The organism is Pseudomonas sp. WP18 (genome assembly GCF_036689585.1).
In the GTDB taxonomy this organism is placed as follows: domain Bacteria; phylum Pseudomonadota; class Gammaproteobacteria; order Pseudomonadales; family Pseudomonadaceae; genus Aquipseudomonas; species Aquipseudomonas chlororaphis_E.
Window position 1 is genome coordinate 5,187,965 of sequence record NZ_CP144758.1, and the last position, 107,036, is coordinate 5,295,000.

Below are 107,036 nucleotides of genomic sequence, written 5' to 3' on the forward strand. Positions count from 1 at the left end.
AGCAGCCACAAGGACGGTCGCGAGATGACGTCGCGCATCAGCATCAGTGCCGTGCATGATCGGTACGGCAATGTTCAGCATTACGTGGCGCTGTTCAGTGACATGACGCAAATCAAGCAGCGCCTCCAGTTGCTGGAGCGCGACGCCCGGTATGACGCGCTCACGCAACTGCCCAATCGGTTGCTGTTGGCCGAGCGGATGCGCCAGGCGTTGGGCAAGGCGCGGGCGCACCAGCAAAAGGTGGCCATCGCCTTTATCGACCTCGACGGCTTCAAGGCCCTGAACGACAGTTACGGCCATGACTGGGGCGACCGGGTGTTGCAGATTGTCGCGGCGCGGATCAACGCGACCCTGCGCGAGAGCGACACGCTGGCGCGGCTCGGTGGCGATGAGTTTGTCGCCGGGCTGGTCGGGCTACAGGCGGTGGAAGACAGCGAGCCGTTGCTCAAGCGCATGCTGCAAGCGGCCAACGCGCCCATCCTGATCGGCGCGCAGACGGTGGAAATCGCCGCCAGCATCGGCGTGGCATTTTTCCCCGAGCACGGTCAGGAAATCGATGCGCTGATCAGCAAGGCGGACCAGGCGATGTACCTGTCGAAGAAGGCCGGCGGCAACCGCCTGGCGTTTTGTCCGACGCGGTTCATTTCGGTCAATAGCGAAGCCTGACGGTGGTGCCGAGGGTTCTTTCGCTGCCGGTCATGACGCCGTAGTCGCCGGCGCCGAGCAGTGAATAGACCGCGGTGATGTACTGACGGTCGAAGACGTTGCGCACCCAGCCTTCCACTTCCCACCCACGGTCCTGGCTGCGCAGGCCCAGGCGCAGGTTGGTGAGGCCGTAGCTGGGTTGATAGCTGCCCTCGCCGCCTTCGAGGGTGCCGTAGTAACCGGTGCGCAAGCTGTAGTCGATGCCGCTGTAGACCTCCAGCCCGTTCGACAGCGGATGGCTGTGGTCCAGGCCGCTGCTGAGGGTCCATTCCGGCGCGTTGTAGAGACGCTCGCCGCTGAGGTCGCAGGTCCACTGGCCCGAGGCCGGCGGGCACGGTGCGTTGGGGAAGCTGCGGTAGCGCGCGTCGCTCCAGGCCAGGCCCAGGCGCCCGGTGAGTCGGGGCGTCAGTTGCCAGGCCGAGTCCAGCTCGACCCCGCGCAGGCGCACCTTGCCGACGTTGATCAGGTTGTCCCGCAGCGGCGGCGCGAACAGGGAGGTGGGCGGGCTGTAGGTGAGCGCCTGGTAGTTGTCGACGTCGGTCTGGTAGACCGCGAGATCGAGCAACGCGCGCTCCTCCCAGAACCGTGTCTTCAAGCCCAGTTCCATGGACGTGGCGCGCTCCGGCTCGAAGGTCGGCGCGGTGAACGGGCCGACCACGTCGAAGTTGATGCCGCCGGCCTTGTAGCCCCGCGACCAACTGACGTAGCCCATCACCGCCTCGCTGAAGCGGTAGCTGGCGCTGAGCAGGCTGGAGACGTTGTGCTCTTTGATCGAATCCTGGCGGTAGTAACCCCCGCCCAGGGCGATGTCGCGCAGCAACTGCCCTCCGGCCTGGAACACCGGCGGCAACCCCGTCAGCGGAGCCAGGTTGCTGACGTCGCGCGAGACCCAACCGTCCTTGCGCTCGTGGCTGTAGCGCAGGCCGCCGGTGAGCTCCAGCGGGTCGATCGGGCGCCAGGATAGTTGGCCGAACACGGCGCGGCTGTCGCCCTTCTGTTCTCCGTCGTAGCGTTGCCGGGCGCCGTCCAGCAGCAGCGCCGGCACCTGCTTCGGATCGGTGAAGGTGATGCCGTAGAGTTTCTGCAAGGAATCCAGTTGGTCGCCGACGAACCAGGGCGCGGCGTCCTGGCCGAATTGAACATCGATGTCCCGATCCAGGTGCTGGCGCAGATAGTAGAGCCCAGCGACATAGTCGATGGACGAGCCGGCCGTGCCGGACAAGCGCCACTCCTGGCTGAACTGGCGCTGGCCCAGCTCGGTCTCGGATTGGGCCACCGACAGCGCGGTGCTGTCGCCGTCACGCGTTGCGCGGTAATCCCAGTCTCGGTAGGCAGTGATGCTGGTCAGGCGCATGGCCTCGTCCAGGTCCCAGTTCAATTCCAGTGAAACGCCGTTTTGCAGGGTCCGCGGGCGGCCCGGCGCGTCGATGCGTGCCTCGCGCTTGTAAGGGTCGGGCTCCGACAATGGATAGCCGAGGAACTGGGCGCGCTTGCGGGTCTGCTGGCTGTAGTGATTGACCAGCAGGACGTTGCCGGCTTCGTTTTGCTCGGCATAGTCGGCGATGAGGCGCGCGCTGAAGTCGGTGGTCGGCGTCCACAGCAATTGCCCGCGCAGGCCCTGGCTGTCGGCATCGCCAAGGCGCGCGCCGTCTTGCAGGTTTTTCACGGTGCCCTCGGTGGTGCTGTGGAAGATATTCAATCGCCCCGCCAGTACGTCGTCCTGCAACGGCCCGGAAATCGTCCCGCGAGACTCCCGCAAGCCGCGCTCGCCGTAGCTGGCTTCAAGGTTGGCTTCGGGCTGGAAGGTCGGCTGGCGGGTGACGATGTTCAGCGCGCCCGCGGTGGTGCTCTTGCCGAACAAGGTGCCCTGGGGCCCGCGCAGCACTTCGATGCGCTCGATGTCCATCAACTCGGTGAAGGCCATGCCCTGACGCGCCAGGTAGACGCCATCGACGTAGGTGCCGACGCTGCCTTCCAGGCCATCGTTGTAGGCCGTCGCGCCGAACCCGCGCAGACCGAAACCAGCAAAACGGGCATCGTGACCGGAGACCACCAGGCCGGGCACCCGTTGTTGGATGTCTTGCAGGCGGTGCAGGCCGGCTTCGTCCAGTTGCTCGCCGTAGAGGACGTTGATCGGGATGGGCACGTGTTGCGGGTCTTCCTCGCGGCGGCGAGCCGTCACGGTGGTTTCGTCGAGTTCCAGTGTGTGGGTCGACACTGCGGGCGCAGCCGTGGCCCACGCCCAAGGCAACACCGAGAAACCCGCGAGCAAGAGCAGTCGATAATCCGAACCCGCCACGTTATCGCTCCCGAGCCGTCGCGCGATACACGGTGTCTGGGCAGGCCAGCGCCTTGACGCACGCCAGCAACTCGCGACTGTCAGCGGGCTTGAGCAGTACCGCGTCGAAGGCCAGGTCCTGTGGGTAATCCTGCGGCCTGCGTGGCGGCACCGCCGAATAGAGCATCACCGGAAGATCGGCCCAGCGCTCGCGCACCCGTTGCAACAGTTGCCAGCCGTCCATGCCGGGCATCATCTGGTCGCTGATCAGCAGATCCACCGGCTGCTCGGCCAGGCAGGCCAGGGCCTCTTCACCCTGGGTCGCGATGCTCACGTCAAACCCGTAGCCGGCCAACAGGTCATACAGCCATTCGCTGTTCTGCTCGACATCGTCCACCAGCAACACATGCAGGCCCTGGCCATCCAGCGGTGCGACATGGTTGTCGACGATGCCGTTTTCCAGGTCCTGTTCCTGGGCGTATTTCAACGGCAGCCGAAAACTGAAGTGGCTACCGCCCTGCCCGGTGGCGTGCAGTTCCAGCCGGCTGCCCATGCGCTCCAACAGTTGCGTGACGATGGACAAGCCCAACCCGCTGCCTTCGTAGCGTTGCGCATTGCGGCCCCGGCGGAACGGTTGCAGCAGTTGTTCGAATTCGTGTGGATCAACGCCGACGCCGGTGTCGATCACGCTCAAGCGCAGTTCCACGCCGTCGGCGCTCGCCCCCGCAGCCGCGCTCACCTCGAAACGGATCCGGCCGTTGTGGGTGAATTTCGCGGCGTTGGCCAACAGGTTCATGAGGACCTGCCGCAGCCGTTTGAAATCGGCCTCGACCAGCGGCGGCAGGTCATCGGCCAACACGGCTTCGAACGTATTGCCCTGGCGCGCGGCGAGAAAGCCCGCCTCGTCTGCGATCTCGTTGAGGAAGCCATACAGATAACCCGGCGCCAGGACCAGTTGCATCTGCTCCACTTCCCCCCGGGAGAACTCGAGCATCTCGTCGATCAGTTCCAGTTGCTGGCGGGCATTGCGCTCGATGTTGGTCGGGTAGTCGCGTTGGGCCCCGCCCTGCAGCAGGCGCGCGTAGTCGATGATGCGCACCAGCGGCGAGCGCAAATCGTGGCTGATGCGGGCCATCAAGGCACTGCGGGCCGCCAGCGATTCGCGCAACTGCACCGTGCGCAACGCCACGGTGCTTTCCAGGCGTTCGTGCTCGGCCTGGCGCTGTTGTTCGAGGGTGGCCAGGGCGTGCTTTTCCCGGTGCCGGCCGCGGCTGACCTCCATGATCAAGGTGCACACCAGCAACGCCACGCCCGGCAGGGTCGACGACAGGCTGTATTTGCTTTGCGGCGACTGCCAGGGCAAGTACTCCTGGGGAAAGAACAGGCGCATCAACAGTTGGGCAAACAAGAGCCCCGGCACCAGCCAGGCCATCCAGCTGTAGCTCAGCCGTGCACGCCAGGCCATGAACAACGTGGCGAGCAGCACGCCGTAGAAACTCAACAGGGACACCTGCACGAGTTCCGCGCCCTGGACCGGATCGACCATCAACCACCAGAGTCGACCGAGCACACAGCCCAACAGCGGCAGCCAATAGCTCCAGGCAATGACGTTGGGCAGCCGGGCAACCTGCAACAGCACGCGCATGTAGGCGAGGAACAGGACGAACGAGATTGCGCTGACGCCGGTGAGCAGCTCCCGTGTCCAGCCGAGCGCCGCCGGCCAGTAGATCAGGTAGCCATTGAGGATGCAGGTGAGCAGGATGTAGCTCAGGACCGCGCCCGCATTCACGGTGAGCAGTCGCGAGCGCAGGATCCAACCAACGATGAAACCGAACGGGACGACCAGCAGGACAATGCCGAGGGTGAGTCCGTCACTGAGGTACGTCTGTTGCTGGCTGCGCAACAACGCCGGCTCGGACCACAGCTCCGGCTCCAGCAACATCTGGAAGTGACTGGTCACGCGGACGAACACCGTGACGCTCTGCCCTGCCGCCAGCGACACCGCAAACGCCGGTTGGCGCGCCGCTGGCTGAGGCCATTCGGCCAAGGGATAAGCGCTGCCACCGTGGGCATCACGCCCCGGCAGGTAGACGCGAATGTCCTCCAGGCGCGGCGCCCCGATCACCAGCAGGCGCGAACACGCCACAGCGCTTGAGTTGGTGAACTGCCATTTCAGCCAGTAGGCGGAGCGGCTGTAGCCTTGGGTTGGCCAGCGCGGAGTGACGGGGCTGAAACGGGCGTCGGGCAGTTGAGCGACGTCGTCCAGGCTTAACTGTGCCGGGGCGTCTTCGAACAGTTGCACGGTGGGCATCAGGTCCAGGTGGTCAGCCTGGCAGATATCCACAGGTGCGGCGTGGAGCAAGCCTGTGGATAACAACCCGATCGCCAGCCATAGGCACCGTAGCAGCCACATCAGGCGCGCCCGGCCGACTCGGCATCGGCACGGCCCTGGGTTTGCTCGCGAAACTGGCTGGGGGTCATGCCGATTCGCTGGCGAAAGGCCGTGGTGAAGTTGCAGGCATTGCGAAAGCCCACCAGTTCGGCAACGTCCTGCACGCTCATGGCGCTTTCAGCGAGCAGGTCTTGGCCACGCCGCAATCGCGCGTCGCGAATGTAGGCGAATACGGTCAGCCCCAGGTGCTCGCGAAAAATCCGCGAGAGGCGTTTCTCGTGGGTGCCCACCTTGTGGGCCAACTGGACCAGGGAAGGCATGTCATCGAGGTGCTCTTCAATCCAGCGCATCGCGGCACGCAGGACGATTTCATCGCCTTCCGGCTCCGGGTCGGCCGGGTTGGCTTCGCGGGGCGTTGGCACGCGCCAGGTCAGTTGCAGGTGGATCCTGATGCGCGCGAGCACTTCCTCGGGGGCGCAGGATTTGGGGATGTAATCGACCCCGCCCACGGTCAGTCCTTCCAGCCGCTCGAACGAGCTGTTGGCCGACGACAGGAACAGAATGGGCGTCTGCCGGGTCGCTGGGGCCTCGCGCAGAAGCCGGCACAGGCTGAAGCCGTCCATCTGCGGCATGTGCACATCCAGGACAATCAGATCGGGACGCAGCGCCAGCGCCCGTTGATAGCCCTGGTGCGCATCGCTGGCCAGGGAAATGCGCCAGGGCTGCGCCTTGAGCAGGACGAGCGTTGCGCGGATGTCTTCCGGAACATCGTCGATCAGCAGGATATGCGGCTGCGGCTCGGATGACGCCGTCGCGTCGCCCGCCACGGCCACTCGCCTTTCGTATCGTCCGTCGTCCATTCGCTACGTTCTCTTTATCGTGCCTTTGCCAGCATCATTGCCGAAATTGCACAGCCAATCGATGGCTCGGTTAAAACTCGTCATAGATAGCGGCCGCGCCAGCGAAGACTTGAAGGCGGCAGGTTCCACCCGCTCGTGCGGCTCAGGGCCTATGCTGAAGGGACCTACTCTGACTGGCAGGCTGTAGATGATCCAGTGCAAACGCGCCTATGAAGCCGCAAGCGCCACGGATGGCGTGCGCATCCTGGTTGATCGGCTGTGGCCGCGCAATTGTCCCAAGCAGGCGTTGGTGATCGATGAATGGCGCCCGGAGGTGGCGCCTTCCCATGGGCTGCGCAAGGCATTCAAGGCCGGGACGGCTTCGTTCGAGGCATTCAAGGTGGCTTATCGCAAGGAGTTGGCCGCCCAGCCGCAAGGTTGGTGGCGGTTGGTGGATGTGGCGCGGGACGGCCCCCTGACGCTGGTTTACGCGGCCAGGTCCGTCACCGAGAACAATGCCGTGGTGCTGGCCGAGTGGTTGGAGGATGAGGTGGAGAAGCGTGCGCAGGGGAGTTCGCCGGTGTGTTACTTGGCGGAGTTTCCCGAGATGTGAGGGGGTTGTCGCGTCGCCCGGCGAGAGCAAGCGCCCTCGCCGCGGCATCTTGGGGAGTCAGGGTCGATAGCCCGGTGGCAGCTCGTGCTGGGTCGGGGCCTTTTCTTCGTGGTAGTGGGGTTTGCCGGTTGTGGAGTTCATGAGCGTCGAGTTCGCCAGGATGGTTTCCGTCAGCAGGCTGTCTTCGCCGTCCTTGAACCAGCAGGCCAGCGCCGAATTGCGGTTGCCGTGCATGTCGACCACCACCGGCCAGTTCTCCAGGCCGCGAGCGTCGCTGGGGGGAATGTCGCCATAGTGCTTGGGTGGCAGAACCAGGGCGTCGCCAGGGCGGACCCAGAGGTCGGCCAGGTAGATTTCCCGCGCGGCGGGCCGCCAGCGGGCGACACTGATGACCAGCGGCAGCCGACCGTAGCGCGAGAAAAACGCGTGGGGGAAGTTGTGGTATTCGAGATCCGTGGGGTTGTGGGTCAGCAACTCACGCATGCGCGCCGGCCCGAGGTAAGGCGATTGATGGCCGGCCCATTTGCCGTAGGTGTATTGGCCAAGGATCAACTGGTCATAGTCAAACCGCAGGCATTCGCCGTTTCCGAGCAAGGTCATGCCGAACGCCTGTGCCGTTTCCTTCGTGGCCCAGAGCGGCTCATAGCGCACTTGCTTGACGTGAAAGTCGAACGCCTTGATGACGTAGGACCCGGTGCTCGTCGGCACCTCGCGGTCCTTCCAACTGATGCCGGAATAGCGGGACCCCAGCAGCAGGTCGGGGTTTTCGGGGCTGAGGGTGATCAAGGCTCCGCGCACCTGGTCGCTCGGCTGCGCCAGGCCGTGGTCGTTGAACAGGTAGGGGAATGTCCGGGCGTCGAGGGGCGTTTCCACACCGTCGCCGAGAAAGGGCACGCTGTTAAAGAGTTGCATTGTCATGGACCACTCATACAAGAAGACAACAGAAAACGCCCAGCCGCCCCGTCAGCGACGGACCGGCTGAACCTGCACGCTATCAACGATACGGACGATGCTGCTCGCGCAGCCAGTCCATGCCGTGGGGTTCGCGCCAAGGGCGCACGGCGGCACGTTTTTCCACCTGGGTGAGGCACAAGGCGTCCATCCAGTAGTAGACCATCAACAGGTGGAACACTTCATCGCCGCGCCGATCCCAGATCACGTCATCCTGCTGGCGACCCGGTTCAATGGCCTTGAGCCGACAGTCGCCCTGGTCGTGCTGACCTTGCAGGCAAGCGCCCGTCTCGTAGTTGATCAGCAGCACAGGATGGTTGATTTCCGGGTAGGGCTTTTCCAGCTCGGGCATGTACCAGAACTGCCCGGGGTTGCGCCTGTCCGGCGTTTGCATGGCGATGCGGGTCTTGTCCTGCAGGTCGGTCGCCAGCGCCGGTTTGTCGCCGGTGTTGTTGCGCAGGATGTACAAGACCGTGCACGGGTCTTCCTCGGTCTTTTCCGTTTGTACCAGCTTAGCCTTGCCGAACGAGTCGTAAGACAGGCGCGCCATGACCTTCACGGTCGGGTTGAGGTCCTTGCCCGGCTGGCCAAAACCGGCAATCAGGCCATCGACCCCCGGCACTTCCAGCTCATTGCCCGCCAGCACATAGGTCAGGCCGGCCAGGGGGTTGGGCTGCATGTGGCGGGTCAGGGCGTCCCAGCGCTGGAGTGTCGCCCTGCTGGCGCCGTTGAGCAGCAGCGCCTCACGCATGGCGCTGCTGGGGTAGTAGCGCGCATCGCGGGGCCAGCGTTCGGTGACCATCAGCAATCGCTGCCCCTTTTTCTCTTTGAGCAGCAGGGCCAGGGCATCCCAGAACTGTTCGAACTCGGCCTGGGTAGCCGTCGCGGCCGGCGGGAAGTGCAGGTTTTCCTGGGCCTGCTTGCTGTAGTTATCGATGAACACCACACGCAAGGCCGGGCCTGTCGCCGTGCCGCGCGCTGCGGTTTGACCACCGGAATGGCCGAGCGTGATCACCGATTCCTGCCAGGAGCCTTCGATTTCCGCCTTGTAGCTGGTGTACCACAGGTAAGCCTGTTCCAGGGCGTTGCGCACTTCGCCTTTCTTGACGAAGAGGTACACCGGCGAAAGCTTCAACTCCACGATCTGGGGATCATCGGGCAACGACTCACGCCATTTGCCGAAGTCCGCGTTGCAGTTGCTCGGCTTTTCCGGGGTGAAATCGATCACGTGCGTGCCGCCCTGGGTGGTCAGGTTGGCCACGCGATGGGCGATGTTTTTCTTCACCGACTCGGAGATCTCGGTGGAAGCGCTGCCTTTGACAAAGGTGCCGTACTCCGCCTCGACCATGGCGCTGAGGGTGTTGTCTTTGCTGAGGAAGGACTTGAGAGACGTCATCGCATAGTTCAGCGCGCCGCCGACGGTGACCTCGCTGACGATGTCGGCGCCGAAATCGACGAAGAAATCGAAAAACGGCTTTGCATCGCGCGGATCGAAGACCTTGGGCAGCTCACCGACGCGCGTCTTGAAGCTCGCGGTCGCGCTGTCGGGGTTGAGCTCCAGGTTCAGTTTCCACAGGCGCACCGTGTGGCTGTAGAGCACGGCGTCACGCTCTTCGAGCTGTTTGATATTGCTGCCGAAGGTGACTTGGAAGCCGGCGGAAAACGCGCCGTATTTACCGGAGCCCTGGACCTTGGACTGGGTATGGCTTTCGTATTCGTCGCGGGAAGTGAAGGTTTCGACGAAGTGGTCATCCTTGGCGACCGCCGTGCTCATGGCGACATTCTGGCCAACGTTGTAAGTGGTTTGCCGGTACGGCACGGCGCGTTTGCCCGACTCGGTATCGCCCACTTTCTGGCATTCCTTGCTTTCGCCGGCCCAGTCGAGCCGGTTCAGGCCGCGCCCCAGTAATTGCGAACCGCCGATGTCCCGTGGTTCGTTGCTTGAGCCGCCTATCAATCCATCGTTCATTGCCGTTCTCCCATCGCTCAGGTTGTATCAATTGGTGCCAATTGATGGGGCTCAGTATCGGAACGGGCGGGATCGGCGGACAGTTCAGAACGGTGTCAGTCCGGTATCAGTTCGGTATCAGGCCAATTGCCATCTTTCCGTTAACGCGGGCGATGCAGTGGAGTAGACTCGAACGGTTTTCCAGGCTCGACCTCGCAAGTGCCGGTGATCGACATCGGATTGTGCATTCATTGGCGCGCCGCCCGAAGCGAAGGGGCCGGCCAGGGCTATCGACATGGACTCCAGACAAAGCTCGTTTCCAGCCCTGCCCAAGCCCGACGCCTCCGTATCGGACGGCCGCGTATTGCTGGACGCCGCCTCGTTGAAAGGCCTGCGCAAACAGCACGGCCTGAGCCAGGAAACCCTGGCCGAAGCCTGCCTGAACCGACACCTGTGCGTGTCCATTGCCTCGATCAAGCGCGCCGAAACCGGTAAGCCGGTGCTCTACCGCACGGCCCGTCACCTGGCCACGGCGTTCGATGTCGATGTCAGCGCGCTGCTCGGGCCATCCGCCTCGGCGGCGCTGGTCGATATCGAACAGGCCGTGCTCGCACTGCACGACCAGGCCTTTGCGCAACACACGTTGAGCCAGGCCGACGAGACCGTCATCCGATATGTGCTGGAGCTGTCCTTCGGTCTCGATACCCAGGGGCTGAGCGACGAGGTCGAGCGGTTGGTGCGCCAGTTCGGCGGTGTCCCGCTCGGGATGACCCAAGGCGTGGTGATCGCCCAGTTCGGTTCCCCCCAGGCGTACCGTAGTGACAGCGAGCGCGGCTTGCTCTGCGCGCTGGCGCTGAGCCGGGGGGCGTTCGTCAAGCCGGGGCACGCCTTGTTGCTGCGGCTGGTGCGCTTGAGTGCCGAAAGCCCGGAGCTGCACACCGAGGCGCTTTCGCTGGCCCACCAGCCGCTGCAGGATCGCTACGGGCATGCGCCGGTGTACGTCGCCCAGAACCTGCTCGAACAGCTGGCCTCACGGTTTGAGTTCTACGCCGCCGACGAGGTGTTTCCCGCCTATCGAAAATGCCGGCGCCCGCGCAGCCTCGACGAAAACGCGCCCCGCCCGCTGGTGGGCCGGGCGATTGAACTGTTGCAGTTCAAGGGCGTGATCGAGGCCACCCAGGAATGCCAGGACGGCCATGTGGTGTACGTGCGTGGAATGGCCGGCATCGGCAAGACCCGCCTGGTCAGTGAGTTTGTCGACATCGCCCGACAGAGCGGCTTCGCCTGCCATCGCGGCGATGTGCTGGATTTCGGCATGAACAACAGCCTCTGGCCGCTGGGACAGTTGCTCCACAGCCTGCTCGGCCTGGGGCCGGTTGGCGCGGGTCAGTTGGAGGAGGCATTGTCGCGCCTGAAAGTCGCGGCCGAGCATCGGATGTTTCTTCACGTGTTGACGGGCATTGGCGCGGCCGAACCGCCCGCTCTCTACGCGGCGATGAGCAACCAGGCCCGCACCCAGGGGTTGTTCCAGGCCATGTGTGAGGTGGTGCTGCGCCTCGCGGTGCACCAGCCCCTGCTGATCTGCCTTGAAGACCTGCACTGGGGCGACAGCGCGCTGTTTGGCATGCTGGCCAAGCTGCTCAACGCCACGGACGAGGCGCCGATCGTCTGGCTGCTGACGTCACGCCCCGAAGGCGACCCGCTGGAAAACCAGATCCGCGCCGGCGCCAGCCACCCCATGAGCCTGCTGGACATCGCGCCGATCCGCGCCCGCGAAGCCACCGCCCTGGCGGATCAGTTCACCGACGTCGACCCGCGCTATCGGGCCGACTGTGTCACCCGCGCCCAGGGCAACCCGCTGTACCTGACACAACTGTTGTCGAGTGAGGGAGGCGTGTTCCCCGACAGCCTGCGGCACCTGGTCCAGACCCGCTTCGACAAACTCGCCCCCGACCAGCGCCGCGCCTTGCACTACGCCGCCGTCCTGGGCAACCGTTTCGAACTGACGCTCTGGCGCGAAGCCCTGGGCCAGCCCACTTACCTGCCGACGGCGGACATGCGCCAGGGACTGTTGCGCGAGGTCGAGCCGGGAAGCTTCGTGTTCGTCCATGACCTGGTCATGCATTGCCTCTACGACGCCATGCCCACCGCCCTGCGCGAACAACTGCACCGCGACGTGGCACGGCTCTACCGCGAGCGCGACCGGACACTCCACGCCCAGCACCTGCTACGAGGCAACGACCCGGCGGCGTTCGACGCATTGCTGGCGGCCATGGACGAAAAGCGCCTCGCCTGCCAGTACGACAGCGTCCTGGCGCTGGCCCGCCAATGCGCGGCCTTCGACGCGCGCACGCGCCACCACTTCCCGTTCGCCCTGTTGTGCGGCCAGGCTTGTGCCGGCCTCGGCCAGACCGCCGAGGCGCGGGAGCATTTCCAGCAGGCGCTGGCCTTGGCGGTACAGCCCCAAGACCGAATCGACGCCGCCCTCGGCCTCGCGGCCGCCCTCAACACCCTGGATTGCCTGGACGAAGAAGAACGCCTGATCGAAGCCACCCTGCCGATCGCCCGCACGCTGCACGCCCACATCGCCCTCGCACAGTTGCATCAATTGCGCGGCAACATCTACTTCCCCCGTGGCGACTACGCCGAATGCCGCCGGCTGCACGAAGAAGCCTTGTCCTATGCGCGCATCGGTCGCCACCTGGAAAGCGAAGCCAAGGCCCTGAGTGGCATCGGCGATTCCTACTACGCACAAGGCCGGATGCAAACCGCCTACGAAGTCTTCGACCAATGCGTACGCCTGTGCGAACGTCATGGGCTGGTCCACGTGGAAGCGAGCAACCGCAGCGCCCGGGGCTCGGCGCAGCTTTACCTGGGCCAACCCGAACCCGCCTTGCGCGACGCCGCCGACGCCATCGAATGCAGCCGCAAGATCGGCAACCACCGCGCCGAAGTGTTCTCCCGCCTGACCGCCTCCTGGGGCCTGGTCGCAAGCGGCCAGGCCCATGCTGCCGAGCAACAACTGAACGGCGCACTGGAACTGGCCCGCAACCTCGGCGCCAGCCGTTTCGAAGCGATATTGCTCGAAGGCCTGGCGCGCGTGGCGCTGCACCACGGCGATCGCGAGCGGGCACAGGCCCTGATCATCGACGCGGCCAGCCTGGTCGAACGTTTCGAGCTGCAACGCTACATCGGCCCGTGGGTCTACGGCAGCCTGGCGATGATCGTCGACGACTCGCCCCTGAGCGAGCAGGCACTGCTCAAGGGCGAAGCCCAGCTCACCCAGGCCTGCCTGGCCCACAACGCCCTGCGCTTTCGCGTGGCGGCGGCGGAAACCTGCCTGCTGGCCGGCGATGTTGAACGGGCGACCTGGCAGGCAGAACAGATGGCCGCGCTGCCGCAGGCCTCGTCGTGTGCCTGGGTCAGTCACCATGTGCAGGTGATTGATGGCGCGGGGCGAGCGTTACGCGGCGAGACCATGCCCAAGGGCCTGTGGGAGGACGGACAGCGGCTGGGGTTTGGCAACACGATGCCTCGCTTGAGGGCGTTGCTGGGCTGATGGCCGAGCGGTTTCATCCCCAGCAAAAGCGCCCTGGACGCCCTGCCATGGCGAGCGCTTTTTGCTTCGCTGTCCGGCTAGGCTCTGTTTGAAAAGTCTTGAGACGAAGGTCAGGCAAGGCGAAAACCGGCGAGGAACGGCCGGGGTCGCGCTCGACTTTACTGGAGTAAATGAGCATTCCGATCGGACTCGCGCACGAGCCGGTTTTCAACGCAGCATGAACGAGTATCAAGGCTTTTCAGACAGAGCCTAAGATAGGGCTGCTGAAAACCATAGGGACGGCAGGCACGATGCAACTCGGTTTCGATCCGCTGATTCATCTCGACTGGAAAACGCCGGGCGCTGAATGCCTGGGGTTGTTCCAGCATTACTATCCCGACATCGCGGTGTTTACCGGAGCGCCATTCGAAGCGTTGCTGGACGAACTGTCCAACGAAATGCCCGAGGTCTGTTTCCAGGCCCTGGCAACGGCGCTGGCGCGCCACGGCTACGACCTGTGGAACCTCGACGCCGGTGCTGATGACTACCGGCCCGTCATCGTCCCGACCGAGCAGCGCGAAGCGTTTGCCCGGCATTGGCAGGACCGGGCGCCCTTCACCCCGACACGGATCGAGCAGGCTCGCGCCGCCACCCCGCGCAAATCCACGCCAACCAAACGCAAGCCGTTGAACTGGCTGCCTGAAGTCCATGACTATCCCGGGCCCACCTATGTGCACGAATACAACTACCACAATGGCTGGGCCGGCATTACCGAACAGGACGACGAGCAGTGGCTGTGTTTCCTGATCGACTACAACCCATGGCCGCCCGCCGAACAGGACATGCTCGAACACCGGACCGACCCGGTCGATGGCGCTGACCTGCAGTTGATCGACGCCAACGCCCAACGCAGCCTGTGGCGCCGTCAGGTCGAACGGGGTGCCTACAGCGCCGACGACCGCTACATCTACGAGCGTCGCGAAGGCGAAGACGTACAGCCCTTCGGCCCTGCGCAGACACAATGGCCCGCGTTCGAAGAACCCTGCGTGGTGGTCGATGGCCAAGTGTTCGAACGCCAGCGACTGTACGAGCCCGAACACCTGACGCGCATCTGGCGGATCACCGCCGACAGCAGCCAGGTCATCTTCGAGCATTCGGATGAGTTGAGTATCCTGCCCATCGGCCCGCGCCGCTTGCTGTTCATGCAGGACCGCGGTACGCAGTGCTGGATCTGGCACCAGGATGCGCCCCACGAGGCCGTCGCCGCTAAACCGATGCCGGCCGACGGCGGCAAACTGCGCGCCGCGACCGCCTACCTCGGGGGCGACGAGATCCTGCTGTTCAGCGAAAGCACGCGGCAGAATGTCGAACACTCGGGTTACCAGGAAACCGTGCTGCTGGCGTGGCGCTTCAACTTCATGACCGGCGCCAGGACCCAGGCGTTGCTCGACGGTTTTGGCAGCGAACTGCGCCAGGACACGCGCCTGCTCGTCACCCAGCCCAAGCAGGTCATCACCCTGCGCACCTTCCACGGCACGTTGCACGTTGGCCGCGGACACGGCGACTGGTGGGTGTGGAACTACCAGACCCACACCTTCGGCTCACACACCCTGGCGTGGTTCTGGAACCAGGCCACCCATGAGGTGCTGAAACTGTCGACCCGAGACATCCGGCGCATCAAGCCGCACATCCGCTACCTGCCGGCGCAGGATCGGTACCTGGCGTTTGAAACAGCGTTCGTGGCGCGGTTGCCGGTGTTTGCGCAGATGGTCGAGGCCAAGGGCGTTGATGTCCTGGCTTTTGAATGAAAACCAAGGCCCGTGTTTGAGAGAGCGAGCGCCATTCAAATACGAAAAACACCAGAAATTTTGCACGCTATCAACACCTCTGATACCGTGCTGAAATCGTGATATTGACACTCACCCAATGACTGCCACCCGCCGCCACCCTGAGTTCATTGAAAGGCCTGATCTTTTCGAACTCAAAGTCTATGTTGAAAGCGTGCTCGGTCTGAAGCTGCGCTTTAAGCCCTGGAAAGAGGTCAAAGTCCTTCCGTATGCCCTGCGGGACCGGTACGAGTTTTTCCTTACGGAACTATTCAACGTCGAGTGTCTTATCCTAAAGGAGCGTCCACAGCGTGAGGCCAGCGTCGCGGACGTCGCCAAGCATATACAAGCCATTCGCAACCTACCGGCGTACAACAAGTTACCCGGCACCGGTCATCTGATGATTTTTGTCACCGACACACTTCCGAGCTATGACAGAAAGCGGCTGATAGAGAAGCGTGTCCAATTTATCGTGCCAGGCAATCAACTTTTTCTGCCAGCATTTGGCATGGATTTGCGCGAATACTACAGGCAGCGCCTGGAAAAAACCCAGGCCCTGAGCCCAGCCACTCAAGCCATGCTGATTCAGTGTCTGGTCAAGGGCTGGCAGGACAAGTGGCTGACAACCCGTTCCGCGTTCGAGAAATCCGTTAGCTACGCGAAAATGACCGTCACCCGAGCCATCAAGGAACTGACCGATCTGGATATCGTGCAACCTGGAAAGGAAATGGGCGAGAACGCGATTTTCTTTCACCTGTCACCCAGAGAAACCTGGGAGAGGGCGAAAGAGCACATGCGCACCCCGGTCAAAAAGACACTTTGGCTCAATGCCATACCCGAGGCCTCTGACATTCCGATGCTGCTGGCAGGAGAGTCGGCATTGGCTGAGATGAGCCTTCTCGCCAGTCCAAAAGTACCTGTCTTTGCCATGACGGCAGCTCAGTTCGATCACATTCGAGCGCATGCTCAGTTGGAAATGAATGCAGCCCATGGGAAGAACTTCGGCCTTTGGAGCTCAACCTCAACAACGACGAATTCGAAACTGGAAAGCACCGCCCCTTACCGTGAAGTACCGCAAAACCATGCCATATGTTGCATTCAGGTATGGAGCTACGAGCCGGTGCATAGCAACTCAGCCCCGGGCGCTGTCGATTCTTTTTCCCTCTACCTCAGCCTCAAGGATGACCATGATGAGCGCGTGCAAATGTGTCTGGATGAAATGATGGAGAACCTCACATGGTAGTCGGCGTAGAGCGGTTCAAGGAGTATTTCAAGGACTATCAGGACAGTTACATCCTGATTGGCGGCGTGGCGGCTTCGATGGTCATGGACGAGTTGGGAGAGACATTCCGACCGACCAAGGATCTGGATATCGTGCTGGTGGTCGAGGCGCTTGATCGTGCGTTTGTCAGCCAGTTTTACCGCTCAGCCTCCCCCTGTGGATAAACATCGCTGACATTCAATGACAATTGAGCAGCCACCTCATACCCATCGGCCTTGCTGAAATTCAGCTGGAACTCCTGGTAAGCCGGGCCAGCCAGCCAGCGGTCGACCTGCAGGCCTTGGTGCTTGGAGCTTTCACCCGGGGTGAGTTGCCCGAACAGCGGATACCCGGCATCGGCAAAGAGCCGGTCGGCCTCGAACCAGTCCATCTCCTTGTCGAGGCCCACATGGGGCCCGACGGCCGCCCAGGCATCTGGCGTGACCTTCTGGCCGACGTCCAGGAAGATCACCTTGCTCTCTTTCGCGCCGATCAGGAACGGCAGGTTCATCGGCGCCCCTGTGGAATCGAGCAGCTTGGATTTCATGCCGAGGTATTCTCCCCCACCGTTTTCCCTGCGCTCCCAGATCCGCCAATCGATCACGCTTTCGGGGTTGAAGCTGTTGTTGGTGAGGATGATCTTGTAGCGCTGTTTGAAGAGCACGACCGAGGCATCTTTATAGGGTTTGTAGAAGGACACCTTGGTGTGCTCGGCACCGACCCGGATGATGATCGGGGTTTTGCGGCTGGCGACGCTGTCCCGGTATTGCTGGTAGGTGAAGAAAGCTGAAGCGATGGAGACGATCAAGGCCAGTGTGGCAATGGCATCTGTACGGGTGAGGGTTCTGAACCAGTTCATCATGGGGTACGCATCCAGGCGTTCGGGGTGGTTGGGCTGATGGCTTCGCGAGCAGGCTCGCCATCGTCTGCACAATGGCCCATTCCCACAAGTCTTTACGGCTTGGTTTCTGCCTGTTCTCCACTAAGGTGATAGGAGCCCTGCCATTCAACGATCCTGAGGCCGCCATGAGGAACTTCACGATTCAGCACATCGATCACATCGTCCTGCGGGTCAAGGACATGGAGCGTAGCCTGGCGTTCTATACGTCGGTGCTCGGCTGCGAACTCAGGAAGCGTCGAGATGACCTTGGCATGCTCCATCTCGGTACAGGCGTCTCGATGATCGATCTGGTGGATGTCGAAGGGCCGCTGGGGCGCCCGGGCGGTCCGGCCGCCGATAAGCAGCGTCGTAATGTCGACCACTTCTGCCTGCGCATCGAGCCCTTCGATGAAGCCGCGATCCTCGCGCATCTGGCGTCCAACGGCGTCGAGGCCGAGAAAGCGCAGGTGCGATACGGCGCGCAAGGCCAGGGCCCGTCGATCTACTGCCTCGACCCGGATGGCAACCAGATCGAATTGAAAGGCCCTGCTCAAGAGCCGTAAAAGGCGCCACTCAAGGTCCCCCTGCGTCGCCCGGCAGCCGACGGTTTTTCTCCTAGACTTGCAGTGTCTCGTTCTTGAACCACCGCGCCGCCCATCACAACGCAAAGGGAACTTCGCAATGCTCAAACGCCTGTGCAAAACACTCGCCTGCATGCTGGCCGTCAGTGCGCTGGGCACGGCCATGGCGGCCGAACCGATTGTCATCAAGTTCTCCCACGTGGTGGGCGAACAAACGCCCAAGGGCCAGGGCGCACTGCTGTTCAAGCAGTTGGTGGAGGAGCGATTGCCAGGCAAGGTCCGGGTCGAGGTGTACCCCAATTCCACGCTGTATGGCGATGACAAGGAGATGGAAGCCTTGCTGTTGGGGGATGTGCAGATCATTGCCCGGTCACTGGCGAAGTTCGAGCAGTACACCCGGACCGTGCAGTTGTTCGACTTGCCGTTCCTGTTTGACGACATTGCCGCCGTGGACCGCTTTCAACTGAGCCCCGAGGGCCAGAAGTTGCTCAAGTCCATGGAAAGCAAGAATGTCACCGGCTTGGCCTATTGGCACAACGGCATGAAGCAGTTGTCGGCCAACAAGCCCTTGCGCAGCCCCGACGATGCCCGTGGCTTGATATTCCGGGTGCAGGTTTCAGCGGTGCTGGAAGAACAGTTCAAGGTATTGGGCGCCAAGGCCCAGAAGATGATTTTTTCGGTGGTTTACCAAGCCTTGCGCACGGGCCTGGTCAACGGCACGGAGAATCCTTATTCGAACTTCTACGACCAGAAACTCCATGAAGTGCAGAAGTACGTCACCGAGACCAACCACGGCGTACTCGACTACATGTTGATCACCACCTCCGACTTCTGGAACAACCTGCCGCCGGACATTCGCAGCGAACTGGACAAGATCGTGGTGGAGGTGACAGCCCATGTGAACCAGGAAGCGGACCGGCTGAATCAGCAGGACAAGCAATATGTGCTCGACGCCAAGACCACCGAGATCATTACCCTCACCCCCGAAGAGCGCAACGCCTGGCGCGAACGGTTGAAGCCGGTGTGGGCGACGTTCGAGAAGGCGATCGGGCCAGACCTGATCAAGGCCGCCGAAGCGTCCAATAAGCCGCAGTAACACCATGGCGAAGGCCCTTCGTCCCCAGCGGCAACGAGCGCCTTCGCCACGGAACAATGCTTGTCCTGTCCAGCCGCAAGGCACAGTGCGCTATGATCCCGGCCTTGCCCTGAACAGAGCCTGCGCCACCCATGTTGCCGTCTTCTGCTGACATTGCCTCTTCCCTGCCCCCTGTGCTGGTCGGTCCGCTGTTGCGGCGCCTGGAACCGACGCGGCTGGTGATGTGGCTGGTGGGCACGCGACCGCTGGCATTGACGCTGCACATCAACGCAGTGGGCGATCTTGAGCTCGACGGGCCGCTTTGCACCGTGGTGCCGGTGGGGCAGCACGCGTTCGTCCATCTGATTGACGTGCCACTCGACAGCCCCCTACCCCAGGACGTGCCGATCGATTACGACCTGCGGGTGGATGGCGCCCCGATTGCCGAATGGGCGCCGCACCTGTTGTATGGCGAGGCGCAGTGCCCGAACTTCATGCTGCATTCGCGCATCGAGCAACTGGTCCACGGCTCGTGCCGCAAGCCCCATTACCCGGCCAATGACGGCCTACTGTGTGTCGACCGGCTGTTGGCACAGGACTCGGCACAACGGCCGGCGTTGCTGATGATGAGCGGCGACCAGGTTTACGCCGATGACGTCGCGGGCCCCATGTTGCGGGCGATCCATGCCTTGATCGAGCGCCTGGGCCTGTTCGAGGAATGCCTGGACGGTGCCGTGGTGCAAGACAGCGCCAGGCTCTACCGGCACCCGGCCAGTTATTACCATCGCGCCGATTTACTGCCGGCACTGGAGAGCAACGAAACCCTGCGCGAGCGCTTCTTTGGCGGGGCGCGCAAACCGATTTTCACCAGCAGCAGCGCCGACAATCACCTGGTGACGTTTGCCGAGGTCATGGCGATGTACCTGCTGGTGTGGTCGCCGGTGCCCTGGACGCTGATCACCGTGGTGCCGCCCGAGCTGACCCCGGAGCGGCGCCAGCGCTATGACCTGGAACAGCAACGCATCGACGCCTTCAAGGCCGGACTGGGTGGCGTGGCGCGGGTGTTTGCGCACCTGTCGTGCTTGATGATCTTCGACGATCACGACATCACCGACGACTGGAATCTGTCCGCGCAATGGGAGGAAACGGCCTATGGCCATCCGTTCTCCAAGCGCATCATCGGCAACGCTCTGATCGCCTACATGCTCTGCCAGGGTTGGGGCAATAACCCGGACGCCTTTGCCGACGTGCTCCAGCAAACCCTGGCCGTGACCGCCACCGCTCGCGACCGCTACCTCGACAGCGCGCCGCAGGACAAACTGATCGACACGCTGCTGGGCTTCCAGCAGTGGCACTACGTGATGCCGAGCACGCCGGCCCTGGTGGTGCTCGACACCCGCACCCGCCGCTGGCGCAGCGAGAACAACCTCAAGCAACCGTCCGGCCTGCTGGATTGGGAAGCCCTGAGCGAGTTGCAACAGGAACTGCTGGACCATCCTTCGGCGATCATCGTCTCGCCGGCGCCGATCTTCGGGGTGAAGCTGATCGAAACCGTGCAACGGGTGTTCAGTTGGTGCGGTTATCCGCTGTTGGTGGATGCGGAAAACTGGATGGCCCATCGCGGTGCGGCCCAAGTGATCCTGAACATTTTCCGACACTCGCGCACACCCGGTAATTACGTGGTGCTGTCAGGCGATGTGCATTATTCCTTCGTCTACGAGGTGCTTATCCCACACCGCAAGGGCGGCCCGCGCATCTGGCAGATCACCAGCAGCGGCATCAAGAATGAGTTCCCGCCGGCGCTGCTGGAATGGTTCGACCGCCTGAACCGCTGGCTCTACGCTCCGCGCTCGCCCCTGAACTGGTTCACCAAGCGCCGCAGCATGCGCATCGTTCCCCATACCCCGGAACATGCCGAGGCCGGCGAGCGCCTGTGGAACTCAGCGGGGATTGGCCAGGTGTTCTTCAATGAACAGGGACAACCGGCACAGATCTACCAACACAACGCCAACGGCAAACCGCCAACCCGCATGCAGGCGCCGAAATCGCCGCCGACTTGAAGCCACTCCCCCTGCGGGAACTTGCCCGCGAAGGGGCCGGTACATCCAACATCGTTGCAAGCTGACCCTCCGCTTTCGCGGGCAAGCCCGCTCCCACAATGGTTTGTGGCGAACACTAATCCTGCGGCCAACCCGAATAACTGTGGGAGCGGGCTTGCTCGCGAAGGGGCCGGTACATCCAACATCGCCGCAAGCTGACCCTCCGCTTTCGCGGGCAAGCCCGCTCCCACAATGGGTTGGCGAACACTAATCCTGCGGCCAACCCGAATAACTGTGGGAGCGGGCTTGCCCGCGAAGGGGCCGGTACGTCCAACATCGTTGCAAGCTGACCCTCCGCTTTCGCGGGCAAGCCCGCTCCCACAATGGGTTGTGGCGAACACTAATCCTGCGGCCAACCCGAATAACTGTGGGAGCGGGCTTGCCCGCGAAGGGGCCGGTACGTCCAACATCGTTGCAAGCTGACCCTCCGCTTTCGCGGGCAAGCCCGCTCCCACAATGGGTTGGTGGCGAAACGCTGATCCTGCGCCCACCCCGCTCCCGCAGTCTTCAGAATGCCAACTGGAGGGTTTGCTGGCCTTCGAGGCTGAGCAGGAACTGTTTGGCGGCCAGGCCGCCGGCGAAACCGGTCAGGCTGCCGGAACTGCCGATGACGCGGTGGCAGGGGGCGATGATCGAGATCGGGTTGCGCCCGTTGGCCGCGCCCACCGCCCGCACCGCAGTCGGTTGGCCGATCTGGATGGCGATGTCGCGGTAGCTGCGGGTCTGGCCGAAGGGGATGGTCAGCAATGCCTGCCAGACCCGGATCTGGAAGTCGGTGCCAGCAAAATCCAGTTCCAGCTCGAAACGGCTGCGCTGGCCGGCGAAATACTCCGCCAGTTGGCGCTCGGTTTCCTTGAGGGTCGGGTGCTGGCTGTCCTCTTCCAGCGGCCCCAGGCGTACCCGGTTGAGCCGCTCGCTCTCCCACAGGATGGCCGCCAGCTTGCGCTCACGGGCGACGAGGGTCAGTTGGCCGACGGGGGATGGGATGGTTTTGTAGAGGGGTGGCATTGGCGTCATTCCTAACGACTCTGGCTGGCTTTCTGTGGCGAGGGGATTTATCCCCGTTGGGGTGCGGAGCAGCCCTGAAGCCTGCTAACTCGCTGTGTCAAACAGATTACGCTCATTGGGAGGGGGCGCTTCGCACCCCAACGGGGATAAATCCCCTCGCCACAAAAGCCCCTCACCACCGGTGGACCTCATTCACCCCAACAACCCCAACGCCTTCGCCCGCGCCACCGCCTGGGTGCGGCGCTCGACGCCGAGTTTACTGTTGATGTGGCTGGCGTGGGTCTTCACCGTGTGCAGCGAAATAAACAATTGCTCGCTGATTTCCTGGTTCGAGCAGCCCTGGGCGATCAATTGCAGCACCGCGCGCTCGCGGCTGCTGAGGGTCTCGACCGGTGTCGAAGGCTCGGCCGGCAGGGCCACCGCCGACGGCAGGCGTTCGAGCAATTGTTCGCGCACAGGGCCGGGGGCGGCGTGCAGCAGTTGTTCACGCAGCCATTCACGGTGCTCGCCCAGCAACCATTCGAAGGGCTGCAAGACACCGCCGGCAGCCGCTTCGAACGCCTGGGCCAGGGCCCGCCGCGCTTCGGGTTCGCGGCCAAGCCCAAGCAACAGGGCGACTTTCTGGTTGAGCGCCATCACACTGAGCATTTGCCGGCCGGTCTGCTGACCCTGTTCGAGCAAGGCATTGAGCCGTCCCTCGGCGAGCATCGGCTGGCCACGGATGGATTCGAGCAGCGCCTGTTGCAACTCGACATGCAGCGGCAGTTGCGGATGGAACTCCGGTGGCGCGGCCGCCCGTTCGCCGGTGTAAGTCTGCCCCAGCCGCGACAGCCAGGCCTCGGCCAGGTCGGTACGGCCCTGGGCGAGCCAGAGTTCGCATTTGACCAGGGTGATCATCGCCAGGTAGTAAATCGGGGGCACGTCCCAGATGTGCATCAGGCGCTCGGCTTCGGCCAGTTCGGCGAAGGCCCGGGCGAACTCGCCGTTGTTGCCTTCGATCCGCGCGATCACACAATGACCGAGCAGCACGCTGATGTCGCGACAGGCCCGGGCTTCGGTCAGGCCGGCCTGCAACCGCGTCAACCCAGCCTGGGGTTGCATGCGCAAGGTCAGCAGGAAACCTTCGTACAGGGTCAGCCGCGCCCGCACCGCGTAAAGCCGTTGCGGCGACAGCGCGTGCAAGCGTTGCAACCCTTGATGCACTTCATCCAGCGCCCGCTGGATCTCGCCGCGGGCTTGCAGGACCCTGGCGCGATCGTAATGGGCCAGGGCCTCGAACAGCGGATTGCCGACCCGCTGCGCCAGCTCCAGGGAATCACGATTCAGGCCACGGGCGCGCCACAGGTCGCCGTCGGCAATCGCCAGGTTCGACATGGTGGACAGGCACATCAGGCGTTGGCCATAGCGCTTTTGCGGCAGGCTTTCCAGCGCTTCGCTGCAATAGCGCACAGTGGCTTCGCGATCGCCGCGGCCGCGGGCAACGATCCCGCTCAGGGCCAACCATTGGGCGAGCATGGATTTTTGCGCGGTGGCCGAAGGCGCCGGCAGGAAGCGGCTCAGGTGCGCCGCCAACTCTTCGGCGGCGTCCAGTTGGCAGGCCAGCCCCAGCGCCCAGCTGTAGAGCACGATCAGTCGCGGGGTGCTGATGAGCAGGCTGTCGGGCAGGTCCATTTTCCAGCGCAACAACATGCCGACGTTCTGCTCGGCCAGCAGTTGCTCCTCCGAGAGGTTCTGCACCAGGTTCGCCGCCACGTCCAGGTGCCCGGCCCGCAGGGCCTGCTCCACCGCTTCGTCGATCAGGCCCTGGGCATTGAACCAGCGACAGGCGCGCAGGTGCAGGGTCGCGGCCGGGACCATGGCCGGCGCACTGGGACGGCTACGCAACAGGTCGGAAAACAGGTGGTGATAGCGGTACCAATGACCATGCTCGTCCAGCGGCACCAGGAACACTTGGTGGGACGCCAGATAGCGCAGGATCTCGGCGCTGTCATGGGCTTCGCGCACCGCGTCGCACAACGCACTGCAAAAGCGCTCCTGGGGGGCGGTGTCGTAGAGAAATGCCTGCACCTCGGCCGGCAGGCAGTCGATGACTTCTTCGAGGAGGTAATCGCGGATCAGCCCTTCCCCGCCGTGCAGGGACTGCGGCAGCAGGCCTTCGGTGCCGGCCTCGGCGGCGGCCAGCAGCCAGAAACGCAACCCGGCCACCCAACCTTCGCTGCGCTGGATGAGATTGTCCAACGCCTCGCCGCGCAACGAACTGCTGTGATGCTGGAGCAGGGTCTGGGCTTCTTCATGGGTCAGGCGCAGGTCCTGTTCGCTCAGTTCGAGCAGTTGCCGCGACAGGCGCAGGCGCGCCAGGTGCCAGTCCGGCCGCTGGCGGCTGGTGACGAGCACCAACAGGCCTTCGGGCAGATGGTTGAGGAAAAATTGCAGGCAACGATCCAGCACCGGCCCTTGGGCCAGGTGATAGTCATCGAGTACCAGCAGCAATGGGTCGCGCGCTGAAAGATGGCTGGACAGCTCGTCCAGCAGGCCATCGAGCCACTCTTCAAAGGCAAAGGGTTGATGCCGCTGGCGCATCTTCAACAGCCCCAGCGCCCGACGGCCCAACTGCGGGAAGAATGCCTGGAGCCCTTCGAGCAGCCGCTCCAGGAAACGCCCCGGGTCGTTATCCCGGGCGCTCAACCCCAGCCAGAGGCTTTGCCAATGGGCCGGCAGGCTCTGGCAGAACTCCACCGCCAGGGAGCTTTTGCCGAACCCCGCCGGGGCGCTCACCAACAACAGCCGGCCGCCAAGCCCCGCACTCAAACGCTCGCACAACCGCGGCCGCACGACGTGGCCATCGGGCAAGGGCGGGCGGTAGAAACGCCCGTCCTGGACCGCGATGGCTGCGCGGGCAGAATCCGGAAGTGAAGACAAATCAGTCATGGCCGACTCTTGTTGAAAGGCGGATGGCGGCGTTGCAGATGTCCGCAGACTAGCGGTAAACGAGGAGGTATTGAAGGGAGTGCTACAAATGGCTACAAAAAGACTACAAGTCAATTCACCCTGAAAAACGCGCCAGACATCCCTTCCGTGGCGAGGGAGCTTGCTCCCGCTGGACCGCGAAGCAAAGTGCTCAGGTGCCAGGTAAACAAGGCGGGTTGCCTTGGGGTTGCTGCGCAACCCAGCGGGAGCAGCTCCCTCGCCACAGGACTTTGTGTTCGGAAAAAAAAACGCCCCGAACCAGGTCGGGGCGTTTCTTCGAGGATGCGGCCTCGGGTAAAGCGGTTTTTAGCGAATGCCGTCCTGACGCAGTGCGTTCGGGGTGAAGTCGGCCGTGCTGGCGGTGAAGCCGAAGTCGTAGGCCTGTTTCTCTTCGTTCTTCATGCCCAGCGCCAGGTAGCGGCCGGACTGCAGGTCGTAGAGGGTTTCCAGGGCATACCACGGCACTTGCTTGTCGTAGTAGTTCTCGGCATGGGCCTCGGCCACGCGCCACAGTTGGCCACGACCGTCGTAATGGTCGATGACCGCGGCTTGCCAGGTGTCTTCGTCGATGAAGAAGTCACGCTTGGCGTAGATGTGGCGCTGGCCTTCCTTCAGGGTCGCGGTCACGTGCCAAACACGGCGCAGCTCGTAGCGGGTCAGGTCCTGGTTGATGTGGCCAGCCTTGAGGATGTCGGCGTACTTGAGTTGCGGCGAATCGATCTTGTAGCTGTTGGCGGCGATATACAGCTCTTTCTTGCCTTCCAGCTTCCAGTCGTAGCGATCCGGCGCGCCGTTGTACATGTCCAGGTTGTCGGAGGTACGCAGGCCGTCGGCGGCAGTACCCGGACCGTCATAGGACACCTGCGGCGCACGGCGCACACGGCGTTGGCCGGCGTTGTAGACCCACGCCGAACGCGGCTCCTTCACCTGGTCGAGGGTTTCGTGCACCAGCAGTACGCCACCGGCCAGGCGCGCCGGCGCGGTCACTTGCTGCTTGAAGTAGAACAGGATGTTGCCAGGATTGGCCGGATCGAAATCCTTCATCTTGTCGCGGAACACGAACTGGTCGCGGAAGTACACCAGGCTGTAGGAGCCGTTGGGTTGCGGCGTGGCCTGGGTCACCAGGCGCGTCACGCTGCCGCCGCGATAGCGGGTGATGTGGTTCCAGATCACTTCCACACCGCTCTGGGGGATCGGGAACGGGATGGCCGTCTCGAAGTTTTCCAGGCCGTTGCCGCCGGACACCAGCTTGGTGTTCACAGCGTTTTTCTTGATCGAGGCATACACCTCGTCCGGCACCGTGGCACCACGATGGGTCGGGTAGACCGGCATCTTGAAGCTTTCCGGGTAGCGCTTGAACATCGCGTACTGGCCCGGCGCGAGCTTGTCCTTGTACTGCTCGACGTTCTGCGCGGTGATGGTGAACAGGGGTTTCTCACTGGCGTACGGGTCGGCGAGGAAACCCTTGCTGTCGACGGCGCCGGCATTCTTGGCCATGGGTTTCCAGGCCGAGATCGAACCATCGGCATTGCCGGCCATCTCGGCGCCCATCGGCGTCAGGCTCTTGCCCAGTTTGTCGGCTTCGGCGGCAGGCACTGCCGCCATGACGCTGGCGGCCAGCAGGGACAGTCCCAAAACGCCGACCTGCAACAGACTCTTTGTTTTTTTCATAGTGTGTCGTCCTGAAATACGGTGCTTAGAAGGTCACGCCGACGCTGAGCGCCAGGAAGTCGCGATCGTCCACGGTGCTGAAATCGCCACCAAAGAAGTTGGTGTAGGCCAGGCTCGCGTTGTAGGTGTTCTGGTATTCGGCATCCAGCCCGAGGCTGACGGCCTTGCGGCCTTCCTCGAAGTTGCCGCCAGGGCCTGGCGAGTAGCCTTTGACGTCGTGGGACCAGGCCACGTTGGGCTTGAGGTTCACCCCGGCGAAGACGTCCGGGTATTCCCAGATGGCGCGCGCGCGGTAGCCCCAGGACGTGGAGGTGGTGAAGCCGTCGTTGTTGCAGTTGCTGTTCACGTTACCAATGGTCTGGCCGCCACCTGTTGCCGTCGAGGTGTTGAGCGAGTTACAGAAGTCATTGGGCAGTTTGCCCGGACCGAACACCGGGTCACGGCCGTAGCGCGCGTCGGATTTGCTTTCCAGGCCCCCCACGTGGGTGACACCGATTTCGCCCACCAGGGTCAGGCGGCTGGCACCCATGACCTGATCGAGGAAGTGGGTGAAGGTGGTCTGGAATTGCGTGATCTCTTTACGGCTATAGCCATGCAGGTCCTGGCCCGGCGTGCCCTGGAGCACCGATGCATTGCCAAACCCGGGAAGTGGTGTCACGCCGGCGAAGAGAATGTCGGTGGTGCTCAGTTGCACCGGTGCATTCGGGCGGTAGCTCAGTTCACCGCTCCAGGCCGTGCCGGTGGGCAGCGTCGTGGAGAAGCTCAAGCCGTACAAGCGGATGTCTTCCGGGTACTCGACGAAATAGTTGGAATTACCCGCCACGATCAGCGGGCGCAGTGCCGCGATGGGCCCCGCGGTATAGAACTGTGGCGCAGCACCCTGGGCACTGAAAATCGGCGCACGGCTGTGGTAATTCATGAAGTAGGCACCGAACTCGGTGTCCAGCGGTTCGAACATGTACTTCAACGATGCGCCCCATTGGCCGCTGTCGCGTGCGTCGCGGTCCGGGCCACGGCGCACCAGCACGCCTTCTTCGTTGATATCGACGCCCTGGCCTTCCAATATCGGTAGAACAAGACCCGGGAGCGGAACGCTCGAACGCTTGTTCAACACCCGCAGGTTGTTGTCGCACCCATCGGCAATCACATCCGGCTGGGAGAAGAACGTGCCGCAGTTATCGACAACGGTCTGGTCCCATTCCAACTGGTAGAACGCCTCGGCCGACAGATTATCGGTCAGGCTCTGGGACACGTAGAACATGTTGACCGGGATCAGGCCTTCCTTGATCTCGGCACCAGGACGACGGAACGCAGACACGTCGACCGGGTTGATGGAGTTGATGCCGCCCTGGATGAAGGTGCTTTCGCCCCAACTGACGACCTGCTTGCCCAGGCGGACCGAGCCCGGCTGATCGGCGATCGCATAGTTGTGGTAGACGAACGCGTCGAGGATCTGTCCGCCGGAGGACTTGGCGCCTTCCTTGCGGTTGTTGTCGCTGATGTCCTTGTACAGGCGGCTTTCGTCCTTGAGTTCGAAGTCGTACCAGTACTTGCCACGTACGAACACGCCGGTATCGCCGTATTTCAGCTCCAGGTCATGGATGCCCTTGAAGATCTTCGAGAAGGTTTCCCCACGCTTGAAGTTCAGGTGGCCGTCATCGGAGGTCTGGGACAGGCCCTTGCCGCCGTTGTTGACGCCGATCAGGTCCTTGTTGGGCTTGGCCGTGGACCAGCTCGCGCCGACCGACAGGGACGAGTCGAACTGGCCTTCGATTTCACCGATGTTGAAGCTGACGCCGAAGGCTGGCCCGGCGAGCGAAGAGGCGAGACTGACCGCCAGAGGCAATTTTGCCCGGCGCCAGAACGTGGTTGCTGAGGTCATCGACGCTACTCCATTGCATTATTGTTATGGCAGTGGTTATCCAGGAACACCCCAACGGCTGGGAGCGGCAGCGTCCCGACATCCGTCGAAGTCGCATCACCCTTTCGTGCGTGCGCCCCGTTCCTGAAAAATCCGTCAACGGACTATAGCCAGCAGGTAGTACGGCTTGATCCCTCTAAAGTGTGATTTGCAGCCCCGACCACTCTGGAACAGTCCTTTCGCCAGGCCGACAGGTGTCGGCACGGCAAGGATGGCTGAAATTTGCGGTTTGACAAGGCAAGCGCTTGCTTGGTGGGGCTGCCGTGCCCTTCCGGGCACGGTAAAAAGGCTCAAAGCGTCGAGAGGAAAGTGCTGTTGTTGCTCTGCCATTCGGTGATATCGACGCGGATGCGCTTCTTGTCGAGCTTGCCGACGCTGGTCTTGGGAATTTCAGTAACAAGAGCGATCTGGCTCGGGATCGCCCACTTGCTCAAGTGCCCCAGTTCGACGAACGGCTTGAGGTGTTCCTTGAGCTCGCGCGCCCCGATCTGATGCCCTTCGCGAATCACCAGCAAGGCAAACGGACGCTCGCCCCACTGTGGATCGGGGACGCCGACGACTGCTACTTCGCGTACCGCCACGTGACGGCTGATGAGGTCTTCCAGGTCCAGGGACGAGATCCATTCGCCACCGGTCTTGATCACGTCCTTGATCCGATCGCGGATGTCGATCACGCCCATGCTGTCGAGCGTGGCGACGTCACCGGTGTGCAGCCAGCCGCCCGCCCAGAGCTCGGCGCCCTTCTGCGGCTCGTTGAAGTAGCCTTCGGTGAGCCACGGCGCACGCAGCACCAGTTCGCCCTGGGTCTCGCCGTCGGCAGGCAGGAAGCGGCCCTCGGCATCGATAATCGCCGCCTCCACCAGCGGCCCCGGCACGCCGGCCTTGATCCGGTAGGTGGTGCGCTCGTCCTCGCTGCCCGCGAGCAATTCTGCGTTGAGGTGCGCGCAGGAAACCAGCGGGCCGGTTTCCGACATGCCATAGGCGGCGGTGAGCTGGATCCCCCTGGCCTTGGCCGTTTCGTAGAGGCTGCGGTTCAGGGCGCTGCCACCGATGACGATTTTCCAACCGCCGAAATCGGTGCCCTGGGCGCCCTTGGCGTTGAGGAGCATCTGCAGGATGGTCGGCACGCAATGGGAAAAGGTGACCTTTTCCTTGCGCCACAGCTGCACGAGGAGTTCAGGGTCGTAGCGGCCCGGATAGACCTGCTTGAGGCCGAGCATGGTCGCCACGTACGGCAGCCCCCAGGCATGTACATGGAACATCGGCGTGATCGGCATGTAGACGTCATTGGTGCCCAGCAACCGCACGCTGTCGATGGACCCCATGATGGTCGCCACGCCCATGGTGTGCAGCACCAGTTGCCGGTGGGTGAAGTACACCCCCTTGGGGTTGCCGGTGGTGCCGGTGGTGTAGAACGTGGTGGCGACGGAGTTTTCGTCGAAGTCCTGGAAGTCATGGGTGGGGCTGGCGGCGGCCAGCAACTGCTCGTACTCGCCCACCAGGTTCGGCAGCTCGGCGGTTTTTTCCGGCAGGTCGGTGAGCAGCAGGGTCTTCTCGACCGTGGTCAGGTGCCCGGCAATGGCCTGGTACAGGCCGACGAACTCGCTGTTGACCAGCACGAAGCGGTCCTCGGCGTGGTTCATGGTGTAGAGGATCTGCTCCGGCGACAGGCGCACGTTGATGGTGTGGATCACGGCCCCGATCATCGGGATGGCGAACATGCACTCCAGGTAGCGATGGCTGTCCCAGTCCATCACCGCCACGGTATCGCCCGCCTTGACCCCGGCCTCGGTCAGGACATTGGCCAGGCGCGCGACCCGTTCGATCAGCGTCGGGTAGCTGTAGCGCAACTGGTCACGGTAGATGATCTCGCGGGTTTTCTCATAACGGGCACCGGACATCAGCAGTCGTTTGATCAGCAACGGATATTGATAAGCGCCTTCGGCTGGGGGAATAACGCGAGTCTGCAACATGGGAGTCCCTTTTCTGACTGCACGGTCTTGGCTGGAGGTAAGCACTCTAGAGGGCTTATACACCGACCAAATCAGCCAAAGGAATGATTTGATCGGGCCATGAATGCTAGCCTTGAGCCAGCTAGCACTCGGTTCCCGGGCCATTTGTACTAAACCTTGTCAGAACGGTCTTCAAAGGCGAGCATATGTCATCCGCTTTGTTACAAAACCCATGGACGAATAAAGATTGCCGCCTGGCCATTACGGAGAACAATGAGCACTGAACTAGCGCCTCCCCAGGCCACCGCGTCGCAAACGCTGCCGCTGGTTTCAATCGTGGCGCCTTGCTATAACGCCGAGAAGTACCTGGAAGAGGCCATTCACAGCATCTTCGCGCAGGATTACCCGAACTACGAAGTCATCGTGGTCGACGACGGCTCGACCGACAACAGCCTTGCCATGCTCCGGCAGTTGCAGCAGACCTATGACTTCCAGCTCTATTCCCAGGCGAACCAAGGCGTCAGCGCCGCACTCAACCATGGCCTGAAATACGCCAGGGGCGCGTATGTGTCGACGCCGGACCTCGATGACGTGATGTTGCCGCACTCGTTGCGCGTGCGCGCCGACTACCTCGACCATCATCCCGAGACGGGGTGTGTCGGCGCGCTGATCATCTACATGAACAGCAACGGCCAGGCCATCAAGGAACAACGCCGCACCACCACCCGGGTCTACACCTTCGACGACATCCTGCGCGAGGCCGTGGTGATTGGCGCGCCAACGGCGCTGTACCGCATGAGCGCCCTGCGCAGCGCCGACTTCTATGACCCGTTGCTGCGGGTCCAGGACTTCCAGATCACCCTGCGCATCGCGCACCAGGGCTATGAAGTCCACGAGTTGCCCGTCACGGTCACGCGTTATCGACGCCACCCCGACAACCTGTCGCGAAAGTACAAGTTGATGCTCGAAGCGGACCTGGCGGCCATCGCCCCCTATCGTGATCATCCCGAGTACGAATCAGCCCGCATCGTGCTGATTCACAAGGCACTGAAGTACGCCGTGGTGGAAGACAAGAAAGACGCCTGGAAACTGCTGCGCAGCATTCCATGGCGTCACTGGAACAAGACCAGCCTGCGGCGTTTCCGGCGGCTGCTGCTGTCACGCTCGACCGTGAGGTCCGGTTCGTGAAGTTTTTGCAGAAGCTCAAGGAACGCAGGACCCGCAAGTACCTCAAGCGCCTGGAAAAGCTCGAAAGGGCCCCGGAGAAAATCCGCCTGCGCTACCCCCGGTATCAAGTCGGCGTCGGCACTTATGGCATCCCCGAGGTGACCGAGTTCGGCGACGACACGGTGCTCAAGATCGGCGCCTACACCTCCATCGCCAACGGTGTGAAGATCCTTCTGGGGGGTGGGCATCGCATGGACTGGGTCAGTACGTTTCCTTTCCCACTGATGATCGACGAGGCCAGGCACATTCCCGGCAGCAACCCGACCAAGGGCGACGTGGTGATTGGCAGCGACTGCTGGATCTGCGCCGAAACGATGATTCTCTCCGGCGTGACCATCGGCCACGGCGCTGTCGTGGCCGCCGGTGCCGTAGTGACGCGTGATGTCGAGCCCTACGCCGTTGTCGGCGGCAACCCTTGCCGGTTCATCCGCTGGCGCTTCGAGGAACCGGTGCGCCAGGCCCTGCTGGCGTCAGCCTGGTGGGAGTGGCCACTGGAGGAGGTCAAGGCCATCTCGCCCTTGCTGTGCAGCGACGACCTCGAAGCATTCCTGGACTACGCCCGCCGACGCCAGGCCTGATGGGCAGATCACCCCGGGCATGAACCCGGGGCATTCAGCGGCTCAATGCATTTCGGTGAAGGCCAGTTTCACGCCAATGGCAACGAGCACCGCGCCCATGGTGCGGTCGAACCAGTGGCCCATGCGCGCGAAACCGGCACGCACCCGTTGCTGGCTGAACAACATGGCCACCAGACAGAACCACACCGCGGTCGCGACCGCCAGGTACACGCCATAGCCGGCCTGGACCGCCAGCGGCGTGTGCGGGTTGATCACCACGGTGAACAGCGACAGGAAGAACAGCGTGGCCTTGGGGTTCAGGCCATTGGTGATGAAGCCTGCGGTAAACGCCCCGCGAGCGCTGCGCTCGCCGACTTCCTTGTGCAGGTTTTCTGCGGTGGGCTTGGCCGGTTTCGCCCGCAGCGCCTTGAAGCCGATGTACAGCAGGTACGCGGCGGCGGCCCATTTGAGCGCGTTGAACAGCACGATCGATTGCGACACGATCAGGCCGATGCCCAGCAACGAGTAGCCCACGTGCAGGAAGATCGCCGTGCCCACGCCCAGGGCCGTCCAGGTCCCGGCACGCCGGCCATGGGTCACGCTTTCGCGCACCACCACGGCAAAGTCCGGCCCGGGACTGGCGACGGCCAGCAGGTGGATCAGAGCGACGGTGAGAAACTCGGTGAGGTACATGGGGGCTCCTTGGCTAACTCAATCTCGAAATGAACATCTACTTTATGGCGAGTGTGATCCGTGGCGAGGGGATTTATCCCCGTTGGACTGCGCAGCAGTCCCAAAAAAGCTTCAGATATGACTTTTGTCTGACACACCTAGCGTTCAGGTTTCAGGGCTGCTTCGCAGCCCAACGGGGATAAATCCCCTCGCCACAAAGGGACTTCATGAGCCCTACACCGAGCGAGGTCGCGGCCACACCACATCTGATAGGCTCGCCACATTACGCCTTCGGTTCCAGACATAAAAGGTACAGCTGATGACAAACACCGCCCGCGCCGTTTTCCTCGATCACCCGTCCCTGGACCTCGGCGACCTGGACCTGGAGCCGCTGCGCAACTGCTTCGACACGTTGCAGTTGTTCGCCCGCACCTCGCCGGAGCAGGTGGCCGAACGGCTCAAGGGCGCCACCGTGGCGATCACCAACAAAGTGGTGATCGACGCGGCCGCGATGGCCGCCAACCCCGGATTGAAGCTGATCCTGATCAGCGCCACCGGCACCAACAATGTCGACCTGATGGCTGCCCGCAACCATGGCATCACCGTGTGCAATTGCCAGGGCTACGGCACGCCGTCGGTGGCCCAACACACGATCATGCTGTTGCTGAACCTGGCGACACGATTGGCCGACTACCAGAAAGCGGTTGGTGCAGGACGCTGGCAGCAGGCTTCGCAGTTCTGCCTGCTGGACTACCCGATCGTCGAGCTGCAAGGCAAGACCCTGGGTCTGCTGGGCCACGGTGAACTGGGCAGCGCCGTCGGGCGGCTGGCCGAAGCTTTCGGCATGCGGGTACTGCTGGGGCAGATTCCCGGACGCCCGGCCCGTCCAGACCGCCTGGCGCTTGACCAGTTGCTGCCGCAGGTCGATGCCCTGACCCTGCACTGCCCGCTCAACGAACACACGCGAAACCTTATCGGAGCCCGCGAACTGGCCCAACTCAAACCCGGCGCCTTCGTGATCAACACTGCCCGCGGTGGCCTGATCGACGAACAGGCCCTGGCCGAGGCGCTGCGCAGCGGCCACCTGGGCGGTGCCGCTACCGACGTGCTGAGCGTGGAGCCGCCTAGCCAGGGCAACCCCCTGCTGGCGAGCGACATCCCGCGCTTGATTGTCACCCCGCACAATGCCTGGGGCAGCCGCGAGGCGCGGCAGCGGATCGTTGGGCAAATGTGCGAAAACGCCCAGGGCTTTTTCAGCGGTACAGCGCGACGGGTCGTCAGTTGATAAACTGCCGCACTTTTTTTCAAGGAGCAGACCATGGACCCGCGCAGTGAAGTACTGCTTCGTCAGGCCGAGTTATTCCAGGGCTCGGTGCTGCTGGCCGGCTTGCCCGCCGACGACCTGCTCGGCCGCCTGCCCGACGCCCACGGCTGGTGCTGGCACGCTGGCGATCAGGCAGCGCTGGACGCGCGTTTCCCACAGCGCAGCCACTTTGGCGTCACCGTGCCCGAACGCGGGTTCGACACTGCCGTGGTGTTCCTGCCCAAGGCCAAGGACCTCACCGACTACATCCTCAACGCCGTGGCGGCGCGCCTGGCCGGCCGCGAGGTGTACCTGGTCGGGGAAAAACGCAGCGGCATCGAAGGCGCGTCCAAGCAGCTCAACCCCTTTGGCAAGCCGCGCAAGCTCGACAGCGCGCGGCATTGCCAGTTGTGGCAGGTCACCGTGGCCAACGCCCCCGAGGCCAAGCCTCTGGAAAGCCTGGCCCAGACCTACGAATTGCCCCTGGCCGAAGGCCCGCTGACCGTCGTCAGCCTGCCCGGCGTGTTCAGCCACGGTCGCCTGGATCGCGGCAGTGCACTACTGCTCGAACACCTGGACAAACTGCCCGGCGGCCATTTGCTGGACTTCGGCTGCGGCGCCGGCGTGCTGGGAGCCGTGGTCAAACGACGTTATCCGCACAACACCGTCACAATGCTGGACGTGGACGCCTTCGCCGCCGCCAGCAGTCGCCTGACCCTGGCGGCCAACGGCCTGGACGCCGAGGTGCTGACCGGTGACGGGATCGACGCTGCACCGATGGGCTTGAACGCGATCCTGAGCAACCCGCCATTCCATGTCGGCGTGCACACCGATTACTTCGCCACGGAAAACCTGCTGCGAAAAGCCGCGAAACACCTGAAAAACGGCGGCGAACTGCGACTGGTCGCCAACAGTTTCCTCAAGTACCAGCCACTGATCGAAGAGCACTTGGGTGCCTGCTCGATCAAGGCTGAGGGCCAAGGGTTTCGCATCTACCAGGCCAGGCGCGGCTGAGGCTTTTTGGAAAACAACGCTTGCCCTATCGGATTTGCCTAGGCAGAATCCGCTCCGTCCTAGGGGAGTAGTCTCCCGCGAGCGCCCTGCTCGCCCGGCATACGTCAACACACTTGGTCAGCAGACCATGGCGTATGCGGCCCAAGCGTCCACGCAGATGGTCGCTGGGTTTGACAAGACCTATGACACGCACACCTTACCCGGGGCGGGAAGGCTGTACGTGTCATAGCCGTGTCGACCCGCCCCTTTAGGAACTACCTGATGCTGGACTCATTTCTCGTACCTACCGCCATCGTTGCGTTGGCCGAAATCGGCGACAAGACGCAATTGCTCGCGCTCATCCTCGCGGCACGCTTTCGCAAACCCTGGCCGATCATCGCCGGCATCATCGCGGCAACGCTCGCCAACCATGCGGCCGCCGGGGCCGTGGGGGCCTGGGTGGGCAGTATCTTCTCGGATGCGGTCTTGCACTGGATCCTGGCGGCCAGTTTCGCGGCCACGGCGCTGTGGACCCTGGTCCCGGACAAGCTGGACGACGAGGAAACCACCACCGCCCGCACGTTCGGCCCATTCCTGACCACGCTGATCGCGTTCTTCCTGGCGGAAATTGGTGACAAGACGCAGATCGCCACGGTAATGCTCGCTGCGCAGTACCCGGAGCTGTGGCTGGTGATCATCGGGACCACCCTGGGCATGCTGATTGCCAACGTGCCGGTGGTACTGGCCGGCAACTTCGCGGCCGAGAAACTGCCCCTGAACCTGATCCGCCGCCTGGCCGCCTCGGCCTTCTTCGTCCTGGCGGTTGTCGCGGTGTACAAGGCGATGCAGAGCAGCGGGTGGGTTTAAAGAGGCGTTGTGGCGAGGGAGCTTGCTCCCGATCGGCTGCGCAGCAGTCGCCAGTTGGGCCTGCTGCGCAGTCCAGCGGGAGCAAACTCCCTCGCCACAAAAGCACATCAGCGCATCGCGCGGGTTACTTCTTGGCCTGTTGGTAAAGCGGCATCACCTTCGGAATGGCCGCCTGCAACGAAGCGATCCGGCTGCTAGATGCCGGGTGCGTGCTCATGAACTCCGGCGGCGCGCCTTCCGAGGCCTTGCTCATCTTGTTCCACAAGGTGATCGCGGCGTTCGGGTTGTAACCGGCGCGGGCGGCGAGTTCAAGGCCGATCAGGTCGGCTTCGTTCTCGTTGGCGCGACTGTTGGGCAAGGTCATGCCATAGTTGGCCACGGTGTCGGCCAGCGCCAGGCTGTCCTGGCCCAGGCCGAACAAGGCACCGGCGCCCTGCTTGGCCATCTCGATGCCGTAGGCCTTGGACATCGCCTCACGACCGTGCTCGCGCAGGGCGTGGGCGATTTCATGGCCCATGACCGCAGCGATTTCATCGTCGGTCAGTTGCAGCGAATCGATCAGCCCGGTGTAGAAGATGATCTTGCCGCCAGGCCCGCAGTTGGCGTTGAGCTCGTCGCTCTTGATCAGGTTCACTTCCCACTTCCATTGCGCCGAGTCCGGACGGAACACCGGCGCCTGGGCGATCAGTCGGCTGGCAATGGCCTGCACGCGCTTGGCTTCATTGCTGGTCTTGTCCAACGCACCCTGGGTGCTCGCCTCGCCCACTGTCTTCTGGTAGGACTGGGCATACATCTGGTTGACCTCGTCGGTCGACAACATGCTGAACATGTACTGCTTGCGCTCCACGCCCACGGCTCCGCCGCTGGTGGTATTCACCGATTGGCAACCGGCGAGCAGAAGGCCCGCGCCCAGTACACTCACCATCAATGTCTTGTGCATATAAGAAGCTCCCTGGAAACGTGGGCGTATCCTAGGCGGTGATTTGTATCGGCGCCAGATACATCACGACGGATTACAATTTTTCGCACAGCACCCCACCCTGTCCATTTGCGACACTCACCCCTCCAAAACAGTCATCCGACGAACAGCGCCTTATGCCGGGGCGGCCAAACGCCGATACAGGTTCCAGACGTCATCCTGCGTCCGGAGCCTTTATGAAATTCAAATCGATCCAGTTTTCCGTGGCGGCCCTGGCGGGTGCCATCGTTCTCAGCGTGGTCGGCGCCCTGGTGCTGTACGCGTTGTTTGCGGGTGCCCGCACCCAGGAGATGGTGCAACAGCGGACCAAGGCGCAATTCGAACAGCTCATCGAACAGCGCCTCAGCGCCCTGGCCCGAACCCAGGCCAGTCTGATCCAACGGGAACTGGAGGCGCCGCTGCAACTGGCCAAGGGCCTTGCCACCACCAACGCACTGATGGGCATGAAGGGCGCGGACGGTAACCCGTCCTTGAAGATGCCCCGCGAGCAGATGATCAGCCTGCTGCGCGAAACCGTGGTGCGCAATCCCAAGGTCTTGGGCGCCTACATCGCCTGGGAACCGAACGCCATCGATCACGACGACGCCAACTACGCGAACAGCCAGGTGGTGGGCATGGAAACCAACGGGCGCTTCCTGCCCTGGTGGTTTCGCAACCAGGACGGCACCCTCGGCCTGGAAAAACTCGCCGACGTGACCGACCAGAAACTGCTCTCCACCGGCATCCGCGCCAGTGAGTACTACCTGTGCTCCCAGGACAGCCGCAAGGCCTGCGTGATCGACCCGGCGCCCTACCGGGTTGGCGACACCATGACCATGCTCGCCTCGTTCATCGAACCGATTCTCATCGACGGCAAGTTCCAGGGCATTGTCGGGGCCGACCTGTCGGTGAACTTCATCCAGGACATGCTCGTGGCCGCCGACGGCAAGCTGTACGACGGCGCCGGGGAAATGGCCCTGCTCTCGAGCAACAACCGCTTCGTGGCCTTCACCAAGGACCCGAGCAAGCTCGGAGAGAAAGCCAGCGACCTGCTCGACGCCAGCGAACTGGACAACCTGGGCAAGCTCGGCAACGGCGAAGTGCGCTACGACGTCGATGAAGAACACGGGCATATCGAGGTGTACATGCCATTCGGCATTGGCGAAACCAACGCGCGTTGGACGCTGATGCTGCAACTGCCGCTGAACGCGGTGATGGCCGACCTGCAAGCGTTGCAGAACGACCTCGACCACCAGCGCCAGGCGGATATTTTCGGCATGGCGATGGTGGGCCTGGTGATCGCCGGGATCGGCTTGCTGGTGATCTGGCTGGTGGGCCATGGCATTGCCCGACCGCTCAAGCAAATGGTGGCGATGCTCGATGACATCGCTCAGGGCGAAGGCGACCTGACCCGTCGCCTGGTGAGCGACCGCGCCGATGAGCTGGGCTCGATCGCCAAGGGCTTCAACACCTTCCTGAGCAAGTTGCAGGGGATGATCACCCAGGTGGTGACCTCGGTGCAGAGCGTCAGCGATTCGTCGGAACACACCGCCGACATCGCCATCCGCACCAACCAGGGCGTGCACAAGCAAATGTCGGAGATCGACCAGGTGGCCACCGCCGTACAGGAAATGACCGCCACCGCCCAGGACGTGGCCCGCAATGCGACCCAGGCCGCGCAGGCCGCCAGCCACGCCGACCAGGCCGCCAGCCAGGGCATGCAGATTGTCCAGGACACCTCCACGGCCATTGGGGCCCTGGCAACGGAAATCGGCAAGGCCGTAAGCGTGGTGCAGGCCCTGGCCAAGGACAGCGAGAACATCAACGCGATCCTCACCGCCATTCGCGGGATCGCCGAGCAGACCAACCTGCTCGCCCTCAACGCGGCCATCGAGGCGGCCCGTGCCGGTGAACAGGGACGCGGCTTCGCCGTGGTGGCCGATGAGGTGCGTAACCTGGCACAGAAGACGCAACAGGCCACCGAAGAAATCCAGGCGATGATCCAACAGTTGCAACAAGGCACCCGGGATGTGGTGCGGGTGATGGAAGACAGCCAGCACCGTACCGATGAAAGCGTGCAGCACGCGGCGAAGGCGGCCCAGGCCCTGGAGACGATCACCCAGGCGGTGTCGGTGATCAACGACATGAACACCCAGATCGCCAGCGCCGCGGAGGAACAGAGCGCCGTGGCCGATGACATCAACCGCAATGTGATCAACATCGGCCAGGTGGCGAATGAAGTCGCAAGCGGCGCGGACGAGTCCAGCGCCGCCAGCGCCGGGCTGACCAAACTGGCGGAGCAGCAGCGACGCTTGATCAATCAGTTCAGGGTTTAACAGAAAGCCCCTGTGGGAGCGGGCTTGCCCGCGAATGCGTTGGCTCAGCTTGCAAAGATGTTGGATGTACCGGCCCCTTCGCGGGCAAGCCCGCTCCCACAGTCATTCGGTTGGCCGCAGGATTAGTGTTCGCCACAAACCATTGTGGGAGCGGGCTTGCCCGCGAAGGCGAGGTGTCAGGCGATACTTCTTTGCCTGTTAGACCGCTTTCGCGGGCAAGCCCGCTCCCACAGTCATTCGGGTTGGCCGCAGGATTAACGTTCGCCACAACCCCTTGTGAAGAGGCCAGCCAATACACCAATGCCCTCAAGCCGGCGTCAGGCACTCCGGCCCATTGAGCTTCGGGTCATTGACCATGTTGGCCAGCACCCGCTCGCGCAAGGCGGCCGGTTCGCTGGCCAGCAGCCCTTGCAAGGCATGCAATGGCGTCTCGGGGTCTAGCCACTGGCGCTGGCCTTCTTCGTCCAGAATCAGTGGCCGGCGCTGCCCCGCCGCCGGCTGGGTGATGACCGCCGTGCTCAGCCACACTTGCTCCTGCACCGGATACGCCTCCCAGATCGCGGCGAAGAACAACGACGACCCTTCGCCCGGGGTCAACCAGTACGGGCGCTTGCGCGTGCCGCCGCGCCATTCATAAAAGCCGTTGGCCGGCAGCAGGCAACGCCGCAGGCGCAAGGCCTCGCGGAACATCGGTTGCTCGGCCACGGTTTCGGCCCGGGCATGGGCCGGGGTGCGGGACAGGTCGGTCAGCCACGGCGGCGTCAGCCCCCAGCGTGCCCGGGCCAGTTCCCGCTGGCCGTCGGCGCCGACACGCAGCATCAGCACCGAATCGTTGGGCGATATATTCCATTGGGCCTTCTGGTCGGCCGGAAAGCCGGGCAAGGCCGCGAAAGCGGGGTTCCAGCGAAACAGGGCATAACGTCCACACATGGGGCAACACAACTCTTGATCAAACGGCCGCCAGCCTAACAGACCAGCGTGCCGGGGTAGCTCTGCGGCTCATCGCCGGGCACGGGCATCGCCGCATTGTACGCAACGATCAACTCACGGGCGTATTGCGCCTGCTCGTCCTCCACCGCCAGCCCCAGCAAGCCTTGCATCGGCAACTCACCGACGCCGCCCACCAGGTCGCGGCCCACCAGATGCGCGGTGATGCCCTCGCTGGCGAGCATGCCTTGCAGCAGCTCGCCCTCCATCAGGTTTTCCAGCTCGTAGATGCGTTGCATGGGCGCGCCCCTCAGTCGTTTTCGGCGTGGACCTCAAGATGCCATTCCTCGCCATGCACCTGCAGGACAAAGGTGACCGGCCGACAACAGACCTGACAGTCCTCGATGTAGTTCTGGTCCCCACCCGACAGGTCCACGGACGTCTCGATCTCTTCACCACAATAGGGGCAATCATAAAGAGCAGTTTCCAGCATCGCGGGTCTCCCAGGTGACTTGTGCGTATAATCGCCGGTCTGTTTGCAGGGCTATTTTCGCCTGGCTTGTCTGCCAGGCCGTGCCCCATCGTTTTTTGAGCGAACCTTTACTTACCCTAGCCGTTTCCAACAAGAGAGCATGATGGGCGAATTCGATGCCATCCGACCTTACGACGACAGTGAAGTCCCAGCGGTGCTGGCACGGCTGCTCGGCGACAAGGCGTTTCTAGATATCCTCACCCACTTCCGCTTCCCGCGCCTGGCCGGCGCATTAGGCTGGATGCTCAAACCCCTTATAGCGCAAAGATTGCGTCGTGAGTTCGCCGGTGTGAGCTCCGTCGCCACTTTGCAGGACAAGGTAGAGTTCTACGTCGACCACACCATCGAGCGCGCCACCGACGGCGTGACCTATACCGGCGTGGAGCAATTCAAGTCCGGCAGCGCCTACCTGTTCATCGCCAACCACCGCGACATCGTGATGGACCCGGCCTTCGTCAACTACGCCGTGTACCACGCCGGCCTGCCGACACCGCGCATCGCCATTGGCGACAACCTGCTGCAAAAACCGTTCGTCAGCGACCTGATGCGCCTGAACAAGAGCTTCATCGTGCACCGCTCCCTCACCGGACGCCGGGAAAAACTGGCGGCCTACCAGTTGCTGTCGGCCTACATCAACCACTCGATCCGCAACGACTGCGCCTCGATCTGGATCGCCCAGGCCGAAGGCCGGGCCAAGGACGGCGACGACCGCACCGAGTCGGCGATCCTCAAGATGTTCCACATGAGCCGCAAGGACGAGCCGTTCGGCGAAGTAATCCAGTCGCTGAACCTCACGCCGGTGTCCATCAGCTACGAATACGACCCGTGCGACCAGGCCAAGGCCCGCGAGCTGTACATCCGCGCCACCACCGGCACCTACACCAAGGCGCCCGGCGAGGACGACGTGAGCATTGCCAAGGGCATCACCGGCTACAAGGGCCGGGTGCATGTGAACTTTGCCACGCCCATCACCGAATATTTCGAGGACACCAAGCAATTGGCCGTGGAAATGGACCGGCAGATTCTCGGCGGCTATCGGTTGTTCCCGGTGCACTACCTGGCCTACGCCCAATGGGCTGACGCCGACCCGCAATTGCAGGTGCCGACGGCGGCCGAGGTGTTTGGTGCCGAGGAACTGGCCAAGGCCGAGCAAGAGTGGCAACGCCGACTGGACGCTTGCCCGGCGGATTACCGACCGTTCCTGGTGCTGCAATACGCGACGCCGGTGCGCAATCAGTATCGGGTCAAGGCGGGGTTGGCGTTGTAAGGCGGAGCGTGTCTCGACCTCAGGAGAAGCGCCATACCTGTGGCGAGGGGATTTATCCCCGCTGGGCTGCGCAGCAGCCCCCAGGATTGTTTGCTTATCCAAGCCTGGCGAGTGCTCCGCACTCGAACGGGGATAAATCCCCTCGCCACAGACAACGCCTACATCAATAACCTGATCAGTGAATCTGCGTGCTGATCCACGACACCAGCAACGCCAGCGCCAGGCAACCGAAACCGAACCGGTAGAAGAACCGGTTCATGCGCTGGGTCGCCAGGTCCAGCAGCGCCTCGAAGCGCTCCTCACCGTTTCCGCTGCGTGCTTGCAGGCAGGCTCGGGCCCGCTGCTCACGGCGGCGCGTCGCATGCAGCACCCAACCGCCCGGGCAGGCGAACAGCAACGCGAGCAGGTTGATCAGTTTGGCGGGGTGGGCAGCGAACAGCGAAAACAGATGCAGCGACATCACGAACCTCAAGCGGAAATACGGACAGGACACGTCCGGGACCTACGAACAGGGCGCGGATTCTACCGAAAGCCTGCCGCCCTGGGCGGTTTTTTCCGACCTGTGGGGGCAAGGTCCGGGCGACCGATTAATTTGCCCCGTCACGGTTTCGTCATCTGGATAAGCCACCCTGTCGCCCTTCAAACCAGCCCGGACCCCATCATGCTTCACGCCGAAAACCAGGACCGCCTCTACCTCATCAGCCCCAGCGACGAACAGCAGAACCTCGTCGACAGCCTGTCCTTCAATGTGCAGGACCGACACTGGCTGGTGTATTGCGCCCTCGGCGGCCACCAGCACGCCGACCTGCCCGAGACCGACCTGCTGACCGGGATCAGTGTGCTGGAGTTGTATTCACAGGCGGCATGAAATCGCTCCTGCAAAAACACCTGTGGGAGCGAGCTTGCTCGCGATAGCGTCCGCACACCAACACATCTGTTGACTGACAGGCCGCTATCGCGAGCAAGCTCGCTCCCACATTGGGGATGGTTGACTTTTACTCAGCCAGCACCTGGCCAATGGTCGGGTCCTTGAACAGACGCGTCAGGGCATCGCTCAACACATCGCTGACCAGCTTGGTGTTGGTGTCCTGGTTGGGCGCCATGCCGAAGCGCTGGTCCAGCGACGCACCGTAGCGACCGCTGTAGCGGCGGTTGGCATTCTGCACGTCGGAGCGGAAGGTCGCGCCGATGGTGGCTTCGGTCACGTACATGCCTTCCTTGGGCGACTGGTACTTGAGTTCGGCCAGGGTCACGGTCAGTTGCGGCGCGTTCAAAGCGTTCGCGGTCGGGGTGAAGCCGAGCAGGCGGACAGCGGCTTCAGCCTGGGCCTGCAGCTTGGGCAGGATCTGCGCGCCCTGCACCGTGATCACGCTGGTTTCCGGGTACAGCCCGCCACGGGTGCCGAGGGTCGGCGACGGACGACCGTCCACTACCCGTACCACCACCGGCTGGCCACGTCCTACGGGCGCCAGTTGGGCGTTGAGCTTGGGCTCGGGGTTGAGTTGTTGCGGGCTGTGGGCGCAGCCGACGAGGGTCAGACTGGCCACGGCGATCAAACCGAACAACAGGCGTTGCAACATGCGCTTCTCTCCAGAATCGGGCACGAACAGGCCGGCAGTATAGCGGTGCGCTCGGCCTCGGAACTAGCACCGCACGATGAATACTCAAATGTCTGACACGGGCCGGTAACCGCGGTTCCTGTCACCCCATTGTCACGGTCCTTACACCGCCATGTCATGGCCCGCTGTCAGGCTAGCCCCAAGCTCCCTGACCCGGTATCCGATCATGCGCTTGCTCATTTCCCTGTTCACACCGCGCCCTCATCACCGCAGCTTCGCCCTGCTGGACCGCAACGGTCTTTGCCAGGCGTTCAAGCAATGCAGCCTGCAACCCATGGGCGAAGGCTGGGTGGAAATCGAAGAGATCCGCCTCAACTGGCTGCACCAGCCACTGCCCGCCAGCGCCCGCGTGCAACCGGTGCGCGCTCGCGCACGCAACCGACAACTGTTGACCATCTGACCGGACGGCTAATAAAAGTCATTAATCACGACCATTTCCCTGCGTTTCTTCGATACAATCTCCCCCCGATTATAAGGACGTCTCCTGATCGGGCCCCGCAACGCCGCTGATGCGCAGGTATTGGCACCCCGCACCGCCCACAGAGAGCCGCCCACACAGATCGAGTGAAGCTGGCGCGCTTGCTGTTTCTCAAGCTATTGACCACTTTTCGCGCATCTGCAGAGCTGTCATTACGCTCGGTCACTGAGCTGTCTGCCCGTTTTGCCTGTCATGTAATACATGGGGGCAACCAAACCGGGCGCGGTGCCAGGCTGGGACAGCCCTTTTTTGAGGTTCACGTCTTCAAAAGAGCGTGAAAAAACGGGTTTTCACAACTTCACAAGAGTGTGGCGAGCAAATGAAGAGTTTTGCGTCTGAACAAGCACCATTAGCGTCTGAAACAGCCCAACGATACAGGACCGGATATCGCTCAAGAACCGCTGCCTGAAGCCTGTCCGCTACGGATTTGGTTGCGCTAACGGATGTCTCGGCCATAAGTCGAATTGCCTGCCCGGCGCTTAAATGAGTTCATGTGACTCTGTAAGGCCAGGCTGCATGCATCCGCAGTAGTTGCGAAAAATTGCGAAGATTCGGACATGGCGATCCTGGCCATGGGTACCTGGGGCACCACCACCTGCCCCGCCAATCCTGGCCGCTATGCCGACAATTTGGTGCTGCAGATTTTGGAGACGCGTTAAATGGCGCATAACGAAGCAGTCGATGTAGTTCTGGTAGGGGCCGGCATCATGAGTGCCACCCTGGCCGTACTGCTCAAGGAGCTCGACCCCGCGATCTCGCTGGAAGTCGTCGAGCTGATGGATTCCGGTGCCGCGGAGAGTTCCAACCCCTGGAACAACGCCGGTACCGGCCACGCCGGGCTGTGTGAGCTCAACTACACGCCCCAGGCGGCCGATGGCAGTGTCGACATCAAGAAAGCCGTGCACATCAACACCCAGTTCGAGGTGTCGAAGCAGTTCTGGACGTACCTGACCAAAAAGGGCACGTTCGGTTCTTCCAAGTCGTTCATCGCCCCGGTGCCGCACCTGAGCTTCGTCCAGGGTGAAAAAGGCGTGTCGTTTCTCAAGAAGCGCTTCGAGCTGCTGAGCAAGCATCATGCCTTCGCCGACATGGAATACACCGAGGACAAGGCCGTGATGGCCGAGTGGATGCCGCTGATGATGCCGGGCCGGCCAGCCGATGAGGTCATCGCCGCCACCCGCGTCATGAACGGCACCGACGTCAACTTCGGCGCCCTGACCAACCAGTTGCTCAAGCACCTGACCAGCGCACCGGACACCCAGGTCAAGTATTGCAAGCGCGTCACCGGCCTCAAGCGCAAGGGCAGTGGCTGGACCGTGAGCATCAAGGACGTCAATTCCGGCAGCACCCGCGAAGTCGACGCCAAGTTCGTCTTCCTGGGCGCCGGCGGCGCGGCCTTGCCGCTGCTGCAAGCCTCGGGCATCGAGGAAAGCAAGGGCTTCGGCGGCTTCCCGGTCAGCGGCCAGTGGCTGCGCTGCGACAACCCGGACGTGGTCAAGCACCACCAGGCCAAGGTCTACAGCCAGGCCGCGGTCGGCTCGCCACCCATGTCGGTGCCGCACCTGGACACCCGCGTGGTCGATGGCAAGAAATCCCTGCTGTTCGGGCCCTACGCCGGCTTCACCACCAAGTTCCTCAAGCACGGTTCGATCATGGACCTGCCGCTGTCGGTACGGGCCGGCAACATCGGTCCGATGCTGGCCGTGGCCCGCGACAACATGGACCTGACCAAGTACTTGATCAGCGAAGTGATGCAATCCATGGAACAACGCCTGGAATCGCTGCGGCGCTTCTACCCCGAGGCGAAAGCCGAGGACTGGCGCCTGGAAGTGGCCGGCCAGCGGGTGCAGATCATCAAGAAAGACCCGAAGAAAGGCGGCATCCTGCAGTTCGGCACCGAGCTGGTGGCGGCCAAGGACGGCACCCTCGCCGCCCTGCTCGGCGCATCGCCAGGTGCTTCGGTGACCGTTTCGATCATGCTGGAACTGATCGAGCGCTGCTTCCCGGACAAGGCCAAGGGCGAGTGGGCCACCAAGCTCGCGGAAATCTTCCCGGCCCGGGAAAAAGTGCTGGAAACCGACGCGGCGCTGTATCGCAAGATCAACGCGCAGAACAATGTCGCGCTGGAACTGGTCGAGCAAAGCAGCGAGACCCAAAGCTACGCTTGAGGCTCGCCCCATAAAAAACGCCCCGTTCTCCATGAGAGCGGGGCGTTTTTTATGGGTGACGTTTTGTGGCGAGGGCGCTTGCTCCCGCTGGCCTGCGAAGCAGGCCCATGATCAATCAGCCACGCGCCTTCTCGATCAATTCGATGTATTCCTCGGCGTTGCGCTGGTCCTGGACCAATGCCACGAAGTCGTTGCCGTGCTCATCCTTGCCATGGAGGTCGTAGCCGGCTTCGACGAAGAAGGTCAGGAACCGCTCGAAATCATCGACCCGCAGGCCACGGTAGCCCTTGATCAGTTTGTGCAGCGACGGCGAAGTGGCATCGACCGGTTCGAAATTGAGGAACAGCTTGATCTGTTCGTCGCCAATCTCGTCACCAATCACCTGTTTCTTGTCTTTACGCATTGCCGGCTCCAACTCGCACGATTCACGGGGCGGGCAGTTTACCCCCGGCAGGCCCCGAGGCTCAACGCGAGCGTTCGGCCCCGGTGTGCAGATCAGCCCAGATGTGGCCATTGGCGTAGGTGAGGAACTGCACATACACGGTGTTGTTGCGCAGCAGATCGATGACCACCCGGTATTGGGCCTGTGGATAAGTCAGGGTGAGGGTCTTGCTGGCCTCGTCGAAAACCGGCTTCTTCAGGCTTTTGCTTTCGCCGTCGAAGTTGAGGATCACCTGGTTGAGGCTGGCGCCCTTGTTCAGTGGCTTGCCCTTGAGGCGCACCAGCAAGGGTGAAGTGACCGGGATCGGCTGTTGATTGGATTGACGCTGATTGCCCAGCACCACCGAATAGTCGGTGACCTGCAGCAATTGCTGCTGTTCGGGCTGTTCCTGGCGCGCCACGAGGTCGTCGGGGGGCAGGAACTGGCTGTGCATCGGTGCGGCCATCGCCGTCAAAGGCAGGCTGGATATCAGCAGTACAGCGGCGCAACGGCGAATCGAGACAGGCATGGCAAGCTCCGGGGTCTTGGCCGGGCACTCTAGCATGAGCCTGGACGGTAAAAATAACGATCCAGATCAATACATCCGCGCAACGAGCACGGCATACTCAAAGAGCCATCAGCCCCGGTCTAGCGGTGCATGCCTTTGTGGCGAGGGCCAGTGCCAGCCCCCTTGCGAGGAGTATTCATGTCTTTCTCCGCCCCACCATTGTTTGCCGCCTGGCGCCAGAGCTGGCAGGCCGGTTATACCCTTGCGCGCCTGCGCGGCGACCTGGTGGCCGGGCTGACCGTCGGGATCATCGCCATTCCCCTGGCCATGGCCCTGGCGATCGCCGTTGGCGTGCCTCCGCAGCATGGCCTGTACACCGTGCTGGTGGCGGCGCCGCTGATCGCCCTCACCGGTGGCTCGCGCTTCAACGTGAGCGGACCGACGGCGGCGTTCGTGGTGATCCTGTTGCCCATCACCCAGCAATACGGCCTGGGCGGCCTGCTGTTGTGCACGATGCTGGCCGGCCTGATCCTGATCGCCCTGGGCCTGATGCGGGCCGGACGGCTGATCCAGTACATTCCCTACCCGGTCATCCTGGGCTTTACCGCCGGGATCGGCGTGGTCATCGCCACGTTGCAACTCAAGGACCTGCTGGGCCTGAGCAACGTCGGCCAGGCCAGGCACTACATGGAACAGCTCGGCGAACTGCTCATCGCCCTGCCCGGCGCCCGCCTGGGCGATAGCCTGATCGGCGTCACCTGTCTGGCGCTATTGATCATCTGGCCGCGCTGGGTGCCGAAAGTCCCCGGGCATCTGGTCGCTTTGCTGGTGGGCGCACTGCTGGGGCTGGCGATGGAGCGCTGGGGCTTGCCGGTCGCGACACTGGGCGAACGCTTCGGTTACGTGGTGGAGGGCGTCACCTACCCGGGCATCCCACCGTTTCTGCCAAGCTTCGACTGGCCCTGGCATCTGCCGGACGGCCAGGGCCACCCCCTGAACCTTTCCTATGACCTGATCCGCCAGTTGCTGGGCCCCGCCTTCGCCATCGCCATGCTCGGCGCCATCGAGTCACTGCTGTGCGCCGTGGTGGCGGACGGCATGACCGGCAGCAAGCACGACCCCAATGCCGAGCTGATAGGCCAAGGCCTGGGCAATCTGGTGGCGCCGCTGTTCGGTGGCATCACCGCCACCGCCGCGATTGCCCGCAGCGCCACCAATGTGCGCAGCGGCGCGTCGTCACCGTTGGCGGCGATCATCCACAGCCTGGTGGTGCTGCTGGCGATGGTGCTGCTGGCACCGCTGTTCAGCTACTTGCCCATGGCCGCGCTGGCGGCATTGCTGGTCATGGTTGCCTGGAACATGAGCGAAGCCGGGCATGTGCTGCACACCCTGCGCATCGCCCCGCGCAGCGACGTGCTGGTGCTGCTGACCTGCCTGGGCCTGACGGTGCTGTTCGACATGGTGCTGGCCGTCGCGGTCGGTCTGTTGCTGGCCGCCGGGTTGTTCATCAAGCGCATGAGTGAACTGACCGACAGCGCCGAACTGCCCCGCCACTTCCACCAGGCGTTGCAAGACATGCCGGAGCATGTGCGCTGCTATGGCATCCGCGGGCCGCTGTTCTTCGGCGCCGCCGAAAAAGCCCTGGATGTGCTACGCCGTTTCGACCCGGGGGTTCGGGTGGTGATCGTGGAGATGAGTGCCGTGCCGATGCTGGACATGACCGCGCTGGCCGCGTTTGAAAACATCCTGAAGGATTACCGCAAGCAAGGCATCGGCCTGATCCTGGTGGCGACCGCGCCGCGGGTACGCCTGAAACTGCGCCGCGCCGGCATCCATCGCGAGCAGCGCCAACTGGCTTATGTGAAAACGCTGGAGCAAGCGCGGATCAAGAGTGAGCGCTGGCTGCAAGCCCACTGCGCCTGACCTGTGGCGAGGGGGGCCGCTTCGCAGCCCAGCGGGGATAAATCCCCTCGCCACGAAAGCAAGCTCACACAAAACTCCTGTGGCGAGGGGATTTATCCCCGTTGGACTGCGTAGCAGGCCCAAAAAAGATCAATGCGGTGTGCCTGACACACCCAGGCGCCTGCTCCAGGGGGGGCCGCTTCGCAGCCCAGCGGGGATAAATCCCCTCGCCACAAAAGCACTCGCCACAGCCCCCTCTTTTGTCTTGTTGGATAGTGGGCAACCACACAACCGTGGCGAGGGAGCTTGCTCCCGCTGGACTGCGCAGCAGGCCCAAAACGATCAATGCGGTGTGCCTGACACACCCAGGCTTCAGTTCCAGGGGGCCGCTTCGCAGCCCAGCGGGAGCAAGCTCCCTCGCCACAGAACCTCCGCAGCCGGTGCCGATGCGGTGCTCAGTCGAACTGCGCCCGCATCCATGCCTGGTACTCAGCCACGCCAGGCTCGCCCTCGCGGGGTGCCCAGTGGGCCAGTTCGCCGTCGCCCACCGGGCGGTAGGGACCGGCCTTGCATTCGAACATCAGGCTGTCGGCTTCCAGCACCACCAGGCCGTGATACACGCCAACCGGCAGGTCGACGCCCAGGCAATCGCCGCCGGCCTGCAGGACGCGCTTGTCCACCACCGCACCGTCTTCATCGAAGATCAACACCCCCAGCCGCCCTTTGAGCACCAGCAGGGTTTCCGCCTTGTCGGCACTCAAGTGGCGGTGCGGAGGGATGTACGTCGAAGGCTGCAAGCCTACCGCCATGCGATGGCAAGGTTCGTCCATCTGATGAAAGTTGTGGTGCTGTCGCCCACGCGCGCTGGCGGCGGCTTTCCCGGCCACTTCATCAAACAACGCTTGATCCAGGAAGCTCGGCCGAGTCATCGATTACATCCCCTTGACCGCGAAAATACCGTTCGCGTTGCGCCAGTAGCCTTTGTAGTCCATGCCATAGCCGAAGATGTAGCGGTCGATGCACGGCAGGCCGACGAAATCGGCCTTCAGGTCCGGACGGGCCTTGCGGTCGTGGTCCTTGTCGATCAGCACAGCGGTGTGCACCGCACGGGCGCCGGCATGCTTGCAGAAGTCGATGATGGCGCCGAGGGTGTGACCTTCGTCGAGAATGTCGTCGATGATCAGCACGTCGCGGTCGATGAACGAGACTTCCGGCTTGGCCTTCCAGAACAGGTCGCCGCCGCTGGTCTCGTTGCGATAACGGGTGGCGTGCAGGTAGGACGCCTCCAGCGGGAAGTTCAGGTAGGTCAGCAGCTTGCCGGAGAAAATCAGCCCGCCGTTCATGACGCAGAACACCACCGGGTTGGACTCGGCCAGTTGCTCATTGATCTGCGCGCCGACACGGGCGATCGCCGCTTCGACTTCGGCTTCGGTGTACAGGCAGTCAGCCTCTCGCATGATTTGACGGATATGCTCGAGATCAGCGGACATGGCGCTCTCCAAGGGGGTTGAGGGGGCGGGAGGTTCAGAAAAGCGGGCAAAGGTACGCATCCCGCCCGGCCAGATCAAGCGTTTGTGGACTAACGTTCTGTATTGTCTATAGGACAACACCCTCGGATAGATTAATCTAGGCCGGTTTTTTTGCCCGCCGCCGGAGCCTTCCCCATGCCCATTCTCGAGATCCGCCATCCGCTGATCAGACACAAACTCGGCCTGATGCGCCGCGCCGACATTAGCACGAAGAACTTCCGGGAGCTTGCCCAGGAAGTCGGTGCCCTGCTCACCTACGAAGCCACCAAGGACCTGCCCCTGGAGTCCTATGAAATCGACGGTTGGGCCGGCAAGGTCCAGGTCGAGAAAATCGCCGGCAAGAAAATCACCGTGGTGCCGATCCTGCGCGCCGGCATCGGCATGCTCGAGGGCGTGCTGAGCCTGATCCCGGGCGCCAAGGTCAGCGCCGTGGGCGTGGCGCGCAATGAAGAAACGTTGCAGGCCCACACCTACCTGGAAAAACTGGTACCGGAAATCGACGAACGCCTGGCCATGATCATCGACCCGATGCTCGCCACCGGCAGTTCCATGGTCGCCACCATCGACCTGCTGAAAAAAGCCGGTTGCCGGGACATTCGCGCGATGGTGCTGGTGGCCGCGCCCGAAGGCATCCAGGCCGTGCAGGATGCGCACCCCGACGTGACCATCTACACCGCGTCCATCGACCACAAGCTCAATGAACATGGCTACATCATCCCGGGCCTGGGCGATGCCGGCGACAAGATCTTCGGCACCAAGCAGAAGGACGCCTGAGCATGCAGGATGAGTTCAACGATCCGCTCTGGCGCCAGGTACTGTCCGGCGCGCAGATGCTGTTCGTCGCCTTCGGCGCGCTGGTGCTGATGCCATTGATCACCGGGCTGGATCCGAACGTGGCGCTGTTCACCGCGGGCCTGGGCACGATCCTGTTCCAGGTCGTCACCGGGCGCCAGGTGCCGGTGTTCCTGGCGTCGAGCTTTGCCTTCATCACCCCGATCATCCTTGCCAAGGGCCAGTTCGGCCTGGCGGCGACCATGGGCGGTGTGATGGCGGCCGGCTTCGTCTACACCTTCCTGGGCCTGGCGGTGAAGATCAAGGGCACCGGCTTCATCGACCGCCTGCTACCGCCGGTGGTCATCGGTCCGGTGATCATTTCCATTGGCCTGGCGATGGCGCCGATTGCCGCGAACATGGCGATGGGCAAGGCCGGCGACGGCACCGAACTGATCCACTACCAGACGGCGATGATGATTTCGATGCCCGCCCTGCTCACCACTCTGGTCGTCGCGGTGTTCGGCAAAGGCATCTTCCGCCTGGTGCCGATCATTTCCGGCGTGCTGGTGGGCTTTGCCATGGCCTTTTTCTTTGGTGTCGTGGACACCGCGAAAATCGCCGCCGCGCCTTGGTTCGCCCTGCCGAACTTCACCGCACCGGCGTTCAACTGGCAGGCGATCCTGTTCATCGTCCCGGTGGCCCTGGCGCCGGCCATCGAGCACATCGGCGGCGTGATCGCCGTGGGCAGCGTGACCGGTCGCGACTACCTGAAAAAGCCAGGCCTGCATCGCACCCTGTTCGGTGACGGCATCGCCACCACCGCAGCCGGCCTCTTCGGCGGCCCGCCCAACACCACCTACGCCGAAGTCACCGGCGCGGTGATGCTGACCAAGAACTACAACCCGAAGATCATGACCTGGGCGGCCATCTTCGCCATCAGCCTGGCGTTCATCGGCAAGTTCGGCGCACTGCTGCAAAGCATCCCGGTGCCGGTGATGGGCGGGATCCTCTGCCTGTTGTTCGGTTCGATTGCGGCGGTGGGCATGAACACGCTGATCCGCCACAAGATCGACTTGGGCGAAGCGCGTAACCTGGTGATCGTGTCGGTGACCCTGGTGTTCGGCATTGGCGGCGTGCTGGTGGGCACCGGCACCGGCCCGGACGACTTCGGCCTCAAGGGTATTGCGCTGTGCGCGGTGGTGGCGATTGCGCTGAACCTGCTGCTGCCGGGCAATGACGGCTGGAAGCACAAGAAACCGGATGAGCCGCTGATCTGATAGATGTGCTGTCGGGTCGGGCCTCTTCGCGAGCAAGCCCGCTCCCACAGGATGCTGGATGGTCACAGAATGTGTGACACCCGAGGTCCACTGTGGGAGCGGGCTTGCTCGCGAAAGCGCCCTTGAATTTTATAGCGCCATCGGCGCCCGTTCACACAGAGTGCTCAATGCCTTCGCCCACTGCGGATCGTCATTGAGGCAGGGCACCAGCACCAACTCCTCCCCACCCGCCTCGCGGAATTGCTCGCGCCCACGATCACCGATCTCTTCCAAAGTCTCGATGCAATCGGCCACGAACGCCGGGCACATCACCAGCACTTTCTTCACGCCACTTTTGGCCAGTTCTTCCAGGCGCGCTTCGGTGTAGGGTTCGATCCACTTGGCGCGGCCAAGGCGGGACTGGAACGACACGGACCACCGCCCTTGCTTGAGCCCCATCTGCTGGGCAAACAGCTCGGCAGTGCGGATGCACTGGGCGCGGTAGCAGGTCGCAATGACCTCCGGTGGAGCGTTCTTGCAGCAGTCGGCGTCCTTGAAGCAATGAAACCCCGTCGGGTCGAGCTTGGTCAGGTGCCGCTCCGGCAAGCCGTGGAAACTCAACAGCAGATGATCGTGATCCTGCATCAGGTAAGGCTTGGCGCTGGCGACCAGGGCGTCGAGGTATTCCGGCTGGTCGTAGAACGGCTGCAAGACCGAGAACTGCACGTTGAGCTTGTTTTCCCGCACCACTCGCCTGGCTTCCTCGACCACCGTGGTGACAGTGCTGTCGGCGAACTGCGGATACAACGGCGCCAACGTGATCTTCTGGTGCCCCTGGCTCGCCAGGCGCACCAGCGTCGACTCGATGGACGGCTCGCCGTACCGCATCGCCAGTTCCACCGGGCCTTGGGTCCACTGGGCGGTCATGGCTCGTTGCAGGCGGCGGCTGAGCACCACCAGCGGCGAGCCCTCGTCCCACCAGATCGAAGCGTAGGCGTGCGCCGACTGCTCGGGGCGCTTGACCAGGATCAGCGACACCAGCAAGCGGCGCACCGGCCACGGCAGGTCGATGACATATGGGTCCATCAGGAATTGATTGAGGTAACGGCGCACATCGGCCACCGAGGTGGAAGCAGGCGAACCCAGATTAACCAGCAGCAACGCGTGATCGGTCATGCAACGTCCTATTTCAAAGGCGGCTGGACAAGTCATCCAGGGCCGCGGGTAAATCGGTGAAGCGGAATGTGAAACCTGCCGCCTGCAATCGGGCCGGCGTGGCGCGCTGCCCGCCCAGCAACAGCAATGACAACTCCCCCAGCATGACTTTCAACGCAAGCTCCGGCATCGGCACCACGGCTGGCCGGTGCAACGCGCGACCCAGGGCCTTGGCGAAATCGCGATTGCGCACCGGGTTCGGCGCGCAGGCATTATAAGGACCGCTGGCGTCGTCCTGGTGCAGAAGAAAATCAATCAGGGCGATTTGATCGTCGATATGAATCCATGGCATCCACTGCCTACCATTGCCGATTCGCCCGCCCAGCGCCAGTTTGAACGGCAGCGACAGCCGCGACAAAAGGCCGCCCTCGGCGGACAGCACCAGACCGGTCCGCACCAGCACCACGCGCAGGCCCAGGGCCTCGGCACGTTGCGCGGTTTCTTCCCAGGCGATGCACAACTGGCTGGCGAAATCCTCGCTTACCGGCCCGCAAGCCTCGGTCAACTCGCGTTCACCACCATCGCCATACCAGCCCACGGCGGAACCGGACACCAGCACCCGCGGTTTCTGCTCGCAACGTTCCAGCCACGCCAGCAATACTTCGGTCAGGGTGATGCGACTGCTCCACAGCAACATCTTGCGCTTGTGGGTCCAGGGACGGTCGCCAATCGGCGCACCGGCCAGGTTCACCACGGCGTCCACGGGCTCGACGATGTCATCGAGCCGGGCGATGCCCTTGACCTGCGCCCCGCAGATTTTCGCCACCTCTTCGGGGCGACGACTCCAGACCGTCAAGCGATGCCCCTGTCCCAACCACAGGCGGCAGAGCTGACGCCCGATCAAACCAGTACCGCCGGTCAGCAATATGTGCATGAGATGTTCCTCGCATCGCGTTTTACCCAGCCCACTAGTCTATTTTTATAAGCAGGGATTTTTCGTATCGGACAGGGTCTGTGTTTAACAATAGGACAACCTATCCGAACGCGAACGGTAAAACTTATACCAAAAACCCGAATTGTACAGGTTTAAACGACGGCGTAGTCTGTACAGAAAAGGTAAACGAGGCCCTCATGACTGTACCTATCGCAATCATCGGCACCGGCATCGCCGGACTCTCAGCCGCCCAGGCCCTGACGGAGGCCGGGCACATCGTTCAACTCTTCGATAAAAGCCATGGCAGCGGCGGACGCATGTCCAGCAAGCGCAGCGACGCCGGCGCGCTGGACATGGGCGCCCAGTACTTCACCGCCCGCGACCGGCGCTTCGTCACGGAAGTGCAGCGCTGGCAAGCCAATGGCTGGGCCGCGGAATGGAACCCGCAACTCTACAATTTCCAAGGCGGGCAACTGAGCCCCTCGCCGGACGAGCAGACCCGCTGGGTCGGCACGCCCCGTATGAGCGCCATAACCCGGGCCCTGCTCGGCACGCTGCAAGTGCAGTTTTCCTGCCGGATCACCGAGGTGTATCGCGGCCAGGAACACTGGCATCTGCAGGACGCCGAAGGCTTCACCCACGGCCCCTTCGGCCAGGTGGTGATTGCCACCCCGGCGCCCCAGGCCACCGCCCTGCTGGCGGCCGTACCGAAGCTGGCCGGCGTGGCGGCCGGCGTGAAAATGGACCCGACCTGGGCGGTGGCCCTGGCCTTCGAAACGCCGCTGGACACCCCCATGGAAGGTTGCTTCGTACAAGACAGCCCCCTCGACTGGCTGGCCCGCAACCGCAGCAAGCCGGGGCGCGACAGCACGCTCGACACCTGGGTGCTGCACGCCACCAGCGACTGGAGCCGGCAGCACATCGACCTGTCCAAGGAGGCGGTGATCGAGCACCTGCACGGCGCCTTCGCCGAACTGTTGCACAGCGCCATGCCCGCGCCGCACTTCAGCGTGGCCCACCGCTGGCTCTACGCCCGCCCCGCCGGCAGCCATGAATGGGGCGCCCTGGCCGATGCCGACCTGGGCCTGTACGTGTGCGGCGACTGGTGCCTGTCCGGCCGGGTCGAAGGGGCCTGGCTCAGCGGCCAGGAAGCCGCTCGTCGCTTGCACGCCAGCCTGCAGTAAACCGCCTCACCCGCCCTGCCCGCTGCTGTCGAAACAGACAGCAGCCCCTCTTTGAAAAAACATCGCCCATGCCCGCCTGCTCGCGAAAGCGGTTCTCAAGCCGACAATGCTGTTGGCAGGTCCACCGCTATCGCGAGCTCGCTCGTACACGCACGAAGACGCCTGGCTGCCCTCAGGTCGGCAAAACCGTTTGACTTGTACAACTTCACCTCTATGATGAAACATATTGTACAAATTTCACTACCTGTACAAGATTATGTCATCCGAGGTGCCCATGCCCAACGAAGCCGTCGCCAAACCAAAAATCGCCATCAGCGCCTGCCTCATGGGCGCCGAAGTGCGCTACAACGGCGGGCACAAGCAATCGCCGTTGTGCAGTCGCACCCTGGTCGATTACTTCGATTTCGTGCCGGTGTGCCCCGAAGTCGCCATCGGCCTGGGCATCCCCCGTGAGCCTATCCGCCTGGTAGGCAACCCCACAGCGCCAAATGCGGTGGGCACGGTCAATCGCGAGCTCGACGTCACGCAACCGCTGGCCGATTACGGGCGGCAGATGGCCGGGGAGCTGGATGACATCTGCGGCTACATCTTCATGCAGAAATCCCCATCCTGCGGCTTGGAACGGGTCAAGGTCTACGCCCCCGACGGGGCGCCTCAGGACGGTGGCGGGCGCGGTGTCTACGCCCAGGCCTTCTGCGAACGCCATCCCGACTTGCCGGTGGAAGAAGACGGTCGCCTCAACGACCCCGTGCTGCGGGAGAACTTCCTCACACGGGTGTTCGCCTATGCCGCCTGGCAGCCCTTGCGTCGCCAGGGCCTGACCCGCCGCGACCTGATCGACTTCCATTCGCGCCACAAATACCTGCTGATGGCCCACAACCCGGCGCAATACAAAGCCCTGGGCAATTGGCTGGGCAACATGGGCAAGGAAGACCCCGATGAACTGGGCCGACGTTACTTCAGCGCGCTGATGAGCGCCCTGAAAAAATGCGCCACCCGCCGCACTCACACCAACGTGCTGCAACACCTGAGCGGTTACCTCAAGCGGGCCATCGGCACGGAGGACAAACAGGAGGTGCAGCACCTCATCGGGCAGTATCGCCTCGGCATCGTGCCCCTGGTGGTGCCGCTGACCCTGCTCAAGCATCACTTGCGCCTGCATCCCGACCCGTACCTGGCGCAGCAGGTCTACCTGCAACCGCACCCGGAAAACCTCAGCCTGCGAAACGCCATCTGATGAAGCGCCCAACCGATTCCAGTGCCAGCGAAGACCTCGGGACGGATTTCGCCGAAGCCTTGGCGCAAGGCTGGCTGCCGATCCGTGAAGTCGCCCGGCAAACCGGCGTCAACGCCGTCACGTTGCGTGCCTGGGAGCGTCGCTACGGCTTGATCGTGCCGCACCGCACCCCCAAGGGCCACCGACTGTTCAACGCCGAGCATGTCCAGCAGATCCAGAGCATCCTCACCTGGATCAACCGCGGCGTGGCCGTCAGCAAGATCAAGCCCTTGCTCGACACCCCGCAGCCGGCCGCCGAACCGTTGGAAAACGACTGGCAACGCCAGCGTCACGCCCTGGTGCAGGCGGTGACGCAACTGGCCGAGCGGCAGATCGACGACCTGGTCAACCAGGCCATGGCCCTCTACCCGCCCCGGACCGTGTGCGAGCAATTGCTGTTGCCGTTGTTGGCCGACCTGCAGTTGCGCTGGCAGGGCCAGTTCGGGGCGCAGTTGGAACGGGTCTTCCTGCACTCGTGGCTGCGCAGCAAATTCGGCAGCCGTATCTATCACAACAACCGCCAGTTGCGCGGCGCGCCGTTGCTGCTGGTCAACCATTCGGACCAGGTCCTGGAGCCGCACCTGTGGCTCACCGCCTGGCTTGTCAGCAGCGCCGATTGCCCGGTGGAAGTGTTCGACGGTCCGATCCCGCCAGGCGAACTGGCCCTGGCGGTCGAGCGCCTCGGGGCTCGCGGCGTGCTGCTGTACGCCAGCAACGCCATCAACCTGTCGCAACTGCCCCGGCTGCTGGTCGGTGTCGCCTGCCCGATCATCATTGCCGGCCCGGCCGCTTCGATTCACCACGCGCGGTTATCCACCGGTGTGTCGGCGATCGACGTGGCCTGGGCCGAAGACCCGCTATCGGCCTACCACGAACTGAGCCGCCGAGAACTTCTTTGAATGGAAAACAACATGCAATTGATCTGGCTACGCAGTGACCTGCGTCTGCACGACAACACCGCCCTGGCGGCCGCCGCAGCCAAGGGCCCCGTTGTAGCGGTGTACCTGCTGAGCCCAGAGCAATGGCGCGCCCATGACGATGCCCCGTGCAAGATCGATTTCTGGCTGCGCAACCTCGCGTCGCTGAGCGCAAGCCTGGGCAACCTGAACATTCCCCTGCTGATCCGCACCGCTGCGCACTGGGACCAGGCGCCGCAGGTGCTGCTCACGCTGTGCCGGGAATTGAAGATCAGCGCCGTTCACATCAACGAGGAATACGGCCTGAACGAAACCCGGCGCGACGCCGAGGTCGCCCAGGCCCTGGCCGGGGAAGGCATCGACTTCCACAGCCACATCGACCAGGTGCTGTTCAAGCCCGGCAGCGTACTGACCAAGACCGGCAATTACTTCCAGGTGTTCAGCCAGTTCCGCAAGGTGTGCTACAGCCGTCTGCACTTTTCGCTGCCGGGCCTGGTGCCTGCACCGGTCCGCCAGGCCCCCACCAGCATTGCCAGTGACCCGGTGCCGACGCACGTCGAAGGCTTCGAGCGTCCCGGCCAGGCGCTGAGGGCACTCTGGCCCGCCGGTGAGCAGGAAGCCCGGCGGCGCCTCGATACGTTCGTCGACCAGCAGATCGACTATTACCAAAGCGAGCGGGACTTTCCCGCCAAATCCGGCACCAGCCAACTGTCGGCCTACCTGGTGGCCGGCGTGGTTTCGCCGCGCCAGTGCCTGAACGCTGCGTTGCAAGCCAACCGGGGCGAGTTCGAGAGCGGCAGCGCCGGCGCGGTCACCTGGATCAATGAACTGCTCTGGCGCGAGTTCTATAAACATATCCTGGTGGGCTACCCACGCGTCTCCCGCCATCGCGCGTTTCGTCTGGAAACCGAAGCCTTGGCCTGGCGCGACGCCCCGCAGGAACTGGCCGCCTGGAAGCAGGCCCGCACCGGCCTGCCGATCATTGACGCGGCCATGCGCCAATTGCTGGAAACCGGCTGGATGCACAACCGCTTGCGCATGGTCGTCGCCATGTTCCTGACCAAGAACCTGCTGATCGACTGGCGTGAAGGCGAGCGCTTCTTCATGCAGCACCTGATCGACGGCGACTTGGCGGCCAACAACGGCGGCTGGCAGTGGAGCGCGTCCACCGGCACGGATGCGTCCCCCTGGTTCCGCATCTTCAACCCGTTGAGCCAGTCGGAGAAGTTCGACTCTGAAGGGCGGTTCATCAAGCACTGGCTGCCGCAACTGAACGATCTGGACAACCAGCAGGTCCATAACCCAAACCGCCGGAACGGGGGCGATCTGTTCAGCGCGGTGGACTATCCCGCGCCAATCGTCGATCTTGGCCAGTCCCGCGCGCGGGCCCTGGCAGCGTTCAAGAACCTGCCGAAAAGGCAGGACACTGCCGTTTAGCCGCTGTGCGATTAGCGAACATAAATAATTGGCGTAAACAGTGTTTATTTAGGGCCCAGGCTTATAGTCTTACTAATCACATGGACTTCACGCGAGACCCCTATCAACCAGCACGCGGCCTTTCGAAAAAAGGAGTATGGAATGGATCGAAGTTCGCTCCCTCGGTATTGGTTGACCGGTGCCGGCAACGGCATTGGCGCTGCATTGGCCGAAGCGATACTCGAAACCGGCGCCCGCGTGGCAGTCAGTGCCTGCTCGGCACAAGCGTGCGAAGCCCTTTCGGCCCGTTATCCAGGACAAGTCCTCGCCGTGCCCGGCAACCTCAGTGACAGCCAGACCGTGCGCGAGATCGGCGAGACGATCGCCCGGCAATGGGGCGCCCTGGACCGGGTGATCCTAAACGCCGGCACCGCCGAATACGTCCACGGGCAGCCCTTGGAACAGACGATGATCGAGCACATCGTGCGCAGCAACCTGCTGGCCGCCAGCTTCTGCATCGAGACGGCCCGGCCATTGCTGGGCGCTGGCAGCTATCCGCACCTGGTGGGCCTTACCAGCCCCGTGACCTACCTGACGTCCTTGCAAGCCGCCGGTGGCAGTTCGTTGCGCGAACTGTTCGAGACGGCTCGCCAGACATTGGTCGCCGAGGGGACCGACGTGACGCTGGTCACTCCAGGGGTCGACAGTGCGTCACTGAGCGTCGACGACTGTTTCCCCAAGCCGGCCCATTGGTCGGCAGGCGATGCCGCGACCTACCTGCTCGGTCAATTGGCAGAACGCCCGGCCGAAGTGACACTCTCGGTCTCGTTCGTGTCGTCACTCTGGCCGCTATCGACTGCCGCCAACGGCCGTCAGGCCCAGGCCGCCCCCGGGGACTCGACAAACCGGTCGCCGATCAAGGGTCAACCCTGAGCACCCCGGTTGCCTTACACTGCGCGCATGAAAACCATCCCCCTCCATGACATCGCCACACCCGCCGTCACGTGTTCGACGTGTGCGGCATGCTGCTGCCAGTTGGAAGTGATGCTGATCACTGACACCGGGGTGCCGGAGCGTTTCATCGACACCGATGATTGGGGCGGGGAAGTCATGCGGCGGCTCGACGACGGCTGGTGCGCAGCCCTGGACCGCGACAGCATGATGTGCACGATCTACGAGAAACGCCCACTGATCTGCCGCGAGTTCGAGATGGGCGCACCGGAGTGCATTGAAGAGCGCAAGGCAATTGCGACGGCGTATCGCTAGGACAGACTTATCTGCAATAAACCTGTGGCAGCGCGCCTGCCCCCGAAGAGGATTCGCCAGGCACCCTGACGGTACCTGATTCAACCTCTTCGCGAGCAAGCTCGCGTCCACAGTGAGGGTCTTGCGGTATGACGTTACAGCGGCATTGTGTAGTGAAGCGCGAAGCTTTCCACACCGTCGTTGGTCGACTTGATGCCAGCGTTGGAGTAATGCGTGGCGCGAATGCCCACTTCATGCCCGCCATTGAAGCGCAGGCCGAGGCCGATACGGTCTTCAAACTGGAATGCCGTGCCGAGCTTGTTGCTCTCCACTTCAGTGTTGGCAAACAACGCAACGCCGACACCCGCCTCGATGTAAGGCTTCACATTCTCACCGGCGAACTCATAAACGAATACCGGCGAGAACGACAGGCTGTGGTTGCTGGAAGTCTCGTCACCTTCCCAATAGGTGTAGGCACCGCTCCAGTAGCCGGTCAGACGGCCGACATCGCTCTGCAACCAGCTTTTATCCCAATCGAACTGCATCCCCAAACGATACGTCATGGTCGAATCGCTGGTCTGGCCAATGCCAAACTCCACGCCAGCCGCCTGTGCGGTGTAGGTGTGCCCCAGTAGTGCAGCCGCAAGCGCGGCAAAGCAGAATAAGCGCTTCATTAGAAACATCCTTTTCCGAACAGACTTAGTAGTTAGTTTTTTGTTACAAACAGACAAAGCTATAGAAATCCGCGCTGAAGCAGAAGTTCAGCACTTTTTACAGAATTTTCACATTTTCTTACAGGCCGAAGCTTCGCACAACGCCAGACGATTGCCATAGCATTGGTAGGATTTTTCCTAAATGTGTCGGGTCTGCGCTACTCCAGAATTGAGTTTCGCTGGGCGGCCCTTCGGCCAGCAGCGCCCGATCCGCCAGCAGGCGCTGGAGCTGACGGGCCACGGCGGCACCGGTGTCGATCAGGCTGATGTGCGGCGCAATCATTTCCTGGAGCAGCGGCTTGAGGAATGGATAGTGGGTGCAGCCCAGGATCAATGTGTCGCATCCGGCGGCGAGCAACGGCTCGACGTAGTGTTGCAACAGTTGACGCAGGGCCGGGCTGTGCAAGTCCCCCGCCTCGATCATTTCCACCAGCCCCGGGCACGGCTGGGTGATGACCCGCACATCGGCGGCAAAGCGGTCGAGCAGCGCCGCGAACTTGGCGCTCTGCAAGGTGCCCGTGGTAGCCAGCACACCGACGATGCCGCTGCGGGTGGCGGCCGCCGCCGGCTTGACCGCCGGCTCCATGCCAACGATGGGCCACTGCGGGAAGTCGCGACGCAGGTCGGCCACCGCCGCCACCGTTGCAGTGTTGCAGGCCACCACCAGTGCCTTCGCGCCTTGGCCCAGGAGAAAGTCCGCAATGACCGCGCAGCGCTGGCGGATGTATTCCGGGCTCTTCTCGCCGTAGGGAATATGCCCACAGTCGCCAACGTAGAGCAGGGATTCATTGGGCAACAGCCGCCGGATCTCCCCCAGCACCGAGAGCCCGCCAACACCGGAGTCCATCACGCCGACCGGCGCTTCACTCATGACGGCCACCGCAGACGCTGCAACCGGGATCGCGCTTGACCCGCAGTTCGCGAAACCGCGAGCCCAGGGCATCGATCAGCAGCAAGCGACCCACCAGCGGCTCGCCAAAGCCCACCAGCAGCTTCAAGGCTTCAAGGGCCTGCAGGCTGCCGACCAGCCCGACCAGGGGCCCCAGCACCCCGGCTTCGCTGCACGTCAGCTCGGCCTCGCTGCCGTGGCCGTAGAGGCAGTGGTAGCAAGGGCTTTCGGCGCGCCGTGGGTCGAAGACCGACAACTGCCCTTCCAGGCGAATCGCCGCGCCGCTCACCAGGGGCTTGCCTGCCGCGACACAGGCGGCGTTCACCGCTTCGCGGGTGGAAAAATTGTCGGAGCAGTCGAGCACCAGATCCACGGTCGCGACCGCGGCGGCCAGGCTGTCGGCATCCATCGCTGCCCGGTGCGGCACCAATCGAACCTCGGGATTGATCGCCGCCAGGCGCCGCATCGCCGAGTCGACCTTGCCCAGACCGACGCTGTCGGTGTCGTGGATGACCTGGCGTTGCAGGTTGGTCAGGTCAACCGTGTCGAAATCCGCCAAGTGCAGTTCGCCAACGCCGGCGGCCGCCAGGTACAGCGCCACCGGTGCGCCGAGACCACCAAGGCCGACGATCAATACACGGCTCTGCTTGAGGCGCAACTGACCGTCGATGTCGACGTGTTGCAGCAGAATCTGCCGGCTGTAGCGCAATAATTCCTGATCGTTCAGCACGGCAGGCACCCCAGGCTGATGCGTTCATGGCCGCCCAGGTCCTTGCGGCTGTGGACCTCGCGCAAGCCTTGGGCCTGCAACAGGTCTCGCACCGCCGCGGCCTGGTCGTACCCATGCTCGAGCATCAGCCAGCCGCCGGGTTCGAGATGGGCCGGTGCCTGGGCAATGATGTCGCGCAGGTCATCCAGCCCGTCCTGGCCGGCCACCAGCGCACTGGCCGGCTCGAAACGCACGTCGCCTTCGGCCAGGTGCGGATCGGTGGCGGCAATGTAGGGGGGGTTGCTGATGATCAGCCCGAACCGCTCGCCTTCCAGCGCACTGAACCAGTGGCTGCTCAGCACCGTGACGTTGCGCAGGTCCAGGCGCTGGCGATTGCGCTCGGCCAGGGCCACGGCCTCCAGCACCCGGTCTACCGCTGTCACCTGCCAGGCCGGGCGCTCGCTGGCCAATGCCAGGGCGATGGCGCCGCTGCCGGTGCCGAGGTCGAGGACCCGCGCCGGTGCGGCCGGCAACAAGGTCAGCGCGGTTTCCACCAGCAGTTCGGTGTCGGGACGCGGGATCAATGTATGGGGGGCGACTTCCAGGTCGAGCTTCCAGAAGCCCTGTTGCCCCAGGATGTAGGCCACCGGCTCGCCGGAACGGCGGCGGCGCAGGTATTCGGAGAACAGCAGCGCGGCTTCGCTCGGCACGATCCGCTCGGGCCAGGTGTGCAGGAAGCTGCGGGACTTACCCAGCGCAGCCGCCAGCAACAACTCGGTATCCAGACGCGGCGTGGGTGAATCCGGCAACTCGGCGGCGCGTAACAAACTGGCGATGATGGTCATGTGTTCACCTGTGCTTAATCGCCAATCGCCGCCAACTGGTCGGCCTGGTACTCGGCCAGCAACGGCTCGATGACCGCATCGACCCCGCCGGCAAGAATGTCGTCGAGGGAATACAGGGTCAGGTTGACGCGATGGTCGGTGACCCGGCCCTGGGCGAAGTTGTAGGTGCGGATCCGCTCGGAACGATCCCCGGAGCCCACCAGCAATTTTCGCTCGCTGGCGATGGCGTTGGCGGCGGCGCTGGTCTGCTGGTCATTGAGTTTGGCCGACAACCAGGCCATGGCCCGCGCCCGGTTCTTGTGCTGGGAGCGCTCTTCCTGGCACTCGACCACGATGCCCGAGGGCAAGTGCGTGATGCGGATCGCCGAGTCGGTCTTGTTGACGTGCTGGCCGCCCGCCCCGGAAGAACGGTAGGTGTCGATCCGCAGGTCCGCCGGGTTGATCTCGATGGCTTCCTGCTCGTCCGGCTCGGGCAACACCGCCACGGTACAGGCCGAGGTGTGGATCCGGCCCTGGGATTCGGTGGCCGGCACGCGTTGCACGCGGTGGGCGCCGGATTCGAACTTGAGCTTGCCATAGACGTTGTCGCCCTCGACCCTGGCGATGACTTCCTTATAGCCGCCGTGTTCGCCTTCGTTTTCCGAGAGGATCTCCACGCGCCAGCCGCGCCGTTCGGCGTAACGCGAATACATGCGGAACAGGTCGCCGGAAAAGATCGCCGCCTCGTCGCCACCGGTGCCGGCGCGAATCTCCAGGAACACGTTGCGCCCGTCGTTCGGGTCCTTGGGCAACAGCATGCGTTGCAGGCGGCTTTCCAGCTCGATCAACTGTTCCTTGGCCTCGCGGACTTCCTCCACCGCCATTTCCCGCAGGTCCGGGTCGCTGTCCTTGAGCAGCGCCTGGGCGCTTTCAAGGTCGCCCTGCACCTTGAGCAACTGCTTGTAAGCCACGACAATCGGCTCGACCTCCGCGTACTCCTTGGAATAGGCGCGAAATTTGTTCTGGTCGGAAATGACTTCGCCGTCGCCCAACAAGGCGGTCAGTTCTTCGAAGCGGTCCTGGAGAATGTCCAGCTTGTTGAGCAGTGACGCTTTCATTGCGTTTTTTTATCCGAAAAGCTATCCGGTGAACCCTCACCGAGGGCAAACAGTTCCTGGGCCATGGCCAGCGCATCGAGACGGCCCTCGGCGGTCAGCTTCTTGAGCTGGACACTGGGGGCGTGGAGCAGTTTGTTGGTCAGGCCGCGCGCCAGTTGCACCAACACCTCTTCGGCACTGCCGCCGTTGGCCAGCAGGCGCTGGGCCTTTTGCAGTTCTTCGTCGCGCAGGCGTTCGCTCTGCTGACGGTACGCCTTGAGCACATCCACCGCCGCCAGCTCGCGCAGGCGCACCATGAAGTCCTCGGCGCCGACGGTGATCATCTCTTCCGCCGCCTGGGCCGCGCCCTGCCGACTCTTGAGGTTCTCGGCCACCACCTCGTGCAGGTCGTCGACGCTGTAGAGGTAAACGTCGTCCAGCTCGCCGACTTCCGGTTCGATGTCCCGTGGAACGGCGATGTCGACCATGAAGATCGGTTTGTGCTTGCGCAGCTTCAGGGCGCTTTCCACCGCGCCCTTGCCCAGGATCGGCAATTGGCTGGCGGTGGAGCTGATGACAATGTCGCTGTGCACAAGCTCGGCGGGAATGTCCGACAGCAGCACCGCGTGGGCGCCGAACTGTTCGGCCAGGATACTGGCGCGCTCCAGGGTCCGGTTGGCGACGACGATGCGCTTGACCCCCAGGTCGTGAAGATGGCGGGCGACCAGGGTGATGGTCTCGCCGGCGCCGATCAGCAGCGCCTGGCTGCGTTGCAGGTCGCTGAAAATCTGTTTCGCCAGGCTGACGGCGGCAAACGCCACGGACACCGGGTTCTCGCCGATGGCAGTGTCGGTGCGCACCTGCTTGGCGGCGTTGAACGTGGCCTGGAACAGCCGCCCCAGCAGCGGGCCAACGGTTCCGGCCTCGCGGGCCACGGCGTAGGCCGACTTCATCTGGCCGAGGATCTGCGGCTCGCCCAGTACCAGCGAATCGAGGCCCGAGGCCACGCGCATCATGTGACGAACGGCCGCATCGTCTTCGTGCACATAGGCACTGGCACGCAGCTCTTCGAGGCTCAGGTCGTGAAAACCGGCCAGCCAGCGCAGTACCGAATCGGCCGAAACATGATCCTGTTCTATATAAAGCTCGCTGCGGTTGCAGGTGGAGAGGATCGCGGCTTCGCGGCTGTCGGTCAGTCGGCAGAGCTGCTGCAGGGCCTCAACCAGCTGCTCAGGCGTAAAGGCCACGCGCTCGCGGACGTCTACTGAAGCAGTCTTGTGGTTAATACCAAGTGCAAGGAAGGCCATTCAAGGTCGCTGATGGTGACGTGAAGCCGGCAATTGTCCTACTTCGCCAGATTCAGAACAACCACTCGATCTCTATCGCCCGACACCCGCGCGTAAATCGACGGGGCGGTTATGTTTGACCGAAGGCTTGTGTCATGATGATCCGACCGCAGGTTAGTCGTCCTCTTCCTATATGAATAGATCTTCCGCGTTGTTCCTCGCTCTTGCCTTGCTCAGCGGCTGCCAGTCCATGGCCCCCGTGTCGACAGACGGTTCCCCACCGGTCGAAGACAGCACGCAAGCCCCTGAAAAGCCCAAGGTCTACGGCTCGTTCAGCGAAGAAACCATCTTCAGCCTGTTGAGCGCCGAACTGGCAGGCCAGCGCAATCGCTTCGACATTGCGCTGGACAACTATGTGACCCAGGCCATCAATACCCAGGACCCGGGCATCTCCGAGCGGGCGTTTCGCATCGCCGAGTACCTGGGCGCCGACCAGCCCGCGCTGGATACCGCACTGATCTGGGCCAAGAATGCCCCGGACGACCTGGAAGCGCAGCGCGCCGCCGCCGTGCAACTGGCGCGGGCCGGGCGCTACGACGACTCCATGATGTACATGGAGAAAGTCCTGCTGGGCGAGGGCGACACCCATTTCGACTTCCTGGCGCTGTCGGCAGCCGACACCGACCAGGAAACCCGCAACGGCCTGATGAAAAGCTTCGATCGGCTGTTGCAGCGTCATCCGAACAACGGCCAGCTGATTTTTGGCAAGGCCCTGCTGATGCAACAGGATGGCGACACCCAGGGTGCCCTCAGCCTGCTGGAAGACAACCCGCCGGAAGCCGGCGAAGTGGCGCCTATCCTGCTGCGCGCCCGCCTGCTGCAAGGCTTGAATCGCGGTGACGAAGCCCTGCCGCTGCTGGAAAAAAGCATCAAGAAGTACCCGGACGACAAACGCCTGCGCCTCACCTACGCCCGCATGCTGGTGGAGAACAACCGCATGGACGACGCCAAGGTGGAGTTCTCCAGCCTGGTCCAGCAGTACCCGGAAGACGACGACTTGCGTTATTCCCTGGCGCTGGTGTGCCTGGAAGCCAAGGCCTGGGACGAGGCCAGGGGCTATCTGGAAGACCTGATCGCCAGGGAAAGCCACGTCGATTCGGCCCACCTGAACCTGGGACGCATCGCCGAGGAACGCAACGACCCCGAAAGCGCATTGATCGAATACGCCCAGGTCGGCCCGGGCAACGACTACCTGCCGGCCCAGCTGCGCCAGGCCGATATCCTGATGGGCAACGGCAAGACCAGCGAGGCCCAGAGCCGCCTGGCCGTGCAGCGCGACGCCCAACCGGACTACGGCATCCAGCTGTACCTGATCGAAGCCGAGACCCTGTCGGCCAACAATCAGGGCGACAAGGCCTGGAATGTGCTGCAACAAGCCTTGAAGCAGTACCCGGATGACCTGAACCTGCTGTACACCCGTGCCATGCAGGCGGAAAAACGCAATGACCTGGGCCAGATGGAGAAAGACCTGCGCCTGATCATCCAGCGCGACCCGGACAACGCCATGGCCCTGAACGCCCTCGGCTACACCCTGTCGGATCGCACCACCCGCTACGACGAAGCCAAGTTGCTGATCGAACAGGCCCACCAGATCAACCCGGAAGACCCGGCCGTGCTCGACAGCCTGGGTTGGGTGAACTTCCGCCTGGGCAATCTCGACGAAGCCGAACGCCTGTTGCGCCAGGCCCTGGAGCGTTTTCCCGACCAGGAAGTCGCCGCGCACCTGGGCGAAGTCCTGTGGGCCAACGGCAAACAACGCGAAGCCCGGCAGATCTGGAGCCGCTTCCTCAAGGAGCAGCCCGACAGCCCGATCTTGCGCGGTACCATCAAACGCCTGACCGGATCAGAGACCCTCTAAGACCATGTTTTTGCGCCACTTCATCGTTTTCAGCTTCATCGCCCTGCTCGCCGGTTGCGCGGGCTTCGGTGCCCGTGAATCAGTCCAGGGCCATGGCAACCCGGCCCAGTGGCGCGAGCACAAGACCCAACTGAGCGGCCTCGACGGCTGGCAGATCGACGGCAAGATCGGCATCCGCGCACCGAAGGATTCGGGTAGCGGCACGCTGTTCTGGCTGCAGCGCCAGGACTACTACGACATTCGCCTGTCGGGCCCGCTGGGTCGCGGCGCGGCCCGCCTGACCGGCCGGCCGGGCCAGGTGGCGCTGGAAGTGGCCAACCAGGGGCGCTACGAGGCGCCGACGCCCGAAGCCTTGCTGGAAGAGCAACTGGGCTGGAAATTGCCGGTTTCCCACCTGACCTGGTGGGTACGCGGCTTGCCGGCGCCGGACAGCAAGAGTCGCCTGACCCTTGACGCCGACAGCCGCCTGTCCAACCTGGAGCAGGACGACTGGCAGATCGAATACCTCAGCTACGCCCAGCAGAACGGCTACTGGCTGCCCGAGCGCATCAAACTGCACGGCAGCAACCTCGACGTGACGCTGGTGATCAAGCAGTGGCAACCGCGCAAGCTGGGGCAATGACATGACCGCTGTGCGCCTGACCCTGCCCTCGCCGGCCAAGCTCAACCTGATGCTGCACATCCTCGGGCGTCGCCCGGACGGCTATCACGAACTGCAAACGATCTTCCAGTTTCTCGACTACGGCGACGAGATCACTTTTGCCGTGCGCGACGACGGCGTGATTCGCCTGCACACCGAGTTCGAGGGCGTGCCCCATGACAGCAACCTGATCGTCAGGGCCGCGAAAAAACTCCAGGAACAATCCGGCTGCGCGCTGGGCATCGACATCTGGATCGAAAAAATCCTGCCCATGGGCGGCGGAATCGGCGGCGGCAGTTCAAACGCGGCGACGACTTTGCTCGGGCTCAACCACCTCTGGCAACTGGGTTGGGACGCCGATCGACTGGCGACGCTGGGCCTGGAACTGGGGGCCGACGTCCCGGTTTTCGTGCGTGGGCACGCCGCTTTTGCCGAGGGCGTCGGGGAAAAACTCACGCCAGTGGAGCCCGAAGAACCCTGGTACCTGGTACTGGTGCCGCAAGTCTCTGTAAGTACAGCAGAAATTTTTTCAGATCCACTGTTGACACGTAACTCTCCTCCCATTAAAGTGCGCCCCGTTCCCAAGGGAAACAGTCGAAATGACTGCTTACCGGTGGTAGCGAGGCGTTATCCAGATGTTCGTAACGCCTTGAATTTGTTAGGTAAATTTACCGAAGCAAAACTCACCGGAACTGGAAGTTGTGTGTTTGGGGGCTTCCCAAGCAAAGCTGAAGCTGATAAAGTCTCGGCCCTTCTTACAGAGACCCTTACAGGGTTTGTAGCAAAAGGAAGCAACGTTTCGATGTTGCACCGCAAGCTGCAAAGTCTGCTCTAAAAGGAATCGAGTGCTGGGCACTCGCAGCAACAGATACAGGGGCGTCGCCAAGCGGTAAGGCAGCAGGTTTTGATCCTGCCATGCGTTGGTTCGAATCCAGCCGCCCCTGCCATTTTCCTATACTCATCCAGGTATACCCTCAGCCTTCAGGTACTGCGCGTGTCCAAGATGATGGTCTTTACGGGGAACGCTAACCCCGATCTGGCTCGGCGTGTCGTACGTCAGCTGCATATCCCTCTCGGTGACATTTCTGTCGGTAAGTTCTCCGACGGCGAAATCACTGCCGAGATCAATGAAAACGTTCGCGGTAAAGACGTCTTCATTATTCAGCCGACCTGCGCTCCGACCAACGATAACCTGATGGAACTCGTCGTGATGGCTGATGCCTTCCGCCGTTCCTCGGCTACTCGTATCACTGCTGTTATTCCTTACTTTGGTTATGCCCGCCAGGATCGCCGTCCGCGTTCCGCACGTGTGGCCATCAGCGCGAAAGTCGTGGCTGATATGCTCACCGTCGTTGGCATCGACCGTGTTCTCACGGTTGACCTGCACGCTGACCAGATCCAGGGCTTCTTCGATATTCCCGTGGACAACATCTACGGCTCCCCCGTTCTGGTGGATGACATTGAAGACCAGCGCTTCGAAAACCTGATGATCGTCTCCCCGGACATTGGCGGTGTCGTGCGTGCACGTGCCGTTGCCAAATCCCTGGGCGTGGACCTGGGTATCATCGACAAACGTCGTGAGAAGGCCAATCACTCCGAAGTGATGCACATCATCGGCGACGTCGAAGGACGTACCTGTATCCTGGTCGACGACATGGTCGATACCGCCGGCACCTTGTGCCACGCGGCCAAGGCCCTGAAAGAGCACGGCGCAGCCAAGGTCTTTGCCTACTGCACACACCCTGTGCTGTCGGGTCGGGCGATCGAGAACATTGAAAATTCCGTGCTGGACGAACTGGTGGTGACCAACACCATCCCGTTGTCCGCAGCAGCACAAGCCTGTGCACGTATCCGTCAACTGGATATCGCACCGGTTGTTGCCGAAGCGGTTCGCCGCATCAGCAATGAAGAATCGATCAGCGCGATGTTCCGCTAAGGGCCCTGCCCTCGCGATGACATCTCGTTGACGAAAAGCGCCCCGCCCCGGCATTCACTGTCGGGGCGGGGCTTTTTTGCCCATATCGCCTTTAGCGCTGGTCGCAAACGCTGGGGCGAGTATGGTTATCCTGGAGATACAACATGAACGATTTTACTCTGAATGCTGAAGTGCGTTCCGACCTGGGGAAAGGTGCGAGCCGCCGCCTGCGTCGTCTCGCAAGCCTGGTTCCAGCTGTAGTCTACGGTGGCGACAAAGCCCCTGAGTCCATCAGCATGCTGGCCAAAGACGTTGCCAAACTGCTCGAAAACGAAGCGGCCTACAGCCACATCATCGAGCTGAACGTAGGTGGTTCCAAGCAGAACGTCGTGATCAAGGCCCTGCAACGCCACCCAGCCAAAGGCCACGTGCTGCACGCCGACTTCGTCCGCGTTGTTGCCGGTCAGAAGCTGACTGCTGTTGTTCCAGTGCACTTCATCAACGAAGCTGCTCCGGTCAAGAAAGGCGGCGAAATCTCGCACGTGACTTCGGAAATCGAAGTGTCCTGCCTGCCGAAAGACCTGCCTGAATTCATCGAAGTCGACCTGGCTGACGCCGAAATCGGCACGATCATTCACCTGTCCGACCTCAAGGCCCCTAAAGGCGTTGAGTTTGTTGCCCTGGCACACGGCGATGACAAGGCTGTTGCCAACGTCCACGCTCCACGTGTTGCTCCAGAAGCTACCGAAGAAGGCGCTGCAGAGTAATTTCACTCTGTCGCCGGAGTGACCGGAACCATCGCGGACTGGAACGTAGCGAGACAGCGGGCGAGAACGCGAAGTTTACTTAACGGTAGATCCGCACTGTTCATCCACTGTCGCTTCGAACTGACCGCGACGTTATCCACACTCCAGGAAGGGCCCCTATCGTGACTGCCATAAAACTGATCGTTGGCTTGGGAAATCCAGGCGCTGAATACGAACAGACCCGGCATAACGCAGGGGCCCTTTTTGTTGAGCGCATCGCGCACGCACAAGGCGTCAGCCTGGCAGCCGATCGCAAATATTTCGGCCTGACCGGGCGCTTCTCGCACCAGGGTCAGGATGTTCGCCTGTTGATTCCCACCACCTACATGAACCGTAGCGGCCAGGCCGTGGCGGCATTGGCTGGTTTCTTTCGCATCAAGCCGGAAGAAATCCTGGTGGCCCACGACGAACTCGACCTGCCTCCGGGCGTTGCCAAGCTCAAGCAGGGCGGCGGCCACGGCGGTCACAACGGGTTGCGCGACATCATCGCGCAACTGGGCAATCAGAATACCTTTTACCGCCTGCGGCTCGGCATTGGCCACCCGGGCGTTGCCAGCATGGTTTCAAACTTTGTCCTGGGTCGTGCGCCTCGCGCCGAACAGGAAAAACTCGATGCCAGCATCGACTTTGCCCTCGGCGTGCTGCCGGATATCCTCGCCGGTGAATGGAACCGCGCGATGAAAAACCTGCACAGCCAGAAGGCCTGACACTCACTCCTCGGGGAAACACCATGGGATTCAATTGCGGCATCGTCGGCCTGCCTAACGTCGGTAAGTCCACCCTGTTCAACGCCCTGACCAAATCCGGTATCGCGGCCGAGAACTTCCCCTTCTGCACCATCGAGCCGAACAGCGGCATCGTGCCGATGCCCGATGCGCGCCTGGACGCCCTGGCGGCAATCGTCAATCCCAAGCGCATCCTGCCGACCACCATGGAATTCGTCGACATCGCGGGCCTGGTGGCCGGTGCTTCGAAAGGCGAAGGCCTTGGCAACAAGTTCCTGGCCAACATCCGTGAAACCGATGCCATCGCCCACGTGGTGCGCTGCTTCGAAGACGAGAACGTGATTCACGTCTCCAACAGCGTCGACCCGAAACGCGACATTGAGATCATCGACCTGGAACTGATCTTCGCCGACCTCGACAGCTGCGAGAAGCAACTGCAGAAAGTCGCCCGCAACGCCAAGGGTGGCGACAAGGACGCCGTGGTCCAGAAAGGCCTGCTGGAGCAACTGATCGCCCACTTCACCGAAGGCAAGCCTGCGCGCAGCCTGATGAAGAACATGGGCGCCGACGAGAAGCAGGTGATCAAGGGCTTCCACCTGCTGACCACCAAGCCGGTGATGTACATCGCCAACGTCGCTGAAGACGGCTTCGAAAACAACCCGCACCTGGACGTGGTCAAGGCCATCGCCGAAGAAGAAGGCGCCGTGGTCGTTCCGGTCTGCAACAAGATCGAAGCGGAAATCGCCGAGTTGGACGACGGCGAAGAGAAGGACATGTTCCTTGAAGCCCTCGGCCTGGAAGAGCCGGGCCTGAACCGCGTGATCCGTGCCGGTTACGAGATGCTTCACCTGCAGACCTACTTCACCGCCGGTGTCGAAGAAGTCCGCGCCTGGACCGTCCGCGTCGGTGCCACCGCTCCGCAAGCCGCTGGCGTGATCCACACCGACTTCGAAAAAGGCTTTATCCGCGCCGAAGTCATCGCCTACAACGACTTCATCCAGTTCAAGGGTGAAGCCGGTGCCAAGGAAGCCGGCAAATGGCGCCTGGAAGGCAAGGAATACGTGGTCAAGGACGGCGACGTGATGCACTTCCGCTTCAACGTCTAATGCCTGCCTGCTTGCGTAATCGGAAGTAGGAAAAAAGCTCTGCTGCTGTTTGAAAAGCCCCTTCATTGGGGCTTTTCGCTGTCTGGCGACAGGGATGAAGCCATCGCGTGGCAGCCAACCCACCGCCACGCGACCGTCTCGAGCAGGCATCAGGTCAACAGATGCCCTGGATCGACCTCTGGCGCGACGCCAACCATCCCTACCCCGGCATCAGGCGCGAAGATCATGTGGTCCTCGTCAAGGCTTTCCCGCCAGTCTCCAGCAAGGCCGATCTGGAACCAGTGGCCCTGTGCATCCGCCTCTACATCCTTCAGGTAGGTGCGATCCGATGCTTGGTTGTAAACCACCTTCAGCGTCGTGCCCGTCCCCTCTCCGAAGCCGGTATAGCCCAGCGCCGATACATCGATCCTGTCGTCGACCGTGAAGCCTTCGATAAGGTCGGTGAAGCTCTGGCTGTCCGTGCGATAGCTGTCCTCGGTGGAGGTATAGCGGAAAATGTCGGCGTTCTGCTGATGATCGGTCCAGAGAGAGAGGTCGGTTCTGTCGCCGCCGTTGAGGCGGTCAGCGCCCCTGCCGCCGATGATGACATCTGCGCCCGCACCGCCGTTGATGCGATCATTACCGTCCAGGCCATAGATGATTTCCGACAAGGCAGAACCGGTGATCGTGTCCTGGGTAGCCGAACCTTCTACAGTGGGCGCGGTGAACACCAGGTGGGTGCCGTTCAACTGCCCCACCCAATTGCCGTCCAGGGCCAACTCAAACCGCTGCCCAGCGGCGTCGGCATCGAAGCTCTTGAGGTAGGTGCGCGTGCCGTCGGCGCTGGCCACCACGGCCAAGGTTGCGTCGTGACCATTGCCGATGCCGATGAAGCCCAGGCCTATAAGGTCGATGCGATCCTGGAAGGCATCGAAGTCCAGGATCCGGTCGCTGCTGTTTTGCGTATCGGTACGGAAGCTGTCGCTCAGTTCGGTAAAACGGAAGATGTCAGCGCCAGCGCCCCCTTGCAGAAGATCGCGCCCGCCATTGCCCTGGAGCACATCGTCGCCCGCCAGGCCGTGGATGATCTCGGCGGCATCGGAGCCTTGCAGGATTTCCTCGCCGGCGTCCCCCTCCACATGAAGATTGCCATCCTGGCTGCCGAAGCCGGTATCTACGCTGCCATCCGCGTTCAAGCGAATGACGCTGAAGTCCCCGCTGTTCGTGCCGGCAGCCACGATCTTGCCATCGGCTTGTACCGCCAAGGCCACCGGGGTGTCCGCCTCGAAGGTCACCTTGCCATGGGCACCAAAGCCGGTATCAAAGGAACCGTCAGCGTTAAGCCGCGCCACGGTAGCCCAGGGGTCGCCTGCGACATGGCCCATGACAATGATCTTGCCGTCCGCCTGCAGGGTAACCACCGAGTCTTCGCCGAAGCCCATGGCGGGGCTCAGGTAAAGGACGCCGTTGTCACCGAAATGGCTGTCCCGCTGACCATCAGGGGTGAAGCGCTGCAGGGCGTACGTCGGTTCTCCCATGCCGGCCGCATTGTAGGCCGCTGCGACCACGACACCGCCGTCGGCCTGCACCGCCGTCGAAATCCCTCCGTTGTAGTACGGGTCGGCGGGGATGTTCACTGTCAGCACGCCTTTGTCGCCAAAGCCATCGACGAACGTGCCATCGTCGCCGATCCTCGTCACGGTGGCCTGGTCAAACCCGCGGGCACTGACCTGGAAGGTGCCATCGGTATTGGCCGTCAGGTCGATATCCTTGAAGTCATGGCTGATGCCGACCGTCATGACACCGCCCTGGCCAAAGGTTGCATCGCGCGTCCCATCGCTGTTGTAGCGCTCCACCTGTATACCGGTATTCAGCGCCACGGCGACAAGCACCTTGCCATCGGACTGCACCGCCGTCAGCTCGTAGCGTGACGCCGGGGCTATCGCGGCAGGGACAATGTCGATGCCTGCGTCATGGAAGCCGGTGTCCAGGCTGCCATCGGCGTTCAGGCGAACAACGCAGTGGTTCTGTTCGTAACCGTAGCTTTCCTCGCCGGGCGCCCCGGGGTATCCCCAGGCTAGGTATTCGGTATAGCCGCCAATCAGTATCTTGCCGTCCGGTTGAATAATGATGCTCTGGTTATCGTCGAACAGGCCGTTGAGATCGACCTGGACAGTGCCAGGACCCGTTCTCACGGTATGGGTACTTTCCGTCGTACTGTCGGCGGTTGCCATGGCTTAATCCTTTAAGGGGGAGCTGAACCCGTGACTTTAGTAAAGGGTTCAGGATTTGCACGCTGCCCCGACGCGCCCACGCGCCCCACTCGACGAGCGGCGTGTGCTGGCCGGTTGGCTTCGCTGGTGAGCTCAGGAGCCGGGCCTGGCATGCGGTACCCTGTAGTCGCCCACAAAAAAGCCGCGTTGATTCGCGGCTTTTTTGTGGGCGGGTATCAACCGGCCCTGGGTAATGCCCGTTGAATCGCGGGGCTAGAACAAATAGCCCATGTAGACGGCCGCGCCGCCACCGGCCTGTACGCCGGCGTTCATACCCGCCATGACCAACGCGCCCTTGGCCGACTGCAACAGCTGGCGGTTGACTGTGCTATGGGCGATCAGCGAGGTGGCCGGAGTGGAGCTCATCGCCACTGACAAGGCCAGCAGCTTGGGATCGAGCCCGAACAACAGGGCGGTGGCCGAACCACCGACCACCAGGCCTGCGCCCACCTCGGTGTACAGGCAAGGTCCGGTGATGTCGTCGTCGGTCAGGTCACGGCTGGCCAAGGCATCGCTGACAAACACCTTGCCAGTGCTGGGAAAGGCCTCTGCCGCGCCGGCCGCGCCCACGCTCTTGCCCTTGATCTGCAAATTGACCTTGCCGAAGCGTGGCAGCCGCGCACCAAACCCGACGCCCAGGCCAACACCGCCGTAGCAGTAGCTGACGTCCTTGCCCTCTGGCGAACGCAGGATGATCGAACCGCCACTGCCCGCCACGATCGCCACGGTGACGCCGCCACCGCTGGCAGTCTGGTATTGCCAGCGACTTTCATTGACCGGGATTGGGATGTTGTAGCTCATACGTTCAAAATCCTTTATGTGAATGAACCGCACCGCGGCCGCGCTGACGCAAGACGCTGGCCAGGCCGACGAGGGAGAACACCAGGCCGATCGCGCCCAGGACCGCCGAAGTACCCCACAGCGCCCCCAGGTCATCGACGATGGCGCTGCCGGCCGGCTGCTCGGGCAGGTAATGCACGCGCACAGCCTGATCCTGCTGGTAGCCAAAGATAAAGCCGCCCTGGGGATAGGATATTTTTTCACCACTGGCGCTGGTGAAGGCGATCTCAGGGTGCGAGCCGCCGGCATTCAGGCGGCTGACGACACCGTCGGCGATCTGTGCGCGCGCGAGAAACTCGCGGCGCTCAAGGGTGAGATTGACCGTGATGACCAACAGGCCGATACCGATCAGGGCAAACAGCAGGCCCAGTAATATCTTCCCGAGGGGTGACGAAGAGTCGTTAGCCATGATTGTCTCGCAATCGTCCTTGAAAGAGGGCCGTCAGGATAACAAGAAGTGTCACGCTGTCGCACCCTCGGCAAGCATTTCGCCAAGCACCTGGCTGACCGTCAACCCTTGCGCCTACGCGTCCCTGCGCATCAGGACCCGCGTAACGCGACGCTCCTGAACCTCCACGACGGTCACGTTCCACCCCTCCCAATGCAATTGGTCGCCGATGACCGGCAAGCGATCCAGCAGGCTCATGACCCACCCGGCGAGTGTCTGGTAATCATCGGTCGCCTGCGCCTGGAAACCGACGTGCTCGCGGATCTGGCTAAGGTTCAGGGCGCCGCTGACCAGGTAGCCATCTTCCTGCGCGACGATGTTCGGCCCTTCGATTTCACTGGCGTCCGGCAGCTCGCCGGCGATGGATTCGAGGATGTCGGTCATGGTGAGCAGGCCGATGAAGTCGCCGAATTCGTTCACCACGAACGCAATGTGGGTGGACGCTTTGCGCATCTGCTCCAACGCGTTGAGGATCGTGAAGCTGTCCAGCAGGTTGATGGCCTGGCGCGCCATGGCTTCCAGGTTGGGCGCATTGCCGGCGAGCATTTCCTTGAGCAATTCCTTCTTGTGGATGAAGCCCAAGGGCTCATCCACGCGACCTTCCCGAATCAACGGCAGTCGGGAATACGACGAATGCATCAGCTTCGTGCGGATCGCTTGCGGCGTGTCGTCCAGGTCAATGTGGTCAACCTCCGCACGCGCTGTCATCACCGTGCGGATTGGGCGCTCCGCCAACTGCAGCACCCCACTGATCATGACGCGCTCGCGCCGATCGAACACCTGCTCGACCTCGTCACCGGCGAGCATGTCGGCGATTTCCTCGCCCACTTCTTCGGCACTCAACTTCTGCCCACCGAGCAGTCGCATCACCGCATGGGCGGTACGCTCCCGCATCGGCCGGCGACCTTGCAGGCTCTTCTTGCGACGCGCCCGCGCCAGCTGGTTGAACAACTCGATCAGGATCGAGAAGCCAATCGCGGCGTAGAGGTAGCCTTTCGGGATATGAAAGCCCAGGCCCTCTGCGGTGAGGCTGAAACCGATCATCATCAGGAAGCCCAGGCAGAGCATGATGACCGTGGGGTGCGAGTTGACGAAACGGGTCAGCGGCTTGCTGGCAACGATCATCAGGCCGATGGAGAAAATCACCGCGATCATCATGACCGACAAGTGCTCCACCATGCCCACGGCGGTGATGACCGCGTCCAGCGAGAAGACCGCATCGAGCACCACGATCTGCGCCACGATCGGCCAGAACAGCGCATAGGCCGCGTTGCCGGAGCGTTGCGCCACATGGCCTTCAAGACGCTCATGCAACTCCATGGTGGCCTTGAACAACAGGAACACGCCACCGAACAGCATGATCAGGTCCCGGCCCGAGAACGTCTTGCCGAACACCTCGAACAACGGTTCGGTCAGGGTCACCATCCAGGAAATGCTGGCCAACAGACCCAGGCGCATCAACAACGCCAGCGACAGGCCGATCACCCGGGCACGATCACGCTGCTCGGGCGGCAACTTGTCCGCGAGGATGACAATAAATACGAGGTTATCGATGCCGAGCACCAGCTCCAGCACGATCAGGGTCAACAGGCCAAGCCAGGCCGTGGGGTCGACGATCCATTCCATGGGGATTATTCACTCCCTCGAAAAGACGTCGCAAAAAGGCGGGGGTTGAAATGGAGCAAGCTGCCGGGAGGTTCCACGTGGGCGTTCATATCGACCTGAAAGTAATTGGGGATAAAAATCCTACATAACTTCAGGACACGTCATACGAGAGGAATCATTACAGGATCTGACAAAGCCCTGCATCGCGCACCGACGCGGGCTTTGTCATGCCTGGACGAAGGCCCTGGGCCTGGGCCAGAAGGCCGTTGGCGCCCTCAGGCGCGCTTGACCTTGAAGCGACTCAATACCCGCTGCATCACGCCGGCCCGCTCGGACAGGTCCTTGGCCGCCGTTGCGCATTCCTGTGAGTTGGACTGGTTTTTCTGCGTCACTTCATCGATCTGTTCCAACCCGACGCTGGCCTGCTGCAAGCCCGAGGCCTGCTCGCTGGACGCCTGGTAGATCAGCGAGACGAGGTTGGAGACCGAACTGGTGCCATGAACGATGTTCTTGAGGGATTCGGCGGTCCGGCCGGCAATGACCATGCCGCGTTGGGTCTTGCCGGAGGAGTCGGCAATCAGCGCCGCCGTCTGCTGTGCAGCTTCGGCACTGCGGGCAGCCAGGCTGCGCACCTCGTCCGCCACGACGGCAAAACCACGCCCGAGCTCTCCAGCCCGGGCGGCCTCGATGGCAGCGTTCAACGCCAGCAGGTTGGTTTGCGCGGCAATGTTATCGATGGTGGTGATGATCGCCGTGATGTCCTTGCCCGAACTGTCGATGTCGGCCATCGCGGCAATCAACTCGCTCATCAGCTTGTCGCTTTCTCCGGCATCGGCGCGCGACGCCTGGGACTGCTCGTCGGCTTTCTTGGCGTTGGCGGCGTTGTCCCGGGTCTGGGCAGCCATTTGCGTCATCACGGCGCTGATCTCGGTGATCGACGAAGCGGAATTGGAAGCCCCCTCGGACAAGGATTGACTCAGGTCGGTGACCTGCGCCGAGCTGCCGCTGATTTGCGTGGCGCTGGCCTGGACTTCGCAGATCAACTGGTTGAGGTTGCCGACCATCTTCTCCAGCGATTTGCCAAGGGTATCGTGGGGCGAGGACAGCCGGACCTCCAGATCCAGGTCGCCTTCGGAGATGCGCTCGGCCACCCTGACCTGCCGTTGCAGGCTCTCGGACATGTCATTGAGGGCAATCGACAGTTGCCCGACTTCGTCTTCGGATTTCTGCACCAGGCGCCGGGAGAAATCCCCCAGGCTGATGTTGGCGGCCAGGGCCGCGGCCTCGCGAATCGGCCCGACGATCTTGGCCGCGGCCAGCCACAGGGCCGCCAGGGCCAACAGGGAAATACCCAACCCCACCGACACTTGCCAGATGCTGTTGCTGATACTGCGCGACTGCAACTCCTGCTCCAGGGCGATGGCCTGGCTCATGACCACCGCCTTGGGCAGCCGGATGAGCACCGCCCACGGCTTGCCTGTGCGCCCCAGCTCAATGGGCATCAACACTTCGATGTTCTGCGTTTGCGTATTGAGCTGGCCGTCACCACGACCACTCTGGATATCGCGTAACACTTTTTCCCAAGAGTCGGGCAACAGCGTTTTGATGGGCTGCCCGATCAGTTCGGTACGCTGGCTGTCGGCGACCACTAGCCCCTGGTTGCTCATGATCGATACGGAGCCCTTGCCGCCGTAGAGATCGGCAGACATCTGCTCGCTGAGTTTCTGGATGAAAGCGATGTCGAAGTCCGCCCCCACTACGCCACGGAACTTGCCGTCGGACACGATCGGCACCGATAAGGTGGTCAGCCAGACGTTCTTGCCCTGGACCACGTAAGGGATAGGGTCCAACACGCTTTCCTTCAGGGTGTCGCGCGGGCCGCTGTACCACCCTCCCTTCGGTACGCCGTTGGGATGGCGGTCTGCCGAGTCGTATTCCACCAGGGGTTGCACCGCGACATGGCCGTCGGCGCTGCGTGTCCAGTAAGGCGTGAAACGTCCCGTCAATGGGTTGTTGCCATCACGTTCATTACGAAACGCGAGATCCTGTCCATCCAGCGCATCCGGCTCCCAGCAGGAATAGGTGCCATTGAACTCGGGGTTGTCCTTGAGAACACTGAGCAAGATGCTGTTGACCTGATCGCGCCCCAGCACCAACGGGCTCTGAGATGCCTTGCTGGCAGCAAAGGTGTTGGCCATGGTGCGGGCCGCATCCAAGGCATTTTGCAACTTGGCCTGGATGGCGTTGGCCCGGGATCCGGCCAGGTTCTGAATTTCCCGGATCGTTGATTTTTCAATCAACGTAGTCACTTCGTTAGAAACATACTGCTCATTGGAACGAGCGGAAAAGAGCCCGTAGACAACCAGACTGATCGACGAGATGAACAGGCATACGCCCGCCGTGACACAAATACGTGCCTGCAATGACTTGAACTTCATATCAACCCCTGCTGATTCTATAAAGGGCCAGCGTCAACGACGGCGGCATTCCAACTTGTGCACGACGTAGCAAATAACAATCGATCGCTGCTGCTTGTGCGACGCCCAGGCGAATGCCTTGCAGAGCGCGGCAATACAGCTATCCAGGAACATTTCAACGTGGCAGGTCGGGGCACGAATCCAGCTTTGCGCTTGCGCGCTGGACGCGCTATTCGAATCAAACCGAGGGCCTTATCTCGAGGAACAAGGGCGATCAGGGGCAAGAATGTGAACGCCTGCTTTTGCTGTAAGCACAAGTCACCTTTGAATAAGGCCGCAGAATCCATTCATACCCATAACCACGGCGGCAAATTAACACGGGCCTTATTTCTACAACATCAACTTAGGACTTATATAAATCAGTACTTTGGTCGCAATTGCACAGGGAAGTGGACCTGCTCGCGAAGGCGACGGTACCGGTTGGCGACGCTGGTTCAGCGGGTCATGTCGTGGGAAGCGGGCTCGCTCATCCAGGGTGCCATTTTTCAGTGCGATGAGGTGGCCCATCGAGGTGCAACAGCTCTGGAAAGAAATGCCCTGCAAACAGGGTGATAGCCCAACGCCATGGTCTGAATCTTGCCTTGTAAATGCTCTACAACGCGGCCCCTTACAAAGGGGACCGAGAATGGGAAGTTTCGCTACAGAGCTGGCCTACAGAGCCGATTTGGACAAACTTTCGAGGCCTTTTAAAAGGGCACCTGTTTCAGCACGCGTGTAAAAACGCACAAAAACAGTGCGCAGGTGTTCAGGGGAGTATGGGCATGCAGGCTTTTCTATCACCGGGCATCAGATTGTTGGGGCGTTTCGGCTTCGCCCGTAAATTCCAACTGCTTTTCCTGCTTTTCATCCTGCCACTCATGGGCAGTCTGTGGCTCATCGGCCAGGACTATCGGGACAAGCTCAGCCTGATTTCCGGGGAGCGCGCCGGGGTACGCCAATTGCTGGCCCTGGACAACCTGGACAATCTGCTCACCGCCCAGCGCAACCGTGCGGCGCGTTGGCGCGCCACGGAAACCAATCGTCAACCGACCCCGGCGACGCTGGCGGCCATGGCGGCGTTCGATGCCATGCAACCGGCCCTCGTCCAGGCCGCCAATGACCTAGGCGCCACCTTGCAAGCCGAAGGTGCCGAGGCCGACACCCTCGCCCGCTTCCAGGCCCTGCACAACAGCCTCAACGGCCTGGATTCGAAAAGCCTCGGTGCCGTGGGCTGGTGGCCGGACGGCTATGATCGTTTCACCGCCGCCCTCAGTTCCTTGCAAGCGTTGCGTGAGCAGATGGTGATGGACAACCGCCTGAACCTCGCCTCCTGGCTGGAAACCTATCTGTTGACCCAGATCTCCACCCAGCAGACCCCGGACCTGATCGAACGGGTCGGTCGCCTGACCAGCGTCGGCCAGGCTTCGGTGGTATCGGGTCAGTTCTCCTTGCAGAGCCGCCTGCAACTGCGAGACCTGCGCAGCCGCATCGGCGACGCCCGGGACCAACTGGTCAAGACCGGCGCGTTGCTGGAAACGCGCCTGCCCAGTGATTTGCAGACCTGGGCCGGCCAGTACCAGGGCAGCCTCAAGAACCTGGATGCCGGCTTGAAAGTGCTGGATGACGGGGTATTCGGTGGTTCCATCACGCTCAAGCCGGACGCCTTCGAGAAACACATGGACACGCTGCTGGCCGACCTGGCGACCCTGCGCCAGCAATCGCTGGTGGCCCTGGATACGCGGCTGGACCACTACCACGGCTCGGCCGTCCGCCAGTTCGCTCTGGTCGCAACGGTGCTGGGCTGTCTGCTGTTGGCGGCGCTCTACCTGTTCGTTTGCCTGCAAGCGTCGATCCGGCGCAGCGCCAGCGGCATCACCCTGCTGGCCGAAGCCCTGCGTGACGGCAATCTCAGCCTGCAAGTGCCGGTGCAAGGACGCGACGAACTGGCGGCCATCAGCACCGCGCTCAACGTCGCCGTGGTGCAGTTGCGCAACAGCCTGCTGGGGGTGGACCACGAGACGCTGCAGTTGAGCAATGCCGTGCGCACCCTCAACACCCACTCCAGTGGCGCCTTGGGCGAAGTCGAAGCCCAGCAGATGCAAATCAGCCAGATTGCAGCCGCGGCCACACAACTGGCGGCGACGTCCCAAGGCGTCGCGAAAAGTTGTGAGCAGGCCTCCGACAGCGCCCAGCAAACCCGACGCATTGCCACCGACAGCAGCCGCGACAGCCAGCGCACCACCACGAGCATCCAGCAACTCAACCAGCGCCTGAACGACACCGCCGCCGCGCTGGGCCGGGTCAGCGAGCAGGGACAACAGATCCAGCTGGTGGTCGACACCATCCGCGGCGTGGCCGAACAAACCAACCTGCTGGCCCTCAACGCCGCCATCGAGGCCGCTCGCGCCGGGGAACAGGGCCGTGGTTTCGCCGTGGTGGCCGACGAGGTCCGCAGCCTGTCGCAACGGACCCAGTCGTCCACGCAACAGATTGCCGCCACCGTCGACAGCCTGCGCGCCACGGTCGACGAAGCGGTCAGCCTGATGGAAGCGGCCTGTGGCCAGGCCCAGACCGATGCGCAAGCCGTCACCGGCCTGGGCGAACGCCTGGGGGAAATTGCCAGCGCCGTGCAGAGCGTCACCGATACCCTGGCGCAAATCGCCACCGCCGTGGATGAACAGGCCAGCACTGCCGACGAGGTCAGCGGCAATATCCAGCAAGTCGACCAGGCTGCGATGCGCCTCCTGGAAGGCGCCCGCGCGGTGAACCTGGCAGCAGACACCCTGAGCCAGGGAAGCCAGGCCTTGAGTGCCAACACGGGGAGATTTCAACTCGGTTGACGGGCATTTGCAGCGAGGACGGATAAGCAGTTGAAAGCGCAGAGAAATATTTCAGATTTACGCTTGACACTTCTTCGTTACCGGCGAATAATGCGCGCCACTTGGCTACATAGCTCAGTTGGTTAGAGCATAGCATTCATAATGCTGGGGTCCGGGGTTCAAGTCCCTGTGTAGCCACCAAGTACTAAAAACGGCTTATCGAAAGATAAGCCGTTTTTTTATGCCTCAAGAAAAGCATTGGCCTCAGCCCTTTTGCAGCAGCCACGAGCCCACTCGTCACACGCCCGCTCCGACAGCCGCTGATTTGCGCCACACGCCTCGCATCGCTACAGTCGATCTCCCTACCCCTGGCCCACGGATGGAGCGACACGTGCCCACACATCAGCCATCGAACCTTCAACGCCTGTCAGCCGTTTCGCTGCTGGCTGTAGCCCTGGCCCTCGTCGCCTGCAAGGCCCCGTCCTCCTCGACGACACCGGCATTGCCCACCGCGCCGGAGATCGCTTCCGGCTACCGCACCGATCTGCAAACCCAACATGCCACCCGGCACATGGCGGCCGCGGCCAACCCGCTGGCGGCCGAGGCCGGGCGAGAAATGCTGCGGCGCGGCGGTTCGGTCATCGATGCGGCGATTGCGATGCAAGCAGTGCTGACGCTGGTGGAGCCGCAATCCTCGGGCATCGGCGGCGGTGCGTTTATCGTGCTGTGGGATGGCAAGGCCGTGCGCACTTACGATGGTCGCGAGACGGCACCGGCCGGCGCTACGGAAAAGCTTTTCCTGCAAGCCGACGGCAAGCCCATGGGGTTTACCGCCGCCCAGATCGGCGGTCGCTCTGTGGGGACGCCGGGAGTACTACGGGCCTTGGAACTGGCCCATCGCAAACACGGCCGGCTGAAATGGGCGACGCTGTTCGAGCCGGCCATCGCCCTGGCGGAACAGGGTTTCGCGATCTCGCCGAGATTGCATTCAATGATCGCTGCCGATCCGTCCTTGCCGGGCTCGCCGGACATGGCGAAGTATTTCCTGAATGCCGATGGCAGCCCGAAAGCGGTTGGCACCCTGTTGAAAAATCCGGCACTGGCCGGTGTGCTAAAGCGCATCGCCGACGAAGGTGCCGACGCGTTGTACCAAGGCCCCGTGGCCGAAGAGATCGTCGCCAAGGTCCGTGCCCATGCCAACCCCGGCAGCCTGTCGCTGGACGACCTCAAAGGCTACACCGCCCAGGAGCGGGCGCCCCTGTGCACCGACTACAAACGCTGGCAGGTCTGCGGCATGGCGCCACCGTCCTCCGGCGGGATCGCCGTGGCGCAAATCCTCGGCACCTTGCAGGCCCTGGAGCAGCGCGACAGTCGCCTGGCCCTTGCGCCCCTCAAACCCCACAAGACCGATAAGCCGGCCGGCATCGAGCCCGCGCCCGAAGCGGTGCACCTGATCGCCGAGGCCGAACGCCTGGCTTATGCCGATCGCGCGCAATATGTCGCCGACTCGGACTTTGTCCCCGTACCGGTCAAAGGCCTGGTGGATCCCGGCTACCTGGCCAGCCGTGCCAGCCTTATCGGCCCTCGCAGCATGGGTGTCGCCAAGCCGGGCACACCGCCGGGCATCCAGGTGGCCTATGCACCGGACCGCTCGCCGCTGCGTATCTCCACATCCCAAGTGGTGGCGGTGGACGATCAGGGGGGCGCCGTGTCCATGACCACCACGGTGGAGTCGGCGTTCGGCTCACACTTGATGGTCCAGGGGTTCATGCTCAACAACCAGATGACCGACTTCTCGTTCATTCCCGAAGAGAACGGGCAAAAAGTTGCCAACCGCGTCGAGCCTGGCAAGCGTCCGCGTTCCTCCATGGCTCCGACGCTGATCTTCGATCGCCAGAGCGGTGAGTGGATGGCCACCGTCGGCTCACCGGGCGGCTCGCAAATCATCGAATACGTTGCCAAGTCGGTGATCGGCTTGCTGGACTGGAACCTTGACCCGCAAAGCGCCATCAACCTACCCAACTTCGGCAGCCGCAACGGCCCTACCGAACTGGAGCAGGGTCAGTTCAGCCCGACGCTGATCCAGGCACTGAAAGACAAAGGCCACGCGGTCAGCGAAATCGACATGACCAGCGGCACCCAGGCAATCGTCCGGGTGCGTGATGCCCAAGGGAAAGCCGCGTTGGCCGGCGGCGCGGATCCACGCCGCGAGGGTCAGGCGCTGGGAGACTGATCGCCCTCGCCCGGCGGTTGGTAGACCAGCAGGTCGCCAGGCTGGCAGTCCAGGTAGCTGCAAATGGCTTCGAGGGTCGCCAGGCGTATGCCCTTGACCTTTCCTTGTTTGAGCAAGGAAAGGTTGGCTTCCGTTATGCCGATACCGGCGGCCAGGTCCTTGGATTTGACCTTGCGCAGCGCCAGCATCACATCAAGTTGAATCACGATAGGCATGGGGATCTCAAACGAAGGTTCGGTTTTCTGAATCGACTTCACTGGCCTGGGACAGTATCCGGGCAATGATCGCAATACAGGCCGCGAGAAACAAAGCGACAAACGACGGCGCGGTCACGCTGAGGGTCAGCAGGCGCTGGCCGACCGGCGCGTGGATCGTCACCAGCAGGCTGAGGAACGGCTCGCAGAGGAAATCCAGCAGTACCCACAACGCGACCGCACGCCCGGCCCTGCCCAGATACACCGCGGCTTCGCTGGAAAAATACAGGCCCTGGGCGTAGCGCTTGAACAGTTGGCGCAGGTTGGCCAGCCCGAGTGCCAGGGCCAGTAACGGGATACTCGACAAGAGGATGGCGCCCAGGCGTTGCCAACCGGCCAAGTGCATCGCGTCTTCGGACATGCTCGACAGCTGACGCTCAGTGAGGGCGAAACCCAGGCCATAACGTGCGGCCACATCGGGAAACAGCCAGGCGCCAGTGTTGACGACCATCATCACGACAATGAAGACAAGCGTGATGGCGGCCATGCGCTGGCTGTAAGAGGCAAGACGATTCGATGACATGTGAGGGCTCCATCAATAAAGGGAGCCCAAAATATAGCCACTAATTATCGCAAAACAATAATTAATATGTAAAAAACAATAACTTCATGACATCAGGTGGACAGCTGGTTGGCGAACTGGCTCACCGCATCGACCACCTTCTTCGCCCCGTCCTGGATCTCGACGATCACCGACCCCGCTTCGGCGGCCAGGGCCAGGCCTTGCTCGGCCTGGTGCTGGCCGTCGGTCATCAGCGCCACGGCGTTGCGCGCCATGTCCTGGTTCTGGCGAACCACGCCGACAATCTCATCCGTCGCCTGGCTGGTACGCGATGCCAACTGCCGGACCTCATCGGCCACGACCGCAAAGCCACGGCCCTGCTCGCCGGCCCGGGCCGCCTCGATCGCGGCGTTGAGCGCCAGCAGGTTGGTCTGTTCGGCGATGCCGCTGATGGTCTTGACGATGGTCCCGATCACCAGGGACTGCTCATTGAGTGCTTCGATGCCTTCGCCGGCGGTTTGCATGTGCCGGGCCAGGTCGCGCATCACGTCCACCGCCTGGGTCACCACCGTGGTACCGCGCTGGGCGCTGTTATCGGTTTGCAACGAGGTGCTGTAGGCGATGTTGGCGGCCTCGGCGACGGCTTTTTCCTGGTTGACCTGATCGGTGATGTTGGTGGCGAACTTGACCACCTTGTACAACCGCTCGTTGGCGTCGAGCACCGGGTTGTAGGACGCCTCCAACCAGACTTCGCGACCGTTGCTGTCAATACGCTTGAAGCGACCGGCGACGAACTCACCACTGTTCAGGCGCTTCCAGAAATGCTGGTAAGACGGGCTGTTGTATTCCTCCGGCTCACAGAACATGCGGTGATGCTTGCCCTTGATCTGCGCCAGGTTGTATCCCATGGCATTGAGGAAACGGTCGTTGGCCGACAGCACGTGGCCCTCCAGGTCGAACTCGATCACTGCCGTGGAACGCACCAGCGCACCGATCAGGTTTTCATGCTCGCGCGAACCCTCGATCGTGCGGGTCAGGTCGTTGGAGTACATCGAGAAAAAACGGATCCGCCCCTCGGCATTGAGTACCGGTTGCAGGATCGAACGCAGCCAGGCTTCCTGACCGTTGCCACGCAAAATACGTACGGCACCAGAAAAATGCTCGCCACGGGTCAGCGCCGTCTTGAAGCGAAGCTGGAACTCGTTGGATCTCAGGTAGGCCGGGACCAGGTCCTCGACCGGTCGGCCGATCAGGTCCTGGCTCCGGTACTGCATTTGATCGAGAAAGTTCTGATTGACCGTCTGGATGCGTCCGTCGACATCCAGGGTCATGGCCAGCATTTCTCGATCCAGGCTTTCCTTTACCTGCATGAGACTGGACAGTTCTTGGCGAAGAGCCAACAGCTCCTGCTTCAGGCGATTGTTGAACATAGAGCATGCTCCAGGCAGGAGAGTTGACAGTTCCTTTCCCTTGCCATCGGCCCGGCAAATTTTTTCTGAAGAGTACCGTTGGTCGGCGGTGAATATTCCTGCCGGCTCGCGAACCACGGCCCCGCTTTCATGGTCAGTGGATTGTTCTACCGTTGTCGGAGCCTCACCGCTCCAGAGCCCCCTCAAGACCAATCATAAAAATCGAGGTAACGACCGTGACCACCGACATCGAAGACAGCCGTAGCGCCCGCTTCGCCTTGCGCTGTTCCAGTTTCGCCGAGCGCTGGTTCCCCGACTCCTGGGTCTTCGCCGCGCTGGCGGTATTGGTGGTCGCCGTGGCAACGCAATTCATCGGTGCCACGCCCACGGCGACGGCCATGGCCTTCGGCGATGGGTTCTGGAGCCTGATCCCGTTCACCATGCAGATGGCCTTCGTGGTCATCGGCGGCTATGTGGTCGCCAGCTCGCCGCCGGCCGTGAGGTTGATCGATCGCCTGGCGCGGATCCCGGGCAATGGACGCTCCGCCGTCGCCTGGGTGGCCTTGATCTCGATGGTCGCCTCGCTGCTCAACTGGGGGCTGTCGCTGGTATTCGGCGGCCTGCTGGTACGTGCCCTCGCCCGTCGTACCGAGTTGAAGATGGATTATCGCGCCGCCGGTGCCGCCGCCTATCTGGGACTGGGGGCGGTGTGGGCCCTGGGACTGTCGTCGTCGGCCGCGCAGTTGCAGGCCAACCCGGCGAGCCTGCCGCCGTCGATTCTGTCGATCACCGGGGTGATTCCATTCACCCAGACCATTTTTCTCTGGCAGTCCGGGGTGATGCTGCTGGCGCTGATCGTGATCTCGTTGATCGTCGCCTACGCCACCGCCCCAGGGCCGAACAGCGCCCGCGACGCCGCCGCGTGCGGCATCGATCCGAGCTTCAGCATGCCGGCGTTGCAACCTCGCACCCGGCCCGGCGAATGGCTGGAGCACAGCCCGCTGCTGACCATCGCCCTGGTGCTGCTGGCCGCTGGCTGGCTGTTCCATGAGTTTTCGACGAAGCCGGCGATCAGCGCCATCTCCGGGCTCAATACCTACAACTTCCTGTTCCTGATGCTGGGCGCGCTGTTGCACTGGCGGCCCCGCAGTTTTCTGGACGCCGTGGCCCGCGCGGTACCGACCACCACCGGCGTGCTGATCCAGTTTCCGCTGTACGGCTCGATTGCGGCGTTGCTGACCACGGTCAAGGGTACTGATGCCCAGACGCTGGCCCACCACATCTCGACCTTTTTCGTACAAGTCGCGTCCCATGACACCTACGCTTTGCTGATGGGCGTCTACTCGGCGGTGCTGGGATTCTTCATTCCCTCGGGCGGTGGCAAGTGGATCATCGAGGCGCCCTACGTCATGCAGGTGGCGAATGACCTGAACTACCACCTGGGCTGGGCGGTGCAGATCTACAACGCGGCCGAAGCCTTGCCGAACCTCATCAACCCCTTCTACATGCTGCCACTGCTGGGCGTGCTGGGGCTCAAGGCCAGGGACCTGATCGGGTTCTCGTTCGTGCAATTGCTGGTGCACACGCCCCTGGTGCTGGCGCTGTTGTGGGCGCTGGGAACGACGTTGTCTTATTTGCCGCCAGTGATGCCATAAAGCCATAAAAAAACGCTGATATTTCCCTTGGCCCACTGTTTCTTCAGCTCGGTCTGTTTCAGTATGGAGACACCCTATCGAGGGGTCTCCACGCTGAAAAGGATCTGAGCATGTCAAAACTCGCCGTATGTTCTCTTGCCGCCCTGGCCTTCAGTGCCGCCGCCCACGCGGCCGATATCGATGTACAGCTGGGCAGCACCGAACGCGTTACCCGCCTCTTCGCCTACCCCAACAACTGCAACGTCATCTGCTTCCGCAACTGGACCCTGGAGCAGACCGTCGAGCACTACCTGACCCAGAGCGTGCAGCGCGACGGCTATGGCACGGCCAAGGTCAGCGTCAAACGCGACAAGGACAAGGTTTACGCCCACATCAGCGGCGTGCCCAAGGGCTATGGCCAGCCGTTGACGGCGCTGCTCAATGCCGGAGACCTGGCCTACACCGGCGCGACGAAACTCAACAGCGAGAAGAAATGGGCCTACAACTGGTACCTGTTCCTACCTCTGGGCATGGCCCTGGAAAACCGCAAGAGCATCGAGCTGCTGCACTTCCCGCCGGATTACTCCCTGACCCAGGCCCAGGATTACCTCGAGTCGGCCACCACTGACCGCTGGGCCTCGCTGCTGACCGACAACGGCATCCCCGCCGCGCAGACGCCGGGCTACCAGACCATCATCGACATCGCCCCCATCGCGGCCCCGTCCAACGCCGGTCAGACCCTGGAAGGGCTCTACGGTTACTTCAACGCCTACCAGACCACCATGGTCAAGCAGTTGACACAGACCGCCGGCGGCGCCTCGCTGCCCATGGTGGCCTTCGGCGCTCCCGTGCGGAACTGGATCAAGACCCAGTACGGCCAAACCGTGAACGTGCTCGGCCTGGCAACCATCACGCCGGCTGGCGGCACCCCGGTCCCGGTGCTGGGCTCCAATCATCCGAGCTATATCTGGTATGCCGCCAACAAGGACAACTACGACGGGGATGAAGCCAAGGCCGATGCGGCGGGCCTGAAGGTCATGGGCCAGGACCTGAGCGCGGCCTGCTGGCAAGCCGGCATGGGCAGCAAGCCGGGCACCGACCCGACCACGCAGTTGAACCAGTGCACGCAGACCTGGCAAGTCACGCAAAAGGAGAAGACCTGCAAGCTGTTCTACACCACGATTCGCAAGCTGACTCCGGAAGAAGCGGCTAAAACCTGCGATACGCCGGCGATCAAGACGCAACTTCCGCAACTCAAGGCACCGATGCCGTTGCCTGCCGAACCGGTATAAGCCAAAGCCCTTTGCCTCTGTCAGCGCGCGCTGACAGCGGCAAGCGCTCGGCGCGCCTGTCAGAGTTGACAGTAGCCATCAGGCAGGACTTGGGGGAAGCTGTGGAGTACGACGAGTGTTGGCAGGATCGCCGGCGCTGAAAGCTTACCTTGCAGACAAGGACAGTCATGACCACTTCCAGTCCATATCAAGCCCGTTCGCGGATCGGGGATTGCATCTATCCCCAAAAGGCACTCAGTACGCGACTGCAGTATCCCTCGGCCCGGGATTTTCAAGTCCTGCGGACAGCGGACGGACGCGGTTTCGCCGTCATCACTCAGCGAAACTTCGCCCCCATGGAACGCATCTGCCGGGTTTCGGGGCTACTGGTGGGCCGACGAGGCCCGCATACACTGCAGATATTGCCGGACGTGCACATGTACGACCCGCACTTCGCCGGCCTGTTGGAGCATTCCTGCAATCCGAACGTCTTTCTCGACATGAGCGAATTGTGGCTGTGGGCCCTGACCCGCATCGTCAGGGGCGACAGCCTGACCACCGACCGCGCCAGCACCGAACAGAAGCTGTATCGCCAGTTTGCCTGTCGGTGCGGTTCGTCCAACTGTCACGGTTGGATCACAGGTTATGACGAACCGCCCAACGAGCAGGGGATGGAGTTCCTACAGCACTGGCGCCATCGGTGTCATCGCGATTGACCCGCCGAGGTCACGGCGCGCCGACGGGACGCAACCGATACTGCGGCGGCAACTGCTCGAAACCACTGATGGTGGTGTCCAGGCTTTTCCAGCGCCCATCCTTGATGCCGTAGATGCAACCGTGGATCGACAGCTTCTGCCCGCGATGCCAGGCGTTCTGGACAATGCTGGTATGGCCGACGTTGGCCACCTGCTGGATCACGTTGAGCTCGCACAGGCGATCCACGCGCTCCTCTTCGGTTGGCAATTGGGCCAGCGTCTCACGGTGCTCGTAGTACAGGTCGCGGATCGAGCGCAGCCAACCGTCGATCAGGCCCAACTGGCGGTCCTGCATCGAGGCCCGCACGCCACCACAGCCGTAGTGGCCGGTCACCAGGATGTGCTTGACCTTCAGCACGTCCACCGCGTACTGGATCACCGACAGGCAATTGAGGTCGGTGTGCAACACCACGTTGGCCACGTTGCGGTGAACGAACAGGTCGCCCGGCAACATGCCGACGATTTCGTTGGCGGGCACCCGCGCGTCGGAACAGCCGATCCACAGGTACTCCGGGGTCTGCTGACGAGCCAGCTTGGCGAAGAAGTCAGGATCCTCCTGCTTGATCGCATCGGCCCAGCGCGCGTTGTTATCAATCAGATCTTGTAATTCGTTCATGCTTCTTGCCCTCGAGAATAGTGCGCAACTTTGACAGCCGACGGGCTGTAGAGGTCACTTCGGTGACGCCGTTGGAATTCTCGGCACCGCGGCGGGTCCACCCAGTAACACAGTATGAGGAATTGCCATGAATGATTCACGACGTCCCTTCGACGCAGCGCAGCCGGAACCGATCGACGACAACGAAGACCGCATGGGCTCGATGCACGAGCTGGCATTCGACGACGAACAGCCCAGCGCGAAGATCGGCGACGAGCTGCCGGAAAACGAGCGCGAACACCTGATGCCCCGTGAGCGGGTGCGCGAAGCGGGCCTGACCGGCGCCTCGACGGATGATCACCAGCCGACCGACGACGACCTGAGCCCCGAGACCCTGATTCGCGAAGACGGCGCCCGGGATGCCCTCGAAGCGGGCGACGATGGCCAGGCGGATTGGGACCTGAGCGTGGTGGATGAGGATGACATCGGTGGCGGCGATGGCCTGGACGAGGCCGAAATGGCCGACATCGATCCGCTGGATGGTAAGCGCTAGACCTCTCATGTGGGAGCGGGCTTGCTCGCGAATGCGGTGTGTCAGTTAACGAGTCTTTCGGCTGACACACCGCATTCGCGAGCAAGCCCGCTCCCACAAGGGCATGCGTCATGCCCGTTGGACCATCAATCCACCAACGTGCACGCCATGACCACTGCGTCTTCACGCCCGCCCACCGCCGGGTAGTAATCGCGGCGCCGGCCGATTTCGTTGAAACCGTAGCGCTCATACAGCCGAAACGCCGTGCGGTTGCTGTCGCGCACTTCCAGGAAGCACTCCCGGGCCTCGGCCTTGTAGGCGATGGACATGAGGTGTTCCAGCAGGCGCAAGCCCAGGCCGCGGCCCTGGTTTTCCGGCTTGACGGTGATGTTGAGCAGGTGCGCCTCATCCAGGATGATCTGGACCACGCCATGACCCACCTGCTGCTGGCCTTCGAACATCAGCCAGATCTGGTACTTGCCCAGCCCGTCGAGAAAGATGCCCCGGGTCCAGGGGTGGCTGTAGGCGGCGTATTCGACTTTCAGCACAGCGTCGAGGTCCGCCTCGGTCATCGGGCGGAACGATACAGCGTCACTCATTCGATTCTTTCCAACGCGCCATCAGCCGGCGCATGGCTTGCCAGACGTCAGCCTTGCGCTGTGGCGTTTCCATTAACAGTTCCAGCCCGGGCAACGCCCAGGCCGAGCCCAGGCCTTCGACCTGCAGTTCGCGATTGAATGCCTGCGCGTCTGCCTCGCCGGCGAACTTCACCGCCGGCAGGCCGATCAGCCACAGGCACACGCAGGGCTCGTCCTCGAGCCGGGCCGAGACAAATCCCTGGACGAAATCCCGCGCCGCCTCCGGCCCCTGGTCCAGTGCCCCACGGGACAACAGCGGCCAGCGCACCGGCTCGCCGATGATCTGCGGGCTGTCCGGCAGGCCGGCGGCGCGCAGCATGTCCTTGAGCAGCAGGTAGGCCGGGTCTCGGCTCTGGAACGGCTCGCCGGTGGGCAACTCCACCAGCAGCAGGCAACGTCCCGCGCGCAGCAGTTGCAAGGCGAACCGCGGTGGCGCGACCGGAGGGGCCTTGACCGGGGCCGCGGCCTCTTCGGCCTCTTCCATCGGCTTGGCGTTGGTACGAGTCGAGGCCAGGCTCGGACGCGGCACTTCGATTTTCGGCCGTTCGGGTTTAGGCCGCTCGGGCATCGGCACCGACGGTTCGGCGGGCGCCCGGGCCACCGGCATCGCCGGCACCGGCGCAACGTCCAGCGGCTCGGGCGTGTCCAGCAGCTCGGGCCGCGACGGGGCGGCGAAGGGCAATTCGGTACGCGGCAGCCAACTGACCACCTGCATGGCGGTCAGATAGGCGCGGCGACGAGACTCGATAAGCAAGGGTCGGCCACTTGTGGATAACGGAAAGTGGGAGGGATTCTACCGCCCTTCGACGCGGATCGCTTCCCTGTTGAGCCAATAGTTGGGCGATCCGCACGACAGTCCGTCTCAGGGGTGAATCGCAACCGGCCCGATGCAGTACAATCGCCGCTTTTAATTGCCAACCCGACGGCCATTGCGATGATCGAACCCAAGCGCGTCTTGCGCGCCCTCGCTGAACACTGGGCATTGCTGGAACCTTTGTGCGAGCACTTCGACCAGGGCACCCTGAGCCTCAACGAACTGCGTTCACAACTGGCCGCCCAACAACTGGACAGCACGCCTCAGGACATCACCAACCTGCTGGACGTGTGGATCCGCCTGGACATCCTGGTGCCGGTGGCAAAAAGCCCGAACCGCTTCGAACTGAACGCCCAGATCCACGATTTCCTCGCCTACCTGCGTCGTGAACACCGCCTGGGCCTGTGCCTGGAGATCGAAGCCTACCTGCGCCACCTCGAACGCCTGGCCGGCTATATCCAGGACGCCTTCGACGTGCGCGACGGCAATGACCTCGCCCGCCAACTGCGGCTGCTGGACATGCGCGTGCGCGACGTCCTGAAGAAACTCGCCAATGACGAACAGGCCCTGGTGGCCGTGGCCGAACGCGCCAAGACCAGCGACCGGCAGATCCCGCTGCGCCAGCGTTATGCCGAAGTCCTGGCGACCTGGGACGAGTACGTCGAGCCGATGATCCAACTGGTGAACGCCGACGGTGCCTTCGAGCAGGGCGTGCGCAAGGTCGAGAACGTTCTGTTGCGCATGCTCACCGAACAACAGCGCCTCGGCCACCTGGTGGACGACGACATGCTGCTGCGCACCCACGCCCGTATCCTCGAGATGCAGACCAGCGCCCAGTTGACCCTGCGTCATGCCCGTGAACTGTTGCTGCCGCTGCGCGAAGAAGCCCGCCGTCACAACGCCGTGACCCGTGGCGCCGCGCTGGCCCTGGCCGCCATTCGCCGCAAAGGCCTCGATGCCGTGCCCCAGGCGGCCATGCCGCTGTTCACCCGGCCGCAAAGTACCTTCCTCGGCAGTGCCAGCCAGGTGGAAGCCTATGTCTACGCCCTGGCCCGCTTCGAGCCGAAACCGGCGCGCTTCCCCAAGTCCCACAAGACCCACAAGGGTGGCGACGCCCCACGCGCGCCGCGCACCGCACGCGAGATGGTCGAGCGCTGCGAAGAGGCGCTGCCGATGCCGGACCTGATGACCTGGCTGCTGGAGCAGGAACCGGACAGCGCCACCGACGAATTGCTGTACTGGTTCTCGCGCCTGTCGCGGGAAAAACGTTTCAAGCGCGAGCGTCTGGAACGCCGCGAATACTACACTCACGAGCATCAGGTCAGCCTGCGCTCCTTCGCCCTGCTCTCGGCCCGCGACAACGCTGCCGAAGATTCTGCGAGCATCCCCCATGCATCTTGATCTATCCGAACTGTCCCAGCTGGCGCCGATCTTCCGCGAGCTGTTCAAGGGCTACCACGTCAGCCGGCGCGACCCGGAGTTGTACGCCCAACTGTCCAACTTCCAGGACCAGTACCGCACCTTGTTCAAGGCCTTGGGCTTCGAACTGGTGTGCGACACCCGCGGCTTTTATTACTTCGTGCCGGACCTGGCTGCCGCGGCGGTGAACAAGACCGCCCAGCGCCTGGCCCTGTTCACGTTCATCCTGGTCGAACACCTGGCCGACCAGGGCCGCGACCCGATCGCCGTGCTCGATGGCGGCAGCCTGGGCCGCGATGAGCTGCCTTCGTTGCTGGAAAAGTACCGCGACCTGTTCATCCAGGCCGAAGTCCAGACCCAGGAAGAACTGGAAGAAAAAATCATGCGCCGCATGACCCAGCTGGGTTTTGCCAGCGAAGACAACGGCGTGTACCGCTTCTTGCCGCCGATGCACCGCTTCCTCGACGTCTGCCTGTCGGTCCAGCAGGACCGTGACCTGGCCGCCAGCGTGCACAGCGTGCTGCCGTTGCCGGCGCCGGTGCTGATCGACGAAGACAGCGACGAGAAACTGCTGCAGACCGACGACCCGCTCGACCTGGCCCCTTTTGAAGACGAGAGCGAAGAAGATGCACTGGCCCGCGCCATTGCCGAAGAACAGGAGACCGACGCATGAGCCAGGAACGCTACGGCATCCGCCGCTTCGCCCTTTTGAACACCGCCGGCTACAGCCTCGGCCTGTTTCCGCTGGAAGAACCGCTGTCGGTGTATGGCGCGAACAACCTCGGTAAATCCGCCTCGATCAACGCCTTGCAGTTCCCGATCCTGGCGCGCATGTCGGACATGAGCTTCGGCAAGTACAGCCTGGAACAATCCCGGCGTTTCTACTTTGCCTCGGACACCAGCTACATCCTCGTGGAAGTCGCCCTGCCCCATGGCCCGCACGTCATCGGCGTGGTCGGTCGCGGCCCTGGCGGCGGTTTCGGCCACCAGTTCTTTGCCTACGCCGGCAAGCTGGACCTGGCTCACTACCAGAAAGATGACACCTGCCTGCGCCAGAAGGAGCTGTTCACCAACCTTGAGCGCGAAGGCCTGAAAGCCTATGAACTCAAGCCGGATGAGCTGCGGCGCCTGCTGGTGGGTGGCCACACCTCGATTCCCCTGGACCTGACGCTGATCCCGCTGCGCTCCACCAGCGAGCAGAGCCTCAAGACCTTCCGCGCACTGTTCATCAACCTGCTGCACATGCGCGAAATCACCGCGGCCAAGCTCAAGCAGCTGTTCCTCGACGCGTTCGAACACAGCCTGCGCTCCGGCAGCGTGGACTACATTGCCGCGTGCGAAGAAGCGTTCCGTGACGTACGACGCATGGAGCAGGACTACAACTCCCTGGTGGCCGCCGGCCCATTGGTGGAAGCCCTGGCCAATGGCGTGAAGCAACGCGACATCCTGCGCGGCAAACTGCATCGCCTGTCGCCGCTGCTCGACTCGCTGCTCGGCACCTGGTCGGACTACGCCAGTGCGCGCAAGGAAGAGTTGACCCTCCAGGCCGAACACTACCGTAACGAGCAGGACGCGCTGCAAAACGACCAGCGCGGCGGCACCCAGGAACTGATGCGCCTGGAGCGGGAAATAACCGGCATCCAGCGCTGGCTCGGCGAACTCTCGGTGCTCAAGCATCGGTTTGCCCTGGTCGATGACGTCAAGCTCCTGGAGCAGCAGTTGCTCGCCGCCAAGGACGCCCACGACGAACTGGCCGGCGCCCTGGCCCAGTCCCGGCAGTTCAGCGCCGAGGACCTGGACGAGCGTCTGCGGGACCTGGAAAAGCGCCTGAAGTCAGTCAAGCAGCAACTCGATCACGCCGACAACAACAGCTATGCGCGCCTGCGCGAGGAGTTCTCCCAGCAGGACGTCGAACGCCTGATGCGCCTGTTCAACAGCGCCCTGTTCAGCCTGCCACTGGGCGAACACGGCATCGCGCTGGACGAGGACGGCCAATGGGTCAAATCCCTGGAACTGATCCTCGACGGCTTCAAGGGTGAGCGCTTCGAAGTACCGGGCCTGGCCATCGACCTGTCTCACATCGAACCTCCCGCCTTGCAGGCACTGGCCGACCGTGCCGCGTTGCGCGACCAGAAGGAACGCCTGGAAAAAGAACTCAAGCAGCTCAAGACACAGCAGGCCGTCGCGGCCGACCGTGCGGCAAGCAAGACCCAGACCGAAGCGCTGTACCAGCAGGTCCTGGACGCGCAGAAAGCCCTGGAAGACTTCCGTCGCACCCAGACACTGAGCGCCGAGGAAGGCGAGAAACTGGAACAACTGGCGCAGATGGAAGCCGCCCAGGACGAGCTCAAGCGTTCCAGCGATGCCTTCACCGAACGTGTCCAGCAACTCTCCGCCAAGCTGCAATTGGTGGGCCGCCAGATCGCCGACATGGAAGCCAAGCAGCGCACTCTCGACGACGCCCTGCGTCGCCGCCAGTTGCTGCCGGCGGACCTGCCGTTCGGCACGCCGTTCATGGACCCGGTCGACGACTCCATGGACAACCTGTTGCCGCTGCTCAATGACTACCAGGACAGCTGGCAAGGCCTGCTGCGGGTCGATGGCCAGATCGAAGCGCTGTACGCCCAGGTACGCCTCAAGGGTGTCGCCAAGTTCGACAGCGAAGACGACATGGAGCGGCGCCTGCAACTGCTGATCAACGCCTATGCCCACCGTACCGACGAAGCCCTGACCCTGGGCAAGGCACGGCGCGCGGCGGTGACCGACATCGCCCGGACCCTGCGCAACATTCGCAGCGACTACGACAGCCTCGAACACCAACTGGCCCTGTTCAACCGCGAGATCAACAAGCGCCAGGTGTCCAACCTGCAGAGCTTCCGTATCGTCCTGGCGCCGAACAAGGAAGCCCTCAAGCACATCGACCAGATCATCCACAGCGCCGGCCAGTACGAGGAAGGCGAAACCCTGTCGGTGTTCGACCTCAGCCAGAGCGCGGAACAGGACAACAAGAACGAAGAGGCCAAGGAATACCTGGCGCGCCTGGTGGCGGCGAACCACAACCAACTCGGCCTCAAGGACCTGTTCGAACTGGCCTTCGAGATCACCAAGGTCAATGGCCAGCCCGTCATCCACACCGACATCGACGGTGCGGCGTCCAACGGCACCACCATGACCATCAAGGCGCTGACCAACATGTACCTGTTGCTGCACCTGATGGACCGTGAACAGGCCGGTCGCGTGCGCTTGCCGTACTACCTGGACGAAGCGGCGGACATCGACGAGAAGAACCAGGCCGCATTGCTGGAAACCAGCCTGCAACTGGGCTTCGTGCCGATCCTGGCGAGCGTGAAGCCGCAGGTCTGCGCCAGTGTCGCCATCGATCTGGAAGGTGGCAGCGGCCCGAGCGGGATCTACATCGACGAGGCGGACTGGAAGTACATCCGTCGCCGCGATGCGGTCAAAGCCACGGTGAACGCACAGGCCGACGAGCCGGAGCTGGACCCGGTGTGAGGTGAATCGCCGGGCATGAAAAAGGCCGCGATCCATGGATCGCGGCCTTTTTTATTGCTCGGTGTTTTTGTTCAGGCCCCTTGGCGAGCGGGTGATCCCTTGAGGGAGCGAGCCTGCTCGCGAATCCCTACTTATCGATCTTGATCTTGGGTGCCCAGGTCAGCCATTCATCTTCGAATTTATCGAACAGCGCGAAGGTCTGCTCCGGTCGTGCCGGGCTGCCCATCCGCTCGCCATCCGGCGTGGCGAAGGCGATGCCGCCTTGGAGCAGTGTCTCCAGCGATTCGGTGCGCACCGTTGCGCCTTTGAACAAACCGAAGTCCAGGCCAAAGCCACTGCTGTTCCAGAATCGCGTGCCGCTGCGCACCAATGGCGCGTACTTGGGTTCGATCAGGATATGGATCAATACCCGATCCGCGGTCTGGCCCAATTCATATCCCGTGACCTTGCCCACCGTGATTTCGCGGTAGGTCACCGGCACGCCGATCTTCAACGAGCCACGGCGAGCCGCACTCAATACCAGGCTCAGGCCGGCTTCTGGCACGGCCGTTTCCGGTGGATTGGCAAGGGCCACGAAGTTCTTCTGTGGCCCCAGGTTCTTCGCCGAAGGTTGCACCTCGATGTACTGGCCGCTTACCAAGGTCTCCAGGTTGGAGGTCTTCATCAAGCCCAACTCGGGCTTGACCACCCAGAACTGCGAACCGACCCGGGCGATGCGCTCCGGCACTTCGGTGATCCGCGCGCTGAGCAGCACCGATTGCATATCGGCGCTCAGATCCACCGTTTCGATCTTGCCCACATCCAACCCTTTGAAACGGATCGGCGTGCCGCTGCGCAAACCATCGGCGCGATCGACCTTGATCGTCACCAGGGTGCCTCGCTGTTGTGCCGCTTCACGGTCTTCGAACAGGCGGAAGCGTGGGATCCGCCGTTTCAGCGGCACATTCGGCTCCGGAGTCTCAAAGGAAATCCCGCCGGCCATCAGGCTTTGCAGGGACTCGCTCTTGACCTGGATACCGCCCGTCAAGCCGCCCGTGAGGGTGATGCCACTGGCGTTCCAGAAACGTGTCGAGCCGTTGACCAGTCCTTCGTATTCCTTCTCGATGTGCACACCGATGATCAACTGCTTTTTCTTGCGTGAGAACTGGTAGCTCTGCACCGAACCGACCTTGACCTGTTTGTAGAGGATCGGGCTGCCGACCTCCAGCGATCCCAGGTTCTCGGTGAGCAGGACCAGGTGCAGCCCGGGTGAACGCAGGTCCAGCGGCGGCGCCTTGGCCCGCGCCTCGAACTCACGCTGCGGGGCGCCCCCCTTGTCCCCGGGGCGCACGGCAATGTAGTTACCCTTGACCAACGCTTCCAGGCCGGTGATCCCCGCCAGGGAGATCGATGGCTTGACCACCCAGAACTGGGTGCCGGTGACCAGGTAATCTTCAGCCAGCGGATCCATGGTCAACTCGGCCGTGGCGCTGGACAGGTCCGGATCGACCTTGAGGTTCTTCAGGCTGCCGACCTGGATGCCTTTGTACATTACCGGCGTACGGCCGGCCTGCAAGCCTTCGAAGTCGCTGAGCTTGACCTTCACGCGGATGCCCGCGGCAGCGGCGTCAAAGTCTTCGTAGAGCCTGAACGGCAGGCTCGGGTCTGTCGGCGGACTGTCCTTGCGGCCTTCGGGCGTGGCGAATGCAATACCACCGGCCACGATGCTCGCCAGGGACTCACTACGCACCTTTACGCCCGACAGGTTGGCGTCGATGCTGATGCCGCTGGCGTTCCAGAAACGCGTGTGCTTGCGCACCAGGCTGGCATAGGTCGGCTCGATGAACACCTTGATCTCGACGGTGCTCTGATCCTCGGACAGCAGGTAGCTTTTCACCTGGCCGACCTGGATCTGTTTGTAGAACACCGGACTGCCGCGGTTCAGCGAACCCAGTCGGTCGGCCTTGATGGTCAAGTGCAACCCCGGCTTGGAATCCGACAGCGGCGGTTCCTCCGCCAAGGCCTTGAACTTGCGGGTCGACTCCCCTTCACCCGGGCTGATCGCCACGTAGTTGCCCGACACCAGGGTTTCCAGGCCGGTGATACCGGCCAGGCTGACGCTCGGCTTGACCAGCCAGAAACGCGTTCCGGTCTTCAGGTATTGCTCGACGTCCTTGTTCATCTCAACGGTGGCGATCACGCCTTTGGAGCTGCCTTCATCGTCCAGCGTCAGGGTCTTCACCTTGCCCACCGACATGCCCTTGTAGACGATTTCGGTCTTGTTGGCCTGGATGCCTTCGCCGCTTTCGAAGCGTACGTTGATCTCGATCCCGGTGTCGTTGTAGGCCCGCCAGCCGAGCCAGCCGCCGATGATCAGGGCAATCAACGGCAGGATCCAGATGGCCGACCAGTTCGAAGCCGGTCGGGTTTTTGCGGTAGGCAAATCAGTCATGGTCGTTATCCGACTCCGTGTTATCCCAGATCAGTCGGGGATCGAAGGTTACTGCGGCAATCATTGTCAAAATCACTACGCTGGCAAAAGCGATGGCCCCCAGCCCGGCTTCGACACTGGCAAGGCGACCGAAATTCACCACCGCCACCAGGATGGCGATCACAAAGATATCCAGCATCGACCAGCGGCCGATGAACTCGATGAAACGGTACATGAGGATGCGCTGGCGCGCCGACATCGGCTGGTGCCGTTGTACGGAAAACAGCAACAGGGCAATCCCCACCAACTTGAACGTGGGCACAACGATACTGGCGATGAACACCACTGCGGCGATGGGGATCATGCCGTGCTGCACCAGCTCGATAACGCCGGCCATGATCGTGCTCGGGGCACCCTGGCCCAGCGAGTTGATGGTCATGATCGGCAGCAGGTTGGCCGGAATATAAAGAATCGCGGCAGTGATCAACAACGCCCAGGTCCGCATCATGCTGTCCGGACGACGGGGATGAACCCGTGCGCCGCAACGGGTGCAGGTTTGCTTGTCGGTCTCGGGGTCCTGTCGATTCAACTCATGGCATTCCGTACAGATCAGAATGCCTGCATCAATCGCCCGCATGGTCATCCTCTCCTGATAACGCTTGCCAGATCTGATGCGGTGACATCGCCACTTCCAACCAGACCTGGACCAGCAACAAACTGATAAAGCACACCAGGCCGAGCCCTACGGTGATGGCCGCCATGTCCGCCAGCTTGACGATGGCCACCAGCACGCCCATGAGATAGACCTCGAGCATCCCCCAGTCGCGCAGATGGTGATAAATGCGATACAGCAACAGCCCATAGCTACGCCCGATATTCAGGCGAATGGTCAACAACACAAGCAATTGACAAAGCAGTTTGAGGAGCGGAATGCCCATGCTGCACAGGAACACCACCACCGATATGCCCTGCATGCCCGTATCGAACAGGCCGACTACACCGCTCCAGACGGTGTCCTGGGAGGACTGCCCGAGCAGGTTGAGCTGCATGATGGGTAGGAAGTTGGCCGGCACGTACAACAGCAGCGCGGCGATAACCAGGGCAAGACTGCGTTCGACGACATTGTGCCGGTGTGCGTAAAGCTCATATCCGCAACGGGGACACTCGGCTTTTTCGCCATGGGCCAGCCGAGGCTTGCGCATCAACAGGTCGCATTCATGGCATGCCACCAGATCGTTCAGGGGTAGATCTGACAATCTCTTGGTGTCTGACGGATCGGGCATAAAGCGCTCTGGCTCAGCTAAGGAAGGGCTATTCTAGTGCCCTCGCTGGTAAATAACCGTGCAAATTTATCACGAGCTTCCACTGGTGTTTTATGGCGGACAAAACAAAACCCCAACTGCTTTCGCAATTGGGGTTTCGGAATTTAATCTTGACGATGACCTACTCTCACATGGGGAAACCCCACACTACCATCGGCGATGCATCGTTTCACTTCTGAGTTCGGGATGGGATCAGGTGGTTCCAATGCTCTATGGTCGTCAAGAAATTCTTGAGCCAGCGCGCTTTTCAGCGTTCCAGCAAATCGGGTATGTGATCAGGTGTGAGCCGCAAACTTTCGGTTCGTTTCGTCTTCACCACACCGCAATCTGGCTTTCTAAGCGCAAATTGCTTGGGTGTTATATGGTCAAGCCTCACGGGCAATTAGTACAGGTTAGCTCAACGCCTCACAGCGCTTACACACCCTGCCTATCAACGTCGTAGTCTTCGACGGCCCTTCAGGGAGCTCAAGGCTCCAGTGAGATCTCATCTTGAGGCAAGTTTCCCGCTTAGATGCTTTCAGCGGTTATCTTTTCCGAACATAGCTACCCGGCAATGCCACTGGCGTGACAACCGGAACACCAGAGGTTCGTCCACTCCGGTCCTCTCGTACTAGGAGCAGCCCCTCTCAAATCTCAAACGTCCACGGCAGATAGGGACCGAACTGTCTCACGACGTTCTAAACCCAGCTCGCGTACCACTTTAAATGGCGAACAGCCATACCCTTGGGACCGGCTTCAGCCCCAGGATGTGATGAGCCGACATCGAGGTGCCAAACACCGCCGTCGATATGAACTCTTGGGCGGTATCAGCCTGTTATCCCCGGAGTACCTTTTATCCGTTGAGCGATGGCCCTTCCATACAGAACCACCGGATCACTAAGACCTACTTTCGTACCTGCTCGACGTGTCTGTCTCGCAGTCAAGCGCGCTTTTGCCTTTATACTCTACGACCGATTTCCGACCGGTCTGAGCGCACCTTCGTACTCCTCCGTTACTCTTTAGGAGGAGACCGCCCCAGTCAAACTACCCACCATACACTGTCCTCGATCCGGATAACGGACCTGAGTTAGAACCTCAAAGTTGCCAGGGTGGTATTTCAAGGATGGCTCCACGCAGACTGGCGTCCACGCTTCAAAGCCTCCCACCTATCCTACACAAGCAAATTCAAAGTCCAGTGCAAAGCTATAGTAAAGGTTCACGGGGTCTTTCCGTCTAGCCGCGGATACACTGCATCTTCACAGCGATTTCAATTTCACTGAGTCTCGGGTGGAGACAGCGCCGCCATCGTTACGCCATTCGTGCAGGTCGGAACTTACCCGACAAGGAATTTCGCTACCTTAGGACCGTTATAGTTACGGCCGCCGTTTACCGGGGCTTCGATCAAGAGCTTCGCGTTAGCTAACCCCATCAATTAACCTTCCGGCACCGGGCAGGCGTCACACCCTATACGTCCACTTTCGTGTTTGCAGAGTGCTGTGTTTTTAATAAACAGTCGCAGCGGCCTGGTATCTTCGACCGGCGTGGGCTTACGCAGCAAGTGCTTCACCCTCACCGGCGCACCTTCTCCCGAAGTTACGGTGCCATTTTGCCTAGTTCCTTCACCCGAGTTCTCTCAAGCGCCTTGGTATTCTCTACCCAACCACCTGTGTCGGTTTGGGGTACGGTTCCTGGTTACCTGAAGCTTAGAAGCTTTTCTTGGAAGCATGGCATCAACCACTTCGTCACCCAAAGGGTAACTCGTCATCAGCTCTCGGCCTTGAAACCCCGGATTTACCTAAGATTTCAGCCTACCACCTTAAACTTGGACAACCAACGCCAAGCTGGCCTAGCCTTCTCCGTCCCTCCATCGCAATAACCAGAAGTACAGGAATATTAACCTGTTTTCCATCGACTACGCTTTTCAGCCTCGCCTTAGGGACCGACTAACCCTGCGTCGATTAACGTTGCGCAGGAAACCTTGGTCTTTCGGCGTGGGTGTTTTTCACACCCATTGTCGTTACTCATGTCAGCATTCGCACTTCTGATACCTCCAGCAAGCTTCTCAACTCACCTTCACAGGCTTACAGAACGCTCCTCTACCGCATCACTTACGTGATACCCGTAGCTTCGGTGTATGGTTTGAGCCCCGTTACATCTTCCGCGCAGGCCGACTCGACTAGTGAGCTATTACGCTTTCTTTAAAGGGTGGCTGCTTCTAAGCCAACCTCCTAGCTGTCTAAGCCTTCCCACATCGTTTCCCACTTAACCATAACTTTGGGACCTTAGCTGACGGTCTGGGTTGTTTCCCTTTTCACGACGGACGTTAGCACCCGCCGTGTGTCTCCCATGCTCGGCACTTGTAGGTATTCGGAGTTTGCATCGGTTTGGTAAGTCGGGATGACCCCCTAGCCGAAACAGTGCTCTACCCCCTACAGTGATACATGAGGCGCTACCTAAATAGCTTTCGAGGAGAACCAGCTATCTCCGAGCTTGATTAGCCTTTCACTCCGATCCACAGGTCATCCGCTAACTTTTCAACGGTAGTCGGTTCGGTCCTCCAGTCAGTGTTACCTAACCTTCAACCTGCCCATGGATAGATCGCCCGGTTTCGGGTCTATTCCCAGCGACTAGACGCCCTATTAAGACTCGCTTTCGCTACGCCTCCCCTATTCGGTTAAGCTCGCCACTGAAAATAAGTCGCTGACCCATTATACAAAAGGTACGCAGTCACAGAACAAAGTCTGCTCCCACTGCTTGTACGCATACGGTTTCAGGATCTATTTCACTCCCCTCTCCGGGGTTCTTTTCGCCTTTCCCTCACGGTACTAGTTCACTATCGGTCAGTCAGTAGTATTTAGCCTTGGAGGATGGTCCCCCCATATTCAGACAAAGTTTCTCGTGCTCCGTCCTACTCGATTTCACTTCTAAGATCCTTTCGCGTACAGGGCTATCACCCACTATGGCCGCACTTTCCAGAGCGTTCCGCTAAAATCAAAGAAGCTTAAGGGCTAGTCCCCGTTCGCTCGCCACTACTAAGGGAATCTCGGTTGATTTCTTTTCCTCAGGGTACTTAGATGTTTCAGTTCCCCTGGTTCGCCTCTTGCACCTATGTATTCAGTGCAAGATAACCATCTTATGATGGCTGGGTTCCCCCATTCAGACATCTCCGGATCACAGTCTGTTTGCCGACTCCCCGAAGCTTTTCGCAGGCTACCACGTCTTTCATCGCCTCTGACTGCCAAGGCATCCACCGTATGCGCTTCTTCACTTGACCATATAACCCCAAGCAATCTGGTTATACTGTGAAGACGACATTCGCCGAAAATTTGCATGTTCAATTAAGAACGCTCACAAATTTTACCTTAGCCTGATCCGTTACCAGTGAAAGTAACGTTCAGTCTATCTTTCTATCACATACCCAAATTTTTAAAGAACGATCCAGTCAAAAGACCAGAAATCAACATTCACCATCACGTCGATGGAATGCTCATTTCTAAGCTTTCAGTCTCAGAAGCAGTAGTGGTGGAGCCAAGCGGGATCGAACCGCTGACCTCCTGCGTGCAAGGCAGGCGCTCTCCCAGCTGAGCTATGGCCCCGTATTTCTACAGGCGTTTCCCACACAAAATTGGTGGGTCTGGGCAGATTCGAACTGCCGACCTCACCCTTATCAGGGGTGCGCTCTAACCAACTGAGCTACAGACCCAATTTCGAGCTTGTAACTGTTAGCGTGCGCTATCAGCTTGGAGCTTAAAGCTGCTTCTAATCGTCTTCTTCAATGAATCAAG

The 107,036-nt window shown here is 62.2% G+C and carries 88 protein-coding genes, 4 tRNA genes, 2 rRNA genes and 1 riboswitch (1 of these 95 cut by a window edge); of the genes, 46 read left to right on the top strand and 48 right to left on the bottom strand.

All coding sequences use genetic code 11. The features are described from left to right. A protein-coding gene (locus V5F23_RS23065; protein ID WP_338496671.1) for a sensor domain-containing diguanylate cyclase crosses the window boundary here: on the top strand, positions 1-666 show its 3' portion. The gene continues 408 nt to the left of window position 1, outside the view; 666 of the gene's 1,074 nt are visible here — the last part of the coding sequence; its start codon lies beyond the left edge, outside the window; the stop codon is at positions 664-666. Here the strand turns inward: V5F23_RS23065 and V5F23_RS23070 are convergent. Genes V5F23_RS23070 through V5F23_RS23080 form a run of 3 tightly spaced genes read right to left on the bottom strand, consistent with a single transcriptional unit; the run spans position 650 to position 6,235 of the window. Further along, the gene (locus tag V5F23_RS23070; protein ID WP_338496673.1) at positions 650-3,004 is read right to left on the bottom strand and encodes a TonB-dependent receptor; all 2,355 of its coding nucleotides are present in this window, start codon (positions 3,002-3,004) and stop codon (positions 650-652) included. The two genes, V5F23_RS23065 and V5F23_RS23070, sit on opposite strands and share 17 nt — an antisense overlap. Before the next feature lies 1 nt (position 3,005). Beyond that, complete coding sequence (locus tag V5F23_RS23075; RefSeq protein ID WP_338496675.1) at positions 3,006-5,396, bottom strand: 7TM-DISM domain-containing protein; 2,391 nt, start codon at positions 5,394-5,396, stop codon at positions 3,006-3,008. After that, complete coding sequence (locus tag V5F23_RS23080) at positions 5,396-6,235, bottom strand: DNA-binding response regulator (protein ID WP_338496678.1); 840 nt, start codon at positions 6,233-6,235, stop codon at positions 5,396-5,398. The genes V5F23_RS23075 and V5F23_RS23080 overlap by 1 nt, the downstream gene beginning before the upstream one ends. Before the next feature lie 187 nt (positions 6,236-6,422). On the opposite strand from V5F23_RS23080, the gene V5F23_RS23085 reads away from it, so the two are divergent. Continuing rightward, positions 6,423-6,827, top strand: coding sequence for a DUF488 family protein (locus V5F23_RS23085; RefSeq protein WP_338496680.1), 405 nt, complete (start codon positions 6,423-6,425; stop codon positions 6,825-6,827). Between the two features lie 57 nt (positions 6,828-6,884). Here V5F23_RS23085 and V5F23_RS23090 read toward each other — a convergent pair whose 3' ends face one another. Together V5F23_RS23090 and V5F23_RS23095 are read right to left on the bottom strand one after the other, a co-directional pair. After that, positions 6,885-7,745, bottom strand: a complete 861-nt coding sequence (locus V5F23_RS23090; RefSeq protein WP_338496683.1) for a hypothetical protein — start codon at positions 7,743-7,745, stop codon at positions 6,885-6,887. A gap of 76 nt (positions 7,746-7,821) precedes the next feature. Beyond that, a complete protein-coding gene (locus tag V5F23_RS23095) occupies positions 7,822-9,747 on the bottom strand; it encodes an MAC/perforin domain-containing protein (RefSeq protein WP_338496686.1) in 1,926 nt (641 codons plus the stop codon). 274 nt (positions 9,748-10,021) lie between these two features. Between V5F23_RS23095 and V5F23_RS23100 the strand changes: the two genes are divergently transcribed. The 4 genes from V5F23_RS23100 to V5F23_RS23115 all read left to right on the top strand — a co-directional run bounded on the left by V5F23_RS23100 (position 10,022) and on the right by V5F23_RS23115 (position 16,536). Then, complete coding sequence (locus V5F23_RS23100; protein ID WP_338496688.1) at positions 10,022-13,285, top strand: AAA family ATPase; 3,264 nt, start codon at positions 10,022-10,024, stop codon at positions 13,283-13,285. A 290-nt stretch (positions 13,286-13,575) separates the two neighbouring features. Further along, complete coding sequence (locus V5F23_RS23105) at positions 13,576-15,072, top strand: hypothetical protein (protein ID WP_338496690.1); 1,497 nt, start codon at positions 13,576-13,578, stop codon at positions 15,070-15,072. A gap of 118 nt (positions 15,073-15,190) precedes the next feature. Beyond that, entirely contained in the window at positions 15,191-16,333 is a 1,143-nt protein-coding gene (locus V5F23_RS23110; protein ID WP_338496694.1) for a hypothetical protein, read from the top strand. Beyond that, the gene (locus V5F23_RS23115; RefSeq protein WP_338496697.1) at positions 16,327-16,536 is read left to right on the top strand and encodes a hypothetical protein; all 210 of its coding nucleotides are present in this window, start codon (positions 16,327-16,329) and stop codon (positions 16,534-16,536) included. The genes V5F23_RS23110 and V5F23_RS23115 overlap by 7 nt, the downstream gene beginning before the upstream one ends. Here the strand turns inward: V5F23_RS23115 and V5F23_RS23120 are convergent. Further along, positions 16,509-17,213, bottom strand: coding sequence for a hypothetical protein (locus V5F23_RS23120; RefSeq protein WP_042730227.1), 705 nt, complete (start codon positions 17,211-17,213; stop codon positions 16,509-16,511). The two genes, V5F23_RS23115 and V5F23_RS23120, sit on opposite strands and share 28 nt — an antisense overlap. A gap of 164 nt (positions 17,214-17,377) precedes the next feature. Here V5F23_RS23120 and V5F23_RS23125 point away from each other — a divergent pair, with 164 nt between their 5' ends. The 3 genes from V5F23_RS23125 to V5F23_RS23135 all read left to right on the top strand — a co-directional run bounded on the left by V5F23_RS23125 (position 17,378) and on the right by V5F23_RS23135 (position 20,947). Next, positions 17,378-17,794, top strand: coding sequence for a VOC family protein (locus tag V5F23_RS23125; protein WP_042730228.1), 417 nt, complete (start codon positions 17,378-17,380; stop codon positions 17,792-17,794). A 118-nt stretch (positions 17,795-17,912) separates the two neighbouring features. Then, positions 17,913-18,908 (top strand): TRAP transporter substrate-binding protein, encoded by a 996-nt coding sequence (locus V5F23_RS23130; RefSeq protein ID WP_338496701.1) that lies wholly within the window; start codon positions 17,913-17,915, stop codon positions 18,906-18,908. Positions 18,909-19,039: 131 nt separating this feature from the next. Continuing rightward, positions 19,040-20,947: an alkaline phosphatase D family protein gene (locus V5F23_RS23135; protein ID WP_338496703.1), complete on the top strand. Its 1,908-nt coding sequence runs from the start codon at positions 19,040-19,042 to the stop codon at positions 20,945-20,947. 546 nt (positions 20,948-21,493) lie between these two features. Here the strand turns inward: V5F23_RS23135 and V5F23_RS23140 are convergent. From V5F23_RS23140 to V5F23_RS23160, 5 genes are all read right to left on the bottom strand, one after another. Then, positions 21,494-21,994 carry a methylated-DNA--[protein]-cysteine S-methyltransferase gene (locus tag V5F23_RS23140; RefSeq protein ID WP_047735953.1) on the bottom strand — a complete coding sequence of 167 codons (501 nt, stop codon included), beginning with the start codon at positions 21,992-21,994 and terminating at the stop codon, positions 21,494-21,496. Positions 21,995-22,186: 192 nt separating this feature from the next. Next, entirely contained in the window at positions 22,187-24,922 is a 2,736-nt protein-coding gene (locus V5F23_RS23145; protein ID WP_123579877.1) for a LuxR C-terminal-related transcriptional regulator, read from the bottom strand. A gap of 345 nt (positions 24,923-25,267) precedes the next feature. Then, a complete protein-coding gene (locus V5F23_RS23150) occupies positions 25,268-26,632 on the bottom strand; it encodes a DUF1329 domain-containing protein (RefSeq protein WP_123579878.1) in 1,365 nt (454 codons plus the stop codon). A gap of 25 nt (positions 26,633-26,657) precedes the next feature. Beyond that, positions 26,658-28,514 carry a DUF1302 domain-containing protein gene (locus V5F23_RS23155; RefSeq protein WP_123579879.1) on the bottom strand — a complete coding sequence of 619 codons (1,857 nt, stop codon included), beginning with the start codon at positions 28,512-28,514 and terminating at the stop codon, positions 26,658-26,660. A gap of 329 nt (positions 28,515-28,843) precedes the next feature. Then, complete coding sequence (locus V5F23_RS23160; RefSeq protein ID WP_221178974.1) at positions 28,844-30,526, bottom strand: fatty acid--CoA ligase; 1,683 nt, start codon at positions 30,524-30,526, stop codon at positions 28,844-28,846. 252 nt (positions 30,527-30,778) lie between these two features. Between V5F23_RS23160 and V5F23_RS23165 the strand changes: the two genes are divergently transcribed. Next, complete coding sequence (locus V5F23_RS23165; RefSeq protein WP_042730747.1) at positions 30,779-31,693, top strand: glycosyltransferase family 2 protein; 915 nt, start codon at positions 30,779-30,781, stop codon at positions 31,691-31,693. Next, on the top strand, positions 31,690-32,310 hold the full coding sequence (locus V5F23_RS23170) for a CatB-related O-acetyltransferase (RefSeq protein WP_042730746.1): 621 nt from the start codon (positions 31,690-31,692) through the stop codon (positions 32,308-32,310). Before V5F23_RS23165 ends, V5F23_RS23170 begins: the two co-directional genes overlap by 4 nt. Positions 32,311-32,352: 42 nt before the next feature. Here the strand turns inward: V5F23_RS23170 and V5F23_RS23175 are convergent, their stop codons facing one another. Beyond that, complete coding sequence (locus V5F23_RS23175; RefSeq protein WP_042730745.1) at positions 32,353-32,982, bottom strand: LysE family transporter; 630 nt, start codon at positions 32,980-32,982, stop codon at positions 32,353-32,355. A 298-nt stretch (positions 32,983-33,280) separates the two neighbouring features. Here V5F23_RS23175 and V5F23_RS23180 point away from each other — a divergent pair, with 298 nt between their 5' ends. The 3 genes from V5F23_RS23180 (at position 33,281) to V5F23_RS23190 (ending at position 36,124) form a co-directional block, all read left to right on the top strand. Beyond that, complete coding sequence (locus V5F23_RS23180) at positions 33,281-34,246, top strand: 2-hydroxyacid dehydrogenase (protein ID WP_123579880.1); 966 nt, start codon at positions 33,281-33,283, stop codon at positions 34,244-34,246. Positions 34,247-34,279: 33 nt separating this feature from the next. Further along, the gene (locus tag V5F23_RS23185; protein ID WP_042730743.1) at positions 34,280-35,278 is read left to right on the top strand and encodes a class I SAM-dependent methyltransferase; all 999 of its coding nucleotides are present in this window, start codon (positions 34,280-34,282) and stop codon (positions 35,276-35,278) included. Between the two features lie 50 nt (positions 35,279-35,328). Next, positions 35,329-35,449: riboswitch (yybP-ykoY riboswitch) on the top strand. Between the two features lie 90 nt (positions 35,450-35,539). Beyond that, on the top strand, positions 35,540-36,124 hold the full coding sequence (locus tag V5F23_RS23190; protein WP_042730742.1) for a TMEM165/GDT1 family protein: 585 nt from the start codon (positions 35,540-35,542) through the stop codon (positions 36,122-36,124). A 124-nt stretch (positions 36,125-36,248) separates the two neighbouring features. On the opposite strand, the gene V5F23_RS23195 is transcribed toward V5F23_RS23190, so the two are convergent. Next, complete coding sequence (locus V5F23_RS23195; protein WP_042732196.1) at positions 36,249-37,064, bottom strand: M48 family metallopeptidase; 816 nt, start codon at positions 37,062-37,064, stop codon at positions 36,249-36,251. Between the two features lie 215 nt (positions 37,065-37,279). Between V5F23_RS23195 and V5F23_RS23200 the strand changes: the two genes are divergently transcribed. After that, entirely contained in the window at positions 37,280-39,418 is a 2,139-nt protein-coding gene (locus tag V5F23_RS23200) for a methyl-accepting chemotaxis protein (protein ID WP_338496711.1), read from the top strand. A 306-nt stretch (positions 39,419-39,724) separates the two neighbouring features. Here the strand turns inward: V5F23_RS23200 and V5F23_RS23205 are convergent, their stop codons facing one another. From V5F23_RS23205 to V5F23_RS23215, 3 genes are read right to left on the bottom strand one after another with little or no spacing between them, the layout of a single operon-like run. Beyond that, positions 39,725-40,348 carry an SOS response-associated peptidase gene (locus V5F23_RS23205; RefSeq protein ID WP_042732194.1) on the bottom strand — a complete coding sequence of 208 codons (624 nt, stop codon included), beginning with the start codon at positions 40,346-40,348 and terminating at the stop codon, positions 39,725-39,727. A gap of 35 nt (positions 40,349-40,383) precedes the next feature. After that, entirely contained in the window at positions 40,384-40,644 is a 261-nt protein-coding gene (locus V5F23_RS23210; RefSeq protein ID WP_042732193.1) for a DUF2007 domain-containing protein, read from the bottom strand. Positions 40,645-40,655: 11 nt separating this feature from the next. Then, positions 40,656-40,838, bottom strand: coding sequence for a CPXCG motif-containing cysteine-rich protein (locus V5F23_RS23215; RefSeq protein WP_047735957.1), 183 nt, complete (start codon positions 40,836-40,838; stop codon positions 40,656-40,658). A gap of 139 nt (positions 40,839-40,977) precedes the next feature. On the opposite strand from V5F23_RS23215, the gene V5F23_RS23220 reads away from it, so the two are divergent. Beyond that, positions 40,978-42,144 (top strand): 1-acyl-sn-glycerol-3-phosphate acyltransferase, encoded by a 1,167-nt coding sequence (locus V5F23_RS23220; RefSeq protein ID WP_053147695.1) that lies wholly within the window; start codon positions 40,978-40,980, stop codon positions 42,142-42,144. 175 nt (positions 42,145-42,319) lie between these two features. Here the strand turns inward: V5F23_RS23220 and V5F23_RS23225 are convergent, their stop codons facing one another. Next, the gene (locus V5F23_RS23225) at positions 42,320-42,604 is read right to left on the bottom strand and encodes a hypothetical protein (RefSeq protein WP_042732190.1); all 285 of its coding nucleotides are present in this window, start codon (positions 42,602-42,604) and stop codon (positions 42,320-42,322) included. Between the two features lie 201 nt (positions 42,605-42,805). Between V5F23_RS23225 and V5F23_RS23230 the strand changes: the two genes are divergently transcribed. Continuing rightward, positions 42,806-43,012: a hypothetical protein gene (locus V5F23_RS23230; RefSeq protein ID WP_047735959.1), complete on the top strand. Its 207-nt coding sequence runs from the start codon at positions 42,806-42,808 to the stop codon at positions 43,010-43,012. 127 nt (positions 43,013-43,139) lie between these two features. Here the strand turns inward: V5F23_RS23230 and V5F23_RS23235 are convergent, their stop codons facing one another. Further along, positions 43,140-43,724, bottom strand: a complete 585-nt coding sequence (locus V5F23_RS23235; protein WP_047735960.1) for a YajG family lipoprotein — start codon at positions 43,722-43,724, stop codon at positions 43,140-43,142. A gap of 205 nt (positions 43,725-43,929) precedes the next feature. On the opposite strand from V5F23_RS23235, the gene V5F23_RS23240 reads away from it, so the two are divergent. Next, entirely contained in the window at positions 43,930-44,163 is a 234-nt protein-coding gene (locus V5F23_RS23240; RefSeq protein ID WP_042732368.1) for a hypothetical protein, read from the top strand. 737 nt (positions 44,164-44,900) lie between these two features. Continuing rightward, positions 44,901-46,409, top strand: coding sequence for a malate dehydrogenase (quinone) (gene mqo / locus V5F23_RS23245; protein ID WP_047735961.1), 1,509 nt, complete (start codon positions 44,901-44,903; stop codon positions 46,407-46,409). A 115-nt stretch (positions 46,410-46,524) separates the two neighbouring features. Here mqo and V5F23_RS23250 read toward each other — a convergent pair whose 3' ends face one another. Both V5F23_RS23250 and V5F23_RS23255 read right to left on the bottom strand, forming a co-directional pair. Then, positions 46,525-46,812, bottom strand: a complete 288-nt coding sequence (locus tag V5F23_RS23250; RefSeq protein ID WP_042732370.1) for a PA4642 family protein — start codon at positions 46,810-46,812, stop codon at positions 46,525-46,527. Between the two features lie 61 nt (positions 46,813-46,873). Further along, positions 46,874-47,359, bottom strand: a complete 486-nt coding sequence (locus V5F23_RS23255) for a hypothetical protein (protein ID WP_042732371.1) — start codon at positions 47,357-47,359, stop codon at positions 46,874-46,876. Positions 47,360-47,536: 177 nt separating this feature from the next. On the opposite strand from V5F23_RS23255, the gene dauA reads away from it, so the two are divergent. Next, positions 47,537-49,261, top strand: a complete 1,725-nt coding sequence (gene dauA / locus V5F23_RS23260; RefSeq protein ID WP_042732372.1) for a C4-dicarboxylic acid transporter DauA — start codon at positions 47,537-47,539, stop codon at positions 49,259-49,261. A 434-nt stretch (positions 49,262-49,695) separates the two neighbouring features. On the opposite strand, the gene V5F23_RS23265 is transcribed toward dauA, so the two are convergent. Both V5F23_RS23265 and V5F23_RS23270 read right to left on the bottom strand, forming a co-directional pair. Continuing rightward, on the bottom strand, positions 49,696-50,169 hold the full coding sequence (locus V5F23_RS23265) for a WbuC family cupin fold metalloprotein (protein WP_338496720.1): 474 nt from the start codon (positions 50,167-50,169) through the stop codon (positions 49,696-49,698). 3 nt (positions 50,170-50,172) lie between these two features. Next, positions 50,173-50,730 carry a hypoxanthine-guanine phosphoribosyltransferase gene (locus V5F23_RS23270; RefSeq protein ID WP_042732257.1) on the bottom strand — a complete coding sequence of 186 codons (558 nt, stop codon included), beginning with the start codon at positions 50,728-50,730 and terminating at the stop codon, positions 50,173-50,175. A 174-nt stretch (positions 50,731-50,904) separates the two neighbouring features. Here V5F23_RS23270 and upp point away from each other — a divergent pair, with 174 nt between their 5' ends. Continuing rightward, the gene (upp, locus tag V5F23_RS23275) at positions 50,905-51,543 is read left to right on the top strand and encodes a uracil phosphoribosyltransferase (RefSeq protein ID WP_042732256.1); all 639 of its coding nucleotides are present in this window, start codon (positions 50,905-50,907) and stop codon (positions 51,541-51,543) included. A gap of 2 nt (positions 51,544-51,545) precedes the next feature. After that, a complete protein-coding gene (locus tag V5F23_RS23280; RefSeq protein ID WP_047735965.1) occupies positions 51,546-52,820 on the top strand; it encodes a uracil-xanthine permease family protein in 1,275 nt (424 codons plus the stop codon). A 129-nt stretch (positions 52,821-52,949) separates the two neighbouring features. Here V5F23_RS23280 and hemH read toward each other — a convergent pair whose 3' ends face one another. Then, positions 52,950-53,975: a ferrochelatase gene (gene hemH / locus V5F23_RS23285; RefSeq protein ID WP_047735966.1), complete on the bottom strand. Its 1,026-nt coding sequence runs from the start codon at positions 53,973-53,975 to the stop codon at positions 52,950-52,952. Positions 53,976-53,988: 13 nt separating this feature from the next. Beyond that, on the bottom strand, positions 53,989-54,888 hold the full coding sequence (locus tag V5F23_RS23290; RefSeq protein WP_042732253.1) for a TIGR01777 family oxidoreductase: 900 nt from the start codon (positions 54,886-54,888) through the stop codon (positions 53,989-53,991). 197 nt (positions 54,889-55,085) lie between these two features. On the opposite strand from V5F23_RS23290, the gene V5F23_RS23295 reads away from it, so the two are divergent. The 6 genes from V5F23_RS23295 (at position 55,086) to V5F23_RS23320 (ending at position 60,947) form a co-directional block, all read left to right on the top strand. After that, positions 55,086-56,072 carry an NAD(P)/FAD-dependent oxidoreductase gene (locus V5F23_RS23295; protein ID WP_047735967.1) on the top strand — a complete coding sequence of 329 codons (987 nt, stop codon included), beginning with the start codon at positions 55,086-55,088 and terminating at the stop codon, positions 56,070-56,072. A gap of 274 nt (positions 56,073-56,346) precedes the next feature. Then, entirely contained in the window at positions 56,347-57,309 is a 963-nt protein-coding gene (locus tag V5F23_RS23300; RefSeq protein ID WP_338496722.1) for a 2-thiouracil desulfurase family protein, read from the top strand. Continuing rightward, the gene (locus tag V5F23_RS23305) at positions 57,309-58,247 is read left to right on the top strand and encodes a MerR family transcriptional regulator (protein ID WP_042730417.1); all 939 of its coding nucleotides are present in this window, start codon (positions 57,309-57,311) and stop codon (positions 58,245-58,247) included. Before V5F23_RS23300 ends, V5F23_RS23305 begins: the two co-directional genes overlap by 1 nt. A gap of 12 nt (positions 58,248-58,259) precedes the next feature. Then, a complete protein-coding gene (gene phrB / locus V5F23_RS23310) occupies positions 58,260-59,702 on the top strand; it encodes a deoxyribodipyrimidine photo-lyase (RefSeq protein ID WP_338496724.1) in 1,443 nt (480 codons plus the stop codon). Positions 59,703-59,843: 141 nt separating this feature from the next. Further along, positions 59,844-60,614 carry an SDR family oxidoreductase gene (locus V5F23_RS23315; protein ID WP_338496725.1) on the top strand — a complete coding sequence of 257 codons (771 nt, stop codon included), beginning with the start codon at positions 59,844-59,846 and terminating at the stop codon, positions 60,612-60,614. A gap of 27 nt (positions 60,615-60,641) precedes the next feature. Beyond that, a complete protein-coding gene (locus V5F23_RS23320) occupies positions 60,642-60,947 on the top strand; it encodes a YkgJ family cysteine cluster protein (RefSeq protein ID WP_042730415.1) in 306 nt (101 codons plus the stop codon). A gap of 134 nt (positions 60,948-61,081) precedes the next feature. On the opposite strand, the gene V5F23_RS23325 is transcribed toward V5F23_RS23320, so the two are convergent. The 6 genes from V5F23_RS23325 to hemA form a co-directional block, all read right to left on the bottom strand. After that, positions 61,082-61,600 carry an acyloxyacyl hydrolase gene (locus V5F23_RS23325; RefSeq protein ID WP_042730414.1) on the bottom strand — a complete coding sequence of 173 codons (519 nt, stop codon included), beginning with the start codon at positions 61,598-61,600 and terminating at the stop codon, positions 61,082-61,084. 118 nt (positions 61,601-61,718) lie between these two features. Beyond that, positions 61,719-62,510 carry a glutamate racemase gene (gene murI / locus V5F23_RS23330; protein WP_042730413.1) on the bottom strand — a complete coding sequence of 264 codons (792 nt, stop codon included), beginning with the start codon at positions 62,508-62,510 and terminating at the stop codon, positions 61,719-61,721. Next, positions 62,503-63,258 carry a molybdopterin-synthase adenylyltransferase MoeB gene (locus V5F23_RS23335; protein WP_042730419.1) on the bottom strand — a complete coding sequence of 252 codons (756 nt, stop codon included), beginning with the start codon at positions 63,256-63,258 and terminating at the stop codon, positions 62,503-62,505. Before V5F23_RS23335 ends, murI begins: the two co-directional genes overlap by 8 nt. After that, positions 63,252-64,082 carry a peptide chain release factor N(5)-glutamine methyltransferase gene (gene prmC / locus V5F23_RS23340; RefSeq protein WP_123579885.1) on the bottom strand — a complete coding sequence of 277 codons (831 nt, stop codon included), beginning with the start codon at positions 64,080-64,082 and terminating at the stop codon, positions 63,252-63,254. The genes V5F23_RS23335 and prmC overlap by 7 nt, the downstream gene beginning before the upstream one ends. Before the next feature lie 14 nt (positions 64,083-64,096). Further along, a complete protein-coding gene (gene prfA / locus V5F23_RS23345) occupies positions 64,097-65,179 on the bottom strand; it encodes a peptide chain release factor 1 (RefSeq protein WP_123579886.1) in 1,083 nt (360 codons plus the stop codon). Then, a complete protein-coding gene (gene hemA / locus V5F23_RS23350) occupies positions 65,176-66,465 on the bottom strand; it encodes a glutamyl-tRNA reductase (RefSeq protein WP_042730410.1) in 1,290 nt (429 codons plus the stop codon). Before hemA ends, prfA begins: the two co-directional genes overlap by 4 nt. A 172-nt stretch (positions 66,466-66,637) precedes the next feature. On the opposite strand from hemA, the gene V5F23_RS23355 reads away from it, so the two are divergent. From V5F23_RS23355 to ychF, 8 genes are all read left to right on the top strand, one after another. Beyond that, positions 66,638-68,362, top strand: coding sequence for a tetratricopeptide repeat protein (locus V5F23_RS23355; protein WP_338496730.1), 1,725 nt, complete (start codon positions 66,638-66,640; stop codon positions 68,360-68,362). Positions 68,363-68,366: 4 nt separating this feature from the next. Then, on the top strand, positions 68,367-68,984 hold the full coding sequence (gene lolB / locus V5F23_RS23360) for a lipoprotein insertase outer membrane protein LolB (protein ID WP_042730408.1): 618 nt from the start codon (positions 68,367-68,369) through the stop codon (positions 68,982-68,984). Between the two features lies 1 nt (position 68,985). After that, entirely contained in the window at positions 68,986-69,837 is an 852-nt protein-coding gene (gene ispE / locus V5F23_RS23365; protein WP_338496733.1) for a 4-(cytidine 5'-diphospho)-2-C-methyl-D-erythritol kinase, read from the top strand. Between the two features lie 37 nt (positions 69,838-69,874). Next, positions 69,875-69,949, top strand: a tRNA-Gln gene (locus V5F23_RS23370). A gap of 47 nt (positions 69,950-69,996) precedes the next feature. Beyond that, positions 69,997-70,938: a ribose-phosphate pyrophosphokinase gene (locus V5F23_RS23375; protein ID WP_003171603.1), complete on the top strand. Its 942-nt coding sequence runs from the start codon at positions 69,997-69,999 to the stop codon at positions 70,936-70,938. A 143-nt stretch (positions 70,939-71,081) separates the two neighbouring features. Then, positions 71,082-71,684, top strand: coding sequence for a 50S ribosomal protein L25/general stress protein Ctc (locus tag V5F23_RS23380; protein WP_042730406.1), 603 nt, complete (start codon positions 71,082-71,084; stop codon positions 71,682-71,684). A 161-nt stretch (positions 71,685-71,845) separates the two neighbouring features. Next, positions 71,846-72,430, top strand: coding sequence for an aminoacyl-tRNA hydrolase (gene pth, locus V5F23_RS23385; protein ID WP_047735973.1), 585 nt, complete (start codon positions 71,846-71,848; stop codon positions 72,428-72,430). Positions 72,431-72,453: 23 nt separating this feature from the next. Next, a complete protein-coding gene (gene ychF, locus V5F23_RS23390; RefSeq protein WP_047735974.1) occupies positions 72,454-73,554 on the top strand; it encodes a redox-regulated ATPase YchF in 1,101 nt (366 codons plus the stop codon). Positions 73,555-73,703: 149 nt separating this feature from the next. On the opposite strand, the gene V5F23_RS23395 is transcribed toward ychF, so the two are convergent. The 5 genes from V5F23_RS23395 to V5F23_RS23415 all read right to left on the bottom strand — a co-directional run bounded on the left by V5F23_RS23395 (position 73,704) and on the right by V5F23_RS23415 (position 81,137). Beyond that, the gene (locus V5F23_RS23395) at positions 73,704-75,767 is read right to left on the bottom strand and encodes a calcium-binding protein (protein ID WP_338496735.1); all 2,064 of its coding nucleotides are present in this window, start codon (positions 75,765-75,767) and stop codon (positions 73,704-73,706) included. Between the two features lie 252 nt (positions 75,768-76,019). Further along, positions 76,020-76,607, bottom strand: a complete 588-nt coding sequence (locus tag V5F23_RS23400; RefSeq protein WP_047735976.1) for a hypothetical protein — start codon at positions 76,605-76,607, stop codon at positions 76,020-76,022. Between the two features lie 4 nt (positions 76,608-76,611). Further along, positions 76,612-77,055 (bottom strand): DUF3592 domain-containing protein, encoded by a 444-nt coding sequence (locus V5F23_RS23405; RefSeq protein WP_042729262.1) that lies wholly within the window; start codon positions 77,053-77,055, stop codon positions 76,612-76,614. A 114-nt stretch (positions 77,056-77,169) separates the two neighbouring features. Next, positions 77,170-78,720, bottom strand: coding sequence for a TerC family protein (locus tag V5F23_RS23410; protein WP_338496737.1), 1,551 nt, complete (start codon positions 78,718-78,720; stop codon positions 77,170-77,172). Between the two features lie 254 nt (positions 78,721-78,974). After that, positions 78,975-81,137: a methyl-accepting chemotaxis protein gene (locus V5F23_RS23415; RefSeq protein ID WP_212803034.1), complete on the bottom strand. Its 2,163-nt coding sequence runs from the start codon at positions 81,135-81,137 to the stop codon at positions 78,975-78,977. Positions 81,138-81,937: 800 nt separating this feature from the next. Between V5F23_RS23415 and V5F23_RS23420 the strand changes: the two genes are divergently transcribed. From V5F23_RS23420 to ggt, 3 genes are all read left to right on the top strand, one after another. After that, positions 81,938-83,995 carry a methyl-accepting chemotaxis protein gene (locus V5F23_RS23420; RefSeq protein WP_123579889.1) on the top strand — a complete coding sequence of 686 codons (2,058 nt, stop codon included), beginning with the start codon at positions 81,938-81,940 and terminating at the stop codon, positions 83,993-83,995. A gap of 103 nt (positions 83,996-84,098) precedes the next feature. Beyond that, a tRNA-Met gene (locus V5F23_RS23425) sits at positions 84,099-84,175 on the top strand. Between the two features lie 178 nt (positions 84,176-84,353). After that, a complete protein-coding gene (gene ggt, locus V5F23_RS23430) occupies positions 84,354-86,207 on the top strand; it encodes a gamma-glutamyltransferase (protein ID WP_338496744.1) in 1,854 nt (617 codons plus the stop codon). On the opposite strand, the gene V5F23_RS23435 is transcribed toward ggt, so the two are convergent. From V5F23_RS23435 to V5F23_RS23445, 3 genes are all read right to left on the bottom strand, one after another. Next, positions 86,189-86,422, bottom strand: coding sequence for a helix-turn-helix transcriptional regulator (locus V5F23_RS23435; RefSeq protein WP_042729258.1), 234 nt, complete (start codon positions 86,420-86,422; stop codon positions 86,189-86,191). The genes ggt and V5F23_RS23435 overlap by 19 nt on opposite strands. A 7-nt stretch (positions 86,423-86,429) precedes the next feature. Then, on the bottom strand, positions 86,430-86,984 hold the full coding sequence (locus V5F23_RS23440) for a DUF2975 domain-containing protein (RefSeq protein ID WP_123579891.1): 555 nt from the start codon (positions 86,982-86,984) through the stop codon (positions 86,430-86,432). 92 nt (positions 86,985-87,076) lie between these two features. Continuing rightward, the gene (locus V5F23_RS23445; protein WP_042729256.1) at positions 87,077-88,393 is read right to left on the bottom strand and encodes a PAS domain-containing methyl-accepting chemotaxis protein; all 1,317 of its coding nucleotides are present in this window, start codon (positions 88,391-88,393) and stop codon (positions 87,077-87,079) included. 215 nt (positions 88,394-88,608) lie between these two features. On the opposite strand from V5F23_RS23445, the gene V5F23_RS23450 reads away from it, so the two are divergent. From V5F23_RS23450 to V5F23_RS23460, 3 genes are all read left to right on the top strand, one after another. Then, the gene (locus V5F23_RS23450; RefSeq protein ID WP_338496748.1) at positions 88,609-90,027 is read left to right on the top strand and encodes a TIGR00366 family protein; all 1,419 of its coding nucleotides are present in this window, start codon (positions 88,609-88,611) and stop codon (positions 90,025-90,027) included. A 110-nt stretch (positions 90,028-90,137) separates the two neighbouring features. Next, entirely contained in the window at positions 90,138-91,298 is a 1,161-nt protein-coding gene (locus V5F23_RS23455) for a hypothetical protein (protein ID WP_338496751.1), read from the top strand. A gap of 167 nt (positions 91,299-91,465) precedes the next feature. Then, on the top strand, positions 91,466-91,993 hold the full coding sequence (locus tag V5F23_RS23460) for a hypothetical protein (RefSeq protein ID WP_042729253.1): 528 nt from the start codon (positions 91,466-91,468) through the stop codon (positions 91,991-91,993). Positions 91,994-92,003: 10 nt separating this feature from the next. Here V5F23_RS23460 and can read toward each other — a convergent pair whose 3' ends face one another. After that, on the bottom strand, positions 92,004-92,648 hold the full coding sequence (gene can, locus V5F23_RS23465) for a carbonate dehydratase (protein WP_042729252.1): 645 nt from the start codon (positions 92,646-92,648) through the stop codon (positions 92,004-92,006). A gap of 127 nt (positions 92,649-92,775) precedes the next feature. On the opposite strand from can, the gene V5F23_RS23470 reads away from it, so the two are divergent. Further along, positions 92,776-93,180 (top strand): hypothetical protein, encoded by a 405-nt coding sequence (locus tag V5F23_RS23470; protein ID WP_042729251.1) that lies wholly within the window; start codon positions 92,776-92,778, stop codon positions 93,178-93,180. Positions 93,181-93,305: 125 nt separating this feature from the next. Here the strand turns inward: V5F23_RS23470 and rimI are convergent, their stop codons facing one another. Then, a complete protein-coding gene (rimI, locus tag V5F23_RS23475) occupies positions 93,306-93,758 on the bottom strand; it encodes a ribosomal protein S18-alanine N-acetyltransferase (RefSeq protein WP_042729250.1) in 453 nt (150 codons plus the stop codon). Continuing rightward, on the bottom strand, positions 93,751-94,551 hold the full coding sequence (locus V5F23_RS23480; protein ID WP_080922046.1) for an energy transducer TonB: 801 nt from the start codon (positions 94,549-94,551) through the stop codon (positions 93,751-93,753). The genes rimI and V5F23_RS23480 overlap by 8 nt, the downstream gene beginning before the upstream one ends. Positions 94,552-94,731: 180 nt before the next feature. On the opposite strand from V5F23_RS23480, the gene mksB reads away from it, so the two are divergent. Genes mksB through mksF form a run of 3 tightly spaced genes read left to right on the top strand, consistent with a single transcriptional unit; the run spans position 94,732 to position 99,540 of the window. Beyond that, the gene (mksB, locus tag V5F23_RS23485) at positions 94,732-96,012 is read left to right on the top strand and encodes an Mks condensin complex protein MksB (RefSeq protein WP_042729248.1); all 1,281 of its coding nucleotides are present in this window, start codon (positions 94,732-94,734) and stop codon (positions 96,010-96,012) included. Then, positions 96,002-96,703 carry an Mks condensin complex protein MksE gene (gene mksE, locus V5F23_RS23490; protein ID WP_024778194.1) on the top strand — a complete coding sequence of 234 codons (702 nt, stop codon included), beginning with the start codon at positions 96,002-96,004 and terminating at the stop codon, positions 96,701-96,703. The genes mksB and mksE overlap by 11 nt, the downstream gene beginning before the upstream one ends. Then, positions 96,700-99,540: an Mks condensin complex protein MksF gene (mksF, locus tag V5F23_RS23495; RefSeq protein ID WP_123579892.1), complete on the top strand. Its 2,841-nt coding sequence runs from the start codon at positions 96,700-96,702 to the stop codon at positions 99,538-99,540. Before mksE ends, mksF begins: the two co-directional genes overlap by 4 nt. Positions 99,541-99,667: 127 nt before the next feature. Here the strand turns inward: mksF and V5F23_RS23500 are convergent, their stop codons facing one another. The 7 genes from V5F23_RS23500 to V5F23_RS23530 form a co-directional block, all read right to left on the bottom strand. Next, positions 99,668-101,971, bottom strand: coding sequence for an MlaD family protein (locus V5F23_RS23500; RefSeq protein WP_042729246.1), 2,304 nt, complete (start codon positions 101,969-101,971; stop codon positions 99,668-99,670). Further along, a complete protein-coding gene (locus V5F23_RS23505; protein WP_042729245.1) occupies positions 101,964-102,587 on the bottom strand; it encodes a paraquat-inducible protein A in 624 nt (207 codons plus the stop codon). The genes V5F23_RS23500 and V5F23_RS23505 overlap by 8 nt, the downstream gene beginning before the upstream one ends. Continuing rightward, a complete protein-coding gene (locus tag V5F23_RS23510) occupies positions 102,574-103,233 on the bottom strand; it encodes a paraquat-inducible protein A (RefSeq protein ID WP_042729244.1) in 660 nt (219 codons plus the stop codon). Before V5F23_RS23510 ends, V5F23_RS23505 begins: the two co-directional genes overlap by 14 nt. Positions 103,234-103,380: 147 nt before the next feature. Beyond that, positions 103,381-103,496: ribosomal RNA gene (gene rrf, locus V5F23_RS23515) — 5S ribosomal RNA — on the bottom strand. Between the two features lie 137 nt (positions 103,497-103,633). Beyond that, positions 103,634-106,525 (bottom strand): 23S ribosomal RNA (locus V5F23_RS23520). Between the two features lie 246 nt (positions 106,526-106,771). Then, positions 106,772-106,847, bottom strand: a tRNA-Ala gene (locus tag V5F23_RS23525). Between the two features lie 30 nt (positions 106,848-106,877). Beyond that, positions 106,878-106,954: transfer RNA gene (locus V5F23_RS23530), tRNA-Ile, on the bottom strand. Between the last annotated feature and the right edge of the window lie 82 nt (positions 106,955-107,036).

Coding starts and splice junctions, on each gene's coding strand:
- V5F23_RS23400 (WP_047735976.1), bottom strand. CDS start 76,607: ATGAGCTACAACATCCCAATCCCGGTCAATGAAAGTCGCTGGCAATAC.
- V5F23_RS23230 (WP_047735959.1), top strand. CDS start 42,806: ATGCTTCACGCCGAAAACCAGGACCGCCTCTACCTCATCAGCCCCAGC.
- V5F23_RS23315 (WP_338496725.1), top strand. CDS start 59,844: ATGGATCGAAGTTCGCTCCCTCGGTATTGGTTGACCGGTGCCGGCAAC.
- can (WP_042729252.1), bottom strand. CDS start 92,648: ATGAACGAATTACAAGATCTGATTGATAACAACGCGCGCTGGGCCGAT.
- ggt (WP_338496744.1), top strand. CDS start 84,354: ATGGAGCGACACGTGCCCACACATCAGCCATCGAACCTTCAACGCCTG.
- V5F23_RS23320 (WP_042730415.1), top strand. CDS start 60,642: ATGAAAACCATCCCCCTCCATGACATCGCCACACCCGCCGTCACGTGT.
- V5F23_RS23460 (WP_042729253.1), top strand. CDS start 91,466: ATGACCACTTCCAGTCCATATCAAGCCCGTTCGCGGATCGGGGATTGC.
- V5F23_RS23105 (WP_338496690.1), top strand. CDS start 13,576: ATGCAACTCGGTTTCGATCCGCTGATTCATCTCGACTGGAAAACGCCG.
- V5F23_RS23395 (WP_338496735.1), bottom strand. CDS start 75,767: ATGGCAACCGCCGACAGTACGACGGAAAGTACCCATACCGTGAGAACG.
- murI (WP_042730413.1), bottom strand. CDS start 62,510: ATGAGTGAAGCGCCGGTCGGCGTGATGGACTCCGGTGTTGGCGGGCTC.
- V5F23_RS23155 (WP_123579879.1), bottom strand. CDS start 28,514: ATGACCTCAGCAACCACGTTCTGGCGCCGGGCAAAATTGCCTCTGGCG.
- V5F23_RS23510 (WP_042729244.1), bottom strand. CDS start 103,233: ATGCCCGATCCGTCAGACACCAAGAGATTGTCAGATCTACCCCTGAAC.
- V5F23_RS23100 (WP_338496688.1), top strand. CDS start 10,022: ATGGACTCCAGACAAAGCTCGTTTCCAGCCCTGCCCAAGCCCGACGCC.
- mksF (WP_123579892.1), top strand. CDS start 96,700: ATGAGCCAGGAACGCTACGGCATCCGCCGCTTCGCCCTTTTGAACACC.
- V5F23_RS23325 (WP_042730414.1), bottom strand. CDS start 61,600: ATGAAGCGCTTATTCTGCTTTGCCGCGCTTGCGGCTGCACTACTGGGG.
- V5F23_RS23120 (WP_042730227.1), bottom strand. CDS start 17,213: ATGATGAACTGGTTCAGAACCCTCACCCGTACAGATGCCATTGCCACA.
- V5F23_RS23215 (WP_047735957.1), bottom strand. CDS start 40,838: ATGCTGGAAACTGCTCTTTATGATTGCCCCTATTGTGGTGAAGAGATC.
- hemA (WP_042730410.1), bottom strand. CDS start 66,465: ATGGCCTTCCTTGCACTTGGTATTAACCACAAGACTGCTTCAGTAGAC.
- V5F23_RS23175 (WP_042730745.1), bottom strand. CDS start 32,982: ATGTACCTCACCGAGTTTCTCACCGTCGCTCTGATCCACCTGCTGGCC.
- prmC (WP_123579885.1), bottom strand. CDS start 64,082: ATGACCATCATCGCCAGTTTGTTACGCGCCGCCGAGTTGCCGGATTCA.
- V5F23_RS23380 (WP_042730406.1), top strand. CDS start 71,082: ATGAACGATTTTACTCTGAATGCTGAAGTGCGTTCCGACCTGGGGAAA.
- V5F23_RS23410 (WP_338496737.1), bottom strand. CDS start 78,720: ATGGAATGGATCGTCGACCCCACGGCCTGGCTTGGCCTGTTGACCCTG.
- ispE (WP_338496733.1), top strand. CDS start 68,986: ATGACCGCTGTGCGCCTGACCCTGCCCTCGCCGGCCAAGCTCAACCTG.
- V5F23_RS23220 (WP_053147695.1), top strand. CDS start 40,978: ATGATGGGCGAATTCGATGCCATCCGACCTTACGACGACAGTGAAGTC.
- phrB (WP_338496724.1), top strand. CDS start 58,260: ATGCAATTGATCTGGCTACGCAGTGACCTGCGTCTGCACGACAACACC.
- V5F23_RS23080 (WP_338496678.1), bottom strand. CDS start 6,235: ATGGACGACGGACGATACGAAAGGCGAGTGGCCGTGGCGGGCGACGCG.
- prfA (WP_123579886.1), bottom strand. CDS start 65,179: ATGAAAGCGTCACTGCTCAACAAGCTGGACATTCTCCAGGACCGCTTC.
- V5F23_RS23470 (WP_042729251.1), top strand. CDS start 92,776: ATGAATGATTCACGACGTCCCTTCGACGCAGCGCAGCCGGAACCGATC.
- mksE (WP_024778194.1), top strand. CDS start 96,002: ATGCATCTTGATCTATCCGAACTGTCCCAGCTGGCGCCGATCTTCCGC.
- V5F23_RS23280 (WP_047735965.1), top strand. CDS start 51,546: ATGCAGGATGAGTTCAACGATCCGCTCTGGCGCCAGGTACTGTCCGGC.
- V5F23_RS23250 (WP_042732370.1), bottom strand. CDS start 46,812: ATGCGTAAAGACAAGAAACAGGTGATTGGTGACGAGATTGGCGACGAA.
- V5F23_RS23210 (WP_042732193.1), bottom strand. CDS start 40,644: ATGCAACGCATCTACGAGCTGGAAAACCTGATGGAGGGCGAGCTGCTG.
- V5F23_RS23255 (WP_042732371.1), bottom strand. CDS start 47,359: ATGCCTGTCTCGATTCGCCGTTGCGCCGCTGTACTGCTGATATCCAGC.
- dauA (WP_042732372.1), top strand. CDS start 47,537: ATGTCTTTCTCCGCCCCACCATTGTTTGCCGCCTGGCGCCAGAGCTGG.
- V5F23_RS23130 (WP_338496701.1), top strand. CDS start 17,913: ATGCTCAAACGCCTGTGCAAAACACTCGCCTGCATGCTGGCCGTCAGT.
- V5F23_RS23270 (WP_042732257.1), bottom strand. CDS start 50,730: ATGTCCGCTGATCTCGAGCATATCCGTCAAATCATGCGAGAGGCTGAC.
- V5F23_RS23415 (WP_212803034.1), bottom strand. CDS start 81,137: ATGAAGTTCAAGTCATTGCAGGCACGTATTTGTGTCACGGCGGGCGTA.
- V5F23_RS23440 (WP_123579891.1), bottom strand. CDS start 86,984: ATGTCATCGAATCGTCTTGCCTCTTACAGCCAGCGCATGGCCGCCATC.
- V5F23_RS23135 (WP_338496703.1), top strand. CDS start 19,040: ATGTTGCCGTCTTCTGCTGACATTGCCTCTTCCCTGCCCCCTGTGCTG.
- V5F23_RS23445 (WP_042729256.1), bottom strand. CDS start 88,393: ATGTTCAACAATCGCCTGAAGCAGGAGCTGTTGGCTCTTCGCCAAGAA.
- V5F23_RS23185 (WP_042730743.1), top strand. CDS start 34,280: ATGGACCCGCGCAGTGAAGTACTGCTTCGTCAGGCCGAGTTATTCCAG.
- rimI (WP_042729250.1), bottom strand. CDS start 93,758: ATGAGTGACGCTGTATCGTTCCGCCCGATGACCGAGGCGGACCTCGAC.
- V5F23_RS23115 (WP_338496697.1), top strand. CDS start 16,327: ATGGTAGTCGGCGTAGAGCGGTTCAAGGAGTATTTCAAGGACTATCAG.
- V5F23_RS23290 (WP_042732253.1), bottom strand. CDS start 54,888: ATGCACATATTGCTGACCGGCGGTACTGGTTTGATCGGGCGTCAGCTC.
- V5F23_RS23300 (WP_338496722.1), top strand. CDS start 56,347: ATGCCCAACGAAGCCGTCGCCAAACCAAAAATCGCCATCAGCGCCTGC.
- mksB (WP_042729248.1), top strand. CDS start 94,732: ATGATCGAACCCAAGCGCGTCTTGCGCGCCCTCGCTGAACACTGGGCA.
- V5F23_RS23240 (WP_042732368.1), top strand. CDS start 43,930: ATGCGCTTGCTCATTTCCCTGTTCACACCGCGCCCTCATCACCGCAGC.
- V5F23_RS23420 (WP_123579889.1), top strand. CDS start 81,938: ATGCAGGCTTTTCTATCACCGGGCATCAGATTGTTGGGGCGTTTCGGC.
- V5F23_RS23145 (WP_123579877.1), bottom strand. CDS start 24,922: ATGACTGATTTGTCTTCACTTCCGGATTCTGCCCGCGCAGCCATCGCG.
- V5F23_RS23125 (WP_042730228.1), top strand. CDS start 17,378: ATGAGGAACTTCACGATTCAGCACATCGATCACATCGTCCTGCGGGTC.
- upp (WP_042732256.1), top strand. CDS start 50,905: ATGCCCATTCTCGAGATCCGCCATCCGCTGATCAGACACAAACTCGGC.
- V5F23_RS23085 (WP_338496680.1), top strand. CDS start 6,423: ATGATCCAGTGCAAACGCGCCTATGAAGCCGCAAGCGCCACGGATGGC.
- V5F23_RS23305 (WP_042730417.1), top strand. CDS start 57,309: ATGAAGCGCCCAACCGATTCCAGTGCCAGCGAAGACCTCGGGACGGAT.
- mqo (WP_047735961.1), top strand. CDS start 44,901: ATGGCGCATAACGAAGCAGTCGATGTAGTTCTGGTAGGGGCCGGCATC.
- V5F23_RS23095 (WP_338496686.1), bottom strand. CDS start 9,747: ATGAACGATGGATTGATAGGCGGCTCAAGCAACGAACCACGGGACATC.
- V5F23_RS23200 (WP_338496711.1), top strand. CDS start 37,280: ATGAAATTCAAATCGATCCAGTTTTCCGTGGCGGCCCTGGCGGGTGCC.
- V5F23_RS23140 (WP_047735953.1), bottom strand. CDS start 21,994: ATGCCACCCCTCTACAAAACCATCCCATCCCCCGTCGGCCAACTGACC.
- V5F23_RS23180 (WP_123579880.1), top strand. CDS start 33,281: ATGACAAACACCGCCCGCGCCGTTTTCCTCGATCACCCGTCCCTGGAC.
- V5F23_RS23405 (WP_042729262.1), bottom strand. CDS start 77,055: ATGGCTAACGACTCTTCGTCACCCCTCGGGAAGATATTACTGGGCCTG.
- lolB (WP_042730408.1), top strand. CDS start 68,367: ATGTTTTTGCGCCACTTCATCGTTTTCAGCTTCATCGCCCTGCTCGCC.
- hemH (WP_047735966.1), bottom strand. CDS start 53,975: ATGACCGATCACGCGTTGCTGCTGGTTAATCTGGGTTCGCCTGCTTCC.
- V5F23_RS23165 (WP_042730747.1), top strand. CDS start 30,779: ATGAGCACTGAACTAGCGCCTCCCCAGGCCACCGCGTCGCAAACGCTG.
- ychF (WP_047735974.1), top strand. CDS start 72,454: ATGGGATTCAATTGCGGCATCGTCGGCCTGCCTAACGTCGGTAAGTCC.
- V5F23_RS23225 (WP_042732190.1), bottom strand. CDS start 42,604: ATGTCGCTGCATCTGTTTTCGCTGTTCGCTGCCCACCCCGCCAAACTG.
- V5F23_RS23235 (WP_047735960.1), bottom strand. CDS start 43,724: ATGTTGCAACGCCTGTTGTTCGGTTTGATCGCCGTGGCCAGTCTGACC.
- V5F23_RS23205 (WP_042732194.1), bottom strand. CDS start 40,348: ATGTGTGGACGTTATGCCCTGTTTCGCTGGAACCCCGCTTTCGCGGCC.
- V5F23_RS23435 (WP_042729258.1), bottom strand. CDS start 86,422: ATGCCTATCGTGATTCAACTTGATGTGATGCTGGCGCTGCGCAAGGTC.
- V5F23_RS23295 (WP_047735967.1), top strand. CDS start 55,086: ATGACTGTACCTATCGCAATCATCGGCACCGGCATCGCCGGACTCTCA.
- V5F23_RS23455 (WP_338496751.1), top strand. CDS start 90,138: ATGTCAAAACTCGCCGTATGTTCTCTTGCCGCCCTGGCCTTCAGTGCC.
- V5F23_RS23150 (WP_123579878.1), bottom strand. CDS start 26,632: ATGAAAAAAACAAAGAGTCTGTTGCAGGTCGGCGTTTTGGGACTGTCC.
- V5F23_RS23160 (WP_221178974.1), bottom strand. CDS start 30,526: ATGTTGCAGACTCGCGTTATTCCCCCAGCCGAAGGCGCTTATCAATAT.
- V5F23_RS23190 (WP_042730742.1), top strand. CDS start 35,540: ATGCTGGACTCATTTCTCGTACCTACCGCCATCGTTGCGTTGGCCGAA.
- V5F23_RS23500 (WP_042729246.1), bottom strand. CDS start 101,971: ATGACTGATTTGCCTACCGCAAAAACCCGACCGGCTTCGAACTGGTCG.
- V5F23_RS23355 (WP_338496730.1), top strand. CDS start 66,638: ATGAATAGATCTTCCGCGTTGTTCCTCGCTCTTGCCTTGCTCAGCGGC.
- V5F23_RS23195 (WP_042732196.1), bottom strand. CDS start 37,064: ATGCACAAGACATTGATGGTGAGTGTACTGGGCGCGGGCCTTCTGCTC.
- V5F23_RS23090 (WP_338496683.1), bottom strand. CDS start 7,745: ATGACAATGCAACTCTTTAACAGCGTGCCCTTTCTCGGCGACGGTGTG.
- V5F23_RS23075 (WP_338496675.1), bottom strand. CDS start 5,396: ATGTGGCTGCTACGGTGCCTATGGCTGGCGATCGGGTTGTTATCCACA.
- V5F23_RS23265 (WP_338496720.1), bottom strand. CDS start 50,169: ATGACTCGGCCGAGCTTCCTGGATCAAGCGTTGTTTGATGAAGTGGCC.
- V5F23_RS23505 (WP_042729245.1), bottom strand. CDS start 102,587: ATGCGGGCGATTGATGCAGGCATTCTGATCTGTACGGAATGCCATGAG.
- V5F23_RS23110 (WP_338496694.1), top strand. CDS start 15,191: ATGACTGCCACCCGCCGCCACCCTGAGTTCATTGAAAGGCCTGATCTT.